Annotated in this window: 113 protein-coding genes and 1 tRNA gene (2 of these 114 only partly in view); 35 read left to right on the plus strand and 79 right to left on the minus strand. The window is 37.3% G+C overall.

What is annotated here, in order from left to right; translation table 11 throughout:
• Positions 1-38, minus strand: partial view of an alanine/glycine:cation symporter family protein gene (locus tag AC0KUU_RS16195; RefSeq protein WP_043980344.1) — the 5' portion only. It extends 1,393 nt beyond the left edge of the window; the window shows 38 of its 1,431 coding nt (coding positions 1-38); the start codon lies at positions 36-38; the stop codon falls past the left edge of the window.
• A 103-nt stretch (positions 39-141) separates the two neighbouring features.
• A complete protein-coding gene (locus AC0KUU_RS16200) occupies positions 142-1,131 on the minus strand; it encodes a glutaminase (RefSeq protein ID WP_043980347.1) in 990 nt (329 codons plus the stop codon).
• A 266-nt stretch (positions 1,132-1,397) separates the two neighbouring features.
• Between AC0KUU_RS16200 and AC0KUU_RS16205 the strand changes: the two genes are divergently transcribed.
• Together AC0KUU_RS16205 and AC0KUU_RS16210 are read left to right on the plus strand one after the other, a co-directional pair.
• Positions 1,398-2,648, plus strand: coding sequence for an ATP-binding protein (locus AC0KUU_RS16205; protein WP_237074774.1), 1,251 nt, complete (start codon positions 1,398-1,400; stop codon positions 2,646-2,648).
• A 4-nt stretch (positions 2,649-2,652) separates the two neighbouring features.
• The gene (locus AC0KUU_RS16210; protein WP_043980348.1) at positions 2,653-3,591 is read left to right on the plus strand and encodes a response regulator; all 939 of its coding nucleotides are present in this window, start codon (positions 2,653-2,655) and stop codon (positions 3,589-3,591) included.
• A 39-nt stretch (positions 3,592-3,630) separates the two neighbouring features.
• On the opposite strand, the gene AC0KUU_RS16215 is transcribed toward AC0KUU_RS16210, so the two are convergent.
• The 8 genes from AC0KUU_RS16215 to AC0KUU_RS16250 form a co-directional block, all read right to left on the minus strand.
• Positions 3,631-4,239, minus strand: a complete 609-nt coding sequence (locus tag AC0KUU_RS16215; RefSeq protein WP_322551745.1) for a malonate decarboxylase holo-ACP synthase — start codon at positions 4,237-4,239, stop codon at positions 3,631-3,633.
• Positions 4,227-5,927, minus strand: a complete 1,701-nt coding sequence (gene mdcD, locus AC0KUU_RS16220) for a biotin-independent malonate decarboxylase subunit beta (protein WP_043980352.1) — start codon at positions 5,925-5,927, stop codon at positions 4,227-4,229. The genes AC0KUU_RS16215 and mdcD overlap by 13 nt, the downstream gene beginning before the upstream one ends.
• Positions 5,914-6,216, minus strand: a complete 303-nt coding sequence (locus tag AC0KUU_RS16225) for a malonate decarboxylase subunit delta (protein WP_013055506.1) — start codon at positions 6,214-6,216, stop codon at positions 5,914-5,916. The genes mdcD and AC0KUU_RS16225 overlap by 14 nt, the downstream gene beginning before the upstream one ends.
• Positions 6,217-6,239: 23 nt before the next feature.
• Positions 6,240-7,106, minus strand: coding sequence for a triphosphoribosyl-dephospho-CoA synthase (locus AC0KUU_RS16230; RefSeq protein ID WP_043980354.1), 867 nt, complete (start codon positions 7,104-7,106; stop codon positions 6,240-6,242).
• Between the two features lie 5 nt (positions 7,107-7,111).
• Positions 7,112-8,764, minus strand: coding sequence for a malonate decarboxylase subunit alpha (gene mdcA, locus AC0KUU_RS16235; RefSeq protein WP_322551744.1), 1,653 nt, complete (start codon positions 8,762-8,764; stop codon positions 7,112-7,114).
• A 37-nt stretch (positions 8,765-8,801) separates the two neighbouring features.
• Positions 8,802-9,728: a malonate decarboxylase subunit epsilon gene (gene mdcH / locus AC0KUU_RS16240; RefSeq protein WP_165575540.1), complete on the minus strand. Its 927-nt coding sequence runs from the start codon at positions 9,726-9,728 to the stop codon at positions 8,802-8,804.
• A gap of 224 nt (positions 9,729-9,952) precedes the next feature.
• Positions 9,953-10,873, minus strand: coding sequence for an LLM class oxidoreductase (locus AC0KUU_RS16245; RefSeq protein ID WP_409233873.1), 921 nt, complete (start codon positions 10,871-10,873; stop codon positions 9,953-9,955).
• A 93-nt stretch (positions 10,874-10,966) separates the two neighbouring features.
• Complete coding sequence (locus AC0KUU_RS16250; protein ID WP_162213645.1) at positions 10,967-12,166, minus strand: MFS transporter; 1,200 nt, start codon at positions 12,164-12,166, stop codon at positions 10,967-10,969.
• Positions 12,167-12,495: 329 nt separating this feature from the next.
• Here AC0KUU_RS16250 and AC0KUU_RS16255 point away from each other — a divergent pair, with 329 nt between their 5' ends.
• The 6 genes from AC0KUU_RS16255 (at position 12,496) to budA (ending at position 17,003) form a co-directional block, all read left to right on the plus strand.
• The gene (locus AC0KUU_RS16255; RefSeq protein WP_013055500.1) at positions 12,496-12,864 is read left to right on the plus strand and encodes a winged helix-turn-helix transcriptional regulator; all 369 of its coding nucleotides are present in this window, start codon (positions 12,496-12,498) and stop codon (positions 12,862-12,864) included.
• 84 nt (positions 12,865-12,948) lie between these two features.
• Positions 12,949-13,128 carry a hypothetical protein gene (locus AC0KUU_RS16260; protein WP_013055499.1) on the plus strand — a complete coding sequence of 60 codons (180 nt, stop codon included), beginning with the start codon at positions 12,949-12,951 and terminating at the stop codon, positions 13,126-13,128.
• Positions 13,128-13,325 (plus strand): YwbE family protein, encoded by a 198-nt coding sequence (locus tag AC0KUU_RS16265; protein WP_043980363.1) that lies wholly within the window; start codon positions 13,128-13,130, stop codon positions 13,323-13,325. Before AC0KUU_RS16260 ends, AC0KUU_RS16265 begins: the two co-directional genes overlap by 1 nt.
• An 877-nt stretch (positions 13,326-14,202) precedes the next feature.
• Positions 14,203-14,367, plus strand: coding sequence for an aspartyl-phosphate phosphatase Spo0E family protein (locus AC0KUU_RS16270; protein ID WP_014461503.1), 165 nt, complete (start codon positions 14,203-14,205; stop codon positions 14,365-14,367).
• A gap of 226 nt (positions 14,368-14,593) precedes the next feature.
• The gene (gene alsS, locus AC0KUU_RS16275) at positions 14,594-16,273 is read left to right on the plus strand and encodes an acetolactate synthase AlsS (RefSeq protein WP_080781640.1); all 1,680 of its coding nucleotides are present in this window, start codon (positions 14,594-14,596) and stop codon (positions 16,271-16,273) included.
• Between the two features lie 16 nt (positions 16,274-16,289).
• Entirely contained in the window at positions 16,290-17,003 is a 714-nt protein-coding gene (gene budA / locus AC0KUU_RS16280) for an acetolactate decarboxylase (protein ID WP_043980365.1), read from the plus strand.
• A 111-nt stretch (positions 17,004-17,114) separates the two neighbouring features.
• Here budA and AC0KUU_RS16285 read toward each other — a convergent pair whose 3' ends face one another.
• The 6 genes from AC0KUU_RS16285 to AC0KUU_RS16310 are packed head-to-tail and all read right to left on the minus strand — an operon-like array spanning position 17,115 to position 26,060.
• Positions 17,115-17,537 (minus strand): NUDIX hydrolase, encoded by a 423-nt coding sequence (locus AC0KUU_RS16285; protein ID WP_013081823.1) that lies wholly within the window; start codon positions 17,535-17,537, stop codon positions 17,115-17,117.
• 7 nt (positions 17,538-17,544) lie between these two features.
• Positions 17,545-19,386 carry a 2-aminoethylphosphonate aminotransferase gene (locus AC0KUU_RS16290; RefSeq protein ID WP_322551742.1) on the minus strand — a complete coding sequence of 614 codons (1,842 nt, stop codon included), beginning with the start codon at positions 19,384-19,386 and terminating at the stop codon, positions 17,545-17,547.
• Positions 19,379-20,509, minus strand: a complete 1,131-nt coding sequence (gene aepY / locus AC0KUU_RS16295; RefSeq protein WP_165575544.1) for a phosphonopyruvate decarboxylase — start codon at positions 20,507-20,509, stop codon at positions 19,379-19,381. The genes AC0KUU_RS16290 and aepY overlap by 8 nt, the downstream gene beginning before the upstream one ends.
• Positions 20,502-22,019, minus strand: coding sequence for a phosphoenolpyruvate mutase (gene aepX, locus AC0KUU_RS16300; protein WP_322551741.1), 1,518 nt, complete (start codon positions 22,017-22,019; stop codon positions 20,502-20,504). Before aepX ends, aepY begins: the two co-directional genes overlap by 8 nt.
• A gap of 13 nt (positions 22,020-22,032) precedes the next feature.
• Positions 22,033-23,442: a UDP-N-acetylmuramoyl-tripeptide--D-alanyl-D-alanine ligase gene (locus tag AC0KUU_RS16305; protein ID WP_322551740.1), complete on the minus strand. Its 1,410-nt coding sequence runs from the start codon at positions 23,440-23,442 to the stop codon at positions 22,033-22,035.
• Entirely contained in the window at positions 23,439-26,060 is a 2,622-nt protein-coding gene (locus AC0KUU_RS16310; protein ID WP_043980378.1) for a putative amidoligase domain-containing protein, read from the minus strand. The genes AC0KUU_RS16305 and AC0KUU_RS16310 overlap by 4 nt, the downstream gene beginning before the upstream one ends.
• A gap of 245 nt (positions 26,061-26,305) precedes the next feature.
• On the opposite strand from AC0KUU_RS16310, the gene AC0KUU_RS16315 reads away from it, so the two are divergent.
• Positions 26,306-26,980: a hypothetical protein gene (locus AC0KUU_RS16315; RefSeq protein WP_043980381.1), complete on the plus strand. Its 675-nt coding sequence runs from the start codon at positions 26,306-26,308 to the stop codon at positions 26,978-26,980.
• A 3-nt stretch (positions 26,981-26,983) separates the two neighbouring features.
• Here AC0KUU_RS16315 and speE read toward each other — a convergent pair whose 3' ends face one another.
• A complete protein-coding gene (speE, locus tag AC0KUU_RS16320; RefSeq protein WP_043980383.1) occupies positions 26,984-27,871 on the minus strand; it encodes a polyamine aminopropyltransferase in 888 nt (295 codons plus the stop codon).
• A 369-nt stretch (positions 27,872-28,240) separates the two neighbouring features.
• On the opposite strand from speE, the gene AC0KUU_RS16325 reads away from it, so the two are divergent.
• A complete protein-coding gene (locus AC0KUU_RS16325) occupies positions 28,241-29,422 on the plus strand; it encodes an MFS transporter (protein ID WP_097824290.1) in 1,182 nt (393 codons plus the stop codon).
• 49 nt (positions 29,423-29,471) lie between these two features.
• Here the strand turns inward: AC0KUU_RS16325 and nasC are convergent, their stop codons facing one another.
• Complete coding sequence (gene nasC, locus AC0KUU_RS16330; RefSeq protein ID WP_043980388.1) at positions 29,472-31,622, minus strand: assimilatory nitrate reductase catalytic subunit NasC; 2,151 nt, start codon at positions 31,620-31,622, stop codon at positions 29,472-29,474.
• A 19-nt stretch (positions 31,623-31,641) separates the two neighbouring features.
• Positions 31,642-33,987, minus strand: coding sequence for a nitrite reductase large subunit NirB (gene nirB / locus AC0KUU_RS16335; protein WP_322551739.1), 2,346 nt, complete (start codon positions 33,985-33,987; stop codon positions 31,642-31,644).
• 337 nt (positions 33,988-34,324) lie between these two features.
• Between nirB and AC0KUU_RS16340 the strand changes: the two genes are divergently transcribed.
• Positions 34,325-34,759, plus strand: coding sequence for a hypothetical protein (locus AC0KUU_RS16340; protein WP_016763097.1), 435 nt, complete (start codon positions 34,325-34,327; stop codon positions 34,757-34,759).
• Between the two features lie 55 nt (positions 34,760-34,814).
• Here AC0KUU_RS16340 and lrgB read toward each other — a convergent pair whose 3' ends face one another.
• The 12 genes from lrgB to AC0KUU_RS16400 all read right to left on the minus strand — a co-directional run bounded on the left by lrgB (position 34,815) and on the right by AC0KUU_RS16400 (position 46,384).
• A complete protein-coding gene (lrgB, locus tag AC0KUU_RS16345; protein ID WP_025749840.1) occupies positions 34,815-35,495 on the minus strand; it encodes an antiholin-like protein LrgB in 681 nt (226 codons plus the stop codon).
• Positions 35,496-35,528: 33 nt separating this feature from the next.
• Positions 35,529-35,963, minus strand: coding sequence for an antiholin-like murein hydrolase modulator LrgA (gene lrgA / locus AC0KUU_RS16350; RefSeq protein ID WP_034654275.1), 435 nt, complete (start codon positions 35,961-35,963; stop codon positions 35,529-35,531).
• Between the two features lie 162 nt (positions 35,964-36,125).
• Positions 36,126-36,866: a LytR/AlgR family response regulator transcription factor gene (locus AC0KUU_RS16355; protein ID WP_043980396.1), complete on the minus strand. Its 741-nt coding sequence runs from the start codon at positions 36,864-36,866 to the stop codon at positions 36,126-36,128.
• 1 nt (position 36,867) lies between these two features.
• Positions 36,868-38,619: a sensor histidine kinase gene (locus AC0KUU_RS16360; protein ID WP_043980398.1), complete on the minus strand. Its 1,752-nt coding sequence runs from the start codon at positions 38,617-38,619 to the stop codon at positions 36,868-36,870.
• A 121-nt stretch (positions 38,620-38,740) separates the two neighbouring features.
• Positions 38,741-40,069, minus strand: a complete 1,329-nt coding sequence (locus AC0KUU_RS16365) for a 6-phospho-beta-glucosidase (RefSeq protein ID WP_043980400.1) — start codon at positions 40,067-40,069, stop codon at positions 38,741-38,743.
• Positions 40,066-40,395 (minus strand): PTS lactose/cellobiose transporter subunit IIA, encoded by a 330-nt coding sequence (locus tag AC0KUU_RS16370; protein WP_025749845.1) that lies wholly within the window; start codon positions 40,393-40,395, stop codon positions 40,066-40,068. The genes AC0KUU_RS16365 and AC0KUU_RS16370 overlap by 4 nt, the downstream gene beginning before the upstream one ends.
• A 13-nt stretch (positions 40,396-40,408) precedes the next feature.
• On the minus strand, positions 40,409-41,767 hold the full coding sequence (gene celB, locus AC0KUU_RS16375) for a PTS cellobiose transporter subunit IIC (RefSeq protein ID WP_013055478.1): 1,359 nt from the start codon (positions 41,765-41,767) through the stop codon (positions 40,409-40,411).
• Between the two features lie 13 nt (positions 41,768-41,780).
• Positions 41,781-42,086, minus strand: a complete 306-nt coding sequence (locus AC0KUU_RS16380; RefSeq protein WP_013055477.1) for a PTS sugar transporter subunit IIB — start codon at positions 42,084-42,086, stop codon at positions 41,781-41,783.
• A 161-nt stretch (positions 42,087-42,247) separates the two neighbouring features.
• Positions 42,248-44,197 (minus strand): BglG family transcription antiterminator, encoded by a 1,950-nt coding sequence (locus tag AC0KUU_RS16385; protein WP_097824295.1) that lies wholly within the window; start codon positions 44,195-44,197, stop codon positions 42,248-42,250.
• A 260-nt stretch (positions 44,198-44,457) separates the two neighbouring features.
• Positions 44,458-45,036, minus strand: coding sequence for a TetR/AcrR family transcriptional regulator (locus AC0KUU_RS16390; protein ID WP_322551738.1), 579 nt, complete (start codon positions 45,034-45,036; stop codon positions 44,458-44,460).
• A gap of 4 nt (positions 45,037-45,040) precedes the next feature.
• Complete coding sequence (locus AC0KUU_RS16395; RefSeq protein ID WP_043980406.1) at positions 45,041-45,763, minus strand: MBL fold metallo-hydrolase; 723 nt, start codon at positions 45,761-45,763, stop codon at positions 45,041-45,043.
• A gap of 282 nt (positions 45,764-46,045) precedes the next feature.
• Entirely contained in the window at positions 46,046-46,384 is a 339-nt protein-coding gene (locus AC0KUU_RS16400) for a YflT domain-containing protein (RefSeq protein ID WP_013081802.1), read from the minus strand.
• Positions 46,385-46,807: 423 nt separating this feature from the next.
• Here AC0KUU_RS16400 and AC0KUU_RS16405 point away from each other — a divergent pair, with 423 nt between their 5' ends.
• Entirely contained in the window at positions 46,808-48,199 is a 1,392-nt protein-coding gene (locus AC0KUU_RS16405; protein WP_322551737.1) for an amino acid permease, read from the plus strand.
• A 72-nt stretch (positions 48,200-48,271) separates the two neighbouring features.
• On the opposite strand, the gene AC0KUU_RS16410 is transcribed toward AC0KUU_RS16405, so the two are convergent.
• The 12 genes from AC0KUU_RS16410 to AC0KUU_RS16465 all read right to left on the minus strand — a co-directional run bounded on the left by AC0KUU_RS16410 (position 48,272) and on the right by AC0KUU_RS16465 (position 61,081).
• The gene (locus AC0KUU_RS16410) at positions 48,272-48,406 is read right to left on the minus strand and encodes a hypothetical protein (protein WP_277813723.1); all 135 of its coding nucleotides are present in this window, start codon (positions 48,404-48,406) and stop codon (positions 48,272-48,274) included.
• Between the two features lie 127 nt (positions 48,407-48,533).
• Positions 48,534-49,163 (minus strand): copper homeostasis protein CutC, encoded by a 630-nt coding sequence (locus AC0KUU_RS16415; RefSeq protein ID WP_322551736.1) that lies wholly within the window; start codon positions 49,161-49,163, stop codon positions 48,534-48,536.
• A 64-nt stretch (positions 49,164-49,227) separates the two neighbouring features.
• Positions 49,228-50,673 carry a DEAD/DEAH box helicase gene (locus AC0KUU_RS16420; RefSeq protein WP_322551735.1) on the minus strand — a complete coding sequence of 482 codons (1,446 nt, stop codon included), beginning with the start codon at positions 50,671-50,673 and terminating at the stop codon, positions 49,228-49,230.
• A 466-nt stretch (positions 50,674-51,139) separates the two neighbouring features.
• On the minus strand, positions 51,140-52,087 hold the full coding sequence (locus AC0KUU_RS16425) for a restriction endonuclease (protein ID WP_473452666.1): 948 nt from the start codon (positions 52,085-52,087) through the stop codon (positions 51,140-51,142).
• 229 nt (positions 52,088-52,316) lie between these two features.
• Complete coding sequence (locus AC0KUU_RS16430) at positions 52,317-53,753, minus strand: restriction endonuclease subunit S (protein WP_473452669.1); 1,437 nt, start codon at positions 53,751-53,753, stop codon at positions 52,317-52,319.
• Entirely contained in the window at positions 53,750-55,180 is a 1,431-nt protein-coding gene (locus AC0KUU_RS16435) for a class I SAM-dependent DNA methyltransferase (RefSeq protein WP_473452671.1), read from the minus strand. Before AC0KUU_RS16435 ends, AC0KUU_RS16430 begins: the two co-directional genes overlap by 4 nt.
• A gap of 118 nt (positions 55,181-55,298) precedes the next feature.
• Entirely contained in the window at positions 55,299-58,505 is a 3,207-nt protein-coding gene (gene hsdR, locus AC0KUU_RS16440; RefSeq protein ID WP_473452674.1) for a type I restriction-modification system endonuclease, read from the minus strand.
• Positions 58,506-58,710: 205 nt separating this feature from the next.
• Positions 58,711-59,217, minus strand: coding sequence for a hypothetical protein (locus AC0KUU_RS16445; protein ID WP_473452678.1), 507 nt, complete (start codon positions 59,215-59,217; stop codon positions 58,711-58,713).
• Between the two features lie 202 nt (positions 59,218-59,419).
• Positions 59,420-59,797, minus strand: a complete 378-nt coding sequence (locus AC0KUU_RS16450) for an HNH endonuclease (protein ID WP_473452681.1) — start codon at positions 59,795-59,797, stop codon at positions 59,420-59,422.
• Between the two features lie 67 nt (positions 59,798-59,864).
• Positions 59,865-60,701: a replication initiator protein A gene (locus AC0KUU_RS16455; protein WP_473452685.1), complete on the minus strand. Its 837-nt coding sequence runs from the start codon at positions 60,699-60,701 to the stop codon at positions 59,865-59,867.
• A gap of 33 nt (positions 60,702-60,734) precedes the next feature.
• A complete protein-coding gene (locus AC0KUU_RS16460) occupies positions 60,735-60,899 on the minus strand; it encodes a DUF5659 domain-containing protein (RefSeq protein WP_473452687.1) in 165 nt (54 codons plus the stop codon).
• Positions 60,900-60,928: 29 nt separating this feature from the next.
• Positions 60,929-61,081, minus strand: a complete 153-nt coding sequence (locus AC0KUU_RS16465; protein ID WP_473452689.1) for a hypothetical protein — start codon at positions 61,079-61,081, stop codon at positions 60,929-60,931.
• A gap of 591 nt (positions 61,082-61,672) precedes the next feature.
• On the opposite strand from AC0KUU_RS16465, the gene AC0KUU_RS16470 reads away from it, so the two are divergent.
• A complete protein-coding gene (locus tag AC0KUU_RS16470; RefSeq protein ID WP_473452691.1) occupies positions 61,673-61,906 on the plus strand; it encodes a hypothetical protein in 234 nt (77 codons plus the stop codon).
• A gap of 236 nt (positions 61,907-62,142) precedes the next feature.
• On the opposite strand, the gene AC0KUU_RS16475 is transcribed toward AC0KUU_RS16470, so the two are convergent.
• A complete protein-coding gene (locus AC0KUU_RS16475; protein WP_473452694.1) occupies positions 62,143-63,219 on the minus strand; it encodes a GTP pyrophosphokinase in 1,077 nt (358 codons plus the stop codon).
• A 204-nt stretch (positions 63,220-63,423) separates the two neighbouring features.
• Between AC0KUU_RS16475 and AC0KUU_RS16480 the strand changes: the two genes are divergently transcribed.
• The 3 genes from AC0KUU_RS16480 (at position 63,424) to AC0KUU_RS16490 (ending at position 65,495) form a co-directional block, all read left to right on the plus strand.
• Positions 63,424-63,750, plus strand: a complete 327-nt coding sequence (locus tag AC0KUU_RS16480) for a hypothetical protein (protein WP_473452697.1) — start codon at positions 63,424-63,426, stop codon at positions 63,748-63,750.
• Between the two features lie 268 nt (positions 63,751-64,018).
• Positions 64,019-64,684 (plus strand): hypothetical protein, encoded by a 666-nt coding sequence (locus tag AC0KUU_RS16485; RefSeq protein WP_473452700.1) that lies wholly within the window; start codon positions 64,019-64,021, stop codon positions 64,682-64,684.
• A 397-nt stretch (positions 64,685-65,081) separates the two neighbouring features.
• Complete coding sequence (locus tag AC0KUU_RS16490; RefSeq protein WP_473452703.1) at positions 65,082-65,495, plus strand: hypothetical protein; 414 nt, start codon at positions 65,082-65,084, stop codon at positions 65,493-65,495.
• A gap of 45 nt (positions 65,496-65,540) precedes the next feature.
• On the opposite strand, the gene AC0KUU_RS16495 is transcribed toward AC0KUU_RS16490, so the two are convergent.
• From AC0KUU_RS16495 to AC0KUU_RS16510, 4 genes are all read right to left on the minus strand, one after another.
• Positions 65,541-65,747, minus strand: a complete 207-nt coding sequence (locus AC0KUU_RS16495; protein ID WP_473452706.1) for a hypothetical protein — start codon at positions 65,745-65,747, stop codon at positions 65,541-65,543.
• Positions 65,748-65,870: 123 nt separating this feature from the next.
• The gene (locus tag AC0KUU_RS16500) at positions 65,871-66,608 is read right to left on the minus strand and encodes a hypothetical protein (protein WP_473452709.1); all 738 of its coding nucleotides are present in this window, start codon (positions 66,606-66,608) and stop codon (positions 65,871-65,873) included.
• A gap of 160 nt (positions 66,609-66,768) precedes the next feature.
• Complete coding sequence (locus AC0KUU_RS16505) at positions 66,769-67,860, minus strand: tyrosine-type recombinase/integrase (protein WP_473452712.1); 1,092 nt, start codon at positions 67,858-67,860, stop codon at positions 66,769-66,771.
• A 122-nt stretch (positions 67,861-67,982) separates the two neighbouring features.
• Positions 67,983-68,054, minus strand: a tRNA-Val gene (locus tag AC0KUU_RS16510).
• A 264-nt stretch (positions 68,055-68,318) separates the two neighbouring features.
• Here AC0KUU_RS16510 and AC0KUU_RS16515 point away from each other — a divergent pair.
• On the plus strand, positions 68,319-69,074 hold the full coding sequence (locus AC0KUU_RS16515) for an arylamine N-acetyltransferase family protein (protein ID WP_043980415.1): 756 nt from the start codon (positions 68,319-68,321) through the stop codon (positions 69,072-69,074).
• A 27-nt stretch (positions 69,075-69,101) separates the two neighbouring features.
• Here AC0KUU_RS16515 and AC0KUU_RS16520 read toward each other — a convergent pair whose 3' ends face one another.
• Complete coding sequence (locus AC0KUU_RS16520) at positions 69,102-69,551, minus strand: Lrp/AsnC family transcriptional regulator (RefSeq protein WP_013055467.1); 450 nt, start codon at positions 69,549-69,551, stop codon at positions 69,102-69,104.
• A 172-nt stretch (positions 69,552-69,723) separates the two neighbouring features.
• Here AC0KUU_RS16520 and AC0KUU_RS16525 point away from each other — a divergent pair, with 172 nt between their 5' ends.
• A complete protein-coding gene (locus AC0KUU_RS16525; protein ID WP_043980417.1) occupies positions 69,724-70,344 on the plus strand; it encodes a YitT family protein in 621 nt (206 codons plus the stop codon).
• Between the two features lie 38 nt (positions 70,345-70,382).
• Here AC0KUU_RS16525 and AC0KUU_RS16530 read toward each other — a convergent pair whose 3' ends face one another.
• From AC0KUU_RS16530 to gnd, 5 genes are all read right to left on the minus strand, one after another.
• Positions 70,383-70,994: a DUF1349 domain-containing protein gene (locus tag AC0KUU_RS16530; RefSeq protein WP_028407502.1), complete on the minus strand. Its 612-nt coding sequence runs from the start codon at positions 70,992-70,994 to the stop codon at positions 70,383-70,385.
• 154 nt (positions 70,995-71,148) lie between these two features.
• The gene (locus tag AC0KUU_RS16535) at positions 71,149-72,477 is read right to left on the minus strand and encodes a GntT/GntP/DsdX family permease (protein WP_013081793.1); all 1,329 of its coding nucleotides are present in this window, start codon (positions 72,475-72,477) and stop codon (positions 71,149-71,151) included.
• Between the two features lie 270 nt (positions 72,478-72,747).
• Positions 72,748-74,274 (minus strand): NCS1 family nucleobase:cation symporter-1, encoded by a 1,527-nt coding sequence (locus tag AC0KUU_RS16540; protein ID WP_043980420.1) that lies wholly within the window; start codon positions 74,272-74,274, stop codon positions 72,748-72,750.
• Between the two features lie 278 nt (positions 74,275-74,552).
• Complete coding sequence (gene gntK, locus AC0KUU_RS16545; RefSeq protein ID WP_043980421.1) at positions 74,553-76,094, minus strand: gluconokinase; 1,542 nt, start codon at positions 76,092-76,094, stop codon at positions 74,553-74,555.
• A gap of 25 nt (positions 76,095-76,119) precedes the next feature.
• Positions 76,120-77,019 (minus strand): phosphogluconate dehydrogenase (NAD(+)-dependent, decarboxylating), encoded by a 900-nt coding sequence (gene gnd, locus AC0KUU_RS16550; RefSeq protein ID WP_043980423.1) that lies wholly within the window; start codon positions 77,017-77,019, stop codon positions 76,120-76,122.
• Positions 77,020-77,169: 150 nt separating this feature from the next.
• Here gnd and AC0KUU_RS16555 point away from each other — a divergent pair, with 150 nt between their 5' ends.
• Positions 77,170-78,015, plus strand: coding sequence for a MurR/RpiR family transcriptional regulator (locus AC0KUU_RS16555; RefSeq protein ID WP_013055460.1), 846 nt, complete (start codon positions 77,170-77,172; stop codon positions 78,013-78,015).
• Between the two features lie 169 nt (positions 78,016-78,184).
• Positions 78,185-78,664, plus strand: a complete 480-nt coding sequence (locus tag AC0KUU_RS16560; RefSeq protein WP_025749861.1) for a GNAT family N-acetyltransferase — start codon at positions 78,185-78,187, stop codon at positions 78,662-78,664.
• 125 nt (positions 78,665-78,789) lie between these two features.
• On the opposite strand, the gene AC0KUU_RS16565 is transcribed toward AC0KUU_RS16560, so the two are convergent.
• Entirely contained in the window at positions 78,790-79,326 is a 537-nt protein-coding gene (locus tag AC0KUU_RS16565; RefSeq protein WP_043980427.1) for a phosphatidylglycerophosphatase A family protein, read from the minus strand.
• Between the two features lie 173 nt (positions 79,327-79,499).
• Between AC0KUU_RS16565 and AC0KUU_RS16570 the strand changes: the two genes are divergently transcribed.
• From AC0KUU_RS16570 to AC0KUU_RS16590, 5 genes are all read left to right on the plus strand, one after another.
• Positions 79,500-79,886, plus strand: coding sequence for a hypothetical protein (locus AC0KUU_RS16570; RefSeq protein WP_029324785.1), 387 nt, complete (start codon positions 79,500-79,502; stop codon positions 79,884-79,886).
• A 162-nt stretch (positions 79,887-80,048) separates the two neighbouring features.
• Entirely contained in the window at positions 80,049-80,774 is a 726-nt protein-coding gene (locus AC0KUU_RS16575) for an alpha/beta hydrolase (protein WP_013055456.1), read from the plus strand.
• A gap of 82 nt (positions 80,775-80,856) precedes the next feature.
• Positions 80,857-81,369, plus strand: coding sequence for a YjcG family protein (locus tag AC0KUU_RS16580; RefSeq protein WP_013081786.1), 513 nt, complete (start codon positions 80,857-80,859; stop codon positions 81,367-81,369).
• Positions 81,370-81,374: 5 nt separating this feature from the next.
• On the plus strand, positions 81,375-81,809 hold the full coding sequence (locus AC0KUU_RS16585; protein WP_043980433.1) for a GNAT family N-acetyltransferase: 435 nt from the start codon (positions 81,375-81,377) through the stop codon (positions 81,807-81,809).
• A gap of 89 nt (positions 81,810-81,898) precedes the next feature.
• Complete coding sequence (locus AC0KUU_RS16590; protein WP_013081784.1) at positions 81,899-82,576, plus strand: DUF421 domain-containing protein; 678 nt, start codon at positions 81,899-81,901, stop codon at positions 82,574-82,576.
• Positions 82,577-82,651: 75 nt separating this feature from the next.
• Here the strand turns inward: AC0KUU_RS16590 and AC0KUU_RS16595 are convergent, their stop codons facing one another.
• Positions 82,652-82,903: a hypothetical protein gene (locus AC0KUU_RS16595; protein WP_043980435.1), complete on the minus strand. Its 252-nt coding sequence runs from the start codon at positions 82,901-82,903 to the stop codon at positions 82,652-82,654.
• Between the two features lie 378 nt (positions 82,904-83,281).
• On the opposite strand from AC0KUU_RS16595, the gene AC0KUU_RS16600 reads away from it, so the two are divergent.
• Both AC0KUU_RS16600 and AC0KUU_RS16605 read left to right on the plus strand, forming a co-directional pair.
• On the plus strand, positions 83,282-85,600 hold the full coding sequence (locus AC0KUU_RS16600; protein ID WP_043980436.1) for an ATP-dependent helicase: 2,319 nt from the start codon (positions 83,282-83,284) through the stop codon (positions 85,598-85,600).
• 407 nt (positions 85,601-86,007) lie between these two features.
• Entirely contained in the window at positions 86,008-86,796 is a 789-nt protein-coding gene (locus AC0KUU_RS16605; protein WP_238939894.1) for a M48 family metallopeptidase, read from the plus strand.
• 47 nt (positions 86,797-86,843) lie between these two features.
• Here AC0KUU_RS16605 and spoVIF read toward each other — a convergent pair whose 3' ends face one another.
• The 5 genes from spoVIF to AC0KUU_RS16630 all read right to left on the minus strand — a co-directional run bounded on the left by spoVIF (position 86,844) and on the right by AC0KUU_RS16630 (position 88,317).
• Positions 86,844-87,101 carry a sporulation-specific transcription regulator SpoVIF gene (gene spoVIF / locus AC0KUU_RS16610; protein ID WP_013055449.1) on the minus strand — a complete coding sequence of 86 codons (258 nt, stop codon included), beginning with the start codon at positions 87,099-87,101 and terminating at the stop codon, positions 86,844-86,846.
• Positions 87,102-87,234: 133 nt separating this feature from the next.
• On the minus strand, positions 87,235-87,357 hold the full coding sequence (locus AC0KUU_RS16615; RefSeq protein WP_013055448.1) for a YjcZ family sporulation protein: 123 nt from the start codon (positions 87,355-87,357) through the stop codon (positions 87,235-87,237).
• Positions 87,358-87,444: 87 nt separating this feature from the next.
• Positions 87,445-87,624 (minus strand): hypothetical protein, encoded by a 180-nt coding sequence (locus AC0KUU_RS16620; RefSeq protein WP_043980438.1) that lies wholly within the window; start codon positions 87,622-87,624, stop codon positions 87,445-87,447.
• A 62-nt stretch (positions 87,625-87,686) separates the two neighbouring features.
• Positions 87,687-87,863, minus strand: coding sequence for a hypothetical protein (locus AC0KUU_RS16625; protein WP_164797097.1), 177 nt, complete (start codon positions 87,861-87,863; stop codon positions 87,687-87,689).
• Between the two features lie 67 nt (positions 87,864-87,930).
• Positions 87,931-88,317: a hypothetical protein gene (locus tag AC0KUU_RS16630; RefSeq protein ID WP_043980440.1), complete on the minus strand. Its 387-nt coding sequence runs from the start codon at positions 88,315-88,317 to the stop codon at positions 87,931-87,933.
• A gap of 261 nt (positions 88,318-88,578) precedes the next feature.
• Between AC0KUU_RS16630 and AC0KUU_RS16635 the strand changes: the two genes are divergently transcribed.
• The gene (locus AC0KUU_RS16635) at positions 88,579-89,316 is read left to right on the plus strand and encodes a BMQ_0737 family morphogenetic spore coat protein (RefSeq protein WP_043980442.1); all 738 of its coding nucleotides are present in this window, start codon (positions 88,579-88,581) and stop codon (positions 89,314-89,316) included.
• Positions 89,317-89,456: 140 nt separating this feature from the next.
• Entirely contained in the window at positions 89,457-90,290 is an 834-nt protein-coding gene (locus AC0KUU_RS16640; protein ID WP_162213631.1) for an OmpH family outer membrane protein, read from the plus strand.
• A 47-nt stretch (positions 90,291-90,337) separates the two neighbouring features.
• On the opposite strand, the gene AC0KUU_RS16645 is transcribed toward AC0KUU_RS16640, so the two are convergent.
• The 4 genes from AC0KUU_RS16645 to mgtE all read right to left on the minus strand — a co-directional run bounded on the left by AC0KUU_RS16645 (position 90,338) and on the right by mgtE (position 95,074).
• Positions 90,338-90,673 (minus strand): DUF1360 domain-containing protein, encoded by a 336-nt coding sequence (locus AC0KUU_RS16645; protein ID WP_035334808.1) that lies wholly within the window; start codon positions 90,671-90,673, stop codon positions 90,338-90,340.
• Between the two features lie 77 nt (positions 90,674-90,750).
• Positions 90,751-91,263, minus strand: coding sequence for a CotO family spore coat protein (locus AC0KUU_RS16650; RefSeq protein ID WP_043980452.1), 513 nt, complete (start codon positions 91,261-91,263; stop codon positions 90,751-90,753).
• Between the two features lie 416 nt (positions 91,264-91,679).
• Complete coding sequence (locus AC0KUU_RS16655) at positions 91,680-93,539, minus strand: monovalent cation:proton antiporter family protein (RefSeq protein ID WP_322551734.1); 1,860 nt, start codon at positions 93,537-93,539, stop codon at positions 91,680-91,682.
• Positions 93,540-93,697: 158 nt separating this feature from the next.
• Positions 93,698-95,074: a magnesium transporter gene (mgtE, locus tag AC0KUU_RS16660; protein WP_043980456.1), complete on the minus strand. Its 1,377-nt coding sequence runs from the start codon at positions 95,072-95,074 to the stop codon at positions 93,698-93,700.
• Positions 95,075-95,251: 177 nt separating this feature from the next.
• Here mgtE and prpE point away from each other — a divergent pair, with 177 nt between their 5' ends.
• On the plus strand, positions 95,252-95,992 hold the full coding sequence (gene prpE / locus AC0KUU_RS16665) for a bis(5'-nucleosyl)-tetraphosphatase PrpE (RefSeq protein ID WP_043980458.1): 741 nt from the start codon (positions 95,252-95,254) through the stop codon (positions 95,990-95,992).
• 18 nt (positions 95,993-96,010) lie between these two features.
• Here prpE and AC0KUU_RS16670 read toward each other — a convergent pair whose 3' ends face one another.
• From AC0KUU_RS16670 to AC0KUU_RS16685, 4 genes are all read right to left on the minus strand, one after another.
• Positions 96,011-96,919: an RluA family pseudouridine synthase gene (locus AC0KUU_RS16670; RefSeq protein ID WP_322551732.1), complete on the minus strand. Its 909-nt coding sequence runs from the start codon at positions 96,917-96,919 to the stop codon at positions 96,011-96,013.
• Positions 96,920-96,933: 14 nt separating this feature from the next.
• On the minus strand, positions 96,934-97,731 hold the full coding sequence (locus AC0KUU_RS16675; protein ID WP_025749877.1) for an NAD kinase: 798 nt from the start codon (positions 97,729-97,731) through the stop codon (positions 96,934-96,936).
• 61 nt (positions 97,732-97,792) lie between these two features.
• Positions 97,793-98,428 carry a GTP diphosphokinase gene (yjbM, locus tag AC0KUU_RS16680; protein WP_028407486.1) on the minus strand — a complete coding sequence of 212 codons (636 nt, stop codon included), beginning with the start codon at positions 98,426-98,428 and terminating at the stop codon, positions 97,793-97,795.
• A gap of 27 nt (positions 98,429-98,455) precedes the next feature.
• Positions 98,456-98,842, minus strand: a complete 387-nt coding sequence (locus AC0KUU_RS16685; RefSeq protein ID WP_028407485.1) for a UPF0738 family protein — start codon at positions 98,840-98,842, stop codon at positions 98,456-98,458.
• Positions 98,843-99,058: 216 nt separating this feature from the next.
• On the opposite strand from AC0KUU_RS16685, the gene AC0KUU_RS16690 reads away from it, so the two are divergent.
• The 4 genes from AC0KUU_RS16690 (at position 99,059) to AC0KUU_RS16705 (ending at position 101,918) form a co-directional block, all read left to right on the plus strand.
• On the plus strand, positions 99,059-99,649 hold the full coding sequence (locus AC0KUU_RS16690) for a CYTH domain-containing protein (RefSeq protein ID WP_322551731.1): 591 nt from the start codon (positions 99,059-99,061) through the stop codon (positions 99,647-99,649).
• A gap of 4 nt (positions 99,650-99,653) precedes the next feature.
• Complete coding sequence (locus tag AC0KUU_RS16695) at positions 99,654-100,343, plus strand: lytic transglycosylase domain-containing protein (protein WP_322551730.1); 690 nt, start codon at positions 99,654-99,656, stop codon at positions 100,341-100,343.
• Between the two features lie 286 nt (positions 100,344-100,629).
• Complete coding sequence (locus tag AC0KUU_RS16700) at positions 100,630-101,040, plus strand: globin domain-containing protein (RefSeq protein ID WP_043980467.1); 411 nt, start codon at positions 100,630-100,632, stop codon at positions 101,038-101,040.
• 26 nt (positions 101,041-101,066) lie between these two features.
• A complete protein-coding gene (locus AC0KUU_RS16705; protein WP_013081767.1) occupies positions 101,067-101,918 on the plus strand; it encodes a ClpXP adapter SpxH family protein in 852 nt (283 codons plus the stop codon).
• A 505-nt stretch (positions 101,919-102,423) separates the two neighbouring features.
• On the opposite strand, the gene pepF is transcribed toward AC0KUU_RS16705, so the two are convergent.
• From pepF to mecA, 4 genes are all read right to left on the minus strand, one after another.
• Positions 102,424-104,241 (minus strand): oligoendopeptidase F, encoded by a 1,818-nt coding sequence (pepF, locus tag AC0KUU_RS16710; protein WP_028407481.1) that lies wholly within the window; start codon positions 104,239-104,241, stop codon positions 102,424-102,426.
• A 163-nt stretch (positions 104,242-104,404) separates the two neighbouring features.
• Entirely contained in the window at positions 104,405-105,586 is a 1,182-nt protein-coding gene (locus AC0KUU_RS16715; RefSeq protein ID WP_322551729.1) for a competence protein CoiA, read from the minus strand.
• Positions 105,587-105,705: 119 nt separating this feature from the next.
• Positions 105,706-107,223 (minus strand): cardiolipin synthase, encoded by a 1,518-nt coding sequence (gene cls / locus AC0KUU_RS16720; protein WP_013081764.1) that lies wholly within the window; start codon positions 107,221-107,223, stop codon positions 105,706-105,708.
• A 214-nt stretch (positions 107,224-107,437) separates the two neighbouring features.
• Positions 107,438-108,118, minus strand: a complete 681-nt coding sequence (mecA, locus tag AC0KUU_RS16725; protein WP_013055427.1) for an adaptor protein MecA — start codon at positions 108,116-108,118, stop codon at positions 107,438-107,440.
• Between the two features lie 360 nt (positions 108,119-108,478).
• On the opposite strand from mecA, the gene AC0KUU_RS16730 reads away from it, so the two are divergent.
• A complete protein-coding gene (locus tag AC0KUU_RS16730; protein WP_043980471.1) occupies positions 108,479-109,144 on the plus strand; it encodes a TerC family protein in 666 nt (221 codons plus the stop codon).
• Between the two features lie 96 nt (positions 109,145-109,240).
• Here the strand turns inward: AC0KUU_RS16730 and madM are convergent, their stop codons facing one another.
• The 6 genes from madM to AC0KUU_RS16760 form a co-directional block, all read right to left on the minus strand.
• Complete coding sequence (madM, locus tag AC0KUU_RS16735; RefSeq protein WP_043980472.1) at positions 109,241-110,002, minus strand: malonate transporter subunit MadM; 762 nt, start codon at positions 110,000-110,002, stop codon at positions 109,241-109,243.
• Complete coding sequence (gene madL / locus AC0KUU_RS16740; protein ID WP_043980473.1) at positions 109,999-110,412, minus strand: malonate transporter subunit MadL; 414 nt, start codon at positions 110,410-110,412, stop codon at positions 109,999-110,001. Before madL ends, madM begins: the two co-directional genes overlap by 4 nt.
• 195 nt (positions 110,413-110,607) lie before the next feature.
• The gene (locus AC0KUU_RS16745; RefSeq protein ID WP_162213625.1) at positions 110,608-111,504 is read right to left on the minus strand and encodes a LysR substrate-binding domain-containing protein; all 897 of its coding nucleotides are present in this window, start codon (positions 111,502-111,504) and stop codon (positions 110,608-110,610) included.
• Between the two features lie 201 nt (positions 111,505-111,705).
• The gene (spxA, locus tag AC0KUU_RS16750; RefSeq protein WP_013055422.1) at positions 111,706-112,104 is read right to left on the minus strand and encodes a transcriptional regulator SpxA; all 399 of its coding nucleotides are present in this window, start codon (positions 112,102-112,104) and stop codon (positions 111,706-111,708) included.
• Positions 112,105-112,522: 418 nt separating this feature from the next.
• Positions 112,523-113,926, minus strand: coding sequence for an amino acid permease (locus tag AC0KUU_RS16755; RefSeq protein WP_043980475.1), 1,404 nt, complete (start codon positions 113,924-113,926; stop codon positions 112,523-112,525).
• 432 nt (positions 113,927-114,358) lie between these two features.
• A protein-coding gene (locus AC0KUU_RS16760) for an amino acid permease (RefSeq protein WP_043980476.1) crosses the window boundary here: on the minus strand, positions 114,359-115,343 show its 3' portion. 380 nt of this gene lie beyond the right edge of the window; only the last 985 of its 1,365 coding nucleotides appear in the window; the start codon falls outside the window, past its right edge; it ends in the stop codon at positions 114,359-114,361.

Raw genomic sequence — 115,343 nt, forward strand, 5'->3', positions numbered from 1 at the left:
TTGATGACGCTAATCACACTTTCGACTGCTTGTTGCATGCCTATCACCTCATTAAAAAATTTGGTAGAACAAATGCACAACATGAAAGTTTTTTCTCTTGGTGTTTATATTATTGAAGCGAATGAAGAGTACGTAAATAGACTAAAAAATACTCAAATCCCATTCTTTTGCGATTTTTTTTAGCAGCGTAACGCCTTTTACGCTATTCCCGTACTCATCAATAGCTGGACTGTATATTCCGATACCGCATCCGTCTGGAAATGGAGACTGCTTTTTCGTATTAGGTGGCACCAATGACATGATTCCTCCCGATACACCGCTTTTAGCTGGCATACCAACAAATGCCGCAAACTTTCCTGAAGCATTATACATACCGCATGTAAGCATGAGCGCTTTTGTTAATTTAGCTACTTCTTTTGGAATTACTTGTTTGTGAAACACTGGATGATATCCATCTAATGACAGGATTAATCCAATCAGTGCAATATCTTCAGTCGTTACTTCAATTGAGCACTGCTTTAAGTAAACCTCTAGAACCTCTTCTACTTCTCCTTGTAAGTAGTTCGTTTCTTTTAAATAGTAGGCAAGCGCACGATTTCGATGAGACGTTTGCCATTCTGATTCAAAGACCGTTTCATTAATGATTGGTGTTTTCCCGGTAAGCATTGTTATCACATCAAACAAATAGCTTAATTTTTCTTTTGCCGTCTCCCCAGATAAAAGAGATGAAACCGTTAAAGCACCCGCGTTAATCATAGGATTGAACGGCTTTCCTGGTTTATGCATTTCCAGTCTTATAATAGAATTAAATGCATCTCCAGTTGGCTCTACATCCACTCTCTCTAGTACATAAGGAATGCCGCAGCATAAGCAAGCTGCTATAAAGCTAATGACTTTAGAAATACTTTGAAGAGTAAATACCGATTCATAATCTCCAGACTGGATAACAGTTCCGTCAGCACCAATCAAACAAATACCTAATTGAGACGAGTCCATATCTTTCAGAGCTGGAATGTAATCAGCCGTTTTTCCTTCTGAAGAAAATTCTTTTATTTGCTCTACCCACTCATGTAACTGCTCTTTTGCAGTGACGTGTAAGTAAGACATTTCCTGTTCAATTTCTCTTTTCATTAAAATCACCTCATCACTTAATTAACTTTTTATTTTAAAGCGCTTTCATAAAGCGGAATTTCATTTTCGTTTTTAATGTACAATGCAACCTACGAGAGCATACAAAAACCTACAAAACTTTTTGTAATTATATTTTTATCTTTGGCACTCTTCGCCATTGTGCTGGACGCTGTCACAATGTATACTAATTCACGAATCACTTCAGGAGGTGGAATTATCTGAATTTTAAATCTTTCATTCGAAAAGATCCGTACATTTTATTGCTCATGCTCATTACTGTCCCGCTGGCGGGAGAGTTAAAATTTTATCCGTTAAATGAAACATTTCGAATTACATTTGGAGCTCCTACATTTTTCTTTTTCCTGTTGCTTTTAAAACGAAAAACCGTTTTAGCCGGGGGCTTGTTAACCGCTTTAAGTGTCGTTCTCTTTCGCATCATGCTCGATTATATCATGCTCGATCATTTTCAATTTGCGGTTTCTGCACATACGCATTACCCTACGTTTTTCTTCTACTTTACGTATGCACTTTTATTTTTTGTTTTTAAAGTAAGCCGCATGAACTATAGTGCTATTGTAATTGGAGTGATTGGACTCATCATTGAAATTGCTGCTGATGTAGTGGAACTAACTGCGCAGTATATAGTTTTGCACACAACAATCCATGTCGATTCATTATCTGACATGGCCGTTATTGCTTTTGCTCACAGCTTCATTGTACTTAGCTTTTTTAATATGATGACGATTTATGAATCACAGTCACGAGAACGTCAAATTCGCAAACAAAATGAGCACATGCTAATGCTCATTACAAGCCTTTATGAAGAAACCGTTCATTTAAAAAAGACCCTTCATAATACAGAAGCGATTACAAAAGCTTCGTACGATTTATACCGCGTATTAAATCAGCAGGAAAAAGATCATTCTGTGCTAAACCAAATGCTCAGTAAAAAAGCGCTTCGGATTGCGGGAGATATTCACGAAGTAAAAAAAGACAACCAGCGTATTTTTGCGGGCTTATCTAAAACAATTTCAAATGAAAGTTTCCAAAATTATATGAAAGCAGAGGAATTAATCGAGCTGATCGTACGCATCAACAAAAAATATGCCGATTCTCTTCACAAACAAATTACCTTTTTTTCTTCTGTAAACGGGGAACATTTCAGCTACCACGTTTACACCATTTTATCGATCATTAATAACTTGGTAGCCAACGCAGTGGAAGCGATTAAAGATGAAGGAAGGATTGTTTTATCGGTACATAGACAAGCTGAACATGTAGAATTTCATGTACAAGACAACGGTCCTGGAGTACCTTTAAAGTACGAAAAAGCTATCTTTGAACCTGGTTTCACCTCAAAATACGATCAATTTGGAAACCCCTCTACTGGCATTGGTCTTTCTTATGTAAAAGATATTGTTCAAGAACTTGAAGGTACGATTAAAGCTACACAAGAAGACAGCGGAATGACGTTTATCATTCAAATCCCCCTTCGTAATTTAATTCAGAAAGGATGAGTTTATGCGATTTTGTATTACAGATGACGATTCAGCTATTCGTTCAACGCTCAGTCAGCTGATTGAAGATGAGGATTTAGGAGAAGTTGTAGAAGAAGTCGTCGACGGAAGCTTTTTAGATGCCTCTACGTTAAATTTAAAACAAATTGATATTTTATTTATCGATTTACTTATGCCAGGACGTGACGGAATCGAAACGATTCGTCATTTAAAAGATTCATTTAAAGGGAAAATGATTATGATTTCACAGGTGGAATCCAAAGAATTGATAGGAGAAGCCTACTCATTAGGAATTGAATACTATATTACAAAACCAATTAACCGAATTGAAATTTTAACGGTTATTCGAAAAGTAATGGAACGAATCTCCCTTGAGAAATCAATCGATGACATTAAAACCTCCTTGAATAGTTTAGCGACAGCTCATCACGCTCCCCCTTCAAGCCAGCCGGTAACGAAACAAGCCCATCTATACGATGTAGGTAAATTCTTATTAGCCGAGTTAGGTATTGTAGGAGAAAATGGTGCAAAAGATTTACTGGATATTTTACAGTTTCTGTACACTTATGACCAAAGAGAAAGTGTGGAAAAACATTTCCCTTCTCTAAAAAATATTTTTGTGAATGTGGCTGAGAAAAAATTAGGGGCTCACGCGTCTTCCATTGAAATTAATCGCGAAACCAAAGCTTGTGAACAGCGAATAAGACGAGCAGTTACTCACTCACTAAATCACTTTGCTTCTATCGGATTAACAGACTTTTCAAATCCGAAATTTGAAAATTATGCTTCTAAGTTTTTTGACTTTACAGCTGTTCGTAAAAAAATGAAAGAATTACAGGGAGATTCTAAAATTTTGCCGATTCGCATTAACACCAAAAAATTTATTCAAATATTCTTTTTTGAAGCAAAGCGCTTGTTAAGCAAGGAAAAAAGCTGGTATTGACAGAAAAGACGGAAAAGGTGCAAATACCTCTTCCGTCTTTTATACTAATTGATTCAGTTTTACTAAGGAAGGTCCATATACAGTACGCAGAAGCAGCGTCTTTTCTCCCCTTGCATATTCCACCAGAGAAAATGCTCCTTTTTCTGTTTCTACCTGTACATCTACAGAAACTGGACACTCTTTTAACTGATTAACTATCAGTTGCGCTTGTTCCACCGACAAATAAGAAGAAAGGCAAATAAGTATATCCACATCACTAGTTGTTGTAACAACTTCGGCACCACTTGCAAATTCGAATCCCACACTGCCGGTTGGTCCCCACGCAAAATCTTTTAAAATAATAGCAACTTCTTTTAAAGCACCTGTGGCTGGCATGTTTCTAAAGTGGCCGTTTTGAAAAATAGAAACGAGATCTTCCGGCCTAATTCTTTGTTTAACGGCCTGTTCAGATACAAATGCTCCAAAACGCTGATTTCTTCTTTCTCCTCTTACTCCAACAGGTATCAAGCTATCTCGGTGAACAGCCCGCCTTACAACGACAAACGGAGTCTTCCCTAAAGAATGCTCCACCCAATCAGGGATAGGTGTATAACTGATAAGCATTGCTTCCTCTTTTAACTGAAGCAAATCATGAGCTATATATTCCATTGTTTTTCCAACTCATCTCTTACTAATAAAGAAGCTTTTCGCCCTTCCTTCCTTGCTTGCTCACTGTATAGCCGGGTGCTTAAATCGTACACACCTTCACGGCGTACATCTTCTACGGCTCCAGTCAAAATATCTTGAATCGTTTGAACGTCGCGCTCTGTGGGCTGCTCTGCTTGAATACCGCTAACCAGCTCATATAAAGCGCCAAGTGAGGCAAATGATTCAATATCATAAGCCATGGAAGGGACTTTCTTTGAAGCTTCTTCAAGTTCTTTAATACTTCTTTTAGTAATGCGCGCTGCCGACTGTTTGGACATGGCGTGAACATTCACTCCTTCGTCTTTTAAAGCCACAATTCGATTTGATTGGTATCCATGAGCCAGAAATGCTCCTGAAATTGCTTTTCCGACAATTAACGTAATAACTGGATGACCTGCTAAGCGCGCTGCTGCATAAGCATCAGCCGCAGCACCGCAAGCATAGTGAATACCTAGAAGTTCTTCATGATAGCCATACGCTTGACTCGGTACGTCCACAATGGCGATTATAGGCCGAGGAGATTGATTTCGATCTTCTTTTATTATTTCACGAACATGCTTGGCAATTGCCCATCCTTCATCTAGTCCTACTTCCCCTTTCCGTGCACGTAAGAAACGATTATAAGGATTAGGTACAACCGATATATATCGGACCTTTTCTCTTCCTAGCAATGCGTCTTTATAAAGAACGGAAGGGATTTCAAAATCTGCTTCTTCATCATTTATTAAGGCGTTGATCCACACGCGACCGCGGCTGTTGGGCATGTTACCTGGAACTTCATTAAGCGAGTAAGAGACTGTTGAAGGGATAGGTTCATTTTTTGTTGTGTTATACAATTCTTGAAACTGATCAGGAGCCAGTTTTTCTGAAGGATCAACCTTACTAAGCAAATGTCTGTAAAAATCTACTTGTTCTGTTTTACTAGTTGCTTTTCCTTTCTTCTGAAACGTCTCTTGAACCGCTCGCTGAATAGCCTTGACATCATCCTGTGCTAAGGTATCTGCAAACCCGGTTTCGTAGCGTTGAATACCGCCAATCGTTTTCCAGATTAAGCTTCGGTCTCTTGCATCAAACTCTTCAACTCCTGCTTCTTGTTCGATCACTTCAGGGCCGTTAAGGCCAAACCTTGCTTCTTTTGTCATAATGAGATAACTAAAGAGTGAAGCAGTGATGGACATTCCTCCAAAGCAGCCTACATTTCCTGAAATAACTCCAACAACAGGTGTATGCTCACGCAAAGCAACCACAGCTGAGCCAATTTCAGATATCGACAAAAGTCCATAATTCGCTTCTTGGAGCCTTACCCCTCCTGTATCGAATAGAAAAACAGGTCTAACAGGAACACCTTTTTTGTGATTATTAAGAGCTAGTTCTAAAGCTCCTGCAATTTTAGCTCCCGATACTTCACCAATGCCTCCCCCTTGAAACCCTCCTTCTATTGAAATGACAACGGCTGGCTCTCCTGCTATCAGCCCACCTGCTATAATGACACCATCGTCGCTTTGAGGAACAATATTTTGCTTAGGTAAATGAGGCGATTCGATTCCGTCAAAAGGGCCAAGCAGCTCATAGAATGTTCCTTGATCTAAGATTGCCTGCGCTCGTTCTCTTCCATTTAACTCAATAAAGCTTTGATTATTCACTCCCATTTTCACTCACCTCCAAAGCTTGTGCAAGACGCAAGGCGACTACACCAGGCGTAGCACCGAAATCATTAATTACAATTTTCGCTTGAATGGTATGAACACTAAAGAACCGGTCTAATACGGCTTTCCAGGTTTCACTAAATCCTTCACTTCCTGTTCGTACTGATACGTGAGCATGTTCTTCATCAGAAGGAACCATTAAAATTTCTAAATCCCCTGAACCAACAACGCCTACATGTGCGCGCTGAGTTAACTTTCGATCGGCTTTGTATTTAAACACTAACGTTTCCATTAGCCACTCCTCCCTGCAGACGTTTACGATTCTTTAAAAAGAGATATTCGATCTAAAAATAATACAGCAGCCAGCAAATCTGCACTTCCGCCTGGAGAAGCGTTAGATGATAGAAGTATATGATCTAACGCTTCTAGCCGCTGTTTTCCCATTGATGTAGATACCCCTCCAGCTTCTAACACATTGGATGCCGCCATTTTAACCTCCTTTAACACAACCGGACCAGCACGATGCAAAATACACGTATCATCAAGGTTGGCGATTAGTGTTACTAAAGTATCAATCCTTGCTGATGTTTCATGTATGCCTAGCTTGCGAGCTTTATGTAAAGCAGGCAAGCCTATATGAATTACGTGAGGAAATCCTTGCTTCGCCTCTCCAGCCGCTCCTTTTGCGCCATACTGTTTTTTCACACGAAATCCATTAGATGAATGCAGAGGACAAAAACGATCTGCATAACGAGCAATTTTTCCTGCAGCTTCTGTGATGGATGCAGGTGATGCTTGAATGCCGCAAACCGCTGTTGCAGACGCAAGTAGGCCTAATGCCCAAATGGCTCCTTTGTGTGTATTAACACCATCCGTAGCCCCGTACATAATTTGTTCGCCCTCGCGTCCAATTCGAGCAATTTCTTCCCTTAGCATTTGACTTGGCTGCTTTCCTTGACTGTATAATGCAATCTGTAAAAAGGTCGGTTGTAAAGCATAAGCAGAAGTTAACAGCGTCTCAATATTCATATCTTGATGAGATCCAGTTGTTGCTGCATCTACAAGCCCAGGCTTAGGTGTAAGCACCGCTTCATCAACCAGAGCGGTAACTGCCATTTTAGCTATTAGACATGAGTAAAACACAGCTGGTCTTGGCTCTTCTTGAATACTTTGAATACGCATATTTCTTACCAGCTCCTAAATTTAGCAGGCGGATTATACAAGCCATCCGACCATTCTACTAAATCTTCGACACTTCTTGCTGCCAATAATGAACGTTTTGCTTCTGTACGGCGAATCTGTAAATCTTCGGGAAAAGCCACTAAGCCATCTCTGCGCATCTTTTCCACTTTATTTCGGTTATATCGAAGGCCTATAGGTGTTACCCCTGCTACTGCTTCAAGCGCTGCTTTTCTTTCGTCCAAGCTTTGTGCTTTATATAAATAAGCAATTCCTTCTTCCGTCACAACATGCGTCACATCATCCCCGTAAATCATGACAGGAGCAGTAGCTACGCCTGCTTGTTTCGCTACCTTTATCGCATCCAAAGACTCCACAAAAACAGGCTCATTTCCTGATTGAAAGGTTTCAACCATTTGAACAACTAGTTTTCTGCCTCTCGCTAGTTCGTGCTGCTCGTTTATCATATCCAACCAGGCAGGCGTAGAATGTCGACGGCCTCTAGGGTCATGCCCCATATTAGGCGCTCCGCCAAACCCTGACAAACGTCCAGATGTGACGGTAGAAGAATTTCCTTCTCCATCTATTTGCAAAGTTGATCCTACAAAAGCATCTACCGCATATTGACCAGCCACTTGACACATCGCACGGTTTGAGCGCAGGCTGCCGTCGCGTCCTGTAAAAAACACATCTGGACGCGCTGCTGTGTATTGTTCCATTCCTACTTCTCCGCCAAAGCAGTGCACGCTCTCAATCCATCCGCTTTCAATAGCCGGAATTAACGTGGGGTGAGGATTCAGAGCCCAGTGCTTGCATATTTTACCTTTCAGTCCTAACTTTTCTCCATAAGTAGGCAGCAAAAGCTCAATTGCAGCGGTATTAAAGCCAATGCCATGATTTAATGATTGTACGCTGTGGCGCTCATAGATACCTCGAATTGTCATCATAGCCATTAAAATTTGGAGTTCTGTAATATGACGAGGATCTCGCGTAAATAAAGCTTCCAATCGATAAGGCTGATCCGCCACGACGATACAATCAACCCAAGAAGCCGGAATATCAACTCGCGGAAGTTCTTCAACAAGTTCGTTTACCTGCACAATAACAATTCCATCCTTAAACGCGGTTGCTTCGATAATGGTTGGTGTTTCTTCCGTATTTGCTCCTGTATATAAATTACCTTGTGCATCTGCTTTGTCAGCAGCCACTAAGGCAATGTTCGGAATTAAATCAATGAAAAGACGTCCGTAAAGCTCTAGATATGTATGAATTTCTCCCATTTTCAACGTCTCATCTTCAATCATTTGAGACACGCGAAGGCTTTGAGCACCGGCGTACGAAAAATCAATTTTTTCAGCAATTCCTTTTTCAAATATGTCGAGATGTTCCGGACGTGAAATACTAGACATAATCATATGAAGGCCGTGTATTTTATCAGCGCTTACTTCATTCAGCGCCTTTGATAAAAAAGATGCTTGCTTTTGATTGTCTCCTTCAAGCACTACTTTATCTCCGGGTGATATAAGCAATTCTAACGCTTCAATAATGTGTTCATTACCCAATAACTTTTCTTTAAGAAGATGGTCTACTTTCGCAAGGCGAGCTGCTTTTTGATCTCGGCGAGTTGTCCATGATTTTGAAGTTTTTTTTATGCCACTCATGTTCTAGCTCCTTTCTGATACTTCTAAATTAATACGCTTACATTTTTTCTTTTTCCATTAAAATCAGCAAAGTTTTCATCGTAGATTCGGCTGCCGAAATAGCCCTTGCTTCAGGGAAGCTCTTAGCAGCCAAATCCGTTAGCACTCTTCCTGGAGCCATTTCAATATATAATCTTGTGCCCATTTCATACATAACTTCCGTCGTATCATGCCAACGGACGGGCATCGCAACACTCGCTGCTAAGTCTTCCTTAACATCAGCAGCTTTCCATAATTTCCGAGCTTTACAGTTACCTATAAAAGGAACGGACGGGTCCTTTCCTTTCACTTCCGTTATGATTTTTCGTAATTCCCTCGAAACTCCTTCCATAAGAGGACAGTGAGAAGGCACCGTTACATGAAGCATTTTAGTTTTTCTAGCCCCTTTTTTACATGCTTTTTCAAGAACTTTCTCGATTGCTTTTAAGGTGCCAGAAATCGTTATTTGATCGGGAGAATTTAGATTCGCTACGTACACAGGAGCTGCATCAGTTGATAGTTCATGTACAATAGAGAGAAGCTGATGTTCACGCAGTCCCATCACAACCCCCATACCATAACCATCAGGATAAGCATTTTCCATCAGTTTCCCTCTTTTTTTCACAAGAAGAAGAGCTTCTTTAAAAGATAACACTTCAGATGCAACTGCTGCTCCAAACGCCCCTATAGAATGCCCTCCTACCACGTCTGGCGAGTATCCTTTGTTTTTAAACGACCTAGCCGCAGCCACTCCTGCAATAAAAAGACATATTTGAACATTTTTATTATATTTTAATTTTTCTGACGAATCTAAAGATAATACGTCTTGATTTAAAACCTCACTTGCTTCTTCAAACGTAGTCGCTAATCCCCATTTATTTTTTATATCATGAAGCATACCAGCATATTGTGCGCCTTGGCCTGGAAATAGAAATGCAACACTCATCGTGTTTCTCCTTTCGACTTTATATCATCCAAGGAGATAATGGATAATTTTATTATAAAGAACATAGGGTCAATAACTCTAATACATATTTCTTATATATCCTATAACTTGAAATCTATATAAAAAGGGATTGAGACATAACGAAATCAATGGAAAAATCCGAACGGGTTAGATTCTCCAGTAAGAATCTAACCCGTTCGGATCTTCAACTAAAGTACTTTTAGCTACAGATGAGCTGGAAAATGCGGAAGCACTTCTTCGCCAAGCTCATGTATAACTTCTTCAGCCGGACGCTTGCTATCAAAAAGAGCAAAAAAGAGATGATTAACTCCTATTTCTTTATAAACAGAAAGAAGCTCAATTAATGTATTACGACCTGCTCGAAATCCTAAACGAATTGGCGTTGGCATTTCATTTGGATCTTCTGCCAAATCTAGATGCATAGGTTGTGTAAAAGGTTTAAAAACGCCTGGATAATAGATGTCAACCAGTTTCCTCCATTGTGTAATAGCTTCTGCTTGAAAATGGGGATGACGAGGATAATACATCCAGCCGTCTCCATACTGTGCAAACCACTCCATATTTTGCTGACTGTATCCCGTGATCATCGTCGGAATACGTTTCGTTGGCTTAGGAACGACATTTGCTCCTTGAATGGATCCCAAAGCAGACTGGATAGATGGAAATTCTTTATTTAACGCTTCTTCTAAATAATGAAAAGCCTCTGCAAATCGCTTTCCTCTTTCTTCATGAGGAATACCTAACCCTCGAAAATCTGCTTGACGGTCTCCAGAAGATACGCCCATAATCAAACGCTCAGGAAAAAGCTGATCAATGGTTGCCATTTCTTTAGCTACGCGAAGCGGATGGCGCAAAGGCAGCACAATAGCAGATGTACTAAGAGCAATTTCTTTTGTTTGACTGGCCAGATAAGCCAAATAAATAAGCATATCATAAATTTGACCCGTGGCTGAATCGCCAAATGATGGATCTTGAAGAAGGACATCGCGGAACCATAAGCTTGTAAATCCATATTGTTCTGCAAGCTGCGTGAGCTCTACTTGTTTCTCCATCGTAGGCGTGGCATATTGATAATTTTCAAGCGGCATATGCAACCCTAACGTTAACTCATTCTCCTTGTACATACGACAATACGCCTTATGATGCTGAAATGTAGTCACTTACTTCCTCTCCTTTTATAGCTAAGAGATCATCGCAAAAGGCGATGATATCTTGTTTTATTTTGCTTTTGCTTCTATTGAGCGGCTCCATGCTGTTAATAAGACCGCTCCTAAAACCATAACTCCTCCAATCCAAGGAGTATGAACAAGACCAATCGAATCAACAATCAGGCCGCCTACAAAAGAACCAATAGCAATTCCAACGTTAAATGCAGCAATATTAAGCGCAGAGGCTACGTTCACGGCTGAAGGAACATACTTTTCAGCTAAGTTCACGACCAGCACTTGCAGTCCAGGTACGTTCATAAATGCCAATAAGCCCATGGCAAAAATCGTAATCGTTCCCGCTACTTTAAACGATGCAGTAAACGATAAAATAACTAAGATAACTGCTTGAATTAGAAACATCCAAAATAATGCTTTTAACGGGTTTTTATTCGCAGCTTTTCCTCCGATTGTATTTCCGATGGCTACTGCTACACCGTATACCAGCAGTAAGATACTAACCGCGCTTGGTGCGTATCCTGTTAGTTTTTCAAGAATAGGTGCTAAATACGTATAAGCTACAAACGTTCCGCCATATCCTAAGGCGGTAATAGCAAACGATAGTAAAAGCGGCCCGTTTTTCAAAATTTTCAATTGATCACTAAACTTTGCCGGCGGCGCTTCCTTTAAGTTTTTAGGCACTAAAAGAGCACTTGCAATAATGGCAATAACCCCAAGTAACGCTACTCCCCAAAATGTTGCTCTCCAGCCGAAAGCTTGTCCGATAAATGTACCAAGCGGAACACCTGTAACAGTTGCAACTGTTAAACCTGTAAACATTAAAGCAATGGCACTTGCTCGCTTATCTTCTGGCACTAAATCAGCAGCGATAGTCGCACCGATAGAAAAGAAAATTCCGTGTGAAAATGCAGTAATAATTCGTGCTATAAGCAGCAGCCCAAAGCTTGTTGATAAAGCTGCTACTGAGTTTCCTACGATAAAAATAACCATCAATAGCATCAACAGTGATTTTCTGCTCATTTTACTTGTTAAAGCTGTTAATACGGGAGCTCCAAATGCAACTCCCATTGCGTATCCTGAAATTAATAACCCTGCTAGTGTAATGGAAATATTTAAATCATCTGCAAGCGATGATAATAAACCTACTGGAACAAACTCTGTAGTCCCGATTCCAAAGGCGCTAATAGCTAGCGCTAATAGCGGCAAAGCACCGCTTTTTTTACTTTGTTGTGTTTGTGAAATTGTGTTCACTTCTTAACGCCTCCTGTTCGTTATGATAACTTCTTCATAATAGCTTCTCTTACGGCTAATTAGCTTAGGTACCTTTCATATATTCGCTAACTCGCCATCAACAATTGTTATTATGAGCGATGTAAAACCAAAGAAAAAGTACGCACTTTCAAGTGATATAGGCACCTGGAGGTTACAATAAGCGTAAATACTAAAGTCATGAACTATTGGGTATTCTAAAAAAATGCTTACACCTAGAAAATTTTGCTCTATAGTGATATGATAAACATCAGAAAAAATGCGAAAACATGCATTTGACCGTTATCTCTAGAACAAGGAGAGTTGTTAACGTGAAAAAATATAATATTCCAGTGGAAGCGGCACTAGAAGTCATTGGAGGCAAGTGGAAAGTCGTTATTCTTTGCCACTTAATTAAAGGGACAAAGCGCCCTGGAGAATTAAAAAGAATTATGCCGCGCGTTACGCAAAAAGTATTAACGCAGCAGCTTCGAGAACTTGAAGCAGACGGCATCATTGTTAGAAAAATGTACAATGAAATGCCGCCTCGAGTAGAATACTCTTTAACAGATTACGGATGGTCTTTAAAAAGCATTCTTGATTCATTATGCTCTTGGGGAGAACATCATATTGAAAAAACGTATCCTGATAAAGAAGCTGTACTTATGCAGCCTGTAGAAGAAGTCACTGTTTCTAATTAAAAAAAGCTGACTATCTAGTCAGCTTTTTCATTCCCTTACTTTCTTTGTTTTTTCAGATGATGTATATATTCAGGAGGAACCCATATGACAGAACAACTTAAAAAGAAAATTAGTCTTCAAGATGCTATCAAACAGCAGCTTGCTAATAAGAAAAATCAATCTTCAAGTAAAGCTCAAAATAGCAGCACCAATCAAGCAACCAAAAAGCTGACGAGTCAACAAACAAAAAAAACGAATAATCAGCGAAAGAGAACAGGTGTATAATGAACGGACAAAATAGAAAAGACGTAGCTCCTGGAATTGAAGTCGACATTGTTTTAAAAGCAGATCAGCGTTCTGGAAAACTTACACGCGGAACGGTCAAAGACATTCTGACCAATTCAAACTTTCACCCACACGGCATCAAAGTCCGTTTAACAGATGGACAAGTCGGACGCATAAAAGAAATTTACCCAAATTAAAAAAGCATGTATTCTACATGCTTTTTTAATTTACACTTCAAATAAATCTACTTATCATTTCCTACTTTTGTTAAAATAAAGAAGCACTGTCGTCCCCTTTCTTTCCCTTGGGAATTCACGCAAGGAAGAAAAAGGTGGTGGATAGTCTGAGACGAATCCTCAAGTCATTTTTCCTAGATGCTGAGAATGTTCAGCTCCTAACGGCTTACGTAGAGCTTTTAGGAGCCATAGTCGCTCTTATTTTGCTATTTTTCCAGTAGTAAAATAAGTAATCACCGATAAGTATCGTCTAAAAGGTTCTTCATCCATAAGCCTCGTGTGCTGATTGTCTTTAGGGAATCGTGTTTGGCGGCACTTCCCTATAGTAAAAAGACAGCTTCCTTGCAGAAATGGACAAGGTGTAATCAACTACGGCCGATTATGGGTGCGGGACCTTTTTCTTTATTAGTCTATGTCTTTTTTTTACTTCCCATACACAAAAATAAAAAAACCTCCGAGTTGGCGGTCTCGAAGGTTTTCTCTAGTGAATCGTTTTCGACAAATCCTCATCCGGGCTAACAAGGTTCAGATCTAATAAGATTATGTGATGAATTTCTTCACCTTACAAGTTGCACTTGTCAAAGCTAAGAATTCATTCGCTTGTTAAGAATAACTGAACGTGCGCTCCAGATTGTCATTTTTCCTAGTCTCAGTATATCATATTTATTGAAAACAGGTAAAAAAAGTGTTCGACAAAGCTTGTTAGCAGCTCTTCACCTATGTCATATTTTTCAAAACAAAAAACATTTTACAAATATGAAGGAATTTCATACTATTAGATAAAAGATAAAACATAGAAGATAGAAGATAGAAGTATTCTGACTTGGAGAGGATTTCAATGAAGCAACCTCAGTTAGAAAAAGAAATTCGAGCCTTACAATCAGATATTTACCAATTAGCTAAAAAAACAAGCAGCTATTCTCACGGTGAAATTTTAAAATTAAGTCAAAAGCTAGATCAAAAAATTGTTAGTTACCAAAAGCTTTTTAACCATACCAAATAAGAGCCGCGTTGGACTTTCACTTTCTATCCCTCAAGTACCATAAACCTACAAATAAAACAGATATGTTTTATTCGCAATAGGTACATCTCTGCTTCCCTAATTAATAGGGAAGTTTTTTATTTAGAAAATTAAAACCTTCTCCTTTCCTTAGGTTAGTTGTCATACAAATTGGGTATTCAATCAGTAGGCCTTAAAACCTATCTAAGAAACATAAAGGAGAGAATGCATGATGAGTAATGCTGATACTGCCGAAACAAAAAAAGGCGCTGACTTACTAGTAGAAAGTTTGGCAAGTCAGAATGTGCCTTATATTTTTGGCATTCCAGGAGCCAAAATTGATGGCGTATTTGATGTTTTGAAAGAAAAAGGACCAGAAGTAATTGTTTGCCGCCATGAACAAAATGCTGCGTTTATGGCAGCTGCTATGGGAAGACTGACAGGTACGCCGGGCGTTTGCCTTGTCACATCAGGTCCAGGTGCCGCTAACTTAGCCACTGGCCTTGTGACTGCTACTTCTGAAGGTGACCCAGTGGTAGCCCTAGCAGGAGCCGTTCCAAGAGCAGATCGATTAAAAAAGACGCATCAATCAATGGATAATGAAGGACTATTTAAATCTATCGCCAAATTCAGCGTTGAGGTAGAAGACGCTGCAAACGTTCCAGAAGTGATAACAGACGCCTTTCGCGAAGCTGTTTCTTCTCCTTCAGGAGCATCTTTTGTCAGCTTGCCGCAGGATGTAATGGATAGCGAAACATCAGCTTCCACTCTATCCGTTTTAAAAGCTCCTACGATTGGGACTGCCAATTTAGACGCTGTTGCCCAAGCTATACACACTATTCGCACAGCAAAACTACCTGTCTTGCTTTTAGGTATGAGAGCAAGTAAATCTAAAGCAGTGGAATCAATCCGTCAACTTATAGCAGAACATGACCTTCCTGTGGTGGAAACGTTCCAAGGTGCGGGAGCTGTTTCAAGAGAGCTTGAAACTCACTTTTTTGGGCGAGTAGGTCTTTTTCGCAATCAGCCTGGAGACGTCTTATTGAAGCATGCTGACGTCGTCTTAACAATCGGATATGACCCAGTTGAATATCCTCCTTCTCTTTGGAACTCAGAAAGTCAAAGAAGCATTATTCATTTAGATGATTTACAAGCACAAGCTGACCACCATTATCAGCCGGAAATTGAGTTAGTAGGGGATATTCCAAGCACAATTGACATATTAGCGGATAAACTCCCACATTTAATACGTTCAAAAGAAAGTGCTTCTTTTTTAAAAACGCTAAAAAGTAAACTTGAACAACCTGACGATCAGTACGAGTTTTCTAATGACACTTACCTTCATCCCCTACAATTAATTGAAGCTCTGCAGAACTTTGTTGAAGATGATACTACCATCACATGTGACGTTGGTTCGCATTACATATGGATGGCTCGTTATTTTCGTTCCTATGAACCTCAGCATTTACTATTCAGCAACGGTATGCAGACACTAGGTGTTGCTTTGCCTTGGGCTATTTCAGCTGCACTCGTTCGCCCCCATAAAAAAGTTCTGTCCATGTCTGGAGACGGCGGGTTTTTATTTTCAGCTATGGAGCTCGAGACAGCCGTTCGATTAAACTTACCAATTGTTCACATTATCTGGAACGATCAAACCTACGATATGGTTGGCTTTCAACAGCAGATTAAATATGGCCGAAAATCTGCAGTAGAGTTTGGCAGTGTAGACTTTGTTACGCTTGCTGAAAGTTTTGGTGCCAAAGGATTTAGAGTTAACTCACCAGAAGAATTTTCGGAGACTCTAGCAAGCGCTTTTCGTGAACAAGGCCCAGTTATCATCGATGTTCCTGTAGATTATAAAGATAATGAAAAATTAAATACACAGCTACTGCCAGATCAAATTAACTGAAAGGACTGAGTAAAGAATGAGCAATAAAGAAAAATTAACGATTCACCAAACTTCCACCATGATCGCTTTATTAGACGGAGTATTTGACGGTATTGTCACATACAAGGATTTAGCTAAGAAAGGTGATTTCGGCATCGGTACGTTTAATCAATTGGACGGTGAAATGATTGCCTTTGACGGAGAATTTTATCATATTGCTGATGGGAAAGCCGCGCCTATTGGCGAAGATGCAAAAACACCTTTTGCCATTATGACAACCTTTTATGAAGATATCTCTTATCGTGTAGAAAAGGAAATGAATCGTGAACAACTAGAAACCTTAATGAACGAGCTTATTCCTAGCCCGAATTTATTCTATGCAGTTCGCATTGACGGAAAGTTTAAAGAAGTAAAAACGCGCACGGTTGCAAAGCAAGAGAAGCCCTATCCTTCTATGGTAGATGCGGCTGCTGATCAGCCTACATTTACATCTTCAGATGTAAATGGAACACTAGCAGGTTTTTATACGCCAGAATATTCTTCAGGCATCGGTGTTCCCGGCTACCACCTGCACTTTATTGATGAATATAAAAAAGAAGGGGGACATGTTTTAGATGTCTCTGTTCAAGATGTTACAATTCAAATCTGCAAAAAAACGAAATTAAATCTCAATTTATCGGAAACAAGTGAATTTTTAAATGCTAATTTAGAAGACCATGATGTAGAAGAAGAAATTGCGACGGCTGAATAAACAACGATACTTTTACTGATAAAAAAACGCTCATCGTCATGCATGACGATGAGCGTTTTTTATTTAATCGCGTTCAGGCTTCATTTCTAGCACAACACAGAAACCTTCCGCCTATACGTAAAAAGAGCCTGTGTCTTTTAAAACATAGAAAAATGGTATTTCAGTCTCTTTTAGACATCTAGCCATTCGATCCTTAAAGTTATCTAATTTAATTATATTTTTTGCTTCTTCTAACGTAAAATATCCCACATCCTGCGTTTCATTGGAGACAGAAATTTCCCCGCTAATCGCTTTTCCCTTTAATAAAATAACAGTAGTAGATCGTTTAACATCTTGTTCTACTCCTAGAAAGTTGGTTACTTCAATAACAATTCCAGATTCTTCTTTAACTTCTCGTATCCCCGCATCTTTTATTGATTCACCTGCTTCAACAAAACCGCCTGGAAATTCCCATCCCCGTCTATGGTTCTTGACTAGAAGCACGTGATGATCTTGATTTACCACCATAACTGCTACAGCTAATTTTTGATTCAACTTTTTCTCACTCTCCTTTTAGCCCGTTAAGATATTGTTCAAGAAGATGAAGAAATCTTTCTATATCTCTATATGTGATATCACCAATATTTGCTATTCGAAACGTTTCTAATTTATCAATTTTACCAGGATAAATGGTGAATCCTTGTTTATAAAAAAAATCATGCATAATATCAAAATTATACTTTTTATCGGAAGGCTCGAGGATAGAGGTAATAATTTTAGAATGATGCGTTTCAGGAACCAAATAGGTTAACCCAAGCCGAGTAATTCCATCCGTTAAAGTAGTCCATGATTTTGAGTAGCGTTCATATCGTTTCTCAATTCCTTCCCACTGAGTTTCTATAATTGCCTGCTTTAAGGCGTACATAGTCTGAACAGGAGGAGTAAAACGCAATTGTTTATTCATTTGGAAATATCGATACTGATCATATAAATGAAGATAAAGGTTACGAGGCTTTATTTGCTCCGTTTTTTCTAACCGGTCTTTATTTGCTATAACAAACGACACGCCTGCCATTCCTTGAAGGTTCTTATTTGCACTTGCGGCTAGATAGCTTATATTCATTTTTTGCATGTCAATTGGAACAGCTGCATACGAACTCATTGCATCCACAATCATTTCGACATTTTTCACTGCACAAAATTCCCCAATTTTTTCAATATCATTAAGAAGTCCCGTGGAAGTTTCACAGTGAACAAGCGCCAGATAAGAAACGTTCGTTGAAATCTTTTTCACAAAAATTTCTAAGTCGTTCATATCAATAGCCTGCTCGGCGGAGCTTTTATATTCTAAATAATTCAGTCCATAAATTTCAGCGATTTTACACATTCTTTCACCGTATGGACCATTATTGATAATAACAACCGTACCATTATCAATTACTGAACTTAAAATCGATTCCACTGCCGCCGTTCCAGATCCGCCGAATAATACCGTAGTATACTTTTCTGGATTCCCCACAAATTTTGTTAGTTCAGCAGAGATAAATTCCACCGTCTCTCCAAATTCTTTTTCTCTCGGGCAAATGTCTTCCACTATTTGAGCATATTTGACGGTATCTGTTGTAGTTGCCGGTCCGGGGTTTAGGAGTATACTTCTCTTAACTGTATGCGTAATACCTTCTCGAGCTTTAATAATCGGATAAACAATAGCAGTTGCTCTTGCCCAGTGATCTTCATCATCCACTTCACACCATGCCAAATTATCCAGTTTATGAACATACACATTTGCTTTTTCGGAAATTTTAACGAGGCCATATTCATAATCGATCGTTTGATTAAACTGGAACAGCGTATTTGCTTCATCACAAAGTCCCTGAAATGTAGCATAAGAGAGTTTGGTTAAACCAACTAGTTCTGCATAGATACTATTCAACTCTTCTTTTTGTTTTGACATATTCTTAAGGTTATTATTCTCATCAGCTTCAATATAAACTTCATCGCCAGCACCGTTCAATTTACTCCCTAGTATGACGTCTGATCTCAAATGGTTTACTAATGTTTCCAACGCATTCTTTTCATAAATTACATCTGATTCCAATAGTAAAAAATCTTCTTTAATATAATTTTTAAATTGATACAGCGTAAACAGGCTTCCCGTTGTTTCGTATCTAGAATTATAAACACATTTTATTTGAGGATATCTAACCATTAGCTTTTCATATTCTTCTTTCATATATCCTGTTCCAATAAAAATCGTCTTGACTCCTGCTTCTATTAACTTGGAAATGGAATGTTCAATAATCGATTTTTCATCAATCATCAAAAACCCTTTAGGGCGGTTTCCAGCTCTTTTACGAATCCTGCTCCCCATCCCTGCAGCTAGAATAACAGCTGTTTTAATCATCTAAAAACACCTGCAGTCTTTCTCTGACTTCATAAGGCTTCATTTCAGGACGCCCCAGGTTCTTTTTAGATCCTTTCGCTATTTTAAGATATAAAAACGTTAATTTTTTATCACTTTTCCACTGTTTGATATACGTCTCTAACTCATGTAAGTTATGAACATGAATGGAATTTTGATATCCACAGGAAGAAGCAATATCTACAAAATTAATGTTATGAGAGACCGTATGTTGCCCCCCTGTAGAATCATGGGTTTGATTGTCTAAAAGAATGTGTAATAAATTTGCTGGACAGTAGTATCCGTTGGTTGCTAGATTCCCCATGCGCATAAGCAACGCTCCGTCTCCATCAATTGTAATGATGTTCTTTTCATTTTTGCTCAAAGCTAAGCCTAAACCAATGGAACTAACGCACCCCATAGATCCAACCATATAAAAATTATTTCTTGCGTCTTCTATTTCGTAAAGCTCTCTTCCTGTTTTTCCTGTAGCGGCCAATTGAATAGTATCGTTGTCTTTTAATGAATTAACTACTCGTAATGCCTCATACCTTGAAGGTAACTCATCGGTTGTTATCTGTTCACTTTTCATTTTAGGAGTAACTTTTTTTATTGATTTTTCTAAGAGCTTAACTGGCTCAAACGTTCCTTTTTTTACAATAAAGAAGTAGCTTTCATTATTTTCAACAGTTTGATTAGCCCGCTGTAATTGTTTTTTAACTTCGGCAAAATCAGAAGATAAATATTCCCATTTTATTTTCATTGTATTTAGCAGGAAAGGAGTAATTTCTCCCATTAATTCATGCTGCGGTTCATCTGGAAATCCAGGTTCTCCGCGAAAACTGACAAATCCAAGGACAGGAATTTTAAACGGATGAATAAGAGAGGTTAAAGGGGAAACAGCATTTGCTAATCCGGAGTTCTGCATTAAAACAACTGCTTTGTTGCCAGCAATTGATGCCCCAGCAGCAATCGCTACCGCTTCTCCTTCATTTGCTGCTGCAACATATTCACATTCGTTGATAGCGTAGTTAATAAGATGTTTAAGATAGGAACAAGGAACCCCGCTATAAAATTGAAAACCTAGTTTTTTTAATTGAGTTCCAAATACGGACGTACTAATCATTTCTCCCACCATCTTTTTGAATCTTTGTATACGTTTCGGTATCTATCCATGACCCCATCGTATATTTAACAGCAACCGGGTGAATTAGATTAATATAATTAAAGAAATCAGAAAACGTGAGCTGAGCAAAATCTTTTCTTTGTGCCAATTCTTCCAAAGCTTTTTTTACAACCTCAGTGCCTTTTCCAGAAACTTTCCAAAGACCAATGAATTCACCGTGAATGTTGTTAGAGTTTGGATTGCACGACATTTGAATCAAGTCTACTGCTTTGGAATACAGCTGCTTGGAATAGGGAAGTTTAGCAGTTACATAAGATGTTTGATTCCCTTTTAACTCATAATCAGCTCCTGCTACGATCGTGATATCACCGCTTTCATGAATTAACTCCTCAAAAACATGTGTTTTATATACGATGTTACTATCGCTTATTAAAGTAGCCGTTCCTAGCTTATCTCTTGCAGCATAGAGATGATATAATTCTCCTTTATTAGGAAACGCCTTATCTTCCATAGCTTTGTTGGAACCTACTTTTATACTATTTGTCACGCCGACTTTTTTTAACTGATTTATCTGCTCAGTTATCAAAGCTTCATTTGCTGATTCTTTTAACAGAATCATAGCGTTCGTGCTATGATTGGCAGAGCTTAAATAAAGTTTCTCTGCGATGTCGAGCTCTTCAGCTTTTTGAAGACGGAAAACTTCCTCAAGCGGAGAGACATTTTTTTCTACGTTAATCAAACTTTTATCGCAATAAATCTGAGCGGACGTTTTTTGCATAGCTGTAATGGAAGATCTTAAGTTATGGTTGGCCCAAATACTCAAGCTAATTCCTAAATCACTAAATTTATCAGTTGGAACCGAATAATATTTGGTTGGAACAATAATAACCGGAAGCCTGTTTCCCCACTCTTTCATAAAAGCTTCAATCTCTGTCATATCTGACCTTTTACTATGAATCAAAACGGCGTCGGTTCCCGCTTGGCGATAAGCTTCTGAACGCTTTAAAGCTTCCTTCAGCCCCCACCCTGCAATAAAAGCTTCTACACGCGATACCACTACAAAATCTTCGTCATTTTGGCTATCTTTCATTGCTTTAATTTTGCCGCAAAATTCATTAATATCTGCAAGCGGCTGTGCTTCACCTTTAATAAATGAGTTTGTTTTTGGAAACAATTTATCTTCAATACATACGCCTGGAATGTCTCGCTGCTCCAATTTCTTAACTAATCTTCTTGCATTATTAAAGTTCCCATAGCCTGTATCCCCATCAAGAAGAATTGGAACGGACGTTGCGTCACTCATAAACTCTAAGATGTCTAATACCTGTGTCCATGAAGCCTCGTTATTATCTCTTACACCCAGTGCTGCAGATAATGACAGGCCGCTGGCCCATATCCCTTTGAACCCTGCTTCTTCTACAATCTTTGCAGATAGCGCACTGTGAGCCTCCATAATAAACTCTAGCTGTTTACTTTCTATCAACTCTCTTAGCTGTTTAGTCTTCTTCATGTCTATCCTCCTTTTACTCTTCGTTGTCTGGAATAAGTTTATTTCTTAATTCTTTAAAAGTAGGTTTTGTCATAACACGATGCGTTACTTTTAATAAAATTATTGTATTTTCATTTAAATATGGCGCTAGCACATTGTATACTTCATCACCAGTCTTGCAAAAATAGACTTTATTAGGGTCCATTCCACATTTTAAAGCTCCTGTCCCAATAGCTTTTGCTTCTTCTCCTACTACCACTAAAATATCAATCTTTGATTCCGCTGCTTTTTTTCCCATATCTTCATATTGTTTAATTGCATAAGGTCCTTCTCCTAGCTGAGGCATGTAACCTAATAAAGCAATAGATTGTTTCTCTTTTGACATATCACTAAGAACTCCGAGAGCTGTAGTCATCGATAAAGGTGAAGAGTTCCATGTATCATTAATTACCGTACATTCATTTATTCCTCTTTTAAATTCCAAATGTTCTTCTACTTGTTCAAATAAGCTAAGTCTTTGTATGGCAACGGAAATATCAACGCCCACATAAAATACTGCAGCAATGGCGGCCAATGCATTATACACATTATGTTCACCATATCCAGGGATAAAGGCATCGTACTCTTTGTCTTGGTGCTTTAAAGTGAAAGCCATTCCTCCCTTGGCATATTTAATATCCTTTGCTTGAAATTGGGAACTATCATTTTTACCTATATATACAACATTTTGCAGATGACTAACATCAAGCACTCTCTTAATATTTTCATCATCTGCGTTTAAAATCAAAATGCCTCTATTTGGATCTAAACCTTCTACAATTTCGGCTTTTGCTTTCATATATTCTTCAGGTGTTTCACAATCAGCGAGATGGTGTACGCCTATATTTAATAGAATTCGTATTTGTGGCTGAAAGTAGCGACACGCAACTTTTAAATAGCCCGGATAAGCGACTGGCATTTCAAAAACAGCTACTTCTGTCGTATCATCAATACCTGTTAAATAACGTAGATTTACAGACATAGAATTCATACTCATCCACGTAGCTTTCACTTTATAATCTTCAATTAATATTTGTCGGATTATCTCTTTCGTGGTCGTTTTCCCACAAGTCCCTGTAACACCAATAACAGGAAGATCAAAGAGCCCTCGGTAGTATTCAATAAATTTCCAATAAGCCTCTTCTAATTGAGCTGTTTTAACAAGAATAATATTTCCCTCTAAGTTCGTGCACAGCTCAGGGTGATCTGTTATAACGACAATTGAATGATTTTCTTTCCAATACTTCCCTCTAATCGGTTCTCTATCTAAATGAAAGATGAGTGTATGATCCTCTATATCCTTTTTAGCGTAGTTTATAGCATGTTTAATAACAGGATTTCCTGATCCATAACAAAGGTCTCCTCCCGTTTGTTTAAGGATTTCATTTAATGTGAAGTGCTTCATGTTAAATCCTCCTTTTCTTCTTCGTAACCAGCCAGTGAAGACGCATAATTAAGCAGACGAATCCCCGCCAAAGTACGCAGCTTGTAGGCTCTAATTTGTGAGAATAGACTATCTGGTTTTGCATTTATTTCAAGTAACTTTATGGAACCGTACTGATCTATACATAAATCTACCGCCAGCTCCCCAAAAGGACCCACTTTCTCCTCTACTGTTGCAACAATATTTTTAGATACTTTAGCTAATTGGTTTATAATGAGCCTTCTGTCTGTTGGATCAGGATATAAACTGTTTAATATTTTACTGAGGCGCATATTCGTTTCAGAATCTTCCGTTAGCACATCTTCACCGGTGAGACGCGCAACCATACCCGTTCGAAGCCAAATTTGCTTTTCATTTTTTTGCATATAAACCCGTATTTCTAAATTTTTATCTTTATGCTGTTTTCTGCGAATTCCTTCCTGAACAAGATAAGGATTGTTTTTCATCAAAGGAGAGAGCAAAGTAAATAATTCTTCCATATTACTGAATTGATGCAGCTCTTTTTTATTAAGATCAAACCAAAAGATGCCTGTTGGTCGGCGAACGATACGCATGACTCCTTTACTTAAGGCTCCGCCAAGCGGTTTTAAATAGACTTCTCCGTAGTTATCAAGCATTTCTGCAATGTCACCAGAATTTTGTACCAGACGTGACTCTGGAAGAAATTCTTCATATTCTTTCATAAGAAGTTCATATGTTGCCCACTTATCTCCCGTGAGCTGAAACAAATTTGAAGAATTAACAAAAGGAATTTTATAAACCGCCTGAAGTTTTGCCCTTACTTCATCTATTAAAATATTCTTTCTGCCATCTATGAAATAACGGTCATAAATAACAGCAGGAAAAGGATAAAGCCCTTCACCGTTAATAGTTGTTCCTTTAACCAATTTTTTCTCCCAATCAATATCTTCGGGTTCAAACACATATACAAGCATTCGCTTTTCAGTTGCTAAGCGACATAGATGATGGAAATAGGTTGTTTGTCTTTCAAAAGGACGGTTAGCAAGAATGCCAATGATAGGACCTAAAGTTATGATGCCTTCTGAAGCTGATAGCTTGGGGCACCAATCTTTCGGGAGAGATAGTTTATCACGGAGAGATTTAGAGAGTTGAACCATATTTGGATGGCGAAATGAAAAAGGATAAGAATGAACAGTTGCAGTTGATATTGCCTTTCCTGCACTAACAATCGTAGACTGCCCCTCTTTGAGGCCGTATTTTAAACGGAGCTTTTTGGGGATTTGAATAATATGTCCGCGGTCATAGATTTCTTTAGAAATCTTTACATTCCAATTCCGCCGAATATCATTTGATTCATCACAAGGAATTTCTTTTTCTATCATTTCAAATAGAAAAGATAGTTCATTTTGATAATGTGGATAGCTGGATGTTTTCATAAGATTGGCCTTGATATCTTTCCACATTCGTTTAAGAAAGATTTTATTCCCTTGATAGTAAGCACGTTGCGTAAGTGGATGAAATAAAAATTCGCTTTTTAATTCATGATGATGGGTAGCAACTAGCTGAGCAAGAGCTAAAGTGGAGAGAGTAATTCTAGGGTCGATAATCCAAGAGCTTAAAGTTAAATACTCAAATCCATACGGTTTCTCACGATAGCGTCCAAGACCTCCATGGTTCGTTTTCCGTCTGAGTTTAGCGGTCTTAGATTCTTCTATCAGCGCTATTGGAATAGCAAGGTAGTGGTCAAGGGCTCTTAATAAAGATAAAGAAAGCGGAATGCCAAAATGAATATGTCCTCCACATTGATACCCTGAAAACGGCATGCTGCCTGCCCGAAAATGAATATTTTCATATGGTGCCTGTGCAGATGCTTTTTCTATTAACTTTTGGATGTTCTCAAATAGTTCTGTTGATGAATTCGCTTTTTCAGGCCTAACTTCTACTAATGCATACTCACCGCTATCTTGCTCTATTTGTCTTTCATCACAGCCTACCGGACCTTCAACAGAAAAAAAAGTAGAAGCTGGTAGAAGCTCTCCGTCACAACTTAACATAAACTCAACGTCAGCACCCATGCTAAAAGGAACACTAGGCTTTAATGGATTTTCTATCCATTCACTTTCTGATGAGTTAATATCTGTGACGATGCACTCTCCATTTTCTAATAACCCCATTTTGACAAAGCCGCTTTTAGCTCCCGTTACGTAGAGCGCTCGAATGGCTACGTTCATCAGCATTTCCGGTACATCCATGCCGTGTACCTGTTCTAATTTCCAGCCGAAGGCTTGTGTTCGAATGGGTATTTCATTAAATACAACATGTTCACTGGTCACTACTTGTACTGTTTTTACGCTCAGTCCTTCTACTTCTAGACAATATTCTTTGTCTATTGCATATATTTTCGTAAAATAATCATACCCTTCATATATTGCTTGGTCCTTTGTATTTACGATAACAATATCTCTTCCGCTATGGTGACCATACTTCCTCCCTATCACTGGATATGAACAGGTTTTGGGGTCAACTAATTCAACAGACGGTATATTATTCAGATTAAGAGTTTGCAGCGTCATTTCTTTATCAGATAATATCCCTAACTCTTCTCTCATTGGATCCATTTTAAAGCCTCCTAATTAGAACTTTCTATCGTATTTTGCTACTTTAATGCCCTATAACAATAATCAGCTACTCATATAGTATGTAACTAGACAAAATAATCCTGTACATTTATCTATTTATTTCCACCATCTCTAAAAACTTTTTATGTATGTATTTAACACGTGTAATAATTCACCGATTTTATTTTTACTGCATTTATTATAGAAAGGATAGATTTCAAACGATATAAAAGGAGAATTAGTCAATGACATTAAAATTCATTCATGGAAACTACTTAAAATACAACAAAGGAACTGGTTTTATAAGCTGTCATGTGGATGCACTTCATGCAGAACCACCTGCTGCTGATTTATTTACGGATAAAGTTGTAGAAAATTTAGTCAAGAAAACAGGATGTGCAGGAATCGTTAGTACGGTTTCCAGAACCATAGCAGATTTAAATAGAAACCTAAATAAAACAAACCATGAGGGGATACATGAATATAGAAGAACAATCCAAGAAATTGTTAAATCTTTGAAGATAGTAGATGATAATAATTGCCTTTTAACACCCTATTTGCATTTATCTTTTCATGGAATGAAGGATACACATTATGGGCCTCATGCAATTGAAGTGGGGACTTTATATGGACAATCCTGCTCAAAGGAAGTTAAAGATTGGTTTCAACAGGCGCTGACTAAAAAATCTGAAGATTCGTTCCCGAAAATCCATGTAATATTTGATAATAAATTTGTTGGAAACGAATCAATTGCCTTTCACAGACAAGGTGACAATAGCGGCTATCTAGGTTACAGTCATAATTTTAATACGTTTCAAATTGAATTATCCCGGACTCTGCGCAGCAAACACAGAACTACTATAACAAAGATATTTTCCGAGATTATTGATGACTTTCAACAAACATTCGTCGCTACTTAGTTTTTAGGAATCTTTTCCGTCTACTATTTCTTTTATATATTTAGGTAAAACAAATGATGCATGGAAAATTTCAGGATCAATATATTGAGTATCTGTATGCTGTAGCTTCGTCAAATCGGCCTGAAGAGGATCCATTTTTTTAGAAGCAATCGTAAAACTCCAAATGCCGCAAGGGAAAAGAGGTATCGTCACTAAATATGTGCGGACAATTGGAAATAGCTCCTTTAAATTTTTAATTGTGCCTTGTAATGTAGAAGTATTGTAGTAAGGAGATCCCGATTGAAAAACAACCACGCCGTCATCCTTAAGACTGTTGTAGACATATTGATAAAAATCAGGTTGAAATAGTTTTTTTCCCGGTCCAACAGGATCAGGCCGATCAATTATGAGAACATCATAAACTCCCTTTTGTTCTTGAATCCAATCTATTCCATCGCGATGTATCATATTGAGCCTCGTTTCACCATCATAACAAGAAGCCGGAGTTAGCCATGTGCGGCAGATTTCTGTAACTTTTGGATCGATTTCGACTACATCAATTTGTTGAATTCCGGCATACTTCATGGCCTCCCGTGCAGGACCACAGTCTCCTCCGCCAATCATCGCAACTTTTTTGGGATTTGAATGCGTTATAATTGGCACATGGCTAATCATTTCATTATAAATAAACCCTTCTCCTGTTGAAATTTGTGGAGTACCATCTAGCACCAACATTTTTCCATACCATTTTGTATCCACAATACTGATTTGTTGATAGGAAGATTGCTCATAGTGAAGCAGACTTTTTACTTTATACCCCATTTTCACTCTAGCCTGTCCAACGTAACTCCATATCCAGAGAACCCCATTATCATCCTTTTTATAACCTGAAAGAGGATGCTTTTCTGTCACTTTTTCCACCTTCTATTTCAAAAATTTGTGTTCTATATAAAATATGAATTATTTTTTATTTCGCTATAATTCGATAGCACAAATTTATAGATGCTTACTCTATTAATCTCTTCTAATTTCAATTTTCCTTCCATTCTTTCGACAATATTTCTACTTACTGTTCTTTCAAAGCTTTTTAACCGTTTCTTCATCAGCACTTAGATAGAGTGTAAGTCTAAGTTATCTCTCCACTTTTATCTGGGTCCGTTCTTCAGTAAAAGTACGGAAGAAAACCTAACACAGAATGATACATAAGAAAGAAAGCGTAGTATCATAATTACCATATTGCAACAGCTTTACGCTGGATATAAAAAAGGAGGTTTTTAAGTAATGTTTTCTAAACGGCCCTTATCTGTACTTCTCATCTCGACTTTATCTATGATTATTGCTTTTTCAGTATGGTCTGTCTTCGCACCTATCGCTGCAGATATTCAAGTAATGTATTCATTAACCAATGCTGAAAAAAGTATCTTAATTGCCACTCCCGTCTTATTAGGTTCCCTCATGCGAATTCCGATGGGGATTTTAACAGATCGCTTCGGGGGAAGAAAAGTCTATTCTTTGACTATGCTGGCTCTTTTACTCCCTACTATTTGTGCAGGCTTTACTCATTCTTATTCTATGCTGCTCTTTTGGGCATTTTTTATCGGCATGGCTGGAACAACATTTGCTATTTCCATTACATATGTCTCTAAATGGTATTCACCTCAAAAGCAAGGTTTTATTTTGGGAATTGCCGGGATGGGCAACTTAGGATCGGCGGTAGCAAGCTTTAGTATTCCACTTATCTTTTCTTCTTTTGGCTTGCCTTGGGTATTTTGGAGTTTAGCAATTGCGGTAGCCTTAATGGCTCTTTTATTATGGATAGGAACTTCAGACCACCCTTCTGCTGCTTCCCCCAAAACGCTGCAGGAATCTTTATCGGTATTAAAATTTAAAGAAACGTGGTTTTTATCCGTTTTCTATTTTTTAACATTTGGTGGATTTGTAACGTTCAGCATCTATCTTCCTACCATTTTGCATGATCAATTTAATGCTTCAACTGTAGACAGTGGGCTGAAAACAGCTGTATTTGTCGTACTAGCAACGTTTGTACGGCCTCTTGGAGGATATTTATCGGATGTCTTCGGAGCAAAAAAAGTACTCACCTTCGTCTTTACCGGAATGCTACTAATAGGGTTATTTATTGCATTTACCATCACTGCCTTCTCCCTATTTAGCGTAGGTTGTTTACTTGCAGCCATTACTCTTGGTATCGGAAATGGAGCTGTTTTTAAAATGGTTCCATCTGTTTCAACAGGAAATATTGGAGCTGTTACCGGGATCGTAGGAGCATTCGGAGGAGTAGGCGGCTTCTTTCCCCCTATTGTGCTAGGCTTTATAAAAGATACAAGCGGAGACTACGTTGTCGGTTTTTCCTTACTAGCGCTTTTTGCCCTATTCTGTCTCTTACTAAATTATTCTGGATTCAAAAACCAAAATGTACGTATTAACCAAAAGCACCTTGCCTGATTCCATGCAAAAAGCCTCTTTTTTCAAGAGGCTTTTTGCATCAGCATTTTTAATAGCTGCTTCTTTTTACAGAAGGGCTAATCTTCACAGCACTTACTTTAAACCCCGGCATCTTACAGGAGGGATCTAATTTCTCAGAAACAAGGTTATTAACATTTTGAGAATCCGCCCAGTGAAAGGGAACAAATACGGTATCTGGCCGAATGCCCTCTGAAAATTTGCTTCTTACCACAATCCTTCCATATGAAGATTCAATTTGTACTAATTCTTGATTCGAAATTTCATATTTTTTCGCTGTTGAAGGGTGGATTTCCATAAAAGATTCGAAATTTCTAGCAGATAAAGACGCACTTTTTCGCGTTTGTACACCCGTTAAATAGTGCGACATCACTCTCCCCGTTGTTAAATAGAGAGGGTATTTTTCCGTTATTTTTGCTTTAGGTACAATAGCTTGATTCGAGACAGCGACCATCATCGCTTTTCCATCACTATGAGCAAAACGCGTTTCAAACAGGCGCTCGGTTCCTTTATCTGTTAAGCTTCTGCATGGCCATAAAATTCCTTTTTCCTCTCGTAATCGTTCGTACGTAATACCAGAGTAATCCGCGATCCCTCCTTTACTTGCTATTCGCAGTTCATTAAATATTTCTTCAGCTGATGCAAACGAAAAATGTTCCTCTTTCCCTAAAACTTTAGCAATTTCACACAGTATTTCCCAGTCGTGTTTGATTTCGCCGCGGCATGGAAAGCTAGCTTCGCGTAATGTAACTCTTCCCTCTACATTTGTCATGGTTCCTTCATCTTCCAAGTAGGAAGATGCTGGTAAGATCAAGTTTGCTAATTTTGCTGTTTCTGATTCAAACATATCTGCTACTACTAGAAAATCAAGCTTTTCAAAAGCCTTCTTAACAAAATTAGCGTTTGGATTTGAAACTGTTGGATTTGAACACATCAAAAACAACCCTTTAATTTCACCGTCATGAATTTTTTCAATCATCTCATATGCAGAAACACCTTTTCTAGGAAGGTCTTTCTCCTCTATGTTCCACACATCCGCTATATACATCCGGTGCTCACGATTTTCGATTGAACGGTAGCCTGGAAGCTGATCCGCTTTTTGACCATGCTCCCGGGCTCCTTGCCCATTTCCTTGACCAGTAATGGCCCCATATCCGCAGCGAGGTTTACCAATTTTCCCAACAGAAAGTAGAATATTTAAAAAATTCCGCACCGCAGCACTTCCGTCTGTTTGCTGCTCTACCCCTCTAGCAGTAAAAATCATTCCCGTTTTTCTTTGACCAAACATACGGGCAGCTTGGTACATCTCTTCAAGTGGCACTCCCGTTATTTCTTCAATGATATTAAATTCTAGAGACGCCACATATTGAATTACTTCTTCAAATCCATTTACACGTTCTTGTAGAAATCGTTCATCTAGATAATTTTCTTCGATAAGGACCTTCAAGATTCCATTGGCTAATGCCGCGTCGCTTCCCGGCTTAAGTTTCAAGTGTAAATCAGCTATTTTAGTTGTAGCGGTTTCTCTTGGATCAATTGCAATAATAAATGCTCCATTTTCTTTTGCTTTCTCAAAATAAGGCATAATCGTTGGCTGACATTCCGCAATATTTGTTCCAGCTAACATAATACATTCAGTAAACGGAATCTCTTGCAAGCTATTCGTAAATCCTCTGTCCATGCCAAATGTTTTACTAGCAGCAGAAGCAGCAGCCGACATACATAAGCGTCCATTGTAATCAATATACTTTGTTTTTAACGCAACTCGAGCAAATTTCCCTAATAAATAAGCTTCTTCATTTGTAATAGAGGCACTTCCATAAACACCTAGCGCATCTGCTCCATTCTTCTCTTGAATCTCTGTAACGTTTTCTTTAATATAGTGAAGAGCTTCTTTCCAAGAAATCTTTACAAACTCTCCGTTTACTTTTAATAAAGGATATTGAATCCGATCTTTATGCAAAGGATGCTGATGCGCATTCATTCCTTTGATACATAACCTTCCTTGAGAAGTAGGGTTATCTGTTCCAATTGTTTTATACGTTTTCCTTTTTACATGTGTTTGTTCAACTAACTGCATTTTGCACTGCATGCTGCAGTAAGGACACTGAGTATTATAGATACGCTCGGTTTCAACTTGCTTTTGCTGCTCACGAAAATATTTCAATAGCATCTCAGTCATCGTAGGTCACCCTTCTTTCCTATAATAAATATGTGATTGCACGAGAGCGCTCTGAACTGAGCTGCTTCATTAAATACTCTCGATTGTCTATCTCAAACAAAACTTCTCTGACATGAACAATTCCTACTCGTTCGATCCAGCTCCCGACAGTTTCTAAATAGTTTCCTGTTTCACGGTAATATTGAATCAAAGAACAGCTGATTTCTACTGCTTCTTCGTTCGTTTCGGCCACATAAAACAGCTCCCCGCTTCTGGCTTCTGCGCTGCTTCCGCCGACATATATTTCCCATCCTCTGTCTATTCTTCTTAATCCTATATCACTTGTTGTTACATTCTCTGCAATGTGAGAACACGAAGCAATACTGATTTTGATATCACATGGGGTCTTTACATATTCAAGCTGTTTATCTAATTCATTTGATAAAGCAAGAGCAGGTTCATGCTGACAAATACACGTTCCTTTTCCTATATAAACAGATACATTTTTAACTGTACGTTCATATAGCTGCTGAAGTCCTCTATCTATTTCCTCACTTATCAACGGAAGATATTCTTTTTTCACTCCAATAAGTTGAATGCGCTGATCACTTGTTAAACGAATATTAGAGATGTTGTACCTTTCAGCTACATTTGCTATGTTCCTTAATTCCTGTACATTTGTCAGACCACCGTGAATTTGCGGTACCACTGCATAAGTCCCATCGTGAAGCAAAACGGCCTGTTCATTCTCCGTAGTAAATAAAGAATGTCGATTGTTTTCATAATGAGGATGCATCATATCTAAATAGTAATGAAGACCGCCTTCACATAACGAACAGCCTTTCATGTCTTTAAACTTTAATATTTCTCTTACTTGCTGAACCGTCTCAAATTGATATTGCTGCATTTCTCTTACCAGCTCATCTTCTGATAAATGTGTACATGTACAAAAGGTTTTTTGTTCAATGATTTCATCAAACTCATCGCTTTGAATATATGTTAAAAGATCTGTTACAAGGGGTTTGCATCCTCCGCATGAACCAGAAGCTTTCGTGCAATTTTTTATTTCATCTACTGTCGTTAAATCATTTTTCTGTACTGCTTCAATAATGGCTCCCTTTGTTACACCATTACAGTTGCATACCATATCTGTAAGTGGCATAGAAGCTACTGCATTTTCTTTTTCATGTTGAGAAGGAAATAATTGTACTTTTTCCGCTTGCGACAAATCCTTTTTTTCATTAATCATTTGTGATAGCTTTATAGCCTCACTGGTATCTCCAAAAAGAACAGCTCCCACTATTTTCCCCTCGCGAAAAACGACTTTTTTGTATATACCATCTAACATATTCAAAATCGTAATGGCTTTTGCACCTTGATTTTCCTTGAACTCTCCGACTGAGTAAACGTCTATTCCTGATATTTTTAATTGAGTGGAAAGAACGGACCCGCGATAACCATCGTTTTTTATTTGGCAAAGATGTCGCGCTAAGACTTTTCCTTGTTCGTAAAGAGGAGCAACAAGGCCGTATGTCATCCCTCGATGTTCCGCGCATTCACCTACTGCATAGATATCCGGGATGCTCGTTTCTAAATAATCATTTACGATGATTGCTCTATTTGTTTCTATTCCGCTTTTTTTAGCTAGATTAACATTTGGCCTCACTCCTGTAGCCATTACAACTAAATCAGCTGCAATTTTGCTGCTATCGTTAAATCGGACGCCTTCTGCTCGATTTTCCCCTATAATCTCATCCGTATGCTTGTTTAATAGAAAACTCATGCCTTGCTTTTCCAATTCTTCTCTTAACATAGCAGATGCTGCTCTGTCTAACTGTCGCTCCATTAAGAAACCCGAATGATGGATGACTTGAACATCCATTCCCAAATTTAATAGTCCCCTAGCAGCTTCCAGCCCTAACAGACCCCCTCCAATAACCGCTGCTTTTTTATATTGTTTAGAAATTTTAATCATTTCCTGACAGTCTTCGATGGTACGAAAACCGAGGACACCTTCTTTGTCAGACCCTTTAACGGGGAGCATATACGGGCTCGAGCCAGTAGCAAGAATAAGCTTGTCGTACATCGTCTCTCTGTTTTTATCTGTTTTTATTATTTTTCTCTTAGTGTCTATGTGCGTAACGCTTTCTCCTTTAAATAAAGTGATATTATTTTCCTTATACCATGCCAAAGAATGAATATTGATATCTTCAAGCTTTGTACTGCCTTGTAAAACGGTTGATAATAAAATTCGATTATAGTTAACGTGAGGCTCACTTCCAAAAACAGTAATATCAAAACCATCTGGAGAATGAATAAGAATTTCTTCAATACAGCGCATTCCTGCCATTCCATTTCCGATTAATATCAGCTTTTGTTTCGTCATATAAAAACCTCCAACACATAGATTCAGACCGTAAAATATACAGTTTTTATTATTCCATAAACTTCTCTAAAAGAAATGAACCTTGTTATAACTTCTAACATTAAAATCTGTTTAAAGCGTATGAATACGCCGATACCATTCGTTGAAAGCAAACTTTTATATAGAAGATTAATATGCTTTAAAAAGGGGTAGAAAAAAGGATGCTATGCTTATATCACCTTTCCCTACGCCTTATAAGTAATCTATATAAAATTTTGTTATCTTCTTTTTGCCTACTATTTATTTATTTTGAAATCAATTATGATAAAAGAAAGAGTCTGAATTGGAGGTTTAAAACATGTCAATAACCGTTCACGCCACTCAGTGGATTCATTTTCAAATTAAATTGTATAACCTTCATTCCAAAACGAGATCGCTTAAAGATCAAAAACTAGAATTACCTCTGCCAGAATTCCATCAAAATCTAATCATATTTACATCAGCAGCTCATCATGGCCTTACGTTTGGATATCAAGCCATTCAATGGGATACACCCTATACTTCCTGTCCGATTTACATAGAGCATCAGTCTATTCCATGGTCCACTTTAGAACAACGTTCCCATAAGCACATAACTGAACATATTACAGCTATTTTCTTAGAGACAATGTTTTATAGACAAAGTCAATTCAAACAATGTCAATTTTGTTTTGAATTTATCATTCCTGAGAGTCTTTTTGACCATACAACCTGTCAAAACTGCGCATCACGACATTTTGGAGTGGTGTATTAATTAACAAACAAAAGCCTGAAGGAGTCAGAAAATCTCTGACTCCTTCAGGCTTTTGTTACATGACTAGCTGAACAAAAAGTGGAATAACGGCAACTGTGACGACGCCTACAATAACAACTGCAATACTTGCCATGGCTGCCTCTACTTCTCCCATTTCAATCCCTACGGCTACTCCCAGCGCATGTCCAGAAGTTCCAAGAGCTAATCCTTTTGAAATTGGATTCTTCACCTTGAATATTTTTAAAAATAAAGCGCCCAGCGCATATACGATGACTGCATTAAAAATAACAGCAAAGGAAGTAATAGCAGGAATCCCTCCAATATCTTGAGACAATGGCAGCGCAATCGCTGTTGTAGCTGCTTGTGGAAGCATTGATTTCATCACAACTTCATCCATATGAATACCTTTAGCAATCGCAAAAATAATCGCTACCGAACAAACTGACCCTACTGCAATAGAAGAAAGAATTTGCCACCAGTACTTTTTTAATTTATCGGCTTGCTTATATAAAGGGATGGCAAAAGCAATTGTTGCCGGTTCTAAAAAGAAGCTGATAATCTTCCCGCCGCTGCTATATTCCTCATAAGAAAAATGACCAATTTTCAAAAAAGCAATTCCTAGTACCATTGCCACAAATAAAGGAGTAAATAAGAAAAAACCTTTTGACTTTTTAAATAAATACGTTCCAATGCCGTACGCAGCTAAAGAAACCACGATTCCAAAATACGGATTCATCTTTCCAACCACCTTGTCTCTTTATAATTGATGTTAAGCAATACCTTGTTTTTTCGTTTTTTCACTCATATCTACATCTTTTATTTCTTCTTTTGCTTTATTATCTTTTGTCATGCCAAGTATAAGCTGTGAAAATAAGCCTGTAACGCCTAACAAAATAATCGTTGCCACGATGATAACTAAACAAATTTGAATGCCGTACTGCTGCATAATACCTAATGAATTCATAACAGAAATACCTGCTGGTACAAATAAAAATCCGATCAAAGAAGTTAAAGCCGTTCCCAGTGATTCAACTTGCTCTAGTTTAATAATCTTCAAGCAGAGTGCAAGAAATAACAGCACAAGTCCAATGACTGAAGCAGGCATTGGAAAAGGCAAATGCTCTGCAATAAAATCTGAAATCAACATAATTACGGAAAAAATAAATGCTTGTGTTAAGAAGCCATACACTTTTTTAGCACTCATTTCTTTCACCTCTCTCTGTTTGTTGACTTCATTATATAAAATGAAAATCAATAGGAAAGCGTTTTCAAATCAAAGAGTCAAATATTTGTGCTCACTTACAAAAATCGAGCCTTGAAATGCAAAAAACAGCTTGCCAAAATGCATACGCAAGCTGTTTTTTTCTTAAATTCCTAAACGTTTCTTTAATTCTTTAGCATATGTACGGCTGACAGGAACTCGCTCATCGTTTTTCATTACTAAATTATACGTAGAATTAAACCAAGGCTGTACTTCGGAAATATGATCTACGTTGACGATATATCCCCTGTGCACACGACTAAACGACTGAGAAGGGAGCTTTTTTTCTAGCATAGCAAGCGTATCAGCAGTATGGTAGGACTCTGTTATAGTCTGAATGGTGACTTCTCCTTCTATTAACCCTACAAACAAGATGTCCTTTATATTCACCAACACAATCGAATCGTCTACAGAAATCGCTAACTTTCCAGTTTGAGAAGAAGACTCTCCTATCGATTCTTCTTCTTTCACAGCGGAATGAGGAACACGCATTTTTTTATATTTATGAATGGCCTGCACCACTCTTTCTTCGTCAAAAGGCTTCAAAATGTAATCAATTGCATCTACTTCAAAGGCTTGTAAAGCGTACTGATCGTACGCGGTTGCAAATATAATAGCTGGCGGATTTTTCATTTTTTTAAGCCTTTTAGCAATATCAAAACCGCTGTCATCTGACAGTTGTATATCTAAAAATAATAAATCCGGCTTTTCATCCATCATTTTATCCAACGCCTCTTCGATACTTTCAGCTTCTTCAATGAAGTCTACTTCTTTCGTTCGATGTAATAAATATTTTAATTCATCTCGCGCTAACATTTCATCATCTACTATTAGTACTCGCAGCATATTATACACCCTCGCTTTTTAATTCAATTGGTATAACAAACGAAACCGCTGTTCCTTCTGTTATGTCAAACTCCAGCGTTGTTTCTTTTCCAAATAATCCGTGCAAACGTTGTTTAATATTGTAAAGAGCCGTCCCCGTTCCTTTTTCTGAAAAAACGGGCTGATTGCCAAGCTTTTGCAATCGTTTTGTGTCTATACCTTGTCCATTGTCTTTTACCTTTACGTATACATATTTATCTTTTGTCTCAATATGAACTTCTACGCGACAGTGCTTTTGTTTACGCGGAAAGGCGTGCCGAATGGCATTTTCCACAAGCACTTGAAGAATAAATGGTGGAAGCAAGACATCATCTAGCCCTTCTTCAATATACATGTCAATTTCGTATTTATTAGGGAACCTGGCTTGTTCCAGCGATAAGTACGCGTGAACATGATCAAGCTCTTTTGATAACGGAATCAACAGCTGCCTTGCACCTTGCAAATTGGAACGAAAATAAATGCTTAGCTGCAAAAGCAGCTTTCTGGCTTTTTCTACGTCCTGTCTGCACAGCGCCGATATCGTATTAATAGCATTAAATAAAAAATGAGGATTCACCTGAGCCTGTAAAGCTTTAATCTCCGCATCTTTTAGCAATTTACTTCGAAGCTCTGCTTCGCCGAGCTCTAGCTGAGTTGAAAAAAGTTTAGCTAATCCTTCTGCCAGCTCTTCCTCCACTCGGCTTAACCCGCTCGCATCTTTAAAGTACATTTTTAGTGTTCCAATGGTAGTACCGTGAGAAGTAAGCGGCATCACAATAGCGGCATGAAGCGGACAGTCTTTATGCTGACAATCAATTTGTTCTCTCGATTTTGCTTTCATAATTTTTCCTGTCTTCAGCACTTCGTGAGACAGCCCGGTAATTAAACTATGCGAAGGAACGTGATGATCAATTCCTTCCCCTACATGAGCTAAAATTTTGTGCGTATCAGTTAGCGAAACAGCATCCGTACCTGTGAAGCGATGAATAATATTTGCAACATTTTCACATGATTCACTAGTAAGACCCTGACGAAAATGTGGAAGAGTTTGATCCGCAATTAATAATACTTTGTGTGTCTGAAGCGCTCTCATTTGTTCCTCTTGCCGTAAAATGGACTGAATAATAGATAAGAAAATATAGCTTCCCGTGCCATTTACAATAATCATTGGAATAGCAATAATACTCACTAGCGTCCATGCCGAATCAAACGGTTTAGCAAATAATAAAATAATCAGCATCTGAAGCGTTTCCATCGCTATGCCTACAAGTGCAGCAAAGCGCGGTGTAATCGTTCGATGTTTTTTCCGGTAGGCATAGCCGATATATCCAGTTAACACCCCTGCTAAAACGGATGAAACTGCACAGCTAAACGCCGTACTCCCTCCTAACATAAAGCGATGAACGCCAGCAAGTATTCCTACTCCTAAACCAACAAATGGACCGCCAAGCAGACCGCCCATTTCCACACCCATAATTCGTGTATTTGCAATCGAGCTTGATGGATCTACTTTTAATAATAAGTCTTCATTTCGAATAATTGTTCCTTGAATCTCAATTCCCGTGTAGTTACTAATAATACTAAAAAGAGAAAAAATAAAAATAAGTACAGCTTTTCCTTTATATCCTTGCTGTTTGCGGAGAAATTGCCGAAAAACTTTTGTATGTGCCAGCAAAAAACCTAAGATGACAATAACTCCGACTCGTTCTACCATCATAATTAATAAATGAATCATTTCTAGCCACCCTTTGCTGTCCGTTTCTACTTTATATTGTTACATTGATGGTGGCAGAAATCTAGCTTTACAAATAGAAAAAAAGCTGTGCGAATACGTACTGTATTCGCACAGCTTGATTTTAAGCTTGAACCGTTTTAAAAAATTGAGGCAAGTAATCTTTATGAGCTTCTAGCATCTCGTCTACAATTTGCTTAGCTAGTTTATCAGAAGCCACAAGAGGATTAATGGTTAATGCTAAAATAGCTTTATCATAATCTCCGGTCACTGCTGCTTCAGCTGCAATACGCTCAAATGACTTAATTGTTTGAACAAGACCTCGCACAGGTACAGGAAGGTCGCCGACTGAAATTGGCTTCGGTCCATCTTTTGTAATGATACAGCTTACTTCTACGGCAGAATCAGCAGGAATACTTGCTATGGCACCATTATTGATAGTATTTACGGGCTGAATATCACCTTTATCCGTGTAAATGGATGTAATCAATCGAACGGCTGCATCACTATAATAGGCTCCGCCGCGCTGTTCTAATTGAGGCGGTTTAATGTCTAGATTAGGATCTTCATACAGTTCGAACAGCTCTTTTTCCAACTGTTTTACGACTTCCGCTCTCGTTTCACCTTTTTCATAATTAACGAGCTCTTTTTCTACCATTTCACGCGTTTTATAATAGTACATGTGATATGGACACGTTAACGCATTTAGGGCTTTTGTAAATTCTGGCTCCCATCCAAGTCCCGCTACATTTTTCACAAAGCTGCTGTTAGTTGGATCACTCAATAAATCAATAACTTGATCTTTAACGCTTACACCATCTACATATACATCTAATCCATAGACCATGTGATTTAAACCAGCAAAATCAATTCGAATGCGAGAGTGATCTACATCAAGCAGCTTAGCAATCCCCATTTCCATTCCGATTGGTACATTACAAAGTCCTACAATCTTTTTAATGTTACTATAGCGGAGCACAGCTTCTGTTACCATGCCTGCAGGATTTGTGAAGTTAATCAGCCAAGCTTCTGGACATAACTCTTCAATGTCACGGCAGATATCTAAAATAACGGGAATCGTGCGAAGTCCTTTAAATAATCCGCCCGGTCCATTTGTTTCTTGACCAAGCACCCCGTATTTTAGCGGTATTCTTTCATCTTTCGCTCGTGCATCTAACAAACCAACTCGGAATTGAGTCGTTACGAAATCCGCATCTTTTAGTGCTTCTCTTCGATCTAACGTTAAATGAACATTAATTGGCAAACCTGATTTTTTCACCATTCGTTTTGCCAAATTACCAACAATCTCTAGCTTTTCTTTTCCTTCTTCAACGTCTACTAGCCACAGTTCTCGAACTGGAAGTTCATCGTATCGTTTAATAAATCCTTCTATTAGTTCAGGCGTATAGCTTGAACCTCCGCCAATCGTTACAATCTTAATACCTTTTTTCATAGTGTAATCCCCCCGGAAATTTTGATTGCTTCATATAAATCTACAAATTCAGTAGCCATTTCTTTTACCGTCATCGCATTCATTAAATGATCTTGAGCATGAATCATGAGCAGAGAAATTTCTGTGCTTTCCCCTCTAATTTCACCTTGAATTAACGACGTTTGGATATGATGAGCAGCATTTAATTCTTCTGCAGCTTGTGTAAGCTTTTCACGTGCTTCCGAAAAATTTCCGCTTTTGGCAGCTGCTATCGCTTCCATTGCTGAACTTCTGCCGTTTCCACCGTGTAAGATTAATTTAAAAATATATTCTTGAATGCCTTCCATCCTTTATCCCTCCTCACACAATATCTTTCTTTGTATCACTTGGTACCCCTTCAGCTGCAGGCTGTATACCATTTTCTTCAGTGAATTTTTGTTTATCCCACATTCTAAAGAAAGGATAATAAATGCAAACAGAGATTCCGATATTAATAGCTTGCATAACTGCACCCGATAATTTCCCTCCTGTTGCCAAATAGCCAGAAATAATCGGAGGCATAGTCCAAGGAACCGCAATACCTGCTGGTTTTGCTACCAGTCCTGTCGACATCGCAATATAGGTTGCTACTACCGTCACAAGAGGGGTAATAATAAACGGAATAAGCATCATTGGATTCATCACCATCGGAAGTCCAAAGATGATTGGCTCATTGATGTTAAAAAGAGCTGGTCCTATTCCTAACTTACCAAGCTGCTTCATTTGTTGACTGCGTGCTTTTAAAATCATAGCTACAACTAGAGCTAACGTTGCTCCGCTGCCTCCGATATTAATCCAAATATCAAAGAACTGCTGTGTGAAAATATTTGGTAATGCTTCATGATTAGCAAATGCAATTCGGTTTTCATCCATAGCTCCATACCAAATGGGAGCCATAATTCCACCGACAATATTCGCTCCATGAAGTCCACATGACCACATGAGCATAATAACAAGTTCGGCAACTAGCGTACCGCCTAAACTGCCGCCTAACACACCTAAAGGCTTTCCAAGCAATTCTCCAACGATATTATGCAGACTTCCAAAATGCGTTTGTTCTACTAACAAACGTAAAATCCAAATAAATGCTATTACCGTAAAGCCAGGAATAAGAGCAGCAAACGATTTTCCAACAGCGGGAGGAACTCCATCAGGCATCTTGATGATAATGTCTTTTTGAATAAACCATCTGTAAATTTCCGTAGAGAGAATCGCGACAATCATTGCCACAAAGAGTCCTTTACTTCCCATTAAAGCGGTTGGAATTCCGCCGTCTACTAAAATAGCTTCTTTGGCTCCACTTGGGAGAAAGGACACTTTATACGGAGTAGCAAGTAAAAAAGCAGCAAGTGAAATAGCCCCTGCGGACAAAGCATCTACTCCGTATTTTTCAGCTAACCGATAGGCTATTCCGAAACAAGCAAGCAGCGCCATAATATCGAATGTAGCTCCAACTGGATAGGCCATTTTCGTTGCCCATTCTTTTCCGAAAATCCCTGCCATAAAGTCGTTATAACCTGGTATCGGTAAATTCGACAGTATTAAAAATACTGAACCGATAATAATGAGCGGCATTGTCAGAACAATACCGTCTCGAAGTGCTTGTAAATGGCGTTGACCCGCCATTTTTCCAGCGATAGGCATTACTTTGCTTTCAAGCATACTATTAAATTTGCTCATGTAGTCCACACTCCTATTTTGAAACTAGTTGAACTGCAAATTTTAACACTTGTTCCCCATTACACGTTCCGTAGTGAACAGGATTTATAACGTCAACTGGCACTCCTTTTTCTTCACCTAGCTTCTTAAGCTGCGGCAATAGGTAACGCACTTGAGGTCCTAATAAAAGTACATCCGCTTGATCAATATGGTTGCGAACAGAGTCACCAGGAACCGCCCAAATTTTATACTCCGTGCTTTGCTCCTGAGCGCTTTTTTCCATTTTTGTTACTAGTAAACTTGTAGACATTCCAGCTGCACAACATAATAGAATATTCATTTGTCATTCCCCCGTTTTTTATTTTGCTATCTGTTTTGTTGATAGTTTTATCATAAAATAAAAGCGCTTACATTTATACACAACCTTTTTCCGTTACTAGCGGAAAAATTATGTTTGAACATTCAGATAAAAAAAGAAGCCCCTCTCTTAGACTTCTTTTTTTATCTAATATTTTTCATAAACACCTCTATAAATTCCTCATAATCCTTGCACTTTACTAAGCGCTGCACGACCTGCTTATCATCCACAACGCGGACTAACAAACTGTACATCTTTTGCAAATCGCCTTGATTATTCGCTTTTACACTTAAAAGGCAAATAAATTGTACGAGGTTTCCTTCCCACATAATCGGTTTTTTTAACGTGCAAATGGCCCAAAACGTCGTATCCGTTTGAGGAACCATAGGATGAGGAATCGCAACGAGATTGCCAAAACTTGTTGGTGATGCAGCTTCTCTTTCAAAAACAGATTCTATAAATTGAGAAGGAACTAGTCCTAGATGAGTTAATTTCTCTCCTAAAAAATGAAGCACTTCTTCTCTCGTTTGAAATTCTTGCTGTAAATATACTAATTCTTTTTTTGTGTATTCTAAGGAAGGCTGCTGTTTGTTCTTCATTAAACAATCAATTTTTTTAAAATCACTGTTTCCTAGAATCGTACTTACTTGTACTACAGGAACAGGAAGATGATCTGGAATTGGAATGGTACTAACAATAAAATCTAAAGAGTGCAGCGACATTTGGTGAAGCTTATAATACTGCGTTGTTCCTAAAATAGTCAGATTTAATCCAAAAGTAGCCTGCAGCTTATATGATAATAGCTTGGCACTCCCTACTCCCGATGCGCATACAATCAAACAGCGCTTAGGCTGATTGATAATTTTCCGACGTTCAATGGCCCCTCCAATATGTAAAGCTAAATAGCCAATTTCCGTTTCATGCATGTCGATTTCAAGGCGATTTTTCAAAACCTTCCCAGCTATAATCCCAGCTTCAAAAGCCAGAGGATAATGACTCTTAATTCCTTCAAGCATCGGGTTTCGCAGATTCATTCCATATTTATAGCGATTGATAGCCGGTTTCAAATGCAAGCTCATGCCAAGGATCAGCTCTGAATCTTCACTAATTCCTAAATGAAGCTCTTTTTCAATTGCTTCTAATATAGCTGCTGTTAATTCATAGATATTTGTGTCAATAAACTGCTTTACTTCTTTTTCTTCATGATTGCTATTGTTGAGCATTTTTGTACCTAACAAATGAATGGCGATATATGCCGTTTCTGACTTCGGAAAACGAATCTTGAATGCATTTTCAATCTCCCGCACAATTTCAGCTGCCACTTCATATTCTTTATGTTCCATAATCTCAAGCAGATCTTCTGAATACAAAGAAATAAAATTTTCTTCTTGTATTCGCTTACAAGCTATAGCTAAATGAATGATTAAATTATTTAATCCAATGTCTGAAACCATAATATTGTATCGTTTTATTTGATTTAAAATGTGGGCTTTAATCGTTAAGATTGATTCTTGGGGCAGAATAGATATTTTATTGTATACCATATCTATTTCTTTATCTTTTCGGTTGAATATGTACTCAGACATACAGAATCTCATTTTCATTTCGTCCCCTTTAGCTTTCAAGCCATAGTTAGGACGTTTTTCTAAAAGAATATCATACTTACACAGCTGTTTTTTAACATCTCTTAAATCGTTTTGAACCGTTGACTTGCTAATATACAACTCGTCTGCTAAATCTTCGAGCTTCAAATATTCGTCTGCTAGCAGCAATCTTTTGATTAAATAATGCACGCGGTCATCAGGAACGGTTGGAATAGAAGTTGCATCAAATAATTGATTAGCCGAAAGTTCTTTTAATAGGTGATGGAACTGTTTTTCATCTAAAACGCTAAGTTCATATCCTGTCCCACGAGCTGATTTAATTTTAGCTCCGTACTGAGACAAAATGTCATCTAGCTGTTTTATATCCGTTCGAATAGTTCGAGAAGATACTTGATTTACTGTTGCTAAATATTCACTCGTAACGGTTGATAATGTAGACTGTACGGACATTAGTTCTCTTAATATGACGATCATTCTTGAATTAAGCATGTTTGCTTCTCTCCATTCTCAGAAGATTTCTCCCTTATAAAACAAATGAAAAAGGGCTGGTTATTTTAAACAAAAACAAAAAACACCTAAACAGCAACAAACAGAAACTATCTTTTCTGTCCTTGCAGCTTAGGTTTTGCCTGCTTCATCAGTAACAACCCTAAAACAATAGGAATAAATGTCTTTATTTGTAATCTATCATTCTTTCTCTTTTTTTTCAATTTCAACTAAAGCATTAGGCTTAGTGGCTTTAATGAAATTTATGTGGTCTGTTTATACCGGTGGAGGCCCAATGCAAACGTACGGATTAAAAAGTCTAGAGTCTCATCAGTGCTTAATGACATTCCAAATCCCCCTTTATGCTCCAAAGAAGAAAACCCATGTAAAATGCTGCGAAGACTTCTAACAGCATGAAGGGCTTCATTTTCCGGAAGCTGATACGGTTTCAACACATCCAGCACTAAAAACAAAATGTTATCAGATGCTTTTTGTACTTCTTCATCCTTTATCCTTGGTGCTACCGTTGCCGTTGCTTCGTATATTCCCGGAGACTTTCTTACAAATGAAACGTACGCTTTACTTAGATGATAAACAGCGTCTTCTGTGGAAGCATGTTCGACAGTACTTTTTAAAAGATGATATAGCTGCTGCAGTCCACTTAAAGCCAGTTCTTTGCGCAGCTCTTCTAATCCTTTTATATGGTTATATAAAGACGGTGGACGAACATTTAATTCTTTTGCTAATGAAGCAATTGTAACAGCATAAAACCCTTCACGATTGGCCAAATTTTCACCTGTTTGAATCACCTTTTTGAAATCTAGTCCTTGTCGTGGCGACATCCCTTCATCTCCTTTTTTCTATTTTTACTTTCGCTTGTTGTATTGCTTTTTCCATCAATTTTAGCGGCTGAGAAAGAATTCTTCCGTGTCCAACAGCAAGAAGTGACGGGTTTAGCTCATGTAGCTTTTCTGCACTTTTAAGCGCTAGCTCTTTGCTCCACGTTCCAAAGGCAGGAAACGGAAACAGCGGTTTTAACTGACCTGATACCGCAATTCCTCCTCGCACTTGGAACGAATCTCCGGCAATTAATGCGTTCGTTCTCTGCTCTAAAAAAGACATAGATCCAGGTGTATGTCCAGGTGTAAAAATAGGAGCAAGTGAGCCTATATAAGAATCTTCTTCGATGAAATGATCAATTTTAGTTGAAACCTTTCCTAGTTTTGGTATTCCTCCACGGATTGGGTTTTGAGGTTCTTCAGAATCGAGTGTGAAATCTCCTGAAAATAATCGATAATCTCTTTGCGACATATAAACAGAAGCATTCGGTAACCTTTTTTTCAAATGATCAATCGCTCCGATGTGATCTTCATGAGTATGTGTAAAAACAATTCGAGTAATCGGTTTTCCAATTTGATCTGCAGCTTTCAAAATACCCGACGCGCTGTATGGAAGAGCCGCATCAATTAATGTAAGACTGTCTTTCTCTTCGACTAAATAACAATTCACTGGAAAAAAGCGAGGCAAAAACGTCAGTTGATACAACATTTTCTCACGAACTATTCTCATTTCCTCATCCCCTATTATCAAAATTAAAACTAATGGTATTAGTTTTAATTTTAACTAATACCATTAGTTTTATCAATCATATATTGGAAAAAACAAAAAAGTGTGAGACATAACAAAATCAATTAAATCTAAAGACGAACAAATGGGATAAAGAAGCTCGTATAGATCACTTGTTATACCGTCCCCACAAAAAAATCCGAACGCGTTTGATTCTCTATCAAGAATCAAACGCGTTCGGATCTTCCTTTAACTAAACTACTTTTTTCATAGCCTCTATTAAACTTAAACGTCTTTTCTTTCTCCTGTAGCAGCCACTACAATCGCACTGCCTTTCTTTAACTCTTCTTCATATTTTTTTGTTTCGTCTTTTGATAAGCCTAGTGAAGCCATTTTTGTTCGAAGCTCATCTTCTCTGGTTAAAAATAAACTCGCTGCTGAATGTAAAGGACCTTCTTCAGACAGTCGAATAATATTTGTATCCGTTACTTCTGTTAAATTTTTAGAATTTTCCTTGTCATACGTAAACACGTATACTTCATCTTTCTCAAAACCTTTGTCTGCAAATTGATTAACTGCTTCGTTAATGTTTGCTCCTTTTTCTACTACTTCAACATGTTTCATTATTTATAACCTCCTGTTTCTATCGCACATCTTTCTTTTATACTTAACAAAAGAATAAACTTCTTACTACTATATATACCCGTTTTCAGAAAGGAAAACCCGCATTTAGAGCTTTGCAGAGAGTTTGAATATCACTCCACATTATCCTTTAATAGAATGTATACCTCTTTTGATTAACTTATTTGAAACAATCATTCAGTTTATTTTCAGCTACATTGCTTATTATTAAAAAGGAAAAAGACGCTAATCAGGTACTTTATACGCATAATGAATATCTGTGTCAGAGTAAGCCGGATATGAATGCAACAATTCATATCCGCTTTTTGTATGAAAGAACCTCTAACAACATCCTGTCCATACGTCTTACAACATACTATAATTCTCCATATTAACTAAAAATTCAGTTTATATAGGAGGTTACAAATGAACAGCCATCCACAGCCACAGTTAAAAAAAGAGTTAAAGATCCGGCATATCACCATGATTTCTCTTGGAGGAATTATCGGTGCTGGATTATTTATCGGAAGCGGATCACTCATTAACACCGCTGGACCGGGATCTATTTTTTCGTACGCATTTGCTGGTTTGCTCGTTATTTTAGTCATGCGAATGCTTGGCGAAATGTCTACTGCCAATCCTTCCAGCGGTTCTTTTTCTACTTATGCAAAAGAGGCATTAGGCCCTTGGGCCGGCTACACGATTGGCTGGCTTTACTGGTTTTTCTGGGTTATCGTTATTGCTGTTGAAGCCATTGCAGGTGCAAATATTATTCAATACTGGTTCCCGTCTTTGCCGTCTTGGGGAGTAAGCCTGGCTCTTACTTTTTTATTAACGATGACCAATCTGTACTCGGTTAAATCTTTCGGAGAATTTGAATATTGGTTTTCCCTCATTAAAGTCGTCAGTATCGTTCTTTTTTTACTTTTAGGTATAGCTATTATTTGTGGATTCATTCCAGGCATTGATCCTCCTGGCACTTCCAACCTTTTTCACAAAGGGGGATTTTTACCAAATGGAATTAGCTCTGTGTTTTTAGGCATTGCTCTTGTCATGTTCTCTTTTATGGGAACAGAAATTGTCGCAACCGCAGCAGGTGAATCGTCTCAGCCTGAAAAAGCCATTACCATCGCGACCAATACCGTTATTTATCGCATTTTGTTTTTCTATTTAGGCTCTATTTTTATTTTAGTAACGGTTCTTCCCTGGAATTCATCAAGCCTAATGAAAAGCCCATTTGTATCTATTCTTGAATTAGTGAATGTACCGGCCGCAGCTCAAATTATGAACTTTATTATTTTAACAGCCGTTCTTTCCTGTCTGAATTCTGGTCTGTATACAAGTTCTCGCATGCTGTTTTCCATGTCTCAAAACGGCGATGCACCAAAAAGTTTTTCAAAATTAAATAAAAAAGGCGTGCCGGTTAGCGCCATATTAGCTTGTACAGTTATCTCGTACATTAGCGTTATCTTTAACTACATTTCACCGGACAAAATCTTTTTGTTTTTAGTGAATGCATCAGGTGGCGTAGCGCTTCTTGTGTATCTAGTTATTGCATTTTCACAGATTAAAATGCGAAAAAAATATGAAAAAGAAAGTCCTGAAGCATTAAAAATTAAAATGTGGTTATTTCCTTACTTAACTTACGCTACAATCCTTGCCATCACTAGTATTTTTATAGCCATGGCATTTATTGATTCATTACGTTCTCAGTTCTTCTTAACTCTTTTAATTGCTGTACTCGTCGTAGGTTCTTTTTTCTTTCAGCGTACCAAAATGACGAGCGGCTTAGCAGCAAAAGGAAATACATCAAAATAAAAGAGGTTGAGACATAACTAAATGAATTCAACCTAAAGATGAACAAATGAGATAGATGAGCTGGACTGCTTATTACATCGCAGTTGATTTCCATGCAAGGCTTCGCTTTCCGCGGGCGGGCGCTGAGCCTCCTCGTCCCTTGTACTCCTGCGGGGTCTCATCTGTTTCGCTGTTCCCGCAGGAGTCTTCGCCTTGCCCTCCAATCACCTGCTAGAAGGAACGAAACAGATGAAACTATATTCACCATCAAAAAAACGAACCACGAATCAAACATATTGATTAATGGTTCGTTTTTCACTTGGATTAAAATGCTTTTGTCCCAGCCTCTTTTTATTTAACGAGATAAATCTCCTACAATTTTTGTTCCGTGTAATTCAGCTGCTTTTGTTTCTTTTATAACCGCCTCTGCGTTGCTTTCATGAATTCCTCCGCCGGGCAAAATAATAATACGGTCGTTAGCATATGTGATCAATTCTCGGATCATATGAAGATTTTGCAAAGCAGATCCTTTCCCTCCTTTGGTCAAAATACGGTCTGCTCCCAATTCACTAAGTATATCAATGGCTTTGTATTTATCTTTAATCTCATCAAATGCCATATGAAACGTAACGCTTAAAGGATGAGCTTCTGCTATTAACTCTTTAGTGCGTCCGTAATCGATTTCAGCTTCTTCTGTTAAAATGCCAAATACTACTCCGTTTACTCCAAGGTCTTTACATGCTTTAACGTCTTTTTTCATAATTTGAAATTCTGCTTCAGAATATATAAAATCACCGCTTCTTGGGCGAATAATCACGTTGATATCTGTATCAAGATGTTTGCTTGCATATTCAATGGTGCCGTAACTTGGCGTGGTGCCTCCTTGACTGAGATTGTCACACAATTCAATGCGGTCTGCTCCTAGCTTTTCTGCTTTTTTTGCCTGCTCATACCCTTCTGCACACGCTTCTTTTATGTACTTCATACTCTCAACTCCTTTATTGGCTCTATAAATAAAGCCCATCTTTAAAAAGATGGACTTCCTTCTGCTATTTAATCGCTTTATGAACTTTTAATTTCTTTCCTTTAATCGTTTTGTTTTTCATTGCTTGTAACACTTTTGGACCTTTTCCATTCAAAATCTCTACATAAGAGACATTTTCTTGGATCGTAATAATTCCAATATCGTCCGCGGTTACTCCGTCTAATTTCGCAATTGTTCCCACAAAATCAACCGCTCTAATTTTCTTTTTCTTTCCTCCGTTAAAATACAACTTCATAATGTCTTTATTTAATGACTCGCTTTTATCCTTTTTAACTTCTGGACGCTCATTGATTTTTTCAGTAAAAGCGGATGCTGCCTGCTGTACTTCTTCTTTAGAAGGAGGAGTAGATGTTGGAATTGAAAAACCGATATATTCTTCAATTTCCGATAGCATTCTCTCTTCATAAGGCGTTACAAATGTGATAGCCTTCCCTTTTTTACCGGCACGTCCCGTTCTTCCTGTACGGTGAACGTAGCTTTCTTTTTCTAACGGAAGGTCATAGTTAATAACGTGTGTGATATTATCAATATCAATTCCTCTCGCAGCTACATCTGTCGCCACTAAATAGCGGAATTTACCTTTTTTGAAATCATTCATAACCTCAAAACGGTCTTCTTGCACCATTGCCCCGTGAATTTTATCACAAGGATACCCAAGATCATCTAAATCATCTAACAGCGTATTTACCTGCTCTTGCGTGCGGCAAAAAATGATGCAGCTGTCCGGGTTTTCTACTGTGGTTACGTCTTTCAGCAGTTCAAATTTACGTTCGTTCTCTACTGTTATAACAGAATGGTCAATCGTACTTGTCGTTAATCCATTCGCTTTGATTTCAACATCAACCGGCTTTTTCATATACTTGCGAGAAAGCTCTTCAATATCTTCAGGAAGCGTAGCGGAGAAAAGCATCGTTATACGCTCACTAGGAAGATGTTGAATAATTGCTTCTACTTGGTCAATAAAACCCATATTTAGCATTTCATCTGCTTCATCAATAACCAAATAACGAATTTTCTCTAATGCAAGCGTTTCTTTTTCTATATGATCAAGCACTCGTCCAGGCGTACCTACAACAATATGTGTTTTTTGCTTTAGTTCTACTTTTTGCTTGGCAAACGGTGATTTTCCGTAGACAGCTGCTGCTTTAATTCGCTTAAAACGGCCGATATTTGTAATATCTTCTTTTACCTGCGCGGCCAGCTCTCGTGTAGGTGTTAACACTAAGGCCTGGGGCTTATTTTCTTCCCAATTAACTAATTCACACAGTGGAATGCCAAAGGAAGCCGTTTTTCCACTTCCTGTTTGAGACTTCACGACAACATCTCTTTCTTCTAGCGCGATGGGAAGCACCTTGCTTTGTACTTCCGTGGGATGATTGTATTGCAGGCTAGAAAGCGCCTTAGCTACCTTGTCACTAAGACCATATTGACTAAAACTTCTTTGATTCATTTTGTACCCTCATTTATTTTAAATTAGTGATTATCTTTATCATGACCTGATGCACTATGTTTCATTATACTTTAATTCTTCTATATGCGCTCAAGATTTAATATAGCATTGATTTGTCAAACAAAAGAGAAAAGCCGCTCTCTTATTAATAAGAAAACGGCTTTGGTATGAGCGATGAGGGATTCGAACCCCCGACCCCATCCCTGTCAAGGAATGGAAATCTAGAAGGGGTTAAAATTGGTCTCAAAACGCTGACATACTAACACTTCGTACATTTCATTGACTTCATTATAACTGCTTGATTGAAACACTTCAACTAATTTTTATTAAATTTTCCCAGTATTAATCCCGATAATTTGATTTACAAAAATCCAGCTTAAAGATGGATTTAAATGTAAACTTCTTATAAATTTTTTATTTTACGAGAAAAAGCAATAGCCATAACAGCCATTGCTTTTTCAACTTTTCACTCTTCCACGAAATAATCCAAATCTAGTTTCTTTACTTCGTATACTTTCTCAACAGATACTCCCAAGCCAACTTCAATCATATATTGGGCTAGTTGCTGTCCATCAATTAAAACAATATTTTTGTTTGGTAGTAGTTTAACGTACTCGTAAGCATCTTTTGAGAAGGAAGACGTAGTTATAAAAATTCCATTGTTTCCTCCAAACCCATCTAACGCTCCAGCAAATTTTTGAATTTCTGGTCTACCGATAATAGTTTCTGACCAACGTTTAGCTTGTACAAAAATTTTATTTAAGCCCAAAGAGTCAGCATTAATAATTCCATCAATACCACCATCACCAGTACGTTTAGTGTTTTGTTTTGCTGTTTCTTTAGAACCACCGTAACCTTTTTTTACAAGTAACTCCAACACTACATCTTCAAATTTAAAGAAATCCATTTCCTTTAATTTTTCTAAAAGTTCATCAGCAACAATGATGTTTAGCTCTTCAAATGATTGTTCAATCATTTCATATGGTGTACTCGTAGGCTCTTCTTGAGTTTGTTCAATCACTGCAACTGAAATATTAACTTGGTCTTTTGGTTCGTTAATACTTTTCTTTTTACTTCTCTCAAGGAATGCTTGAAAAGCAGGAATTTCTTCTAACATTGAGGTATCAATTTTGTCGGGGTTTCCTGCTAAGACTTCTTTACCCAGTTCTGAGATTTGAAATTCACCGCGTTTAGGGAAATCAATGAAACCAGCTATTTTCATATAGAATTTCGCCCAATGCACTCGGTCATTAAATATATTCTTCCCACTTGGTAAAGTTGCATTTTTTTCTTCTTCAGTTAACCCGAAATAATCTTGTAATCGCTCTACACAAACTTTTTGTGTATAAACACCTCCATCCGACATCAATTTTAATAATGGTAACCTTACTTCATCGTGCTTTGGAATTGCCATATCTTTTCTCCTCCTCACTTTTATTTTTTGTGTAATTATTAAATTCGTTATTATGTAATTGTCTACAGTATAACCCTTCGAAAGAAAAAAAGATACACTTTTTCAGAAAATTTATTATATTTAAATAATTCTATTTACATATGTAAACAGGTTCATAATAAAAAACCGTTTTCTAATATAATAAAAACCAGAAAACGGTTTTAGACATTTTATGTTCATTATTTATTGCTTACTTTAATTGTTCCTGAAGAACTTTTTTTAATAATTCAAGGGCATTTTCCTCATCTGGGTCATTTGTTCCAAGTTCACCTCGGAATGCTTTAACTAATATAGACTTTTTTAATTCCTCACATACTTCAAGAGTATTATTTAAATTCTTCTCAGCTACTTCAAATTTTTTGAAAGCCATTTTTATTTTACGAATAACTTCATATTGTTCATCTAACGATGGAATTGGCACCCATACGCTTTTAATGTCATTTAGCCCTAAACCAGCTTTAGTGGCACCTCTTTGGAGTCTATCAAATTGCATTTTCCCTCCATTTCTAGATGATAAAAACCACGCGATATATTCAATACAATAGCCACTAACAGGTCTCGCTAATGCAACATGCTGATTAATATAAGCCTTTGGAAATTGTTTTGGAACTACAGCAATTCTGCCAATATCCGCAGTTATAGATACTAAAATATCTCCTTCTTGCACAAGTGTTCTAATTCCTTCCGTACCTTCGGGAGGAATTACTTTTTTTGGGTTAGTTAAGTCAATATCAATTGAATTGTGATTTAAATTACCTACTCTTATAAAAAAATCACCATCATCACTATAGTATTTAGCCCATCCTCTTGAACCACTAGTTACGAATTCAAATAAATTATTAGACAATATCCATTTCCAAGAATCGGGTATATTATGCTCAAGTATTGAACTAGTAGCTGCTACGTCGTTACTGTTAACACCTACTTCGTTCATTCCTTCTGATGACTCCATTTTTTTTGAAACATTTTCTTCTCGCCACTTCTTTGTTAACTCTCCACGAAATGCCCTATCTAAAATAGCTGCTCGACGAACTTCAAATGTTTCCTTAACTTCTTCAATTAACTGCTTTGCCGTTTCAATTTTATTTAAAAGTCGCTCCACTTTTTCAGTAATACGTTGTTGCTCTGTCAAAGGCGGTAAAGGAATCGGCATATTATTCATTTGTTTTTGAGTGAGCTTTAATCTTGTAGTTCCACTTACATAACCAATAAAGTTAAACTGATTTAAATAATGTAAAAGATATTTATTACCAATCGAACCAAAATTAGATTTCAAAATATGAGCATGATTATTAACCCAAGCTTTTCCGCTAATCATATAAGCTTTATTTTTAAATGGATGAAGAAAGGGTGCGCCGTCTTCTCCCAATATGACTAATTCATCATTGGTTAGAAAATCATCTATCCATCCCACTTGACCAGTAGCTCCGTAATAAGGTATATTTCCTTCTCTTTCAGCTCTTTCTGTAGCATTAATCGGTTTTCGAAACTTATCTAAACAGACGGCAAAATTGTTTCCTATCTTCACCCATATCCAATTTTCTGGTAGCTGATATGGATGCTCATCCTCTCCCAGTACAGCTCCTTCTAATAAATCTTCAATGGTGGCCTTCTTTTTCTTGCTCATCTTTTGACCACCTCAGATTCTTCTACAACTCGAAGTTCTTCGACAACCTCGTTTAATAAATCCATTGCTTGTTGGAGTTTCTTAATTGCCTCTTCTGCTGATTCAATTGGTTCTGGTAAGTTTTCATAAGATGATAAAGATTCATCTGCGATTAAACCAATATCTAAACTGTCGTTCTTCTTTTGGATTTCGTTTCGAGTAAACATATTCCAACGCTCATCTTCTACTTTAGAACGGTCTGCAGCAACATATGCTTTCATAAAGTTCTCAAAGTGTGCCGTTGTTAACTGATTACGCTTACCGAACGAATCCATGTTTGTACGAAGGTCATATACCCATACATCTTTCGTATTATCTTGGTCAGTTGTACATCTTGTAAAGAATAATACATTCGTTTTGACACCCTGTGCATAGAAAATCCCTGTAGGTAAGCGTAAAATTGTGTGTAAGTTACATTTATTCATTAAGTCACGACGAATCTGGACACCAATTCCACTTTCGAATAGTACATTATCAGGTAATAAAACAGCCGCACGAGCATTTCCATCATCTTTCAATGCGTTATAAATTAATTGTAAAAAATTCAACTGTTTATTTGAGGTTTCAAATGTTAAATCATCACGAGATACACGCTCTCCGCCTTTTTTTGTACCAAAAGGGGGATTCGTTAAAATGACATCAAAACTCTTCATCCATTTTCCGTTACTTGATAAAGAATCTCCTTGTTCTAACCGTCCTTCCATGTTATGGAGTAAAGCGTTCATTAAAGCAAGGCGATGTGTTCCTTTTACAAGTTCCATTCCAGTAAATGCTTCTTTCTTTTGAAACTCTGCTTCTTTTGGGTCTAAATCGAAATAATCATCTGTTTTATTTTTTAGATACTGGTCTGCTGCAATCATGAAACCAAAAGTTCCAGCTGCTGGGTCATTGCACCGTTCACCAGGTTTTGGGTCAATTAACTGGACCATAACGTCAATTAATACACGAGGAGTAAAGTATTGACCTGCACCTGATTTTGTTTCACTCGCATTTTTTTCTAACAAACCTTCATATAAATTTCCTAATCCTTCTTCTTTGGCATTGTACCAGTCAAGAGCATCAATTGATTTAATAATTTTTTCTAAATTTTTTGGTTCTACAATACTAGTAGAAGCATCACTGTAAATTTGACGTAATTTATCATTTTCACTACTTCCTAATTTAAGTAACAACTCCTGATAAAAGTTTTTTAACTTTGTACCTTCCTTTTCCAATAAATCATTCCATCGGTATCCTTCTGGAATAACTGCTTCAGTTCGTTGTTCTTTCATCATTTTTAAAAATAATATATATGTTAATTCGGTGACATATTGTTGATATGTAATACCGTCATCACGTAAAACATTACATAGATTCCATAACTTTTGAACAATTTCTTGGTTATTCATTTCTTTGCCTCCTGCGATGCTTGAATGTTTATTTTAAAACAATTTTTATTGTTTATCTGTTTAAGACGAACCTTTTAATTATAACTCAAAAAAGTGCCTCAATGAAGAGGCACGAATTCTAACTAATATATAAATTCTCATTAATAGTATTCACAACATTGTCAATGTGGTCACCAAACTCACGCTTCAGCATTTTATAACCACCTCGACTAATGAATGGCTCTTCTGAAAAAGCATCCTGAGGTGTTGGTGCTAGCACAGGTACTTGAAGTAATTGCTTTTCAATTCTTTCTAACCATTTCTTTTGTCTTGGCGTCCAGTCATTCAAAGAATATACTTTCTGCATCGCTGTTTTAATACGAGTATCATGGTCAACAAGCGCTTCTCCTAATGCTGCTTGACGAATAAAACTGATAATATCTGCGGCAATATCTTGATTCTTTGTCTGCTTCCACGCCGTTCGCAAGTGTGACTGTTTGAAACCTTTCGTTTCTAAGATTGTAATTAACTCTCTTAAATCTTGCCTTGTTAAGTCCTTTGGACGTGTACAAACAAGTTGAAGTGCAGGAATTTCGTTTATATTCTCTTGAATGAAACGAACAAACCCATCTAAGTAATCTTCTGGACGACTATTTCCTTCACCATATCCGCGTACCACACTTGTTACTTCATCTTCTTTATTAGAAATATATCGCTTTTCACCTTTTGCTCGATAAGCTTCAATGTAATTAAACAATATAGAATTCTGTTTCGCTTCTTTTGAAGTATATGATTGAACTTCTTTAGCCCACTCATCAATACTTTTTCCATTCGATAACTCTTCAAACTTTTGTTTGCCTTCTTCATTTAATCGCTGTTTACGACGTTGAATCTTCGCAACCAACTGGTCACGATAAAACTCTTCTTCTTCTTCTGTCGTAGCATTTGCCAATGACTCATGAAGTTGACCAATGCTATAATTTTGTTGCTTGACCACTGGTTTCATATCTGTATAACTTTTCAACTTATCATAAATTCCTACTGCATCATAAATATTGAAATGCGTCTTACCGATATCAGGACAAAGTCGAGTAGCACGTCCCAGCATTTGGTCATAAAGAATACGAGATTGTATACGTCGTAAGAATACTAAATTTGTTATGGTTGGAACATCAATTCCAGTTGTTAACAAATCAACTGTGACAACAACATTGGGAAGACGTTCATTCTTAAATTTTTTAATTAAATTCAATGGTTGATAACTCTTTCCAGTAATCTTAACTACCGCATCATCTTCTACTTCGTCACCACGCTCTTTAAATGCTTGCTTTAACAAACGCACGACAGTATCTGCATGGTCGTCAGTAGCCGCGAATATAAGCGTCTTTTCTTTACTTGTAGGGTCAATATAATCTACGAGTTTGTTTAGTATCGCCTTGTTAAAAGGTTCTGTAATAACTCGTTTATTAAATTGTTCTACTTCAAAATGAACGTCCTCTTCCATTTTTTCTAATTGGATTTTACCCTTATCTACGTCAAACACTTCTACTTCTTCATCTTTTTCAAAACTAATTCCCATTTCTGAAAGTTCTGTTTTGAATAGATATGGAGGTTCATGGTCAACTAAATACCCATCTAATACTGCCTCACTATACGAGTATTTAAAGATTGGCATACCAAAGATTTCAGTTGTATGAAGTGCAGGCGTCGCTGTTAGTGCCAAACATGCCGCGTCAAAATAATCTATAACACGGCGGTACTGGCTCACATAATCGTTTTGGTCTCTGAATACCAATTCTTCGTCAGACATCTCACGGTCACTTGTATATCCACGATGTGCTTCATCCACGATAATAAAATCATATTGTCCAACACTTGGAACTGTGTCACTTTCACTATAAAAAAGTCGTTTCACCATTCCTTGTACCGTTGCAATTTGCACTTTTGTTTCTACTTCTGGAGTGATATCTTTTAATGATTTTACATCGTAAATATCAGCAAATGAATAACCTTCAATTTTTGTATCTTTTAGAGCATCATCTGTTTGTTTTCCTAATGAACTACGGTCTACTAAAAAAAGAATACGACGGCATTTTTTGGTTTTAATTAAGCGATACATAAGCGCAATTGCTGTACGAGTTTTTCCAGTACCTGTCGCCATTGCAACTAGCATTCTTCTTTGACCTTCTTTTAAACTATTTTCTGCTGAGAGAACTGCACCTTGTTGATAATGTCTCAATCCAAACTTTGTAATATCTTCTTCTTCGAGAAGTCTATCTGCATCTTTATCATCTTGACTAAGAAGTAATTGTAAATCTTCTGGTGAATGCCATCCCTCTAAGGGACGAGCGTGCTCTAATGGTTTACGTGAATCCCAAAACCATATACCCGACTGTTCTTGTAATTGTCTTAAAAATGGTCGACCATTGGTTGCATACAAAAACGGTACTTTGTATTCTCCTGTTGTAGGAGTAATTATTTCTTTATCAATTAGTTTTACATTCTTTGCGTAAGTTTTGGTTTGACTTTCTAACACTCCAGGAATATTTTTCTTTTGTGCTTTTGCCTCGATAAGGCCTACCAGTTCTAATCCAACAAAGAGTGCATAGTCAACTCTACCTCCATCAACTTTCCATTCAGCAATTGCCATATTTTTATTTTTCTGTGGCAAAGTACCTTTTGTATAATGATTAAGGTTTGTTGTATCTACTTCCCATCCTGCTAAACGTAACTTTTCATCAATAATAGTACGCGTTTCTGCTTCAGTTAATTGCTGACGACGTATAAAGTTTTTAGATTTCTTCTTACGCTCTGTCTTAATACTTTCATGTTCTGCTTCTGCTTTCTGACGAGATTTTTCTAACTCTTCTTCTAACTTCTTATATTTATCTTCGTATTCTTTTTGTAATTTTTCTATATCTACGTTCACTTGTTCTTGGGGTTCCATGTATTCAGGAGCTTCAAAGTCCCAATCCCCGTAAACTTCCATAAACCAAACAGATAAACGAAATACCAATTGTACTAATGCTTTTGCTTCCTCTGTTTTACCGTAATCTGCCTCGTGTGAAGCTTGATTTCCTTTACGACGTAGCGCTTCAAAAATATCAAGTAACTCAGGTTCAACTAGACCTTCACGACGCAGTGTATTAATTCTATCTACTTGCCTCGTATCATATGTTTCTCGTATATTTTCAGATGCTAAAATAAACTTCGACAGGGTTTCTCCAAACAAACGAAGTTTCATTAAGGTTGTATGTGGGTCTTGATATAAATTCTTTTCTGCAGTTTCTCCTAAATTGGCGAGTACATCCCATTTCCCACGAAAAAATGAAAAGTTAGTGTTCATTATTATCACCGTTTTCATAGTAGTATTTATGTCTATTATACTATGAGTAAGAAAAACTTTCTAAATATATGGAAAGTACACCCATTAGTATTTCCTAATGAAGAATAAAACACCCCCCTGTACCGCCAAAGAAAAAAAGTAAAGGAGACAAAAGGACAGGAGGGTGACGAACGTAAGAAAACCTCATCCCCATTACTCAAATTTTTCATCTAATACGTTTTGACATTTCTAATACCTCCCATAACGGATTCTCTTCTACTGGTTGCTGATTGTTTATTTCTTCGAGCTTTTTCTCCTCAATAGCCAATCTAGCCATATCGTTTGCTAACCGTAATCGTTGATTTAACGGTATACACAACAAATTCATGTGTGCCGTTATGGATTTCTCATAGGCGTGAAGACGTCTTTCAAGTGAAGCTGCTCGTTCGTCGAGTACGTCCATTTCATGAAGTACTTCATATAATTCGTTGTAGTGATATAAATTTATAGATAGTATCGTTAATGATATTGAATCAGCCTCAGTAAAATTTTCGTTAAGGGCTGCAAACCTTTCGAAAATTGCTTTCTGTTCTTCATTCAAATTCATGAAAAAACAGGGTTCTGGTTTACTTTTTAGATTGGTAACAACTTGCGCTTCTGCTTTTTCTCTTGCTTGTCTTTCTGCTTTTGACATTTTACGTGTCATTTGTTTAACAGATTTTGTAGGTCTCATTTTTAAATATTTCTCCTTTTTTTCAAGTTATGGGGAACAATTTTTTTGGTGTTAACCACCCCTTAGTCCATTCGTTCCCCTCCTATTTTTTCTTAGGAACACAGGGGGCCTATCTCAAAAAATTCTAAAGTTCGGGAATCCGTTTTTTTCTTGCTGACCACCCCTTAATCCTTCCCTGCCTACTTCAAGATAAAAACGCCTGTCATAATGTCGGCATTTCTAATCCTGGGGCTTCATATTCGAAATCAAGCTTATTACTGGTTCCTAGCTCTAAGTTACAATCACGACAGACCGTTATCAGATTTGATTCGTCATAAGCTAACTCAGGGAAATCACGCCATGATTTGATATGGTGCGCTTGCAGGTTATCGAACACCATCCAATCATATTTGATACGACAACGTACACAATGCGCTCCGTCACGTTTAATGATTTGCTTCCTGAGCTTTTGAAACTTCCGAGTACTGCTTGGGTGTTTCGTGTGTTCTCCATGTTTATACGCTGTTCCCGTTCCTTTACACGAGCATTCATCGCCTCGTATCACTAAAAGGCAATACTGACAAAATACAACTGTTTCCATAATTAGTTTCTCCGTTTTGTTTTATTGATTGAATGTTCTGTTATTTTTGAATATTAATATTCAAAAACTATATCCCCATTTCAACTTGTTTAACTTCGTAGTTCTTATGAGCATGATTTAATATTTTTAAATCTGTTACTTTAGGAAATTTCTTTTTTAAATCCGTTTCTTTTAAACTACCATCCGACATTTTTTCTACCAGTACAATTGAATAAAATCCTGTCATTGATGACCGTTCCTCCACGTATTTTTCAACAATGATTGGTCTCTCTTTCGGTTCGGGAATCTGTTCTTGTTTAGACTCAATTCCATCAGGCGTATTGTTTGCTTCTTCACGTTTAACAACATCGTAATGAGCAGTATCTTGAATAGTATCTGATTTACGTTGCTCTTCAAGTTGCTCATTTTCCGTTTCACGTTTGGTAGATTTGTTGCTATTTTTACGCTTTTTAAATCCGTCTACAGTAGATTTCATTTCATTTGTAGCGCCATCATTTGCTAGATACATTTCATCTGCGCCTTCATAAACTGGTGCCATTACATAATATTCGGTAGTACTGCTATTTCCATGTTTTTTGATTGCTAGTAAACCTGTGTTAAACAGTCCTTTTCTTTTCGTTAAAGTACGGTCTATAGTCGATACATCTACCCCGATTGCTGTAGCAAGAAAACTGTAAGATGCTTCAACATACGCTCGTCCTTTTTCATCAACTTGTCCTTTATGAACTGCTTTTTTCGTCATATCCCAAAGTTCTTGATAAATCAATTTTTCTGTTGGATTTAATGCTTTACGGTATTTATCACCTTTTACAATTACTTTTGGTGTCGTATAGTAAACACCTGTTGCTTTTTCTTTGTCGTTAAGCATCTCAATGTATGCCTTTGTGATATATTGTTTTTTCATTGTCCGTTATCCCCAGTCCGTTTTGTTTTTATATTATCGTGTACGTTGTGCCAGTAACTCATTTAATTTTTCATTTTGTTCAAAGATGAAAATGGTAGCATCTTTATTTTTTTTATCGCGAGTGATTTCAATTAAATTCGCTCCGTTTTTATATAAATAATTTGCTACCTCAGGTTCAAAAATACGTTTCTTACTCATAATGAACAATCTCCTTTAAGTTGTATTGTTTATCGGTTTAAACCTTTAATGATAAGAATTTCAACAGCTTTTGATTCAGTAACGTCACCGTTATCGTGGGCGAATTTAAGTACTTGTTCCTTTAAACTTGGTCTTACATTCGTTGCAAGTCGCTCCGAACGTTTTTCTTTATTTACTTTCATTTAAAAATTTCCTCCTGTTAACCTCGTATATAACATATATACACACTGTGGGTCAGAGTAAAGAGCACTGACACACTTTTTTAAAATAATTGATAGTACATTATACTGTGAAACTTTCCGATGTAAAGGCGATTAATGAAATTTTTTATATTTATTTTTTCTTCATTATATGGACTAAAGAAATTATCAAAAGAACATGACAAGAAAGTGAGCGTATGCGAATCTTTCTTATATATGATTCTTATTAAACATTCTTATTTGTGCCTCAAAATGAGGTAGCAATCTGCCTCAAAATGAGGTCGCCTTTCATATAGCCCAACTCAAAATGAGGACAGTTTAAATTACATTATCAACCTCAAAATGAGGTGAGTTAGTCGCTAAGCAACTACCTTTTGTAATTTCCCTAATTTGACCTACTAACTGCTATTTATGTTTGTCTTACTATAAGGACGTAAGAAAATTATGGGAGGAATTGCTGAATGAACAATCTTATAGTCAAACTTGCGAAGACATATTCAAACGGACTTATGGAGCAAATTTATTTCATGAAACTAATCAAAGAAACCGTGGCAGAGCTGAGAGGAAATTGTAATGAATAAGGGACTTATGAAGAATCTAGTAAAAACTTCAACTACATATAAGGAGAGAAGGGGCAGGGATGACCGAGCAATATTTGAAGCGTTCCTTTACGGTGTTTTTAATGAAAAAAATATGAATGATATAGTGATACAACATTTATCATTGCTTGCAGAAGTACTCGCAGAAAAAAGACGAGTAGATTTAATAGATGATATTACATTCGCAAATTCAAACGCTGCTAGCTAACGAGCTTGATTTGTATTTACCAGAATTAAATTGAATGATTAATAAGAAGTAGTTAAAACTACTTCTTATTACATTTTTAAGTGTTTAATGAAATATTATTTATCTGTACGGGCAAACTTTGCAATGAAGCATAGCATCATTTTTATAAATATACATTTGCCCTACTCTGTACAATTTAATTTAAGAATCAAACAAAATTCTTAAGTATTTATCCCCTTCTATCTTACATCCAATATTTATAGATTTACAGCCAGCACATTATATTTTTTCATAATTCCATCAATATCTAGTCCTTGTGCTTTATAAAAATTGTAGGAATCTTGGTCTAGGGCCCAACCAGACATCCATGATTCAGAAAAATATTTATCTGCATCATACAGTATCATCGCATCTCTCAGTATACTTAAAAATGTTTGATTTGAATCATATTCAAATTTATCTATATTATCTCCTATTACCTGTTCAAGGTCACCTAAAGTATTGATGCCAAATGCCGTTAACTCTTTAATTATGTCTTTGGTACCTTTCATATATGATTCTTTCATTTTTCCTTGTTCAATCATTCCTTGTTCCATCATATCTTTAAATTTTATTTTCATATATGCAATAAGTGACGTACTGTTAATTTCTGCTTCTAAATTGCCCTGACTAGCTTCACTTATAACGTTATTTTGATAGTTATCTATTTCTTTTGCAATTGTATCAAATTCACGGTCTACTAGTTCCAAAGTGGCTGCTGCAAGTGAAAACCTTCTATCAATATCATTATCTACTGGCAACTTTCCTGTGAATTTATAACTTCTATCATGAGAAACATCTGCCCAGGCATGCTCTAAAATAGTTCTAATTTGTATTTCAAAGCACATTCCCTTAAAATTAGAAAATTCAGGTAACTCCAATCTGTTTTCTTTTAATTCTGCCACATAATGTACTGACCTATACCCAACTTTATCTTTCCCTAGTTCTTTACCTTTATCAACACTATTAGACTCATCAATATCAAAGAGTGGCTTAATTACGTTACAACATTTTTCTACATCTGAACGTACAAATGCGATTACTCTAATCCCTGCAAAATCCTTAATCTCCTTTACCGGGTCAATATATTTATTTTTGCTAGCTTTATCAATAAAACTATCTACGTCTTTAGCTCTACTACTAATTGAATAAACTTCTATTTTAGATTGGTTTAGTACATCTTTAATAATTCCTGCAACTTTTCTAGCTAAATTTTCATATAAATGCCTTTGCTCTGTATACCATTTGGATAGTTCATTAACATCCTTGGATTTTTTGACTTCCCCAACTGTCATATAATTATATTCCACCTTTATCAATATATTTAATAATGTTAATTCATAACCTTATTTTGCATTAATAAATAAAAAAAGGAAATATATTTTTATAAAATTGATTAATTAATTTAGCTCTAAAGATGTATTTTTTTGAAATTTGTAGAAGGTTTATAGGAAAAAGAATTGAAGTACTAAAGTTGTATAAGAAAGGCGGGGAATAATATGAATATCGAACAAGAATTAAAAGATTGGTTAAATCATTACGAAAAGGAAAAAACTACTATAGAAGAGAACATTAAAAGAGTAGAAGAAAAAAGAAAATTACTTCAAGTTAAACATGGTATTGCTTCCAGAGCTAAAGAACGTTTGTCTCATAAAGCAGAAAAACGTGAAGAATTTTTCAAAAAACATATTGAAAAATTAGAAAAAGATTATTACTACATTGTAGACAATCATAAAGAAATCCTAGAAAGAAATCGCCAAGATTTAAAGTATGTAGACGCAATGATTACTGAGATTAAAGCAACTATCTCAGAGTACAGCGTATAATTGAAAAAGCATCCCATCAAGGGATGCTTTTTATTTTATATGCTCCTACATCATCAGTTCCGTGCTAGCTTAATCATTTCATGGTGTTAAAACATTCCTTTTATTGTAAAAACAAAAAATTTTGGTCTTCTTCCTTACATTTTATTTTTTCACAGTATAATAACCGTGTGATGAAAAACGAACAAACAAAACTGTTAGAGAAATTGTAAGATTTTTGATGACTCTTTCTTAATAAATAAAATTGGAAAATTATTTGGAGGAAACTACAATGACACAAACTATAGAAATGAATAACGCAATAGAGGAAGTTAAATTACAGGAAAAATTGTATCCTATTCGTGAAAATTGGCATTTATTAAAACCATATTTAAATGATGAAGATGTACAAGCAGTTCTCAATGAAGCAATGACTGATTTTTGTTTGGAGCATCCACGTTGGGACGGAAAAATATGGACACCAGGAGATGCGCCTTGGGATTACACGACAAGTTGTTATTGGGATGACCGAATTTTTGATGCTGTTCAAGAAGATAAAAATTTTCAAAAAGAACAAGATGAGTTGTTCCAAAAACTTTATGGCTCAAATTCAGATGACGAAGACGATTTATGGAATGAATTGCTTAGCACTGAAGAATACCAAGCTTTGGACAAAAAATATTACGATAAACATTCTCCACAAGAAGGCACTATTGATTGGTATAAGTTCATTCATGGTTGTCATTGGATTAATCAGTTTACAGCTGCTTTAGTATCTAAAGCATTAAATGTAGAAGCTTTTGTTTATGAAACTACTACACATACATGTGCAACATTTGTAAAAGACAATGTTGTTTACTATGTAGATATTCAGCTTGACTGGAAAAACTTACAAGAACTACTTGATTTCATGGGTGAAGAGGTTGATTTTTATTCTGTTTTTGATGAAATCCAATAGAAGTAGCTTAACGGCTTCTTCTATTCCTATTTATTTCGATGTAAATATGGCCATATATTCGTTATACTATCGATTTCGACGCCAGTGAAAGTTTAATAATTTGATATTCAAACCTTTACAATCTATCAGAAAACACAACGTCGATACGTTCTGAGCGTCTGATTTTCTCAACTATAGATAATTGAATATTAATATTCAAAAGCATAAAGGTGTTTACATTCGTCAACACGGACATTCGATTCATTTTTCAAAAATATCTATACATACCGTGTTAATAAGTGTAATATAAACTTATCAAATCGGAAATTCGACAATAAATGACAAAATGAATTGTCGACAATTACATAATAAAACCTCCAAATTTCTAATTAAAAAACTTTTACGGAGGAAATGTAAGATGACAAATTTTGAAAGAGTTTATGCAACAAAAGAAGAGCAAGAGAAAATGCTTCAAGAGGTTGAAAAAGCGCTGATTGAAAAAGGTTATGAGTACGAGTATCGAAACAATCTGTTCTTTGTTGAAGAAGAATTAGATTGGGTCTTACAAAAATCTATTTTAGTCAATCCAAGCGTATTAAAACCGAACGAAGAAAACGGAATGCTTTACATGATTCAAATTTTTGACAAAGAAGGCTACCATTTTATTGCCAATCTTATCATGCAAAATGACGAAGGCGTGGAAGAAAACTTTAGATACAGAGATTTTACACCGCCTACTGTCGAAAGCGTAATTAATTTTATTGAAGATTACGACAAACGTTTTTCTCAATTGGAAGAAGAAAAACTAATTCAATACGGATGTATTTGCTAAAATAAAACGCCATCACAAGCACCGTCTTTAACGAGTCGGTGTTTTTTATTTGCTCAATTCCTTATGTGGGTGATTCTTGTAGTATTCTGCTCTGTCCTTACGCACTTGTTCAAACTGTTTAATACGTTGCTCTTCTTCCGCATTTTTAGGGAAAGCATGGGCGAACAGTGAATAAAAAATTATGCTGAATAGTAGTAATGCCCCTACTCCGAATAACACGGTCTGTATCAATTTGTTGTTCAATAGTTGCATGTTTTGCTCCTCTCTATGCCTAATGATTGCATGATTGTACACCTGTTGCATAATTGATATGGTGCAAATTCTACAAGGTTTATGCAACCTTTTTAGACCTGAATGAAGAATTAATTCATTCGGCTATTGACCCATCAAAACACCGTAAAAATCACTTAAACCGTGATGTTCAATCACTCTTGTGCCACGTTTCAAATTCATGTGATTGACCACGTTAGTAAGTGTTTTATGTAAATACGCTTTGAAGTTGCGAATACCTGCTTTATTCTTCATTTCTGACAAAACTCTGTTAAATAAATCTTTGTCTACGCCTTGTTTTTTAAATTCAATATATGCGTCATTTATTATTTTTTCTTTGTTAACCTTTTCTTTGTTAACAATATTAGTATTTAAATCTTTATTAGATTTAGAAACATAAACTAAGGAATGAGTAGAAGAAAAACTAGAAGTGTTTTCAGCAACTTCAACTGGTTCCGCGTCATTGTTGACTTGCTCCGTTTGTTCACCGTTTGACGTTTCCGTTTGATGTTCTTGACATATACTATTAGTACATAACAATTCTTGCGGAACGAACGTAAAAATTAGTGCTGCAAATTGTTCTCCAGTGTTCCGATTTTGCTCAATAGTTAATAAATCAGCACAATTTTCTTTAATTTTCTTTAGATTTCTGCTAATTGTAGATGCAGTTACACCGCACTTCTCTGCTAGTGTAGAATTTTTCTGCGACACTACAAACGACTGCTTCGCGTATGCTTGACGAGAAATTTCTTGAATGATGATATATAAAGTAGACCCTGTTTTAACGTTTAAACGCACAAGCAAGCGTTTCTGTAACGCATTGATTTCAGATTTAACGTCCATATTCATACTCCTTCTCAGACGAAGGAAACTTTGCTATAATTAAGTAGCAATGTCCTTCGGATATTGTGTGGGAAACGAGCGGTAGGATTGCAGTCCTATAATCCGTTCGTTTTTATTTTATAAACTTTTCTATACTAACATATCCTAAATTTCTTCTAAACTACTTTCTTCTTTTGTTAGAACGTTTCCGTTGAATTACATTTTCGCTTCCGAAAAAACCGTGACTTTGATGTTTCTCTTGTATTGTAGAATCTGCTAAGTGACTGTAAATCAAAACTGTACGCAAATCGGCATGTCCAAGAATTTTACGCAATGATTCAACATCTCCTGATGAACGTAAGTATTCTGTTGCTACGGAATGACGGATTAAGTGTAGATAAAAACGTTTTTTGATTCCTGCTTGTATTGCCCATTTTTTCAAATCACGTAATACGTTATTTTTGTTCAACATACGTCCACTTAAAGACAAGAAAACAAGATTATCTGTTTCTCCTTCAAACGCTTCGTTTTCATCTAACAATTGATTCAACAAACGATATGTTTTATTACTCAAAGGAATGATACGGCTTTTGCGTGACTTCGCATTTACTGACCGAATTAATATTGTCTTATTCACATGGTCAATGTCATCTGGTGACAACAGCAATGCCTCAGTAATACGTAACATCCCATCAATTAAAAGATGTAGCAAAACAGTATCTCTAAAATACTTAAACGATTTGTTAGAGTAAAACTTTGCTACCTTGAGCAAGTTATTTAATTCGCCCCGCGTTAAAACATCTATCTCCGTGCTGTTCTGTTTAAAACCTTCCCAGTTATCAAATGGATTACTTTGTATTAACTTTTTTCTTAAGCACCAATTAATGAATGTTTTTAAAGAACGTATGCGAGTAGCGATTGAAGCGTCTGCTAATCCAATTGTTTTGACACGCTCAGGCACATTGTTGTTATTCTCAAATTTTATATATTCGTGTTTTAACCAGTAAACATAATCACTTATAAACTCCGTTGTAATGTGCGTCACATGTAAAGTGGCTTTACTTCGTGTTTCATGGAACGCTTCTAGATTTTTAAACAATGCAATGAATTTATTTAATGATGGTAGACGAAGGTTCTGTTTAGATTTAAATTCAAGGAACTTTTCAAATATTACTTTTGCAGTATCTTTTTTTAAAATTTTTTCGTCTTTTCGTTTATGTGGTTGGCGTTTGCTCACTCGAGGTTTTTCATCGAAATAATTAAATGAGGACAACAAAAAAACACTCCTTCACTCTAAAATTAGAATGCCGAAGTGTTTTCGTCAAAGCTTGATTGAATCACTACGAAGGTTTTGCTATTAGTAAAAACAGCGCCAACGCAACAAATTCAATGGTATGAGCGATGAGGGATTCGAACCCCCGACCCCATCCCTGTCAAGGATGTATTCTCCCACTGAACTAATCGCTCGTGATATGTATTGACTATATTATAGAAAGAGTTATCCAATTTTGTCAACTATTTTTCCGCAGTTCCCAAGTTGGAAGGATCGTCTTTACTTTTGATAAAATAAAAACATGCCATAAAGGAGCGTGACGAGATGAAAGTACCAACTTTAAAAATTGACAGCCTTGTACTTCAAGGATTCGCTTCCAAAGAGACAATCGAAAAAGCGCTGTTACATGAACGTTCTGCTAAAGACAGAGAGAAATGATTTACTAAGAGGTGCATTTAATGAATATTAATTATTATTTTAGTCGGTTTTTAGCTAAGAAACCGGATAGCCCAACGTATGAAAGCTTAGCTGCTTTACAGAACAAACACATGCTTCATGTTCCTTTTGAGAACTTAGATGTTCTGTCTCAAACCCCTATCATAATTGATTTAGAACGAATTTTTCAAAAAGTAATCGTAAATTTGCGGGGAGGATTTTGCTACGAATTAAACGGTCTATTTGGCTGGCTGTTAAAAGAAAGCGGATATGAAGTCTCTTACGTTTCAGCTACCGTCAAAAAACCCGACGGCACATGGACCATTGAAGGAAGTCATGCTACAAACCTTGTGACGATTGAAGATCAGCCTTACATCGTAGACGTTGGATTTGGAGATTCTGTGCGCAAGCCAATGCCTTTAAATGGCGAAGTAGTAAGAGATGTAAGCGGCTCTTATCGTATGACAAACGTTGCTGAGCATATGTATGATTTGCAGCGATGGGAAGATGATGTATGGAAAACGCTGTACCGTGTGTCTACGCTTCCTAAGAAACTGACTGACTTTACTCCCATGTGTGAGTTCAATCAAACGTCAGCGGATTCTCCGTTTGTACACAAACGTCTTGTTACGATCGCAACCCCTACAGGGCGCATTACCCTCTCTGGCGAAACGCTAACTGTAACAGACGGCGAAAAAAAGACGAAAAGGAACGTTTCAGAAGAAGAAATACCTGATATTTTACAAAATCATTTTTATATTATTAAAGGATTTTATTAATATCTCCTTACACAGAAAACCGGCCTCTTATGGGGCCGGTTTTTGTACAGGAGTAATCATCCTGTTTTCTACAGGCGACTTTAAAATAATTGAGGTATTCACATTTCCATAAGGAATCAGTTCATCCACTAGCATTCTAAGTCCATCCATTCCAGACACGGCTGCTTTGATAAAGTAAGAAACCGGCCCCGTTACGCGATGACATTCAAGCACGTCTTCATTTTGCTCAATAAAGTCTTCAAATTCCTCCGGTTTTCTTTTTAATTCGCTTACTTGAATAAACAGCTGTGTATCTCTTCCTAAAGCTTTCGGAGACACCGTAGCGCTAAAACGCTGGATCACTCCTCGTTCCTGAAGACGCTGCAGTCTTTCTGATACGCTTGGACGGCTAAGAGCCAGCTTTTTTGATAAATCACTAATCGTCATACGTCCGTCCCTTTGCAAAATAGACAATAGTTGTGCATCGATTTGATCCATCCAAACCTTTCCTTTCAAAATGAATATAATAAATAAAATCTTTATTCAAGTTGATAAAAGAACAAGTATTATTTCCTTCATTTATACATGTGTTTTCTTTATTTAATATCCTATCATTAAAGTAGATAATTGAAAATGAAAATTCCGAAAAAACAAACAAAGGGGTTTATTTATGCGAAAAGTTTTATGGATTATTCTTGGATGTACGATTGCAAGTATTGGTGTTCTTATCTTGCGGCACTCTCACGTAGTGACGGGGGGAACAGCTGGTCTGTCTCTTAGCTTGTCATATGCCCTTCCCTTATCGTTTGCGGTAATCTTTTTTCTCATTAATATTCCTTTTTATCTCTTTTCCTTCTTTCAAATGGGATGGAAATTTACCGCCACAACTATAGGATCAGTGTCTTTGCTATCGCTTCTCACTTCACTCGATCACTTGCTTCCTTCTTTTACACTTCCCAGCCTGATGGGTGCTGTTACGGGCGGACTAATTGCCGGCCTTGGCTTATCCATTTTATTTATGAACGGAGCTTCTCTCGGCGGTGCTAATATTCTAGCGTTATTCGCACAGCGAAAATTCGGCTGGGATCCTGGAAAAGTGAATTTTTCATTTGATTTCCTTGTCGTGCTGTCGAGCATGTATTCAATTGGACTTTCAAAAGGAATTTTCTCTGTTATATCCATTGCGATTACAGGTTTTGTCATCAGCTACTTCAAGCAAAAAATTGCTTTACACAATCAACCGACATCCGCTTCTGTCACACAGCCTTTAGATAATGCGCTTTCTAAATAAAAACCACGATTTAGCTGTAGCTAAATCGTGGTTTTTATTTACATTTTTTCTACTTTTATAAAATCAAATTGGGCTTCATACCCTTCTCCTTGAGGACTACAAGCATAAATACCAACTTGAACAGGTTCTTTGGTTGAGTTCAATAAGTGAGCGAGTCGGAGCTGAGTCCAAGAATCTCCATCACTTGAATAACAAACGGTGTAATCATCGTTTTTACGCTGAATTTTAAAATAAAGCGCTGATTTGTTTTGAGTAAAATTTTGACTGGACCAATCTGAGAAGCCCTGGTTGGTTACGACTGCTCCTAATTGGTTAGGACCATCGGGATTGTATTCAACTGACGTTTTGATCCACGTATCTTTTGATACACGAATCATGAGACCTGCTTGATCGTAGCGATTAACTGGATATGTATGCACCTTTGTCATGATTTCAAAGTCGCCTTCTACTTCACGGTAAAGAAAGTGTCCATTGTCCGCTTCAAAGCCATAATGAGTACGCTGCCAAAAATCCGTTTTAGCGTCTGTTTTAATCACTAATCGATTCGTTTCTGTATCAATTTGAAATTGAGCTGGTGGACAATACCAAGAAACGTCTGAATCTAATTTTCCTTCTGAAAAGTTTGTGAAAAATACTAGTTGATTACTCACTCTCTGTCATTCCCTTCTTAGAAGCTATTATTCTTCTATTTCCATTTTGCCATAATTTAACGAATAAATAAAATATTTTGATTATTTTTCTTGCAAATTCTTTTCTTTCATAAAAAAATAAGACTCTTTTACATAGAGTAAAAGAGTCTTATTTTTAAATTAATGCATTTAGAATAAGTGCTCCTGCAAAAGCAATAAAGGATAGAAGCGTTTCCAGAACGGTCCATGTTTTGAACGTTTCTTTCACTGTTAATCCTAAATACTCCTTCACCATCCAGAAGCCAGCATCATTAACGTGAGAGAACATTAGTGAACCCGCACCCGTAACGATAACAAGCAGTTCTAAGTTAACACCGGACATATGCTCAATGATTGGTGAGACAATACCAGCCGCTGTTGTTAATGCAACTGTTGCTGAACCTGTAGCAATACGGATTAATCCAGCAATTAAAAATGCAAGTACAAGTGGTGATAGAGATAGATGTTCAGACATTTGACCAATCGTTGTACCTACTCCGCTATCGATTAATACTTGTTTGAAGCCGCCCCCTGCACCAATAATTAAGACAATAGATCCTACAGGAAGCAAACATTCTTCCGTTAGTTTTTTAATCACATCTTTTGTCATACCTTGACGTTTTCCAAGCAGGTAAAACGCTGCAAAACAAGCAATTAAAAGTGCAATTAATGGACTTCCTATTAATTCTACAAACTTCACTACGCCGCTTGGCAATCCGTTAATAACAGGTGCTATAGCTGCTAAGACCATTAATAGAACGGGCAGTAAAATGACAAAAAATGAAACGCCTGTACCAGGAAGATCTTTTGATGTTGTCGTAATACGAATTAGATCAGGTTCTCCTTCTGGAATCACTCGTTTGTGAACCCATTTTGCAAAAACCGGTCCAGCGATAACTGCAGCTGGAATTGAAATGATTAATGCATATAAAAGCACTTTCCCCGTATTTGCTCCGTAAATACTAATAGCTGCCATCGCACCTGGATGAGGAGGAACGAGACCGTGAACAATTGATAATCCCGCAATAACCGGCAGAGCAATCAATAATATATTTTGTTTTGTTGTTTTATGAATGGAAATAACTAAAGGCAGTAGAATTAAAATTCCTACTTCGAAGAAAACAGGAATACCAATAATGAAACCTGCTACTAGCATCGCCCATGGCAGTCTTTTCACACCGAATATTCTTACGAAATAATCCGCTACCTGCATGCCGGCACCTGAATCGGCCATCAGCTTACCTAAAATTGTTCCCAGCGCTAAAATTCCTACTAAGTGGCCTAAAACACCGCCCACTCCCGTTTCGTAAGCGCCAACAATTTTATCCATTGATAACCCAGAAGCAATTGCCAAAAACAAACTCGCAACCGTTAAACTAATAAACGCATGCCATTTAAAAACTGAAACACCTACAATAACAATAACAATTGCGGCAACTGTAATAGCTAATAAGTATGCATCCATCTTGCTTTCCACCTTCCCTTTAAGTAAACGCTTTCTCTATGTAGCAAAAAAGCTCTACATCCTGTGAATTTTTTTAAAAATAAGTTTCAATTATCGAAATCGTTTACATTAATTATTTTAGAAAACGATTTCATTTTTTTATTACTTAAATTATATGAAAAAAAAATTCTTAAATCAACAAAAAAACTCAAAAAAATTTTATCAATTTTCTTCCATACAGTTTTAACACATAAAAAAATCCAATCATGTTAATGATTGGATTCATCTTATTTATTTGGTGATGGTTGGATCAGCCGTTTGACTGTCGATAATCGTTTTTTCGCTTGTTTTTAACGTTATTTCTTCATATTCCCCCGGCGCTAATACACTTTTATCTCCTCTCATGAGATACGTGTAAGCGATGATAGAAATGAATAGACCAAATGTCCAGGCATTATCCCATAAAAAGCGCAGTCCAGGAATCAGTAAGCCTAAAACGGGTATGGCCACGCCAATTACTAATGCATAAATGCCGTTTTTATTAAAACCTGTTGAATAACTGTAGCGACCGTTTACCTCATATAAATCCTTTAATGCCATCTGTCTCCTTCTTACAAGCCAGTAGTCAGCAATGGCGATGCCGTCTATAGGGCCAAGCAGCGCTCCGTATGTTCCAAGCCAGCCGAAAATATAGTTCCCGAAATTAGACATGATGTACCATGGCTGAAGTAGAATAGCAAAAATACCGGTCACTAGCGCCCCCATCGCAAACGTGATTTTCTTTGGATTCAGATTCTCAATTGCACGGGCTGGTGCGACGATATTTGCTCCCACATTAATCGTTAAAGAAGAAAGCACGATAACGATTGTTCCTAAGAAAATGATAAACGGAGGGAATTTAGCTACTAAGGCCACTGGATCCCAAATAGCTTCTCCAAATATAACGATTGTTGCTGAAGTAACAGCAATTCCAATAAATGAAAAAATACTCATCGTCAATGGCAAGGAAAAGGTTTGCGCAACCATTTGAGATTTCTGACTTCTAGCATATCGACAGAAATCTGGAATGTTCAAAGCGAGCGTCGCCCAAAAGGCAATAACCCCCGTTAAAGCTGGGAAAAATACGGCTAGAAATTCTCCTGTTGATGTAAATTTAGAAGGCGTAGATAAAATGGGGCCCCACCCTCCCGAGTTTGTATAAGCCCATATAAAAAGAATAATAGCCGAAATACCAATAACCGGAGCAGCAATCGCTCCTAATACTTTAATCGCTTGCGGACCTTTATATGCCACTCCTACATTTAAAAGCCAAAAAAGAGCAAATACAATGGCTGTATGACCAGTTAAACCATTCCAAGACGAAAACGAAGCGCTTAGAAGTGTATCAATTGCTTCCGTTCCAATCCATGTATTAATTCCAAACCACCCAGCAGCCACGATGGCCCTAGCCAGTGCTGGGATATGTGCTCCTTTATCTCCAAACCACAGGCGGGCAAATACTGGATAAGGAATGCCAAACTTGGTTCCAGCGTGAGAATTAAGCAAAATAGGAATAAGAACAATAACATTTCCTAAAAAGATTGTACCAATTGCTTGCCACCAGTTCATTCCAAGCGTCATCATTCCACTCGCCATTGTGTAAGCTGGAATACACAGACACATCCCAATCCAAAGCGTGGCAAAGTTAACTCCTTTCCAAGAATGCTCTTTCATCGTAGTCGGACGTAAATCCTCATTCCAAAGGTCACTGCCGCTCAGCTGATTGTGCGTCTCATCTGTGAGCGTCACAATTCCATCTTGCTCAATTTGTGTTTTCATCCATAAAACCCCTTTTCATAAAATAAGTTCATTTCAAAAAACAAATTTTATTTGAATTTTCTGAAATATAAAGGCGTTTGTGACGATTCCTTCTGGTATGTGATAAATACTAACGTTATCCCTTATTATATTTAATGAGAAACGGGGATACACTGGACAAATTGTAACATTATTTGAGGGAACTTTTATATATTGTGTAGTGTCAACTCTTTTGGTTGTTAGATAACCTAACACACAAAAAATCATCGCTTGAAAACTTCAAGCGATGATTTGTGAACTTAATGTACATATTTTTTTTGAAAAGCCGTAATGCTTTCGTATTCTTCTTTAAATAAGCGAGCCAAACGAATATAGATAGTCGTTAACTCTTTATATACTTCACTGTTTTCTTTGATTGGATAATGATGATTAGTCGCTCCAACCATATCAGAAACAACGTTCAATGAGTCAACTTCGCCAAGGCTATATAAGCCAAGGATAACTGCTCCTAGACATGAACTTTCAAAACTTTCCGGCACGGATACTTCTTGGTTAAAAATATCTGCCATCATTTGACGCCAAAGTGCGGAACGTGCAAATCCGCCTGTTGCCTGAATTTTTGTAGGCTCTCCAATTAACTCTTCAAGTGCCAATAATACCGTATACAAGTTAAAGATAACGCCTTCTAATACAGCACGAATCATATGTTCTTTTTTATGATGCAAACCTAGGCCAAAGAATGAACCTTTAGCATTTGCATCCCAAAGCGGCGCACGCTCTCCTGAAAGGTATGGGTGAAACAATAAGCCGTCCGCTCCCGGTTTCACTAAAGCTGCAATATCCGTTAATACTTCATACGGATCTTTTCCAAGGCGTTTAGCTGTTTCTACTTCCGACGCTCCAAACTGATCGCGAGCCCATCTGAAAATCATACCGCCGTTATTTACAGGGCCGCCAATTACCCAGTGGTCTTCTGTCAACGCATAACAGAAAATACGACCTTTCGGATCGACTACTGGCTTGTCAGTCACTGCTCGAATAGCTCCGCTTGTCCCGATTGTCACAGCCACAACGCCTGGTTCAATTGCATTTACGCCTAAATTTGATAATACACCGTCACTTGCACCTACAATAAAGGGCGTATCTGGAAGTAAGTGCATGTCAACTGCAAGCGCTGGGTTTAGCCCTTTTAACTGATGCATTGTTGAAACAGGAGTGGATAACTGATCGGTTGTAACACCTGCTACTTTAAGTGCTTCTTCATCCCACGCAAGATTTTTCAGATTAAACAAACCCGTTGCTGATGCAATCGAATAGTCGATAACATATTCGTTAAACAACTTAAAGAATACATATTCTTTAATCGAAATAAATTTATGTGTTCCCTTCACTAGTTCAGGCTGTTCATTAGATAGCCATGTTAGCTTGGAAAGCGGCGACATCGGATGAATAGGCGTACCCGTACGCAAATAAATCTCATGACCATTGTATTCATTTTTAATTTTTTCCGTCCATTCTGCACTTCTATTATCTGCCCACGTGATACATTTTGTCAGCGGCTTTCCCTGCTGATCAACGGCAATAACACTGTGCATAGCTGAGCTGAATGAAACGCATAAAATATCCTCAGGTTTTACATCGCTCGTTTTTACAACCGTTTGAATTGTACGTACAACTGCTTGAAAAATTTCTTCAGGATCTTGCTCAGCCATCGCGGGCGTCGGCGAGTATAATGGATACTCAATCCCATGATTTGCAATGACTGTACCGTCTACTGAAAACAATACAGACTTTGTACTCGTTGTTCCGATATCTACACCTATTGCATATTTTTTGCTCATGCTGCTGTCCCCCTACTTTACTACTTTACTTATTTACAACACCGTGGCCGCCGAATTCGTTTCGAAGTGCTGCTACAACTTTTCCTGTAAATGTATCTTCCTCTAATGAACGATAGCGCATCATTAGCGATAAAGCAATAACAGGAGTTGCCGTTTGAAGATCAAGAGCAGTCTCTACGGTCCATTTCCCTTCGCCAGAAGACTGCATGACTCCTTTAATACTGTCTAGTTTAGGATCTTTTGAAAACGCATTTTCCGTTAGTTCCATCAACCAAGAACGAACAACAGATCCGTTATTCCAAACGCGTGCTACGGCTTCATAGTCGAAATCAAACTGACTTTTTTCCAGAACTTCAAATCCTTCAGCAATGGATTGCATCATTCCATATTCTACACCATTGTGAACCATTTTTAAAAAGTGACCGCTTCCGCTTTTACCTGCGTACATAAATCCATTTTCTACGCAAATATCATTAAAAATCGGTTCAATTGTACGGAATACTTCCGCATCTCCACCGATCATTGTACACGCTCCGTTTCTTGCCCCTTCCATTCCGCCGCTTGTCCCTACATCAAAGAAGTAAATACCTTTTTCCTGAAGATCCTGAGCACGTCGAACAGATTCTTTATAATTAGAGTTTCCTCCATCTATTATAATATCTCCTTCTGACAGAAGTTCTTTTAGTTCTGTAATAACATTTTCCGTTACTTCTCCAGCCGGAACCATAATCCATACAACTTTAGGTGAAGGAGGAAGTTCATTAACTAACTCTTCAACAGTAAAGGCGCCAGTTGCTCCTTCATTTGCAAGTTTTTCTACCGCTTCTTTATTTACATCATAAGCTACTACTTCATGATGGTTGTCCATTAAATTTAATGATAAATTATATCCCATTTTTCCTAAACCGATTAATCCAATTTTCATTTTACAAACTCCCTTTGAAAAAAAATTTCACATTACCTCCATTATACGAATTATTTTTCATTTTGCAATCGTTTACAAGAAAATTTTTTTCACTCATATTTTTATGCTATACTCTTTTTACTACTAAATTCGTGGAAAGGAACATCAGTTATGACGCAAAATTGCTTAGGAAAAATTCGTTCTCACTATGCTAGATTCAGTGAAAAAGAGAAAAAAATAGCAAATTATATTTTAGAACAGCCGGAACAAATTATTCACAGTACCATTAACGAAGTGGCAGACGATTTAAATGTAGCTGATGCAACAGTCTTTCGCTTTTGTAAACGAATTGGCTTCAAGGGCTATCAAGCGATGAAAATAGCGCTGGCTGCTGAAATTATGACGCCTATTCAGCAGATTCACGAGGAAATTGCTGAAACGGATAATGAAAAAACGATTGCTGAAAAAATCTTTCGCTCCAATGTACGAACGCTTGAAAATACATTACAAATACTAGAAAGCAACGCTATTGAAAAAGCCGTCAAACTTCTTATGAAGGCGGATAAAGTTCAGTTTTATGGCACGGGCGGTTCTTCCGTAGTGGCTATGGATGCTTTTCATAAATTTGTTCGAACAGGAATTAAAACGTTTGCATTTATTGATTCCCACTTCCAGCTTATGTCCGCTTCTCAATTAACAAAACAGGATGTAGCGGTAGTGATTTCTCATTCTGGAACAAATAAAGACACAATGAACATTTTAAATACAGCAAAAGCGAACGGTGCCAAAACGATCGGTATTACGGGTTTTCCAAAATCTCCATTAAGCCAAAATGTCGATGTTTCTCTTTATACGAGTTCAGAAGAAACAGAATATCGATCTGAAGCTCTTGCCTCGAGAATTGGACAGCTAAGCCTCATTGATGCTTTGTACGTTAATGTAATGATCGCGAATAAAGATGCCTCTAAACACTCGCTTGAAAAAGTACGCGATGCCATTGCTGAAACTAGAATTTAACGTTTCGCTCTTATATATTCTTCAACTATAACATCAAACAGAGCATAGAATATATGCTCTGTTTAGTGCAGTTCTTCGCTTAAAATTTTCAAGTTTTAATTCTCATTTAACATTTTTTAAGTTGCTACATATGATAAAGCACAACTTTTAAAAAGTAGGTGAAGTGTGTATGGAGATTATCTATCGCACTGCAAAACTCGATGATTATACAGAAGTAAATAAAATATTAGGGGAATCACTAGAACTCCACGCAAATGCGCTTCCTTCTATGTTTGATAATCAGATGGCTGTTTTATCTCCGGAACAATATCAAGCTACTCTTTATTATGCAACCATTGATATTCTTGTAGCTCAATATCGAAATCAAATTATTGGGGCGTCTGTTGTTGAATTAAAATATAACCCTCCCACTACATTAGCTCCTCTTTCCTACACAGCGTACATCCAATATTTTGGCGTTAAGAAAGGCTTTCAAAATTATGGCGTAGGAAAAAGTCTTTTTTCTGCTACGAAACAGTGGGCTGTACAAAAAGGAGCAAATGACCTCCAGCTTACCGTATGGGCATTTAACGAGAAAGCACGCGCTTTTTATGAAAGTCTTGGGCTGAAAAACTTAAGCTACCTTATGACTACTTCACTACAGCCATAAATCGTTCCATTAACGGATACTAGACACGCAGGTGATACGTGCCTAGTATCCGTTATTTAAATAAAAGACTAAATCATTTCGGCGTGTTAATTTACGCAGCTTATATACATACTAAAAGAAATTTATTACGTAGCCGGATTGCCTTCTTGCAGCTGTTCTTGTTCATCACGCTGACGGTGAGCTAAACGACTTGCCGCACTAGAAGCCACGCTCGCTACTAAATCATCTAAAAAGGTATTAACTCCTTTTTCTTTTTTACAGTCCAGCTTTTCAATAATGCCTACTTTTACTTTATCTAAATAGCCAAAGGTCGTAACAGCGATACTGCCATAGGTTAAAACGGCACCTAAAGCAATCGTTTCGTCAACACCAAACAACCCTTCGTCTTGTTCTACAATGCTTTGAAGAGGTTCTGATAATTTATGTTGCTCAGCTAACTTATCAAGTTCGATTCCAACTAGAAGCGCATGCTGAATTTCTCTCTTTTGCAGTACTCTCTCTACGCTCTCAGCGCATTCCTGAATGGTTAGAGCAGGATGATAAGGAAGCTGTAAATCATACACAATTTCAGCAATATCTAAAACTGTTACGCCACGCTCTTCTAGCAAATCAAATGTTGCCTTTGCTACTTCTTTGCTCGTTGGGATTTTTTTCGCTGTCATGTCTCTCTCTCCTTTTCAAGTTGTTGTCTCTCTTTATATTAAATTCGATGAGAGGCGCTAAAAACCTTTTTTGTTTCATCCACCTGAGTTCATAAACTCGTCACATATCTCTTTAGGCGCTCATTACATTTACTTGCTATAATAAAATTATCTAATCAGGAGGTTTGTCTACTGTGGAAGAAAAACAAAGTAAATTTAGCAGAGGCTTATTATTATTTTTCATTGGCGCAACAGCCCTTTTCTTTATCGTCTTAATCGTTCTGTTTCTCATGTCTACTTTTGGAAAAAGCGAAAAAGAAGCCGTAGCTCTTCTAGCAGGGAATCACTACGCTATCGTTAAGGAAGAGAATTCATATACTCTTTATGATCAAAAAGAAAACAAGCCTATTTTAGAAGATGTAAACGGCTATTTCGGTGCTCGCAATATCCGAAGTTATGTAAAAAATGACACAGAATTGGTTTCGATTGATGAAAAAGAAGAAGAATATACGAAGAAGCCGCTAGAAAAAGCCAGCCAAGCAGAAAAAGCTATGTTTAAAAAAATGAAAAAATTAGATTAATCAAAAGCGCTTCAGTCGATTCTGAAGCGCTTTTTTAATGACGCATGCCTCTTTCTCGTCATTCGCTAAAAAATTCGTTACAATAAAATAAAGAACGGTTATTAGAAAATGTGTTACAATAAAGGTAACGCTTTCATTCAAATGCATAGGAGTCGATTATTCATGTCAGAAAGTAAGCGGAAGTTAGAAGAAATTTCTTTTTATAGTGACGCACTGCAAGAAGATGTCACGTTACTAGTCTATTTGCCGTCAAACTATTCTACGCTCTATAAGTATTCCTTACTTATTGCCCAAGACGGAAAAGATTATGTTATGTACGGACGGACACCTCGTTTAATTGATGATTTAATGAACGAGTCGGAAATCGATCGTACTATTTTTGTTGGAATTCCATATAAAAGCGTGGAAGACAGACGCGATAAGTATCATCCAGAAGGAAATCAAGTAGATGCTTACATTCGCTTTTTAGCACATGAACTTGTGCCATTTTTGGATAAAACATATCCTACATATCAAATGGGAAAATCACGTGTTCTAATTGGTGATTCGCTTGCTGCTACAGTTTCACTGCTGACGGCCATTGCTTATCCTCACACGTTCGGGAAAGTAATTATGCATTCTCCTTTCGTGAACGATGCTGTATTACAAACGGTCAACTCATTTGCTTCTCCTTCACTTCTGGATTTGTATCATGTTATTGGAACTGAAGAAACGGCTGTCAAAACAACGCAAGATGGTATATTGAATTTTATTGAACCTAACCGCCTGTTGCACGAACAAATGAAGCAGCGTGGATATTCTGTTTTCTACGAAGAATTTAATGGAAATCATACGTGGAAATACTGGCAAAAAGACGTAAAGCGGTCGCTTCAATACATGTTGAAGTAGAAAGATATCATATTTTTTGAAAATTTGTTATAATAAGCTCGCTTTATACATATTTTATGATCTTACTTTGGAGGGATTTTTTATGAAATTTGGCGTTGTACTTTTTCCATCTAAAAAATTGCAAGATGTAGCGAATTCTTATCGAAAGCGCTATGATTCTCACTATTCATTAATTCCGCCTCATCTTACATTAAAAGAAGTCTTTGAAGCTACAGAAGACCAAATTGATGAAATTGCGGCTAACTTGCGTAAAATTGCCGAAGAAACAAATCCATTTACATTAAATGTAACGAAAGTAAGCTCATTTTCACCAGCCAATAACGTTATTTACTTAAAAGTGGAACAAAAGCAAGAACTGACGTCACTTTACAATAAACTTCATGAAGGCAATCTCGAACAGCCAACTGAATATTCATTTATTCCACATATTACAATTGGTCAACGCCTTTCAGATGATGAGCACTTAGATGTGTATAGCCAGTTGAAGCTTGTAGATGTCGCTCATGAAGAAACAGTGGATCGCTTTCACTTAATGTACCAGCTTGAAAATGAAACATGGACTGTGTTTGAAACATTTCGTCTTGGAAAGGGATAAGATACGTGAACATCAAAGTACTAACGAACAAACAAGATCATTCTGATGCTTACTTCGTACGTCAAAAAGTATTTGTAGAAGAACAGCAGGTTGATGTAGAGCAAGAAATCGATGAATACGATACCGAAGCCCTGCATTTAGTTGTATACAAAGGAACTGCACCAATTGGGGCAGGACGCTTCCGTATGGTAGAGGACTATGGAAAAGCAGAACGAATCTGCGTTCTTTCTTCTTATCGAAAAGACGGTGTAGGAAAGCTTTTGATGGATAAGTTAGAAGAGGTCGCAGCAGAGCATGAGATTGAAAAGATTAAGCTGCATGCTCAAACGCATGCGGAAGGATTTTATAAAAAGCTAGGCTACGTAACGGTTTCAGGTGAATTTATGGATGCTGGAATTCCACATGTAGAGATGGTAAAGAAACTAAGTAAAAAACACTAGGAATTGAACCTGGTGTTTTTGCTTTTTTAAAGGATAAGAACCTTTGCTTTGCTTATACTAATACCTAATCATGTGAATTAGGTGAAAATATGGATGAACTTATCGGAATTGCATTAGAACTCTTTATCGGATTTATCTGCCTGTTTATTTTAACTAAATTTTTAGGCAGAGCGACGATCACTCAGCTTACCACTTTTGATTTTATCTCTGCTCTTGTATTAGGAGAGTTAGTAGGAAATGCGCTATATGACTCAGAAGTAGGAATAGGCAAAATTTTATTTGCTGTTATCTTTTGGGGAGCGCTTATTTATGTCACCGAAGTTATTACTCAAAAAAATATTCGCCTGCGTTTGTTTTTAGAAGGACGGCCATCTATTATTATTCGAAAAGGGAAAATTTCGTACAAAGAACTTAGCAAAAATCGATTAGATATCGATCAGCTTCTTCATATGCTTCGTTCAAAAGACATATTTTCCATTCGGGAAGTTGAATATGCGATTTTAGAAACAGATGGATCACTAAGCGTATTGCCAAAATCTGATTATGCTAAGCCGACAAGAAGCGATCTACAGCTGCCTCCTTCTGAACCCGTTTTATCTATCGCCTTCGTCAGTGATGGACGTTTGCTTTTGAAAAACTTGATTCAGTCAGGCTTTGATGAAGACTGGTTAAAGACACAGTTGAAAAAACAAGGATTTACCGATTATAAACAGGTGCTTTATGCTGAATGGCAGCAGGGCAGTACTCTTTTTATTGAATCTTACTAAGATGTTTTTACTTGTTCATTACTTTGTTAAAAAATCGTGAGCGCATTCATTCTGCTGCGTTCACGATTTTTTGTATTAGACACGTGTATTAATCACTAGGCCCTTATTTGTTAGCTTGCTGTATACACGTTCTGCTGCTTGAAGCTTTTTTCGCTTTTGTACTGAACTTGGCGTCAATTCCAGTAAGTGAGAACGCGATTCAAACTCTTCGTCAAAGCTTTTTTTCTCAATAGGCCAAATACGATTTGAAAAAGAAGCATTATTTTTTTGAAGGCGATTTGCATATTGAATAGATTGATAAGGCGTGACGGGCAGTATATATCCCATATGAACCCTCCTCTTTTTCAAGATACCTTCTACTCCCAGACCTCAGTATTTTTCTCAAGAAGTATCGACATTGAAACAGCTTACTTAAATCCTCTACTTTAGACTTGCTCAAAACAGATGGCACCTTGTATCTATACCGCCTTTTTTGAACATATGTGATGTCTTATTCAATATATACCCTTTTTTACATCCTATCCCTCCAAAAATATCCGTGCTCTTTTTAAAAAAAGGTGATTTTGATATGATAGACTTTGACTATAAAACAAAAACTGTGCGTATACACACATCTATATCGATGTAGAACGAGAGCGGCTTCTTGCTTTAACTCCCTCTTATTTACTATTGATTATTCATGTTTTAAAAAGGAGGCCATGTTTTTTGCAACGTGCACTTTATCAAAATCAGATACTTAATCTTGCTATAACGGCTAGAGACCGATTTCAATATTTATATGAAGCTAGTCTCCGAGGAGAAATAACGTGTGCTCACTGCGGAGAACCAGTTAAATTATATCTGGGGATTGAGCATTCTCCTTACTTTTATCATGCTCAAGTTCCCCATGAAAGAGAAGAGTGTTCAGACATACTATCAGAAACAACAGCTGTGCAACAAATAAAAGAAACTCCGGCTGAATACAGAGAAACCAATGGATTTCGTATTCCTAAAGGACGAGCTATTGGCGAGAAAAGTTCAACTGTAAAAGAGAAAGCAACATGGAGGTCTTCCGCACCTTTTTCAAGTGTTCCTGCTTTTCGCTTAAAACCAGCTGTTCCTAAACACTCTGACTCTCCTTATTTAAATGAATTTAAAGAGAGCGGTATTGAATTAGATTCGAACCAATGGAAAGCTGTTACACATTCAGAAGGACCGCTCCTTATTCTAGCCGGTGCAGGCAGCGGAAAAACGCGTGTATTAACAGCTCGCACCGCATATATGATACAAGAAAAACAAATTGATCCAAAATCCATTATGCTGGTGACTTTCACGGCTAAATCAGCTAAAGAAATGAAAGAACGATTGGCTACATACCCAAAGATGTCCGGCTTACATCTTCGTCAAATGCTAGTTGGAACTTTTCACAGCATTTTCTTACGTATGATTGTTCATCATAATCCTCAAGCGTGGCAAATGGACCGCCTGCTAAAATGGGATTGGCAAAAAGAACAGATTGTGAAAGAAGCAGCAAGAGAGCTCCACGTGGATGAAAAAGATTTTCCGTTTGATCAGGCACTTCAGCAAATCGGCTATTGGAAAAACACGCTTGTTGGCGTGAAAGATATTCGCCCAAAGGACAAATGGGAACAAGATGTGCACTTTTTATATCGTCGTTATGAAGAAGTCAAAAAGCAAAAACAGCTATTCGATTTTGATGACATGCTGTATGGATGTTATGAAATGCTAAAACAAAATCCCGATTTACTAACCCGTTATCAAAAAAGGTTTCGCTATTTTTTAATTGACGAATTTCAAGATATCAATAAAGTTCAATATAAAATTATGAAAATGCTAAGTGAAGACTCTAAAAACTTGTGTGTCGTAGGAGATGATGATCAATCAATTTACGCTTTCCGCGGAAGCGACCCTTCGTTCATTTTAAACTTTGAAAAAGATTTTGCTAATACAACTGTTATTACGTTAAACCAAAATTATCGTTCAGCTCATGCCATCGTTTCTTCTGCGAATAAAGTCATTGCACGAAATACAGCGCGCCGACAAAAAGAAATGGCTGCCCAGTTTGATAATGAGTTGCGACCTACATTCTTCTTTCCATACGACGAAGAAGAAGAAGCAACAATGATTGTAACGGATATGAAAGAAAAAATTAAGCAAGGGGCTTCTCCAACTGAATTCGCGGTCTTGTACCGAACTCACGCTTCTTCACGCGCCATCTTTGAACGTTTATCGCAGTCAAACCTGCCATTTTCAATCGAACAAGATGCGGATTCTTTTTATAAAAGACGAATGGTTCGAAGTTTACTTTCATTTCTACGCTTGAGCGTGAATCCAAATGACGCAAGTTCGCTACAAGATTTAGTAAACGCACTCTTTTTAAAGAAAACAGCAGTCAATGACTTAAAAGCAGCAAGTATTCTTCATGATGGTACATTTATTGATGCACTTGAATATCTTCAAGATTTAAAACCGTTTCAGCAAAAAAAGCTCAAGAAAGTAATTCCTTTATTCAAGTCGCTAAAATCAATGTCTCCTTCTTTGGCACTTGAGACAATTTCTAAAGATATGGGATTCGATGATTTTGTCAAAAAACGCGGAAATGAAGGAAATATGATGGAAAAAGGTTCGGATGACGTGCGGGATTTAAAAGTTGTAGCACGTAAATTTAAAACCGTACCTGAACTGTTAGAGCATGTGGATCATATGATTGCCATGAACACAGAGATGAAAGCTTTAAGCAAGCAATTTAATGAAAGTATTCAACTAACCACAATTCATCGAGCAAAGGGTCTTGAATATAAGCATGTATACGTACTGAGCAGCGTAGATGGCGGATTGCCTCATGATTATGCACTCGAAGCTTATCGAGGCGGAGATGATGTGCCGCTTCAAGAAGAACGCCGCCTTTTATATGTAGCCATGACGCGTGCACAGAATTCACTTTACTTATCTGTTCCGCAAACTAGAAGAGGTAAAACCGCTTATCCTTCAAGATTCCTGAAGTCGTTTATAAAAAAAGTGTAAAGGAAAAACAGGCTGGGACAAAAGTAGTTTCATTAAATTGCAACACGAACTATTTATCTATCATAAACAGATAAATAGTTCGTGTTTTTTATAATCGCGGTGAACGCAGGTGCTTCTAGCTGTTGGTTGAAGGGCAAGGCGAAGACTCCTGCGAGGACAGATGAGCCCCCGCAGAAAGCAACAGCGGTCGAGAAAGCAGTCCAGATCATGTATCCAGATTGTTTGTCTTTAAATTGGATTCCTGTAGTTATGTTTCAACCTCTTTATCTTACTTCAAGCTAGCGTCCATAACTAATATTCTCACCATCTATTATTAACCAAATATTCCACTAAGAGGTAGATATTCATAAGTGGATGCGTTACACTACGTTATGTACTGTACTACTATATTTTAGGGGGCTCCATTATTGAACGCAAAGCTTATTCATGAAAATGAAAAGATTTTTTTCATTCTGTGTATGGTTATCAGCTTATTAACCTATTTCTTTTTAATTATTTCACTCGTTGGTATTATTTATCTTGTAATCGGTTTTTTAATTACATTTATACTCCACGGTTTCTCTATTGCTCAAATTCGCAATAATGGAGTTAGATTGACAGAGAAGCAGTTCCCGCACACTTATCATCAGGCAAAACATTTATCTTCAGAGCTGGATTTAGAGCTGCCCGATATTTATATTGTTCAATCAGGCGGCTTGTTAAACGCGTTTGCTACACGTTTTTTTGGACGTCACTTTGTCGTTTTATACTCCGACATTGTTGAAATGATTGAAGATAATCAAGAAAAAGAACTTTCTTTTATTATTGCCCACGAATTAGTTCATATCAAACGTAAGCATACACTCTACCACTCACTTATTCTACCTGCTCTTTGGGTTCCTTTTTTAGGAAAAGCTTACTCTAGGGCCTGTGAATATACGTGTGATCGCATAGCTTCCGTTGCGATTGGGGATGCAAAAGCTGCCACTCAAGCACTCACTATACTTGCGGTTGGTCATTGTCTAAATAAAAAAGTAAATCAGGAGGAATTTGTTCATACGCACTCACAGGAAAAAGGTTTTTTTATGTGGTTGACTCAAGCTACTTCAACTCACCCCCCTCTCGCTCATCGTATTAAAGAAATTAATTACTTAGCACAGCATCCGGAACTGTTTGATCTTGATTCTAACGCATTTCAAACAAATGAAATTGCATAAATAGAAAAAAGCCCTGACACGTCAGGGCTTTATATAAAAACATTAAATTATTTTTTCTCATTTAGCATTTTAGCGATGGTCGCAAAATCAATGGATTGATTATTGTTTGCAATCGCCTTAACAATTTGTTCTTCTTTTTGTTTTGAAATTGGCTTATTCGCAATTTGTGCTACTCGCTTCACAATATTACGCACCGTTTGCTCATCTTTAAAATTAGCATTTTGTACAGAATTCGCAAGTTCAAAAATATCCTTCATATTAACGCCTGTTTTCTTTTCTATATTTTTAAACATATTATTATCCATTTTGCATGACCTCCTTTATTTATACTTCATCGTATGCACCATGTGCCTAGATGGTGCCCTTTACATTTAATAAAAAAATAAAGTGCGAGTGAAACTTCACCCGCACTTTTCGGTGCCTTATTCATAGAAGGGATTAATTGTAAAAACAAACACAACCAACAATAATTAATAGAATGAATAATACAACGATTAACGCAAAACCACCGCCGTAGCCACCACCGTAACCACAACCACCGTAGCCAAATCCGCAGCCCATAATATTACACCCCCTCTGTTTTACTCTCTATACTGTATGTTCACTCAAATGATTTTGTATGGGCTTTTCAACTGTGTACATTAAATTTCATTGTCCAAAAGGATCTTCAGCATCTTGCTCATCAATTCTTTTTACATTTTGCTGCAGTTTCCCCTCCTGCTGTTCCATCTGCTTTTCTGCTTTTTCTACTTCGTTCATTCTCTTTCTATGTTCTCCCATCATATGCTGTTCAAAAAAACGTTCAAATTCATCGAAAAAATCCGGCATCTCTACACCTCTCTCCACTCTAATGTAAAAAAGCATTGTCCGAGTGACAATGCTTCTATTGCTTATCGCTTTGGTAACTTTGAACCACAGCCGCAACCACCTTGTTTTGGAGAAGGGTACTGGACTGGCTTAGGAATAGACTGCCCTTTCTTTACCGATTGTTTTGTCATTGGTTGTGGATGATAAGGCAGGGGCTGAGGGTATTGATTAGGATTATAATTATAATGATAATACATCATGTTTCCCTCCTTTTCACAGCATCCTATCTATAACATTATATTCAGGACTAAAGAAAGACGTTCTATCTTATTTGTCCATTTTGCGCTGCAGGGACAAAAATAAATCCGTGCTGTTTTTTGGTTTCCTTACTCTTGGCCTTTCTCCTCCCCTTTGCTCTGCCACTTCACGCAGCCGATTTTGCATTTCTTGAACGGTGCCTTGGGCTTGATGATTGTACTGTACAATGGACTGTTCGGTTTTTGATTTTTGTTCATTAACGCATGCTTTCAGCCAATCTATTTTTTCCTCTAGTTTTCTTTTTTCGTCTTCATGCTTTTGCTGTAATTCCACTAACTCTTCCTTAATATCTTCATATTCAAATTCTTGGTGCTTGAATTTTTGATATTCTTCTTTATAAAAAGCCAACTCCGACTTCAATGAAGCAATATATTTTTTCGTTTTTTCCTCACTCATGCCCTTCACTCCTCCATTATAAATAACCCACAGCTTCTAAAAAATCAGTTAAAGATGAATAACACTTTTTATTAACATGAATATGCTGTAATTGAGTTTATTATTTCCTTCATTTTTTATGCTCGCTCCAACTAGAATTTATTCCGATAAATTCCGCTTTTACTAAGGAACATAAAAGCAGGTCATTCATACACTATAGTAGTCCGATACCTAGTAATAAAAAGCGTAAAGGAAGGACAATTACAATTAGGAGGTTTAAAAATGGCAGAACTTTTTGAATCATTATGTATCCGCGTGCCTAAAGTGTACGACTGGGTTAGACGTCAAGTTGTTTTACCACAAATCTTTACGAATGATACTTCATTATTTAAAGAAGAAGCACTTAAAGATTTGGGCCATGACGTAGAAGTGGAAATTGTTTTAACAGATAGTGAAGGTCACCCTGTAGATCCTTCAGATGAAGACGCACTTGATAACGTGATTGAGCTTGTGCCACACGGTGGTCGCAGACCTAAAAAAATTGTGTTACCAGATGGAGAAGTTGTTGTTCTTCATGAAGTAAAATTATCAATTAGCGGCTTTTACCGAGTTAAGTTAATTGAATTGAGTGGACATCACAAACACGATGAGGTTGAATCTAGCGTTATTCCTTGGAAAATACATCAGACATTCTATTTATGCGCTCCGGAAGGAACAGAGCCTGTTGTACACCTTGAATCTTTTGAAGGAACTGATGGTTCTCTCAGATTATCAGATTGTCACTTACAGCAACTAAGTTTTGATCTTGTATTGTGCCTAAGTGTCCAAATTGAAAAAGATGTAAAAGTTGAAGTAGAGGGAAGCTTCTGCTATCCTCGCCCTGAAATCATTTCCACAAGCAGCTGCTCACCTATTGAATATCCACCTCAATGTGATGCTATTTTTCCTGGAAAGCCGCATCACGATGATTTTGATGGAGACGACGTAGAGTCAGACTTCGACCTTCACGACTTTGATTAACGAGATAAAAAGCCAGAGGAGAATATTTCTCCTCTTTTTTCATCGTTTACAAGCTTTGTGCATACATATAAATAAAACTGCTGTGGGCAGCTCAGGTTTACAAACTTAATTCATAGCTCAGCAGGAAAGGAGACTACTAGATGAGTCGTAACTCCCCTTCCCCTAAAGATGATTTAACACAATTAAAACAAAAGCTCATTCACTATAAATCGGAAATTCGGCACGTACAAAACCAATTAAAAAGCTATGAACGAGCTTTAGAACGAGAAAAAGAAAATACATCGTTTTGGAAGAAAAAACACGCTGAGACGCTTTCTACATCTGAAAAAGAAGTAGAAATTGAAGGATTAGAAAAAGAGCTGGATTTACTAAGAAACGAGCTTTCTGAACAAAAAATTATTGCAGAAGCATTTCGGGAAAAAGCCTCGAGAAAACAGCCCGTTATTGAAGAAAAGATCGTGGAAAAAGTAATCGAAAAAATTGTGGAGAAACCTGTGGAAAGGTTCGAAAAGAGTGATATCCTCTGTTTCTTTCAACATTCTATACTGCTGCCAGAACAAGATGAAAGCGAGCTGACGGTATTCGGCAACGTAATTATTCAAAATCAAACGAGCAGTACTTTACGCTCTCCGGTGCTTTGCTTAAAAATGAAACCCACTGCTTCGGCTATATTAAGCGGGAAGATCATTGATGAAAAAGACATTGAAGTTTCCAGTATCCCCTCTTCTTCTTTAGAATGGCGCTATGCTCATCCAAAATGGAACGAAAAAATTCAAAATGACGGTGAATATTGGATCAAACCTATTAAGCAAACCGTATTAAGGCCAAAAGACAAATTACTATTTGACTCTTTTCAAGTAGTCATTCCCCTGTCCTCTGATACGACTTCATTTATTCTAGAAGGCTTTTTTTATAGCGAAGAGTGGCAAGAAGGCATCCCTTTTTTTAATAAAGTAGTGCTGAATTTCCCTTAATTATTAAAAGACATATTGATGTTCAATATGTCTTTTAACTCGTCCATTTATTTCATAAATGATTCTATGATTCCTGCACATCCTGCAATAGCTAAGATTGTAATGATAGGAATAGCAATATGCGGGAACGCTACATAACTAAAATAAATCCCTACCGCACACCATATGCCCGTACACCAATAACAGCTGAGCAGCTCTCCAATCCACTTTTGCAGTCCCTTCCCTTTTATCTCTAGATAAGTTACCGTATTTCCTTGTTCATCTTGATCTTCTACAATTTTATGAAACGGTTTACGAATAAACGCTGTGATTTTATCAAAAACAATTAGACGAGTAAGTCGAAATGTTGCAAAGACAAATAATGTTAGATAAATCCATGTCATTTTCATTCCTCCGTGCATTCACAAACTTATGAAAATAAAAGCTAACGTGCTTCTTCACTGTTAGCTTTTAGAGTTACTTAAATTTTAATGATAGATATGGTCTGAATATCATGAAATGTCAATACTGTTTTCTCTTTATTAGGAGGAACGCTCACGTATAAACTTCCTTCTTTTAATTCTAAAATTGTTCCTATATATTTTTGGTTTTGACACGTAATTTCACAAATTGGCTGAGACATATGAGGCGGGAAACTGCATAGAAAATCAACTTTTTCTTTAATCGTCATAGACTGAAACATTTTATTTGGCTTTTTAGTCTCTGATTGCGGTATATCCACGGGAACAATTGAACGCTCTTCCTCTTTTTCTTGCTTAATCGCTTCCACTTTTTCTACGTCAGGCTCTTTGACTTCTTGAATGGAAGAAAAGCTGGGCTCTTCTTTTAACACGTGCTCTTTATCTATTCCTTTATTGTCTTGCTGTTTTGAACTAAAATAATATTGCATAGAACGCTGATTTTGCGTAGCGTTTGGCTGGACAATGTACATTAGCGGCTCGTTTTCTTCTGACTTAGATTTTGAGTTAGTCATGAAGCATACCTCCAATTGCTTGTTATCGTTCTTTTAAAAATGTATGCTTGAACACGGAAAAACTTGTTTATTTTTTTGCGGTAGCCTTTTTAACACCAAAAGCAGCGCTGTCCTTTTATTTCCAGCATTTGAGAAAACACAATAAAAGAGGTTGAGACATAACGAAATTAATTCAATCTAAAGACGCACAAATGGGACACATGAGCTGAACCGCTTGTTACACCGCAGTTGATTTCCGTGCAAGACTTCGCTTTCCGCGGGCGGCCGATGAAACTTATTTTCAAAACAACAAAAAAAACGAACCACTAATCAAACATTTTGATCAGTGGTTCGTTTTTCACTTCAGCTAAAATAATTTTGTCCCAGCCTCTTTCTCTCATTCAATAACATAGAAAACTAAACCTACCTAGATACCTTTATCTAATTTTATACTCAAGAAGCATACGCAATTCATTCACATACGAACGAGACCCCGTTACAATCAAACGATCATCAAATTCAAGCTCTGTATCGCCATGAGGTACAATGGAATCTTTGCCTCTAAAGATTCGAACAAAAATCACATCTCCTGTAAATGGGAACTTACGAAGCTCTACCCCCTCGTATTTAGGGTTACGCATATTAATTTGATAAAGTGCTGTTTCTTGATTCGTTAAGATATTTAAAATATTTGGCGATTCGATTAAAGCTTTTAGCAATGCAGTCGTAGATAACAGCACAGAAAAAACTTCAATGTTATTTTCTTTCATCTTTTCATCTAATACAGGACTTTCTACGCGGGCAATAACCCGTTCTGCACCATATTTTTTTGCAAATAGAGCAATGTCGCTATTTCTTTCTTCTTCCCCTGTTGTTACAACTAATACATCCGCATCTAAAATCCCCATACGCATTAAAGTTTCCTTATTATATCCATCGATGTCGACGATATTAAAAATGGAATCCGACGTACGGTTTTCAATTTTGTCCTGAGTAGGATGATAAATCGTAACATCATATATATCAAGGTCCATTTCTCGAATAACCGGGAGTGTAAATTGATTTGCACCGAGCATATTAACCTTCAGCTTTCTGTCACTGATTTCTGGCTTTGGAAACAGTTTTCTAAAGATAATAGGTGTAATAATACAGGTAATAATCGCCACCAAAATCAGCGCACCGGACATTTGCGAATCAATAACACCAATATTTTCACCCACCGTTGCTGCCGCAATAACGAGTGATAAAGTCGATGTTAAAAGAAAACCCGATGCCAAAACGGTTTTCATATCATACCATTTTCTTAAGATTAACGCTGGGACTAGCTTGGATATCAACAATGCAATAAATAATAAAGGCATTAATATCAGCACTTTTTTATCACTGAACAATGACCAAACATCAAGCTTCACTCCTACCATCACAAAAAAGATAGGAATTAAAAATCCATAGCCAAACGAATCTAATTTATGAACTAAGTTTTTGTTAGGAGCTAGAAGAGAAACGAGTGATCCCGCTAAAAACGCGCCTAAAATGTTTTCAACACCAATCGACTCCGAAAGGCCCACCAGAATGATAATGAGTGCAAATACGGCGCGCGTGTCGATTTGAATTGTACCTTTAGACATTGTTTCAAGAAACGATCGGTTTTTAAACTGCTTCCCTATGAAGTATAAAATCACTCCTACTCCAAATAAAATTAAAATCAACCATGTATTGCTATCTCCTGATTTATCATAGACGGAAGCAAATACGGCTAGTAAAATCATCGTGACTAAGTCCGCAATAACCGCAATCAATAAAATGGTTTGTCCAATCGGCTTTTTCATAATCTGTGCATCCTTTAATGTCGGCACTACTACTCCTAGTGAAATGGTAGAAATAATAAGCGTCATCAAAAAGGCATTATCAATAAAACCTGTCCATACAAAAACATAGGACAAAAATAGTGAAACCGCAAAGATAGCTGCAAACACTAGTATAGAAATGGAAAAAGCATTTGGCACCTTCGCTCCTGATACCTTTTTGTCTTTTGAATTTCCTCCAGCAAAAGCAGAAAAATCAATTTCTAAACCACTTAAAAACATCAAAAAGATAAAGCCTAGAGTGGAAAGTGTTTCAAGCCACATATCCTGCTCCACAAGGTCAAAACCACTTTTCCCTATAATTAATCCCATAATAATTTCAGCTACGACTACAGGTATAATGTTGAGTTTAAACCGATGTAACAGTATAGGCGTTAAAAAGGCCAAACTAATGACGATAACAAGTGATGTAAAGGACGCGTGCTGTTCCATTAGATTCCCCTCCTTTTACCTTCGCTATTTATAAAACGAAGACGTTAGTATTCAAAATTAAAGGTTAATCATAAAAGCTTGAAGGTTCTCTGTCAACTATATGAACTGATAATGAAAATCCGACATGATTACTCATGCCGAATTCTAAAGTCCCTTCATTATTTTAAATAACTCATAAATGTTGTCGCTAGACCGAAGTAAATTAAAATACTGATAAGATCATTGATCGTTGTAATAAATGGTCCTGATGCGACTGCAGGGTCAATTTTGAACCTGTGCATGAGAAGCGGGATAAACGCTCCTGCAAGTGTAGCCACAATCAATGTTGAAAATACAGACACGCCTACCAAAGCGCCTAAAATAAGATCTCCTTGCCAAATATAAACAATTAATACAACTAAAAGTCCGCATGATGCGCCCGTAATCATTCCGGTAGCTGCTTCTCGCATTAACAGCTTAAATTTGCTTTCTTCTTCGATTTCTCCCGTCGCTAGTCCGCGAACCGCAACGGCTAGTGCCTGTGTTCCTGTATTACCAGCCATACCGCCGATCAAAGGTATAAATACAGCTAAAATAGCTACTTGATTCAAAGTATCTTCAAAACGTCCAATTAAACTCGCTGTCATCATTCCTAAAAACAGCAAAATGATAAGCCAAGGCAGCCTCTTTTTGGCCGCTACTAAAGGATTGTGGTCAATCGTATCATCTACATCACTAATACCGGCTAATTTAGAATAGTCATCCGATGCCTCTTCATCAAGAACATCCATCACATCATCAACCGTAATAATCCCGAGAAGATGCTGCTGAAAATCAACAACTGGAAGCGCAAGAAAGTTGTAATCGCGCATAATACGCGCAACTTCTTCTTGGTCTTCTGCTACTGATACGGATACGACTCGTTCATTCATAACTTCGCTTATCATCGTATCTTCATCTGCTATAATTAAATCACGAAGAGAAATAACACCTGCTAGATGCTTTTGTTCATCAATAACAAATACATAATAAATTGTTTCCGCTTCTGGAGCTTCCCTGCGTAGAATGTGCATGGCTGAATGTACGGTTTGATTTTCACGAATGGCCACAAATTCAGTCGTCATAATACTTCCAGCGGTATATTCCTCGTAATGAAGCAGCTCTTTAATTTCATCGGCTGCTTCTTCATCCATAATCGTTAAATAGCTCGCCACTTGTTCTTTATCCAATTCATTTAAGACGTCAACGGCATCATCCGCCGACATTTTCGACAGCATGTCTGCTGCAAAATTGGGATGCATTTCTGAGAGAATTTCTTGATAATCTTCTTCTCGTATCTCTACATTTTCAAAGATATCCGCCATTTCTTCCGGAGATAACATCTCGTACAGCGCAAATCTAGAAGGCTCATCTAATTCTTCAAAAAATTGAGCTTGGTCATACGTATGCATATGTAAAAATTCTTCACGAAATGCATCGATTTCATTTTTTTCTAAAAGTGATAATAAATGTTCGGCGAACCATGCCTTTTCTTCTTTTTCAATTGAATCTGTCATGTCTTCAACCTCCCTGTCGCACAAAACTCATTTAACTTTATGATGAATTTTGTTTTTTTTCAACTCACAGCTCTTTACTCTTTTCCCAATAATATATAAGTTCTACACATAGTTTGCTCCATATAAGGGTAATTTTATATCGTCAAAGGAAAAACCTTTTAAGGATGTGGATAAAAGATGAAAGTAGATATAATAGGCGATATCCATGGTTGCTATGATGAATTAAAAGCGTTAACAGAAAAACTTGGGTATGAATGGCAAGACGGGATTCCTGTCCACTCTGACGGACGGCGCCTTGGATTTGTAGGTGATTTAACAGACCGAGGACCTCATTCACTAAAAGTGATTGAGCTCGTATGGTCACTTGTAATAAAGCATCAGCAAGCTTACTACTGTCCAGGCAATCACTGCAATAAGCTATATCGCTTCTTTTGCGGTAACAAAGTGCAAATTACTCATGGATTAGAAACGACCGTTGCCGAGTACGAAGCTTTACCTTCAAGAGAACAGAAATTCATTAAAAAAAAGTTCATTGAGCTTTATGAACAATCACCTCTATATGTGCAGCTTGATCAAAACCAATTAATTATTGCTCACGCCGGTCTTAAAGCTGAATACATCGGCAGAACGGATAAAAAAGTAAAAACCTTTGTGCTATATGGAGACATTACGGGTGAAAAACATCTAAACGGCATGCCTGTCCGACGGGATTGGGCCAAACATTATAACGGAAAACCGTTTATCGTTTATGGGCATACACCCGTAGTAAAAGCCAGAAAAATTCATAATACCATTAATATTGATACAGGCGCAGTTTTTGGAGGGGCTTTAACGGCGTTTCAGTATCCTGAAAGGAATATTATATCGGTGCCTTCATCTATGCCTTACGTAGAGGAAAAATTTAATCACTTCGTGTAAAAAGAAAGTCGCTTTTCATTAAAAAAAGCGACTTTCTTTTACGATTTGAAATTTCTGCATATCTGGCGGCAAAGGTGCTGTAAAAGACAAAGTTTTTTGTAAAAAAGGATGAAAAAAAGTGAGCTCATAGCTGTGAAGAGCTTGACGAGAAATAAGATGATTCGTTCCTCCATATAAGGTATCTCCAAGCAGTGGATATCCTTTATAAGCCATATGAACACGAATTTGGTGAGTTCTCCCCGTCTCAAGCGAAAGAGCAACTTCTGTAAAAGAAGAATACTGACGAAGCGCCGTATAGTGTGTAATAGCAAACTGCCCATCTTCTCTTACTTCCCGTTCGATGATACTTGACTCTTTTCGGCCAATCGGTGCCTCTATCGTTTCTTTGCCAACAAGCTTCCCATGAACAAAAGCTCGGTACACGCGTTTAATTTCATGTTCTTTTTGTGCTTTAGAGAATAAGTAATGAACGTGCCTATGCTTAGCGACAATAAGCAGCCCAGATGTGTCTCGGTCCAACCTATTTACAAGATGAACAGTCGAGTTAATGTTATTTTTCTCATAATAATAAAGCACAGCATTACTTAGTGACCACGTTAGATGTTCTCGAGAAGGTATACTTGGCATGTTTGGCTGCTTATTCAACACTAATATGTACTCATCTTCGTATACAATATCCAAAGGTATTGCTTTAGGAAGCAGACTTTCACTTGCTTTTTCTGGTGGAAACGCCACCTTAATTTCGTCACCTTTTTGCAGAATATATCGAACCGTTGCATGCTTTCCATTTACTTCAATTGCTCCTCCTCTGAACTTAATGTCCGTCAGAGAAGCTTTCGAAATATCATGTTCTTTTAAAAATTCACGAACCGCTACACCCTCGAAAGAATGATCTACGGTCCAACTCAACGTAAAAACTTGTTTCATTCTCTTCCCTGCCTTTAATCATCACATACAAAAGAGTCTCTGACACGCTGCCAGAAAGGAAACGCACGAAAGCGAGCAAATCGAATTTTTTCGCTTGCTACCCGAAATTGAATCGACTTTACATCTTTATGTAAAAGAGTTAAATGATCAATGGTAATTTGAAAGTCTGCGTCGTTGACAGGCTTTAACAGCGCTGTATGATGTCCAGGAAGAACCAATGGAGAACCTATCGTACGGAACACTCGATTGTTAATAGAAGCCATTTCAGCAATTTGAATAGCTTGAAGCGAAGGATGTAAAATCGCGCCTCCAAGGGATTTGTTGTAAGCTGTACTTCCCGAGGGAGTGGATACGCAAAGGCCGTCTCCTCGGAAGGTTTCAAATCGCTGCCCTTTAATTTCCACGTCCATTACTAAAGAACCTTCTACACTTTTTACCGTACATTCATTCAGAGCTAAGTATCGAGCTTCGCGTCCACCGTTGGTGTAGCGAATAATCACTTCGAGCAGTGGATACTCTACAGTCTGATAGGGTGTCTTTGCAATAGCAATCACCAGCTTCTCAATCTCATCAGGTGTCCAATCTGCGTAAAAGCCTAAATGGCCGGTATGAACCCCAATAAAAGCCGTCTTGTCAAGTCGGTTTCGATAGCGGTGAAACGCGTAGAGAAGCGTTCCATCCCCTCCTACTGACACTACAATATCAGGCTGGTTTTCATCATATTCTAAATGAAAATCTAATAAATACGTTTTCATTTTTTGCATAAGCGTATTTGATATTTGGTTGCCTTTTGATGTAATAGCAAATTTTATTTTCTCCACCTAATTCTCTCCCCCTATCCATCCAATGTACAAAGCTGTTGCTGAGTCATACCTAAGATTCTTCCGCCGATTCTTTTTTTCGTGAGAAAATAGCCTGAGCTTCTTGAATCTCACCTCGTATTTGAGACATTTCTTCATCGAGCTGAGTAGCCGCTTCAGAAGCACGCTGAAGTCGCTTTTTGATATTCTCAGGAAATTTCCCGCTGTACTTATAGTTTAAAGAATGCTCAATTGTAGCCCAAAAATTCATAGCCAGTGTACGAATTTGAATTTCCACTAAAATTTTCTTTTCACCTTTAATTGTTTGAACAGGATAACATACGACCACATGATATGAACGATAGCCGCTTTCTTTTTTATGAAGAATATAATCTCTTTCTTCAATCAATTCAAAGTCTGTGCGCTGACGCAGGAGCTCTACGACCGCTTTAATATCGTCCGTAAATTGACACATCATACGGAGTCCCGCAATGTCCTGCATCTCTTCCTCTAAGCGATCGAGAGAAATTCCTTTTCGAGTCGCTTTATCCAAAATACTGGCGACAGGCTTTACTCGTCCCGTCACGAACTCAATAGGTGAATGCGTAGACTTCATATCATACTGTGAACGAATTCCTTTTAACTTCACCTTAAGTTCTTCAACGGCTTGTTTATACGGTGCTAAAAATAAATCCCAATGCCTGATCATTAATAACACCCCCCTCTTTTCTCTCTGTTACTTATTTTCTTTATCTAAAAAAACTTCCTCTACTCTTGCTACCATCTCGTCTCCATAATTCACATTTCCTTCGATGTTACTGATGAGATAAGATAGCTCTTCTTTAACGGCTGATAGCTCAATTACTTCCTTATTAATTTCTAAAAATACTTTCATATCTTTATGTAAGACGTGCTTTAAATTCGCCCAAATATTGTCACTAAGGCCAACATACATAAATTGATCATTAATATCTACAACATATACAAATGACATGTTATCTGAGTCAACAAGCATTTGTTTTGTATCTTCCAATTGTTCAATTTTTGTCTCAATAGGGTCTGCTTTTAAGTGTAATTCATTTGATTTCATCACACAGGTAGTGATGTCAATTCGATTGTGCATAAATAAACTCCTTCCAACTATACAATTCGTTACTATTTTAACACATTCCAGGAACGTTTAATAAAGGTAAAACCTAAACAATCCGTATTTCTTCATTTTCCAAGTTCCCCATATGGATATTCCTGTTAGGAAATGTAGTTTGACTGTCTCAAAAAGTGTGATAAATTAAGATGGAAAGTGCCTTACCAAAAGACCTAAATTAAAAGGATGATTTCATTGAAACAAGAAATTGAAATTGAATTTAAAAATATAGTAACGAAAGAAGAGTTTGATCGTCTCCGCTCACACTTTCAACTAACTGAAGATCAGTTTGTTTCTCAAGAAAACCACTATTTTGATACACCTGCTTTCTCATTAAAAGACTGCGGGGCTGCCCTGCGAATTCGAAACAAAAAAGATAAGTCCGTTCTCACGCTCAAACAGCCTCATCAAGAGGGTCTTTTAGAAACACATGAAGCATTAACAAATGAACAAGCTAAAGAATTGCGAGATGGCAGCGCCAAGATTCCGTCAACAATTCAACAGCTTATTACTGATTTACAAGTCGATAGCCATGCGCTAACTTATTTTGGCACTTTGCGTACAAGTCGAGCAGAAATTCCATATAAAAACGGGTTACTTGTACTCGATCATAGCTTTTATCTAGGTGCTGAAGATTATGAACTTGAATACGAAGTAACCGATGCCAATGAAGGAGCAAAATATTTTGAGCAATTGCTTACGGAGCTTGATATTAAAAAGAAACCAACGGAAAACAAAATTCGACGGTTTTACAAGCGAAAGTATACGTTAATGGATGGAGAATAAATTTATGAGCATGAATATTAACAATTACATGTCTTCCGTTCAATTTCCTGGAACTCAGCCATTTTCAGTTAACAACCAGATGCCAACAGCTAACGTAATGCTTGGTACAACTTTACTCTCTGTATTTGCTCAGCTTTTTCAAGACTACGTCAATCAACAGCCTCAAATGAGTACCAATCTTTACTTGAAGGCAGCGCAGATGTTTCCATCTACGGCGGTTCAAATGCAGTCCGAGCCATCTGTTTCTTCCTCAGGTAAGGCAGCGGCTTCACATTCTGCCTTACCTGCACAAAAAAATGAAACGGCAAAGGCCAGTTCTCAGGATGTACAAACGATAATTACAGAAGCAGCTGCACGCTACCAGCTGGATCCTAAACTTATTCGTTCTGTTATTAAACAAGAATCAAACTTTAATCCATCTGCCAAAAGTTCTGTAGGAGCGGCTGGGCTTATGCAGCTAATGCCAGCAACCGCTAAAGCTCTTGGTGTAGAAGATCCGTACGACTCCAAGCAAAATGTATTTGGAGGAGCCAAATATCTTCGACAAATGTTAGATAAATACAACGGAAACGTGAAATTAGCATTGGCGGCCTATAATGCTGGACCAGGTAATGTTGATAAATACGGCGGAGTCCCCCCTTTTCAAGAAACGCAAAAATATGTAAATAAAATTATGTCTTCTTATCTTGTGTAAAAGAGCCAAATCATTCACCACTTGAACATGGAATGGCTATAGTTTGCCGAGGTTACACTATATAAATAGAAGGAAACGTTTGTGAAAGTATTCCTTTGTTTCTCATAATTAGTGATTCGCCACAGCATCATAGGCTTTTCTTATGTAAAATTCCACTTTATCTCTTTTCCAGTAGAAGAAGTAAGCGGATAGTTTGAGTTAACGAAATGACACTGCTAAAATTAAGGAAAGTAAAAAACACCAAAGAGTTAAGACGTATATTTCTTATAACAAAGGAGTTATCAACATGAGAGAAAAAATCCACTCCCCTTACGAATTATTAGGCGGTGAACATACGATTTCAAAACTTGTTGATGCTTTTTATACACGCGTTGGAAAACATCCTGAGCTCGCGCCAATTTTTCCTGATGATTTAACAGAAACAGCACGAAAGCAAAAGCAATTTCTGACACAATATTTAGGAGGGCCTTCGTTATACACTGAAGAGCATGGTCACCCTATGCTGAGAGCTAGGCATCTTCCTTTTGAAATTACACCGTCAAGAGCCAAAGCCTGGCTGACGTGTATGCATGAAGCAATGGACGAAATTAATTTAGAAGGCCCTGAGAGAGATGCACTTTATCATCGTCTTATTTTAACTGCCCAACACATGATTAATTCACCGGAACAGACAGATGAGAAAGGATTTTCACATTGAGTAACCTAAATAGCCAATACCCATCCTTGCATCAGCTTTGTCAAGGTTCAAATAAAAAACCGCTTGAAATCTATGTATTTGTTGACCCTCTTTGCCCGGAATGCTGGGCACTCGAGCCTATTCTAAAGAAGTTACAAATAGAATATGGTCAGCTGTTATCCCTCAAGCATGTGCTTGGCGGAAACTTACAGCAATTAAATATTGGAGCACAGCAGAAATTTGAACATATTGCAAAATCGTGGGAGAAAACTGGAAGCCGCTCAGGTATGTCATGTGACGGCAATCTGTGGCTTGAAAACCCAATCGATACTCCTTACGCTGCATCAATTGCGATTAAAGCGGCCGGTCTGCAAGGAAAGAAACAGGGCATTCGCTTTTTGAGAAGACTTCAAGAAGTAGTATTTTTAGAAAAACAAAATGTTACAGAAGAATCTGTCTTAATACAATGTGCAAAACATGTGGGGCTAGATGTTGATGAATTTGTAAAAGATTTGCATTCAGATTATGCTGCGAAGGCCTTTCAATGTGATTTAAAAATCACATCGGAAATGGATGTCGATGAGATTCCAACTCTTGTGTTCTTCAACGAAAAAGTTGAAGAAGAAGGCATTAAGATATCAGGATACTATTCGTACGAAACATATGTACACATCATTAAAGAGATGTTAGAAATTGACCCAGATCCAGCTTGTCTTCCGCCTCTTCGTTCATTTTTAAGCTATTTTCAATTTGTTGCTTCAAAAGAAGTTGCAGTTGTGTATGGTTTATCATTAGAAGAGGCTGAAAAGGAATTGAAAAAACTTCAGCTTCAGCAAGTGGTTGAGAGAGTTCCTGTCAAATACGGCACCTTTTGGAGAAGTACTGAAAAAAGCTGTTAATCATTAAATGTTGATGCTTATCCTAAGCATTAACTAAACAAAAAAGACTTGGCTTTCGCCAAGTCTTTTCGTTTGTCTTAAGACAACAAGGGGATGGGAGAAATTTTTCACGGTCAAACAAAGGGGTATATGTTTGTTTTGTGATAAACTTCACGATTAATACTATAGCAAATTATGTCGACTTTTGGCAACCCCTTTTTTTAATTTTATTCACTTTTTTATAAAAAAACTTCATAAACAGCCAGATTCACTCATATAGTACAACCAATTATGCTTTTAATAGAGGTGTTAACTATGAAAATTGCTGGAATTACTCTAGGGGTTGTTATTCTTTTGGTTTCTTTTTTATTCTATATTTTATCTCTTATGCAGCTTGTCCCTCTCATTATCGCAGGCCCTCTCTTATTTTTAGCTATCCTTATTATTTTTACATTGCTTAACAATCACAACAAATTTCGAGGATTTAAAAAATGAAGCAGGATACAGCTCCTGCTTCATTTTAATTTTATTGATTTAATAAACGTTCCATTTCCGTTAATTTCTCTTCAAATACAGCTAGCGCTTCTTCAATAGGCTGAGATGTTGTCATGTCAACTCCTGCTTTTTTCAACACTTCAATTGGATAATCAGAGCTTCCTGACTTTAAGAAACCTACATAGCGCTCAACAGCTGCATCTCCTTCTTCAAGGATTTGCTTGCTTAATGCCGCTGCTGCACTGAATCCTGTAGCATATTGATAAACGTAGTAATTGTAGTAGAAATGCGGAATACGAGCCCATTCTAATCCAATCTCTTCGTCAATCACTAAGTTGTCTCCAAAATACTTTTTATTTAAGTCATAATATAATTTTGTTAATAATTCAGGTGTAAGCGGCTCTCCGTTTTGAGCGCGCACGTGCACATCGTGCTCAAATTCAGCAAACATCGTTTGACGGAATACCGTACCGCGGAATCCTTCTAGATAATGGTTAAGCAAGTACAAGCGCTGCTTTTCATCATCAATCGTTTTTAGTAAATAATCGTTTAGAAGCGCTTCATTACACGTTGAAGCTACTTCTGCCACAAAGATTGAATAATCTCCGTAAGGATATGGCTGCGTTTTTCTTGTGTAATAACTGTGTACAGAATGGCCAAATTCATGGGCTAGTGTAAACAAGTTATTTACATTATCCTGCCAGTTCATTAAGATATAAGGATTGGTGCCATACGTTCCTGAAGAATAAGCACCGCTTCGCTTGCCTTTGTTCTCATGAACGTCTACCCAACGGTTTTCAAATCCTTCTTTTAACACGTTAAGGTAGTCTTCACCTAGCGGTTTCAGGCCTTTTAAAATATAATCTTTTGCTTCTTCATAGGTTACTTCCATTTTTACGTCTTTTACTAAAGGCGTATAGAGATCATACATATGAAGCTCTTCAATTCCCAATACTTTCTTACGTAAATCAATATATCGATGCAATAAATGCAAATTATCGTTCACTGTTTTAACTAAGTTATCGTATACTTCTTCTGGAATGTTATTTGTGCTAAGAGCTGAGTGACGAGCTGAATTATAGTGACGAACGCGGGCACTAAAATTATCTTTCTTCACCGTACCGCTTAACGTACTTGCAAACGTATTTTTAAATTTACCGTACGTTTCGTACACCGCTTTAAACGCTTCTTCTCGTACGCGGCGATCGCTGCTTTCTAGGAAACGAATATAGCGCCCGTGCGTAATTTCTACTTCTTCTCCATTTTCATCTTTAATGGAAGGGAATTCTAAATCTGCGTTGTTTAGCATTCCAAACGTGTTGCTTGAAGATCCTAGCACTTCAGAAGCCTGAGCAAGAAGCGCTTCTTCGCTTTCTGATAAAATGTGCGGACGCTCGCGAGTAATTTCATCTAATGCATGAGCATATAACTTTAGCTCTTTATGTTCCGCCATGTATTGTTTAATTTTTGATTCTTCAATAGACAAAATTTCTGGTGTTACATACGATAGTGCACTTGCAATTTGGGTATAAAGTGTTTTGATACGATCATTTAACCCTTGATAAAAAGAGTTAGTGGTATCTTGATCGTAGCGCATATGAGCATATGTATAAAGTTTACTAACGCGCATTGTGAGCTCGTCTTGCTCTTGAAGAGCGTCGTATAAAGTTTGAGCGGACTCTCCAAGTTTCCCTTTGAATTTTTCCATTTGGGGAATAAGAGCTTTTACTTCTTCAAATTCTTTTTCCCATGCGTCATCTGAAGCAAAAATATCCTCTAGTTTCCACGTATCTTCTACTTTTATCTCGCTTCTACTTGGTAACTTTTTTACTTTTGATTGTTCACTCATGGTCATCCCTCCATCTTTTTCTACCTGTCTATAACTGTTCGCTTTTTCTAAGGCGAATCCTTTTTATTTCTTTCGTTATTGTATGTTGTTTTAAAAGAATTAATCAAAAGTCAGTACGCTTTTGAAAAAAGGATTCTTTCTTAAGCGTACTGATTTTCAGTGATTATGTCACTTCTTTTGCTTGATTTAACCACCTTTTCATCATTTGTCCATCTTCTAAAAAAGCATCAGATGTTTGCTTTGGAATCGTGTAGGGCCTTCTGATTTTGTATACCCCAGAAGTTATATACGTTAGCATCCCTAGCCGGCATAATACCTCTATATACTCAAACAGGGGCTGTTCCACAGCAACAGGGGCCATTGGCAAAGACCGAAATACAATATGCCTCTTATGAATTCTGTTGAGCCATAGCCGGCCTAACTCTTTTTCTGTAACTAAATCCCCTACTTGCTTGTGCTGCATTAAATCGAGAAGCAGCCACGTTTGCCATACAGTAGCAGACGTTTCAACCATGTATAAAGAAGGCAGCGGCATGCCTGCTTCTGCTGGAATATGGGAGGGAGGAATATTTTTTTCATAAAGAGCGTGTAAAAAAGGCTGAAGCTTCTGATTAGGATAAAGGATATAATGCGTTCTCCATGCCTTCTTTTTCTTTATCCACGAAGAGAAAAATTGAGGTTGTGTATGTGTAGAAAAAAGATCATGAAAGGTATGCTCGTGAGGAGAGAGCACGACAAGCTGTGCATAACAAATCTGAGATGAAAAAGGAATAAGATGTTCAAGTTTCAACAGTTGATTAGTAGAAGGTGAAAAATAAAGAAGTGTGGGCGTATAATCGGAAAGAGTAAGAAACTGCCACTCTTGAAAAGAAAGTTGATACATATAAGTAGATAAGCGCTTCATTCTTTTTGCCCCCATAATCCAAAGGGGCATATAATTTCCTTTCTCATAATGAATAGAACGTTTGGTTAGCGCTGAGGAAGATAAGGAAGCACATTGAAATTCGATTGCATATTTTTGCGAGGGCGTATCTACAAGAAGATCTGGACACTGCATAATGTCAGGAAGATAACTTTCTAACTCGACTTCAAGATGAGAACTAAACCAGTGAAACAGCTTTCGTTTTCCGTCGAGATGATAATCTGTTTCACCTTCATGCTGAGCGACGCACGTTTTTTTCAGGTGCGCAAAATGAGGGATTTTTTTTGTACCTACCTTTAACTGTACAGGGGATTGACAAGAGGGACAGTAGAACTGCTTTTCTTTTTTCCACAGCTTAAGCTGTTCAAGCGAAAAGCGCTGAGCTAGTGAAATGAGGCCTTCTTCTGTTTGGGCAACTAACAATCGTACATTTCTCCTTCCTATAATAGCGAGCTATATTCTTGTATTCGACACCTTTCTACTAAACCCTTTTCTTTCAGAAAAAAACCACATTGCACCGTACGCAATGTGGTTTACAGCGATTATAATAGCGGTGAAAGCAAACGAGCTGTTGACTCAAATAGCCGCTGTATAAATGGCCGCTTTTCAAAGTCTTTAAAGTGAAGCTCACTCGTTTCTTCTAAATCTTGCATATATTCATATACGAGCTTTTGAGTACTAGCTGTGCGATATAAAAAAGCATTTACTTCAAAATTCAAATGAAAGCTTCTCATATCCATGTTAGCTGTTCCAATAGAGGCAATTTCTCTATCAACAATCACAATCTTGCTGTGCATAAATCCTTTTTTATACTCGTAAATTTTCACACCTGCTTCTAGCAGCTCCGGAAAATAAGAGCGTGATGCATGAAAAACAATTTTTTTATCGGGCTTCTGAGGTACAAGAAGCCTTACATCTATACCGCTTAGAGCAGCTACTTTGAGGGAAGTAAAAATATCTTCATCAGGTATGAAGTAGGGAGAAGCAATCCAAATGGACTCTTTCGCAGACGTAATCATCGAAAAAAATAAGTGTTTGATAATTTCCCACTCACGGTCTGGTCCGCCGGCAATCATTTGAACACCGCCGCACTTTTCCATATCAATGTCAATTAAATCCGGTGATAGATACGTTTGAGTAAGCATCGTCTGACCTGTCATATAATACCAGTCCTGCAAAAAAATAAGCTGCAATGAACGGACTGCCTCACCCTTCACCATCAAATGGGTATCTCTCCAAAAGCCAAAATGCCGACTTTTCCCGAGATATTCATCACCAATGTTCAAACCTCCTACAAATCCAATTGTTCCATCAATGACTACAATTTTACGATGATTACGGAAGTTGATTTTATTATTGAGGAATGGAAGTCTGACCGGCAAGAATGGAATCATTTCTACGCCCGCGTTTCTTAACTCGTGAATATAATGCGGTGAAAGCTGAAAACTGCCCACGGCATCGTACAAGAAACGTACATAAACTCCTTCTTGTACCTTCTGAATTAAAATATCTTTAATTTGTTCTCCTAAGTGATCATGTCGTACGATGTAATACTCTAAGTGGATATGATGCCTTGCATGCTTTAATGATTCCATAATTTCGTGAAACGTCTCTTTTCCATTCGTCAATGCGCGCGTATCTGATGAAAAAGAAATTGGACTCTTGCCAAGCCTGACGGCTAGCTTCAGCATTTGCTTTCTACTGGTACCCAACTGTTCAAAGTGATTTTCTAATATACCGGAATCTCTTTCCATCTTTAAAAGCACCTGTTCATCCAGCTTTGCTTTTTTAGCAAATAAACGCCGTTTTCGCGTATTGCGTCCAAATAATAAATAAAAAAAGAACCCTATTACCGGGAAACCGCCTAATACTACGAGCCACGTTAGCGTTTGAGTTGGATGACGGTTTTCTAATGAAATAACAAGACCGATGAAAACAACACTAATCGTAATTAAGATACTTAGCACGCCAATAAATTTACCGTCCCAATATCCTTTTGTAAAATAAAGCAAAGCAATAATACCAATAACAAAAATTAAAAGCTGTAATCTATTTTTCAACTTGTTTTCACCTATCCTAAAACCAATCTTTCATCATTAATAACAGGTCTCTATACCGTTATTATCCTCAAACTTGTTATTTTAACACTACACTTTCCCGTGTAGGAACCAGCCGCCTGCTTTTTCCACCTAAATTGTTCGATATGAGCGGAGGGCATTTCCAAAAAAGAGGGCAAAACAAAGACCGATTTCATATACATGAAATCGGCTGCTATTATCGTAAAGGAAAATACTGCTTTACTTGTTCAAGTGCATTTTCACTGATTAATTCTTTTCCATATTCCATTAAACGATGAACTGTTACATTTGATTCATTTGCATATTCTAAAATGATACTTAAAATGTTATCAATTTCAGCTACAAAGTCTTCATCATCTGTAAACTCAACGTATAAATAATATTTTCCTTCAAACACGTACATGCTGTTGATGATATCATCTAACTCTAAATGGTGACTTAAGGAAATTAAATGTTCTAAGTCTTGAAAGCGTGCGACGAACTGTAGCCCTTCGTCTTCTATAATTTCTTCTTCAAAATCAGCTTTTTTATTTTGATTCGCTTGATGATCAAGCAACGCTTCAATTTTTCCATCTACAGGGATATCGATTTTATCATTTTCACCAACAGGTACTTCGAACTTTTGACCGTCTTTTGAAACTTGTGCTCTTGTTACAATAACCTCTAGCCCCTTCTCAAGCGCATGTACTTGAATCCAAAGAGGACCTTCTGCTACAAACTCTTCTTCTTGATGAATTTCGTCCATCATCTCCCAGAATAGCTCTTCACTGCGCTCACGGCTAAACCAAATTTCATTGCGATCAAATCCACGTTCTTCAATATCTACGTAAGTGACAAAGAATTTTACTGTGTTTTCATTAATGCGTTCGATTTCCATTATCATCTCTCCCTTCGGAAAAATCAGTGAAGGTAATCCGGCCATTTCGAACATTACCCCTAAACGATGAAGGGACTATTTTACCCCCGTGTTAAAGCAATATTACATGTACTTTCTCACTTTGTAAAGCATTCTAACTTGGGATATACAAGCATACACTATTTGAGTGAACCTTGTATATCTATTTTATGACAAAATGCGAAAGAAAGGAAATAAAAAATACTCTGACAACTCATAGCCACCTTACACCTTACTTTGTTATATACATAATCTCTTTACCCTATGAACGCTTTTTGTTAAAAATGAACACAGATAAAGCAATATGAGCTACTTATCCTTACATATTGGGAGGGAAGACTATTGGATTTAGAATTAATAACCTCCATTCTTCTTATTATCGGTATCGATATTGTATTAGGTGGAGACAACGCTATTGTTATTGCCTTAGCAAGCCGCAACTTACCTGAATATCAGCGAAATAAAGCTATTTTTTTAGGGACTGGCTTAGCTGTGATCGTTCGGATTGTACTTACTATTTTAGCTGTTTATTTACTAACTATTCCTTACTTGCAGCTCATCGGCGGTTTTTTATTAGTGATCATTGCCTTTAAGCTTCTTGTATCAGAAGGTGATGATGCATCTTCAATCCGTGCAGGCGTGACATTAGGCGCCGCTGTAAGAACGATCGTATTTGCTGATATTGTAATGGGACTAGATAATGTAATAGCTGTAGCAGGCGCAGCTCATGGAAATATTATCTTGGTCGTTACCGGATTACTCGTATCCGTCCCCATTATTGTTTGGGGAAGCAAGCTTATTTTATATTTGATGGAACGATTTCCCCTGCTCGTTTATGGGGGAGCAGCTATTTTAGCTTATACTGCTGGAAATATGATTGGACATGAAAAGAACTTACATTCATTCTTTGCAGCCCATACATCTCTAGGAACATTTATTCCGTTTATAACAATTGCTGTTGTGCTGATAAGCGGCATGGTTGTTAATAGCTTTCGTTCAACTAAATGATAAAGAAAAGGCCATACTAAACATTTTTATTTAGTATGGCCTTTTCTTTAGTTTAATGAGCACAGCAGTCTTTTATTCATAAAACACTTTGTACACTTAAAAAATAATCTCTGTGAGTAAAAAAAGAATAGATGGTACGAGTAAGCAACCAAGACCTGTATAAAATGTAGCTGTCATGGCTCCGTAAGGTACAAGTTTTACATCTGTCGCGGCTAAACCAGCTGCTACACCGCTCGTCGTCCCCATAACCCCTCCATAGATCATTGCTGTACGAGGGTTGTTTAATTTGATTTTCTTAGCAAATATCGGTGTCAAAATCATAACTGAAATGGATTTAATTAATCCTACAGCTATACTTAACGCGATAATATCAGAAGAGGCTCCAATCGCAGTTCCAGAGACCGGCCCCACAATATAGGTTACGGCTCCTCCTCCGATTGTGGTCAAAGCAACGGGATCTCTATATCCAAAACAAAGAGCAATAATTACACCTATTACAAAAGAATAGAAAACCCCAAAAAACAAGGCCGTAATTCCGCTGATTCCCGTTTTTTTCATTTCACTAAAATTGGCGCCGAACGCAGTAGCAATAATGGCAAAATCTCGCAGCATCCCTCCGCCCATTAAACCAATTCCTGAAAATAACTGTATATCAGAAATTCCTTTCTCTCCTCCTGTGTTCACTCCACCGATATAAGCAAGGATTAACCCAAACATAATAGCAATAGCAGATCCGTGAACTCTTCCTTTTGTTAATTTATCTGATAAAAAATAAGCAATATACATGACAATCCCAATAATAGCAAATGCCGTAATCAGCCCGTTATTTTCTAATCCTTCTTTGATCATATTCATCATTTGATCTGCTCCTTAGGTAAAATAGAAAGCTCTATTTCTTGTTCTTTCACCTTCGCTTTCTCTCCTATTCTGCTGATAAATGGTATGGATAAAAAGCCTCCTACGACTACTACCACCCCTGCAAGAAGCGCCATGCCTCCTCCATCAAGAGCAGCTACAACATTTTGCTGTGCAGACATTGCTACCACGATAGGAATATAAATACCTCCCCAAAAAGCAATGCCTTCTTCGGATTTTACTTGGAGCTTATTTTTCTTCTTTAAATAATCCACCGCTAGTACAAGAAGAAGCATGGATACCCCTACTCCTCCAACGTTGGCTTCTACTCCCATCAGCCCTCCTAATGCGTCCCCTACAATTACCCCTATCAACATGCAAATAGATAGCAGCGCTACACCGAAGATTATCATATTACTTCCTCCCCAACCTATTTTTGAAAGCGTTTACTTTATGGTTTAAAAATAGTGTAAAGGAAAAAAGTTGAATAACCTATGCATTTTTAGTTATATACTTATATCAAAAGTGATATAATACAGTTTTTCTCTACTGTTAACTTTAGATTTATTCGAAAAAGAAATAAAAATCATGACATTTAGTCATGATTCTTATACGTATTCATGAGGCATACCGGAGCGTAAATGTTTAAAATAATCAATCACAAACTGCCTGAAGATTTGTTGTAAATCCGTCACATAGCCTCCATTGTTCCAAGCTAAAAAGATAGTACGTTCAAATGTTTCCTCTTCAATTTTCAGCAGTTTTACATCTTTTCCTGTAGAACCTCCCCAAGTTACTTCAGGAATAAAACCTATTCCTTGCTTCGCTCTAATCAAACCTCTTACTGTTGCTGGATCATCGCTTTCAAACGTAATTTGAGGTACAAAATTCTGTTCCTTACAAATTACATCCGTTATTTTCCTTAGCTCTTTCCCTTTCTTCAGCACAATGAATTTCTCATTTTTAAGTTCATTTAACTTTACACGTGATTGCTTGGCTAAAGGATGATCAAGAGGCACTGCAAGCAAAATCGATTCACGAAGCAAAGGAGTATGTTCGATCTGACGGGTTGTTAATGGAAAAGCTGAAATGCATAAATCGAAATCAGGCTGTGAATTGCTATTAGTCAAATGCTGCATCAGTCGAAAACGCACCTGAGGATATTGTTCACGAAACCTGCTTAATAGCTCTGGAAGCAAATGTGAACTAGCTAATACAACAAGGCGAATTTCTTCACATGGGTCGTTCGACATATCCTTTAGCTCGTGCTTTGCGTTTTCCAATGTTTTTAAAGCAAGTTCTACTTTGGCACAGAATGCTTTGCCATATCGATTTAATTTAATGTATTTACCGTTTCGATCAAACAAACGAATGCCTAGCTCTTTTTCTAACTGTGAAATCGTTTTGCTGAGCGCAGGCTGAGATACGTATAGCTCTTCGGCCGCTTTACTTATATGTTCTAGTCTAGCAACTACTTGGAAATATTTTAGCTGTAAAAGCTCCAATCCGTTCACCACCACTTTTATATGTTTAAATACTCTCTTTCTTTACTAATTACATATATACTTCATTTTCCCTGCTATTTCGACAAAAAATAAGCAGCAGAGGCCCTTTGGCTCCCTGCTGCTTATTTTTTATATACCAACTTCAAGCAAACGTTACTTGGTTGGTTTCTTATTTAAATCTTAAACAGACAAATATAGAAATTAACCATTCACAAGTCTTTGAGCTTCGCGAAGTTGGAAAGTACGCACTTTACGTGGTAAGAAACGACGGATCTCGTCTTCATTGTAACCAACTTGTAGACGTTTTTCATCAATGATAATCGGACGGCGCAATAAGCCAGGATTTTGCTGAATTAATTCATACAAATCTTGCAGAGGCATAGCGTCTACCTGAACGTCTAGTTTTTGGAAAGTTTTCGAACGTGTTGAAATGATTTCATCTGTTCCATCTTCTGTCATACGTAAAATTTCTTTAATCTCGTCGATTGATAACGGCTCTGAAAAGATATTACGCTCTGTATATCCAATATCATTTTCCTCTAACCAAGCTTTCGCTTTACGACAAGATGTACAACTTGGTGATGTATATAATGTAACCATTTACTCCTTCACTCCTTCTATCATAATCGGTCATAACATTTAAAACATGAACTGTAAATCATGTTGTTTTATACAAACTTCAACGAGTGTAAATATTTAATGACTGATAATGAAAATCGATACTACTTTATAATTACTTTTAAAAAATAATATCTATTTGCATTATACTATAAACTTCATCGGAATGATATACTTTTTGAAGTGAACTAGTACATTAGTTCGTTCCTTCACTGTCATTATTTTCATTGCCGATTTTCTTCATTATTTATTTACCACACTACTATTACGAATAAACCTGTAGATTAGTTTCATTTTTTTTATTATTTTTTTCTTTTACAAATTCCTCAAATTTTTCAGTCACTAAAAAAGCCTTGCAGAAGAACTGACATTCTGCAAAGCTTTTGAAATAACCTTTTATTTATTTAATAGCTGATGTGCTTTTTCCTCGTCTCATTAAGATAGGATACAGTAACAGCCCGATTACAAATAAGCCAATACCTAAGAAAAATGTTTTTAAATCAGCTGTCCCTGTCTTAATCACCCAAAGTGAATAAATAAGTGCTAACGAGGCAATGATTCCGTCTTTTACTCGCGACCCTTTAATCGTGTCGTACGTCTCACCCGTCACAATAAGCTTTAATTGATAAACTGTCGTCACGAAATAAGGAACTAAATAAGCGAGAGTAGCTACAACAATAGCGAAATTATAGGCTTGCGAAACTGTACCTGAAATAGTCGCAAACAAAAACAACTGTGTTAAGCCATTTGTTAATGTTAGTGAGCGGGCTGGACTATTGTTCTGATTTGTTTTAGCAAACCACTGTGGAAACAACCCTGATTTCGCTGCTTGATAAGGAACTTCTGCACTAACAACAATCCATCCAACAGTAGAGCCTAATAAAGAAATAAGTGCTAAAATGGCCATTACGTAAGCACCTTTATGTCCAATCACCATTTCTAACGTATCTACCAAAGGTTTTTGAGACTGCTGAAGCTGAGCTGTTGAAAGAATCCCCATAGCTAGAAGCGTAATCCCCACATAGATAACCATTGAGATCAATAATCCAAGCAGCGTTGCTTTCTTCACTACTTTTTGTGATTTTGCACGGTTAGATAACAGTACAGCCGATTCAATTCCGATAAACGCCCACAGTGTAGCAATAGCTGCCCCATTGACCTGACTTCCCAATCCTACATTTATACCCTTTGAATTAACAAATTCTGTACTAACGAGGTTGGATGCGCTAAATAGCGACAGCGCCACAACAATAAATAAACCGAATCCAATAATTTTAGCTGCTGTTGTGATGAAGTTAATATTACCGGCGCTGTTAATATCTCGCTGTAAAATAGCTTGAATTCCCCAAAGTACAATAGAACATACTAAAAACGTAATAAATTTTCCAGCTTCTAATTGAAAATCTCCGACTGAAAATAAAATATCCTTGCTCTCCATTACTGGAAAGAACGTTGTTAAATATCCAGCAAACGATATGATGACAGATGCTGTTGCAGCCCAGTTAGCTGCCCAATAGCCCCAAGCCATGCTATACCCTGCTACTTTACCTGCTTTAGGCGATGAAAAAAGATTCGCCGCATAACTTTGAGGCCCTCCTTTTAATTCGGGCTTTCGCATGACTAAGTTTCCAAATACAAGAGCAATCATGAACACGCCCAGACCTGTTGCAATCCAAGCAAGTGTTGAACCGACTGGACTTGATACGTTTGCTAAATTAGAAGGAAGCATAAATACTCCGCCGCCTACCATATTACCAACTACAAAGGCTGTTAAAAACCAAAGTCCCCATTTTTTATCTTTCATTTGCTGTGTCTCCTTTTGCTTTCTAAAAGCTTAAACTTTTGAGATAGAAAGCTCGATGCTAATCTATTAACACGTAAAAATTATTTGTTTCTTCATTCATCTCTTCATTTGTTTAACAATATAATATATTAGCACACTAAAGCAAAAAGTGAAATAATAAATCCTTCATTTTCTTTTGGAAAAAAATGCGGGTGGGACACAACTACATCAATCTAAAGATGAACAAATGGGATATATGAGTTCGTATGGATCCCGCTTGTTACATCGCTGTTGAGAGTCTCCCCCTTGCCCTCCAATTCAATAGCTAGAAGCCCTACATACAGTAAACCTATGTTCACCATAAAAAAATCCGAACGAGTTGAATTCTTAATCAAGAATTTAACTCGTTCGGATCTTCCTTCAACGAAACTACTTTTGTCCGAGCCTTATTTTTTATCTTTTATGAAAACCTTTTGAATAGTAGACAACAACCAATAAAACAAACCATACCGGACCTACAATAAGGGCTATTCTTGTATCAGAGGAAAAACCCATCACCACTACTACTCCCGCTAAGAAAGCAAGAGAGAGATATGACGTATACGGGAAAAACGGAAGCTTATATTTTAAATCACTTACTTGCTGATCGTTTAATCCCTTGCGGAAGCGAATTTGAGAAAGTAAAATAATTCCCCATGTCCAAATTGCTCCAATAGTGGCAATACTCGTCACCCATGTGAACACCTTATCAGGAACAACATAGTTTAAGCCAACTCCGATTAGCAGTACAACAGCTGAAGCAATAACTGCTGCACCAGGCACGCCGCCTTTTGTTAAGTTAGCATAGCGTTTTGGAGCTTCCCCGTGCTGAGCTAAATTAAATAACATACGGCCTGTACTAAAAATTCCACTGTTACAAGAAGATAAAGCCGCTGTTAACACTACAAAGTTTATAATCCCTGCTGCAGCGGGAATTCCAGCTTTATCAAATGTTAAAACAAATGGACTTCCTTGTGTTCCAATCTCTGGCCAAGGATAAATAGACATAATAACAAACAAAGCTCCGATGTAAAAAATCAAAATTCTCCACAGTACATTATCAATTGCTTTTGTTAGTGTTTTTTCCGGATTTTTCACCTCTCCTGCTGTTACCCCAATCATTTCAATACCAAGGTAAGCAAACATAACCATTTGAAGTGATAAAAGAACACCTTTCATGCCATTCGGGAAAAAGCCCCCGTGACTCCATAAATTACTGATTCCTGTTGCAATACCGCCATTTCCAATTCCAAAGATAATCATGCCTAGGCCCAGCACAATCATAAGGATAATCGTTACTACTTTAATAAGAGAAAACCAAAACTCTAGTTCGCCATATGCTTTTACAGCTAAAAAGTTAACCCCTGTCATGATAACGAGTGCTGCAAGTGCCCATATC

Source organism: Priestia sp. ST2 (genome assembly GCF_055810735.1).

Coding starts and splice junctions, on each gene's coding strand:
- AC0KUU_RS16405 (WP_322551737.1), top strand. CDS start 46,808: ATGAACAGCCATCCACAGCCACAGTTAAAAAAAGAGTTAAAGATCCGG.
- AC0KUU_RS16390 (WP_322551738.1), bottom strand. CDS start 45,036: ATGTCGCCACGACAAGGACTAGATTTCAAAAAGGTGATTCAAACAGGT.
- AC0KUU_RS16485 (WP_473452700.1), top strand. CDS start 64,019: ATGACACAAACTATAGAAATGAATAACGCAATAGAGGAAGTTAAATTA.
- AC0KUU_RS16595 (WP_043980435.1), bottom strand. CDS start 82,903: ATGGGATATATACTGCCCGTCACGCCTTATCAATCTATTCAATATGCA.
- AC0KUU_RS16260 (WP_013055499.1), top strand. CDS start 12,949: ATGACAGAACAACTTAAAAAGAAAATTAGTCTTCAAGATGCTATCAAA.
- AC0KUU_RS16625 (WP_164797097.1), bottom strand. CDS start 87,863: ATGATGTATTATCATTATAATTATAATCCTAATCAATACCCTCAGCCC.
- mdcA (WP_322551744.1), bottom strand. CDS start 8,764: ATGAGTGGCATAAAAAAAACTTCAAAATCATGGACAACTCGCCGAGAT.
- AC0KUU_RS16640 (WP_162213631.1), top strand. CDS start 89,457: ATGAGTCGTAACTCCCCTTCCCCTAAAGATGATTTAACACAATTAAAA.
- AC0KUU_RS16755 (WP_043980475.1), bottom strand. CDS start 113,926: ATGAAAGATAAAAAATGGGGACTTTGGTTTTTAACAGCCTTTGTAGTT.
- mecA (WP_013055427.1), bottom strand. CDS start 108,118: ATGGAAATCGAACGCATTAATGAAAACACAGTAAAATTCTTTGTCACT.
- AC0KUU_RS16635 (WP_043980442.1), top strand. CDS start 88,579: ATGGCAGAACTTTTTGAATCATTATGTATCCGCGTGCCTAAAGTGTAC.
- AC0KUU_RS16225 (WP_013055506.1), bottom strand. CDS start 6,216: ATGGAAACGTTAGTGTTTAAATACAAAGCCGATCGAAAGTTAACTCAG.
- AC0KUU_RS16615 (WP_013055448.1), bottom strand. CDS start 87,357: ATGGGCTGCGGATTTGGCTACGGTGGTTGTGGTTACGGTGGTGGCTAC.
- budA (WP_043980365.1), top strand. CDS start 16,290: ATGAGCAATAAAGAAAAATTAACGATTCACCAAACTTCCACCATGATC.
- AC0KUU_RS16695 (WP_322551730.1), top strand. CDS start 99,654: ATGAGCATGAATATTAACAATTACATGTCTTCCGTTCAATTTCCTGGA.
- nasC (WP_043980388.1), bottom strand. CDS start 31,622: ATGACTGAGATGCTATTGAAATATTTTCGTGAGCAGCAAAAGCAAGTT.
- prpE (WP_043980458.1), top strand. CDS start 95,252: ATGAAAGTAGATATAATAGGCGATATCCATGGTTGCTATGATGAATTA.
- AC0KUU_RS16385 (WP_097824295.1), bottom strand. CDS start 44,197: ATGCTTAATTCAAGAATGATCGTCATATTAAGAGAACTAATGTCCGTA.
- AC0KUU_RS16535 (WP_013081793.1), bottom strand. CDS start 72,477: ATGGATGCATACTTATTAGCTATTACAGTTGCCGCAATTGTTATTGTT.
- celB (WP_013055478.1), bottom strand. CDS start 41,767: ATGAGCAAATTTAATAGTATGCTTGAAAGCAAAGTAATGCCTATCGCT.
- AC0KUU_RS16210 (WP_043980348.1), top strand. CDS start 2,653: ATGCGATTTTGTATTACAGATGACGATTCAGCTATTCGTTCAACGCTC.
- AC0KUU_RS16620 (WP_043980438.1), bottom strand. CDS start 87,624: ATGCCGGATTTTTTCGATGAATTTGAACGTTTTTTTGAACAGCATATG.
- AC0KUU_RS16475 (WP_473452694.1), bottom strand. CDS start 63,219: ATGACAGTTGGGGAAGTCAAAAAATCCAAGGATGTTAATGAACTATCC.
- lrgA (WP_034654275.1), bottom strand. CDS start 35,963: ATGAGTGCTAAAAAAGTGTATGGCTTCTTAACACAAGCATTTATTTTT.
- spoVIF (WP_013055449.1), bottom strand. CDS start 87,101: ATGGATAATAATATGTTTAAAAATATAGAAAAGAAAACAGGCGTTAAT.
- AC0KUU_RS16645 (WP_035334808.1), bottom strand. CDS start 90,673: ATGACATGGATTTATCTAACATTATTTGTCTTTGCAACATTTCGACTT.
- AC0KUU_RS16365 (WP_043980400.1), bottom strand. CDS start 40,069: ATGAAAAAAGGTATTAAGATTGTAACGATTGGCGGAGGTTCAAGCTAT.
- AC0KUU_RS16580 (WP_013081786.1), top strand. CDS start 80,857: ATGAAATTTGGCGTTGTACTTTTTCCATCTAAAAAATTGCAAGATGTA.
- AC0KUU_RS16315 (WP_043980381.1), top strand. CDS start 26,306: ATGACATTAAAATTCATTCATGGAAACTACTTAAAATACAACAAAGGA.
- AC0KUU_RS16520 (WP_013055467.1), bottom strand. CDS start 69,551: ATGGATCAAATCGATGCACAACTATTGTCTATTTTGCAAAGGGACGGA.
- AC0KUU_RS16415 (WP_322551736.1), bottom strand. CDS start 49,163: ATGAAGTACATAAAAGAAGCGTGTGCAGAAGGGTATGAGCAGGCAAAA.
- AC0KUU_RS16490 (WP_473452703.1), top strand. CDS start 65,082: ATGACAAATTTTGAAAGAGTTTATGCAACAAAAGAAGAGCAAGAGAAA.
- AC0KUU_RS16630 (WP_043980440.1), bottom strand. CDS start 88,317: ATGAGTGAGGAAAAAACGAAAAAATATATTGCTTCATTGAAGTCGGAG.
- AC0KUU_RS16590 (WP_013081784.1), top strand. CDS start 81,899: ATGGATGAACTTATCGGAATTGCATTAGAACTCTTTATCGGATTTATC.
- AC0KUU_RS16420 (WP_322551735.1), bottom strand. CDS start 50,673: ATGAATCAAAGAAGTTTTAGTCAATATGGTCTTAGTGACAAGGTAGCT.
- AC0KUU_RS16310 (WP_043980378.1), bottom strand. CDS start 26,060: ATGGATCCAATGAGAGAAGAGTTAGGGATATTATCTGATAAAGAAATG.
- AC0KUU_RS16355 (WP_043980396.1), bottom strand. CDS start 36,866: ATGCTGCGAGTACTAATAGTAGATGATGAAATGTTAGCGCGAGATGAA.
- AC0KUU_RS16560 (WP_025749861.1), top strand. CDS start 78,185: ATGGAGATTATCTATCGCACTGCAAAACTCGATGATTATACAGAAGTA.
- AC0KUU_RS16430 (WP_473452669.1), bottom strand. CDS start 53,753: ATGAGCAAGAAAAAGAAGGCCACCATTGAAGATTTATTAGAAGGAGCT.
- pepF (WP_028407481.1), bottom strand. CDS start 104,241: ATGAGTGAACAATCAAAAGTAAAAAAGTTACCAAGTAGAAGCGAGATA.
- AC0KUU_RS16565 (WP_043980427.1), bottom strand. CDS start 79,326: ATGACAGCGAAAAAAATCCCAACGAGCAAAGAAGTAGCAAAGGCAACA.
- mgtE (WP_043980456.1), bottom strand. CDS start 95,074: ATGACAGATTCAATTGAAAAAGAAGAAAAGGCATGGTTCGCCGAACAT.
- aepX (WP_322551741.1), bottom strand. CDS start 22,019: ATGAAGAAGACTAAACAGCTAAGAGAGTTGATAGAAAGTAAACAGCTA.
- AC0KUU_RS16435 (WP_473452671.1), bottom strand. CDS start 55,180: ATGAATAACCAAGAAATTGTTCAAAAGTTATGGAATCTATGTAATGTT.
- AC0KUU_RS16400 (WP_013081802.1), bottom strand. CDS start 46,384: ATGAAACATGTTGAAGTAGTAGAAAAAGGAGCAAACATTAACGAAGCA.
- AC0KUU_RS16325 (WP_097824290.1), top strand. CDS start 28,241: ATGTTTTCTAAACGGCCCTTATCTGTACTTCTCATCTCGACTTTATCT.
- AC0KUU_RS16290 (WP_322551742.1), bottom strand. CDS start 19,386: ATGATTAAAACAGCTGTTATTCTAGCTGCAGGGATGGGGAGCAGGATT.
- spxA (WP_013055422.1), bottom strand. CDS start 112,104: ATGGTTACATTATATACATCACCAAGTTGTACATCTTGTCGTAAAGCG.
- yjbM (WP_028407486.1), bottom strand. CDS start 98,428: ATGATCAGGCATTGGGATTTATTTTTAGCACCGTATAAACAAGCCGTT.
- AC0KUU_RS16215 (WP_322551745.1), bottom strand. CDS start 4,239: ATGGAATATATAGCTCATGATTTGCTTCAGTTAAAAGAGGAAGCAATG.
- AC0KUU_RS16650 (WP_043980452.1), bottom strand. CDS start 91,263: ATGACTAACTCAAAATCTAAGTCAGAAGAAAACGAGCCGCTAATGTAC.
- AC0KUU_RS16395 (WP_043980406.1), bottom strand. CDS start 45,763: ATGAGAATAGTTCGTGAGAAAATGTTGTATCAACTGACGTTTTTGCCT.
- AC0KUU_RS16670 (WP_322551732.1), bottom strand. CDS start 96,919: ATGAAACAAGTTTTTACGTTGAGTTGGACCGTAGATCATTCTTTCGAG.
- AC0KUU_RS16465 (WP_473452689.1), bottom strand. CDS start 61,081: ATGAAAGTAAATAAAGAAAAACGTTCGGAGCGACTTGCAACGAATGTA.
- AC0KUU_RS16685 (WP_028407485.1), bottom strand. CDS start 98,842: ATGCACAATCGAATTGACATCACTACCTGTGTGATGAAATCAAATGAA.
- AC0KUU_RS16555 (WP_013055460.1), top strand. CDS start 77,170: ATGACGCAAAATTGCTTAGGAAAAATTCGTTCTCACTATGCTAGATTC.
- nirB (WP_322551739.1), bottom strand. CDS start 33,987: ATGACGAAACAAAAGCTGATATTAATCGGAAATGGAATGGCAGGAATG.
- AC0KUU_RS16655 (WP_322551734.1), bottom strand. CDS start 93,539: ATGGAACAGCACGCGTCCTTTACATCACTTGTTATCGTCATTAGTTTG.
- AC0KUU_RS16305 (WP_322551740.1), bottom strand. CDS start 23,442: ATGAAGCACTTCACATTAAATGAAATCCTTAAACAAACGGGAGGAGAC.
- AC0KUU_RS16445 (WP_473452678.1), bottom strand. CDS start 59,217: ATGAGACCTACAAAATCTGTTAAACAAATGACACGTAAAATGTCAAAA.
- hsdR (WP_473452674.1), bottom strand. CDS start 58,505: ATGAACACTAACTTTTCATTTTTTCGTGGGAAATGGGATGTACTCGCC.
- gnd (WP_043980423.1), bottom strand. CDS start 77,019: ATGAAAATTGGATTAATCGGTTTAGGAAAAATGGGATATAATTTATCA.
- AC0KUU_RS16380 (WP_013055477.1), bottom strand. CDS start 42,086: ATGAATATTCTATTATGTTGTGCAGCTGGAATGTCTACAAGTTTACTA.
- AC0KUU_RS16515 (WP_043980415.1), top strand. CDS start 68,319: ATGAATATTAATTATTATTTTAGTCGGTTTTTAGCTAAGAAACCGGAT.
- AC0KUU_RS16575 (WP_013055456.1), top strand. CDS start 80,049: ATGTCAGAAAGTAAGCGGAAGTTAGAAGAAATTTCTTTTTATAGTGAC.
- mdcD (WP_043980352.1), bottom strand. CDS start 5,927: ATGGGAGTGAATAATCAAAGCTTTATTGAGTTAAATGGAAGAGAACGA.
- AC0KUU_RS16460 (WP_473452687.1), bottom strand. CDS start 60,899: ATGAGTAAGAAACGTATTTTTGAACCTGAGGTAGCAAATTATTTATAT.
- AC0KUU_RS16265 (WP_043980363.1), top strand. CDS start 13,128: ATGAACGGACAAAATAGAAAAGACGTAGCTCCTGGAATTGAAGTCGAC.
- AC0KUU_RS16370 (WP_025749845.1), bottom strand. CDS start 40,395: ATGGAAGGCATTCAAGAATATATTTTTAAATTAATCTTACACGGTGGA.
- mdcH (WP_165575540.1), bottom strand. CDS start 9,728: ATGAGTGTTGCATTTCTATTTCCAGGCCAAGGCGCACAATATGCTGGT.
- AC0KUU_RS16480 (WP_473452697.1), top strand. CDS start 63,424: ATGAATATCGAACAAGAATTAAAAGATTGGTTAAATCATTACGAAAAG.
- aepY (WP_165575544.1), bottom strand. CDS start 20,509: ATGATTAGTACGTCCGTATTTGGAACTCAATTAAAAAAACTAGGTTTT.
- AC0KUU_RS16425 (WP_473452666.1), bottom strand. CDS start 52,087: ATGGCAATTCCAAAGCACGATGAAGTAAGGTTACCATTATTAAAATTG.
- AC0KUU_RS16230 (WP_043980354.1), bottom strand. CDS start 7,106: ATGCGTATTCAAAGTATTCAAGAAGAGCCAAGACCAGCTGTGTTTTAC.
- AC0KUU_RS16450 (WP_473452681.1), bottom strand. CDS start 59,797: ATGGAAACAGTTGTATTTTGTCAGTATTGCCTTTTAGTGATACGAGGC.
- AC0KUU_RS16540 (WP_043980420.1), bottom strand. CDS start 74,274: ATGAAAACACAAATTGAGCAAGATGGAATTGTGACGCTCACAGATGAG.
- AC0KUU_RS16525 (WP_043980417.1), top strand. CDS start 69,724: ATGCGAAAAGTTTTATGGATTATTCTTGGATGTACGATTGCAAGTATT.
- AC0KUU_RS16200 (WP_043980347.1), bottom strand. CDS start 1,131: ATGAAAAGAGAAATTGAACAGGAAATGTCTTACTTACACGTCACTGCA.
- AC0KUU_RS16270 (WP_014461503.1), top strand. CDS start 14,203: ATGAAGCAACCTCAGTTAGAAAAAGAAATTCGAGCCTTACAATCAGAT.
- AC0KUU_RS16500 (WP_473452709.1), bottom strand. CDS start 66,608: ATGGACGTTAAATCTGAAATCAATGCGTTACAGAAACGCTTGCTTGTG.
- AC0KUU_RS16700 (WP_043980467.1), top strand. CDS start 100,630: ATGAGAGAAAAAATCCACTCCCCTTACGAATTATTAGGCGGTGAACAT.
- AC0KUU_RS16455 (WP_473452685.1), bottom strand. CDS start 60,701: ATGAAAAAACAATATATCACAAAGGCATACATTGAGATGCTTAACGAC.
- AC0KUU_RS16495 (WP_473452706.1), bottom strand. CDS start 65,747: ATGCAACTATTGAACAACAAATTGATACAGACCGTGTTATTCGGAGTA.
- gntK (WP_043980421.1), bottom strand. CDS start 76,094: ATGAGCAAAAAATATGCAATAGGTGTAGATATCGGAACAACGAGTACA.
- madL (WP_043980473.1), bottom strand. CDS start 110,412: ATGATAATCTTCGGTGTAGCGCTGCTATCTATTTGCATGTTGATAGGG.
- madM (WP_043980472.1), bottom strand. CDS start 110,002: ATGATGAATATGATCAAAGAAGGATTAGAAAATAACGGGCTGATTACG.
- AC0KUU_RS16245 (WP_409233873.1), bottom strand. CDS start 10,873: ATGTACAAGGAGAATGAGTTAACGTTAGGGTTGCATATGCCGCTTGAA.
- AC0KUU_RS16205 (WP_237074774.1), top strand. CDS start 1,398: ATGCTCATTACTGTCCCGCTGGCGGGAGAGTTAAAATTTTATCCGTTA.
- AC0KUU_RS16340 (WP_016763097.1), top strand. CDS start 34,325: ATGTCAATAACCGTTCACGCCACTCAGTGGATTCATTTTCAAATTAAA.
- alsS (WP_080781640.1), top strand. CDS start 14,594: ATGATGAGTAATGCTGATACTGCCGAAACAAAAAAAGGCGCTGACTTA.
- lrgB (WP_025749840.1), bottom strand. CDS start 35,495: ATGAATCCGTATTTTGGAATCGTGGTTTCTTTAGCTGCGTACGGCATT.
- AC0KUU_RS16360 (WP_043980398.1), bottom strand. CDS start 38,619: ATGATTCATTTATTAATTATGATGGTAGAACGAGTCGGAGTTATTGTC.
- AC0KUU_RS16470 (WP_473452691.1), top strand. CDS start 61,673: ATGAATAAGGGACTTATGAAGAATCTAGTAAAAACTTCAACTACATAT.